This is a genomic window from Paenibacillus sp. FSL H3-0310 (assembly GCF_038002785.1).
Classification (GTDB): Bacteria; Bacillota; Bacilli; order Paenibacillales; family Paenibacillaceae; genus Paenibacillus_AQ; species Paenibacillus_AQ odorifer.
This window is the reverse complement of sequence record NZ_JBBODC010000002.1, coordinates 1-115,343: the sequence shown is the minus strand read 5'-3', so window position 1 is coordinate 115,343 and position 115,343 is coordinate 1. Positions and strand designations below refer to the sequence as shown.

General features: G+C 45.4%; 86 protein-coding genes and 1 riboswitch. Of the genes, 56 read left to right on the top strand and 30 right to left on the bottom strand.

The window, feature by feature from the left end; genetic code table 11:
- Window positions 1-129 precede the first annotated feature (129 nt).
- Window positions 130-1,587: a catalase KatA gene (gene katA / locus MHH63_RS20015; protein WP_076187446.1), complete on the bottom strand. Its 1,458-nt coding sequence runs from the start codon at window positions 1,585-1,587 to the stop codon at window positions 130-132.
- A 262-nt stretch (window positions 1,588-1,849) separates the two neighbouring features.
- Window positions 1,850-3,466 carry an alpha-glucan family phosphorylase gene (gene glgP / locus MHH63_RS20010; protein ID WP_341172030.1) on the bottom strand — a complete coding sequence of 539 codons (1,617 nt, stop codon included), beginning with the start codon at window positions 3,464-3,466 and terminating at the stop codon, window positions 1,850-1,852.
- Window positions 3,467-3,722: 256 nt separating this feature from the next.
- Between glgP and rbsK the strand changes: the two genes are divergently transcribed.
- Both rbsK and aroD read left to right on the top strand, forming a co-directional pair.
- Window positions 3,723-4,652, top strand: coding sequence for a ribokinase (gene rbsK / locus MHH63_RS20005; protein WP_218640434.1), 930 nt, complete (start codon window positions 3,723-3,725; stop codon window positions 4,650-4,652).
- Between the two features lie 61 nt (window positions 4,653-4,713).
- Entirely contained in the window at window positions 4,714-5,478 is a 765-nt protein-coding gene (gene aroD / locus MHH63_RS20000) for a type I 3-dehydroquinate dehydratase (RefSeq protein ID WP_076130672.1), read from the top strand.
- Window positions 5,479-5,562: 84 nt separating this feature from the next.
- Here aroD and MHH63_RS19995 read toward each other — a convergent pair whose 3' ends face one another.
- The 4 genes from MHH63_RS19995 to bglX form a co-directional block, all read right to left on the bottom strand.
- Window positions 5,563-6,315 (bottom strand): MerR family transcriptional regulator, encoded by a 753-nt coding sequence (locus tag MHH63_RS19995; RefSeq protein ID WP_339171494.1) that lies wholly within the window; start codon window positions 6,313-6,315, stop codon window positions 5,563-5,565.
- Window positions 6,316-6,488: 173 nt separating this feature from the next.
- Window positions 6,489-7,241, bottom strand: coding sequence for a 3'-5' exonuclease (locus MHH63_RS19990; protein ID WP_036686897.1), 753 nt, complete (start codon window positions 7,239-7,241; stop codon window positions 6,489-6,491).
- A 186-nt stretch (window positions 7,242-7,427) separates the two neighbouring features.
- A complete protein-coding gene (locus MHH63_RS19985; RefSeq protein ID WP_076302802.1) occupies window positions 7,428-8,396 on the bottom strand; it encodes a metallophosphoesterase family protein in 969 nt (322 codons plus the stop codon).
- A 116-nt stretch (window positions 8,397-8,512) separates the two neighbouring features.
- Window positions 8,513-10,636, bottom strand: coding sequence for a beta-glucosidase BglX (gene bglX / locus MHH63_RS19980; protein ID WP_341172247.1), 2,124 nt, complete (start codon window positions 10,634-10,636; stop codon window positions 8,513-8,515).
- A gap of 679 nt (window positions 10,637-11,315) precedes the next feature.
- Here bglX and MHH63_RS19975 point away from each other — a divergent pair.
- The 5 genes from MHH63_RS19975 to MHH63_RS19955 all read left to right on the top strand — a co-directional run bounded on the left by MHH63_RS19975 (window position 11,316) and on the right by MHH63_RS19955 (window position 16,858).
- Window positions 11,316-12,260: an ABC transporter permease gene (locus MHH63_RS19975; RefSeq protein WP_305953532.1), complete on the top strand. Its 945-nt coding sequence runs from the start codon at window positions 11,316-11,318 to the stop codon at window positions 12,258-12,260.
- 28 nt (window positions 12,261-12,288) lie between these two features.
- Window positions 12,289-13,185 (top strand): carbohydrate ABC transporter permease, encoded by an 897-nt coding sequence (locus MHH63_RS19970; protein ID WP_076105429.1) that lies wholly within the window; start codon window positions 12,289-12,291, stop codon window positions 13,183-13,185.
- Between the two features lie 80 nt (window positions 13,186-13,265).
- Window positions 13,266-14,843, top strand: a complete 1,578-nt coding sequence (locus tag MHH63_RS19965) for a DUF3502 domain-containing protein (protein WP_339171501.1) — start codon at window positions 13,266-13,268, stop codon at window positions 14,841-14,843.
- 68 nt (window positions 14,844-14,911) lie between these two features.
- Window positions 14,912-15,934: a LacI family DNA-binding transcriptional regulator gene (locus tag MHH63_RS19960; RefSeq protein ID WP_036686912.1), complete on the top strand. Its 1,023-nt coding sequence runs from the start codon at window positions 14,912-14,914 to the stop codon at window positions 15,932-15,934.
- Window positions 15,935-15,970: 36 nt separating this feature from the next.
- Complete coding sequence (locus tag MHH63_RS19955; protein ID WP_076194375.1) at window positions 15,971-16,858, top strand: sugar phosphate isomerase/epimerase family protein; 888 nt, start codon at window positions 15,971-15,973, stop codon at window positions 16,856-16,858.
- 87 nt (window positions 16,859-16,945) lie between these two features.
- Here the strand turns inward: MHH63_RS19955 and MHH63_RS19950 are convergent, their stop codons facing one another.
- From MHH63_RS19950 to MHH63_RS19925, 6 genes are all read right to left on the bottom strand, one after another.
- Window positions 16,946-17,725, bottom strand: a complete 780-nt coding sequence (locus MHH63_RS19950; RefSeq protein ID WP_081387266.1) for a spermidine synthase — start codon at window positions 17,723-17,725, stop codon at window positions 16,946-16,948.
- Entirely contained in the window at window positions 17,697-19,196 is a 1,500-nt protein-coding gene (locus MHH63_RS19945) for a response regulator transcription factor (protein ID WP_341172029.1), read from the bottom strand. Before MHH63_RS19945 ends, MHH63_RS19950 begins: the two co-directional genes overlap by 29 nt.
- Before the next feature lie 17 nt (window positions 19,197-19,213).
- Window positions 19,214-21,046, bottom strand: coding sequence for a cache domain-containing sensor histidine kinase (locus MHH63_RS19940; protein WP_341172028.1), 1,833 nt, complete (start codon window positions 21,044-21,046; stop codon window positions 19,214-19,216).
- Between the two features lie 35 nt (window positions 21,047-21,081).
- Window positions 21,082-21,915, bottom strand: a complete 834-nt coding sequence (locus MHH63_RS19935) for a carbohydrate ABC transporter permease (RefSeq protein WP_076130664.1) — start codon at window positions 21,913-21,915, stop codon at window positions 21,082-21,084.
- Window positions 21,916-21,917: 2 nt separating this feature from the next.
- Window positions 21,918-22,811 carry a carbohydrate ABC transporter permease gene (locus MHH63_RS19930; protein ID WP_076105422.1) on the bottom strand — a complete coding sequence of 298 codons (894 nt, stop codon included), beginning with the start codon at window positions 22,809-22,811 and terminating at the stop codon, window positions 21,918-21,920.
- A 107-nt stretch (window positions 22,812-22,918) separates the two neighbouring features.
- Window positions 22,919-24,265 (bottom strand): ABC transporter substrate-binding protein, encoded by a 1,347-nt coding sequence (locus tag MHH63_RS19925; RefSeq protein ID WP_341172027.1) that lies wholly within the window; start codon window positions 24,263-24,265, stop codon window positions 22,919-22,921.
- Window positions 24,266-24,577: 312 nt separating this feature from the next.
- Here MHH63_RS19925 and MHH63_RS19920 point away from each other — a divergent pair, with 312 nt between their 5' ends.
- The 5 genes from MHH63_RS19920 to thrC all read left to right on the top strand — a co-directional run bounded on the left by MHH63_RS19920 (window position 24,578) and on the right by thrC (window position 34,031).
- Entirely contained in the window at window positions 24,578-27,130 is a 2,553-nt protein-coding gene (locus tag MHH63_RS19920) for a beta-mannosidase (RefSeq protein WP_341172026.1), read from the top strand.
- Between the two features lie 25 nt (window positions 27,131-27,155).
- On the top strand, window positions 27,156-29,309 hold the full coding sequence (locus tag MHH63_RS19915; RefSeq protein ID WP_341172025.1) for an alpha-galactosidase: 2,154 nt from the start codon (window positions 27,156-27,158) through the stop codon (window positions 29,307-29,309).
- 319 nt (window positions 29,310-29,628) lie between these two features.
- On the top strand, window positions 29,629-30,594 hold the full coding sequence (locus MHH63_RS19910; RefSeq protein ID WP_341172246.1) for an alpha/beta fold hydrolase: 966 nt from the start codon (window positions 29,629-29,631) through the stop codon (window positions 30,592-30,594).
- Window positions 30,595-31,887: 1,293 nt separating this feature from the next.
- A complete protein-coding gene (locus tag MHH63_RS19905; RefSeq protein WP_076302808.1) occupies window positions 31,888-32,391 on the top strand; it encodes a CYTH domain-containing protein in 504 nt (167 codons plus the stop codon).
- Between the two features lie 248 nt (window positions 32,392-32,639).
- Complete coding sequence (gene thrC / locus MHH63_RS19900) at window positions 32,640-34,031, top strand: threonine synthase (protein WP_076302809.1); 1,392 nt, start codon at window positions 32,640-32,642, stop codon at window positions 34,029-34,031.
- Between the two features lie 87 nt (window positions 34,032-34,118).
- Here the strand turns inward: thrC and MHH63_RS19895 are convergent, their stop codons facing one another.
- The gene (locus tag MHH63_RS19895) at window positions 34,119-35,393 is read right to left on the bottom strand and encodes a PucR family transcriptional regulator (RefSeq protein WP_076129616.1); all 1,275 of its coding nucleotides are present in this window, start codon (window positions 35,391-35,393) and stop codon (window positions 34,119-34,121) included.
- A gap of 121 nt (window positions 35,394-35,514) precedes the next feature.
- Between MHH63_RS19895 and MHH63_RS19890 the strand changes: the two genes are divergently transcribed.
- The 6 genes from MHH63_RS19890 (at window position 35,515) to MHH63_RS19865 (ending at window position 43,483) form a co-directional block, all read left to right on the top strand.
- Entirely contained in the window at window positions 35,515-37,455 is a 1,941-nt protein-coding gene (locus MHH63_RS19890) for an NAD(P)/FAD-dependent oxidoreductase (RefSeq protein WP_076184994.1), read from the top strand.
- Window positions 37,456-37,484: 29 nt separating this feature from the next.
- The gene (locus MHH63_RS19885; protein ID WP_081383412.1) at window positions 37,485-38,297 is read left to right on the top strand and encodes an acetoacetate decarboxylase family protein; all 813 of its coding nucleotides are present in this window, start codon (window positions 37,485-37,487) and stop codon (window positions 38,295-38,297) included.
- Window positions 38,298-38,374: 77 nt separating this feature from the next.
- Window positions 38,375-39,148 carry an SDR family NAD(P)-dependent oxidoreductase gene (locus MHH63_RS19880; RefSeq protein WP_076302810.1) on the top strand — a complete coding sequence of 258 codons (774 nt, stop codon included), beginning with the start codon at window positions 38,375-38,377 and terminating at the stop codon, window positions 39,146-39,148.
- A 251-nt stretch (window positions 39,149-39,399) separates the two neighbouring features.
- Window positions 39,400-40,386 (top strand): Gfo/Idh/MocA family protein, encoded by a 987-nt coding sequence (locus tag MHH63_RS19875; protein ID WP_038568824.1) that lies wholly within the window; start codon window positions 39,400-39,402, stop codon window positions 40,384-40,386.
- A 22-nt stretch (window positions 40,387-40,408) separates the two neighbouring features.
- Complete coding sequence (locus tag MHH63_RS19870) at window positions 40,409-41,284, top strand: radical SAM/SPASM domain-containing protein (RefSeq protein ID WP_036680750.1); 876 nt, start codon at window positions 40,409-40,411, stop codon at window positions 41,282-41,284.
- Window positions 41,285-41,413: 129 nt separating this feature from the next.
- Window positions 41,414-43,483, top strand: a complete 2,070-nt coding sequence (locus MHH63_RS19865; protein WP_076302811.1) for a class I SAM-dependent methyltransferase — start codon at window positions 41,414-41,416, stop codon at window positions 43,481-43,483.
- 98 nt (window positions 43,484-43,581) lie between these two features.
- Here the strand turns inward: MHH63_RS19865 and MHH63_RS19860 are convergent, their stop codons facing one another.
- The 3 genes from MHH63_RS19860 to MHH63_RS19850 form a co-directional block, all read right to left on the bottom strand.
- Window positions 43,582-44,403, bottom strand: a complete 822-nt coding sequence (locus MHH63_RS19860) for a hypothetical protein (RefSeq protein WP_280753470.1) — start codon at window positions 44,401-44,403, stop codon at window positions 43,582-43,584.
- Between the two features lie 174 nt (window positions 44,404-44,577).
- Window positions 44,578-45,465: a helix-turn-helix transcriptional regulator gene (locus MHH63_RS19855; RefSeq protein WP_076129612.1), complete on the bottom strand. Its 888-nt coding sequence runs from the start codon at window positions 45,463-45,465 to the stop codon at window positions 44,578-44,580.
- Window positions 45,466-45,513: 48 nt separating this feature from the next.
- Window positions 45,514-46,404 carry an AraC family transcriptional regulator gene (locus MHH63_RS19850; RefSeq protein WP_076129611.1) on the bottom strand — a complete coding sequence of 297 codons (891 nt, stop codon included), beginning with the start codon at window positions 46,402-46,404 and terminating at the stop codon, window positions 45,514-45,516.
- A 128-nt stretch (window positions 46,405-46,532) separates the two neighbouring features.
- Here MHH63_RS19850 and yicI point away from each other — a divergent pair, with 128 nt between their 5' ends.
- Complete coding sequence (gene yicI, locus MHH63_RS19845) at window positions 46,533-48,854, top strand: alpha-xylosidase (protein WP_076129610.1); 2,322 nt, start codon at window positions 46,533-46,535, stop codon at window positions 48,852-48,854.
- Window positions 48,855-48,978: 124 nt separating this feature from the next.
- Complete coding sequence (locus MHH63_RS19840; RefSeq protein ID WP_341172024.1) at window positions 48,979-50,148, top strand: SGNH/GDSL hydrolase family protein; 1,170 nt, start codon at window positions 48,979-48,981, stop codon at window positions 50,146-50,148.
- Here the strand turns inward: MHH63_RS19840 and MHH63_RS19835 are convergent, their stop codons facing one another.
- Together MHH63_RS19835 and MHH63_RS19830 are read right to left on the bottom strand one after the other, a co-directional pair.
- Window positions 50,149-51,810, bottom strand: coding sequence for a response regulator transcription factor (locus MHH63_RS19835; RefSeq protein ID WP_076129608.1), 1,662 nt, complete (start codon window positions 51,808-51,810; stop codon window positions 50,149-50,151).
- Complete coding sequence (locus tag MHH63_RS19830; RefSeq protein ID WP_076194393.1) at window positions 51,807-53,627, bottom strand: cache domain-containing sensor histidine kinase; 1,821 nt, start codon at window positions 53,625-53,627, stop codon at window positions 51,807-51,809. Before MHH63_RS19830 ends, MHH63_RS19835 begins: the two co-directional genes overlap by 4 nt.
- Before the next feature lie 136 nt (window positions 53,628-53,763).
- Here MHH63_RS19830 and MHH63_RS19825 point away from each other — a divergent pair, with 136 nt between their 5' ends.
- The 4 genes from MHH63_RS19825 to MHH63_RS19810 all read left to right on the top strand — a co-directional run bounded on the left by MHH63_RS19825 (window position 53,764) and on the right by MHH63_RS19810 (window position 58,970).
- Entirely contained in the window at window positions 53,764-54,645 is an 882-nt protein-coding gene (locus tag MHH63_RS19825) for a carbohydrate ABC transporter permease (protein WP_036680772.1), read from the top strand.
- Complete coding sequence (locus MHH63_RS19820; RefSeq protein ID WP_036680774.1) at window positions 54,645-55,478, top strand: carbohydrate ABC transporter permease; 834 nt, start codon at window positions 54,645-54,647, stop codon at window positions 55,476-55,478. Before MHH63_RS19825 ends, MHH63_RS19820 begins: the two co-directional genes overlap by 1 nt.
- 61 nt (window positions 55,479-55,539) lie before the next feature.
- On the top strand, window positions 55,540-56,841 hold the full coding sequence (locus tag MHH63_RS19815; protein ID WP_094902687.1) for an ABC transporter substrate-binding protein: 1,302 nt from the start codon (window positions 55,540-55,542) through the stop codon (window positions 56,839-56,841).
- 137 nt (window positions 56,842-56,978) lie between these two features.
- Window positions 56,979-58,970: a beta-galactosidase gene (locus tag MHH63_RS19810; protein WP_341172023.1), complete on the top strand. Its 1,992-nt coding sequence runs from the start codon at window positions 56,979-56,981 to the stop codon at window positions 58,968-58,970.
- 587 nt (window positions 58,971-59,557) lie between these two features.
- On the opposite strand, the gene MHH63_RS19805 is transcribed toward MHH63_RS19810, so the two are convergent.
- Window positions 59,558-59,896 (bottom strand): hypothetical protein, encoded by a 339-nt coding sequence (locus MHH63_RS19805; protein ID WP_341172022.1) that lies wholly within the window; start codon window positions 59,894-59,896, stop codon window positions 59,558-59,560.
- 69 nt (window positions 59,897-59,965) lie between these two features.
- On the bottom strand, window positions 59,966-60,799 hold the full coding sequence (locus MHH63_RS19800) for an AraC family transcriptional regulator (protein WP_254848824.1): 834 nt from the start codon (window positions 60,797-60,799) through the stop codon (window positions 59,966-59,968).
- 119 nt (window positions 60,800-60,918) lie between these two features.
- On the opposite strand from MHH63_RS19800, the gene MHH63_RS19795 reads away from it, so the two are divergent.
- Window positions 60,919-62,949 (top strand): beta-galactosidase, encoded by a 2,031-nt coding sequence (locus MHH63_RS19795; protein WP_036680780.1) that lies wholly within the window; start codon window positions 60,919-60,921, stop codon window positions 62,947-62,949.
- Window positions 62,950-63,049: 100 nt separating this feature from the next.
- Here MHH63_RS19795 and MHH63_RS19790 read toward each other — a convergent pair whose 3' ends face one another.
- A complete protein-coding gene (locus tag MHH63_RS19790; protein ID WP_341172021.1) occupies window positions 63,050-63,733 on the bottom strand; it encodes a hypothetical protein in 684 nt (227 codons plus the stop codon).
- 199 nt (window positions 63,734-63,932) lie between these two features.
- Here MHH63_RS19790 and MHH63_RS19785 point away from each other — a divergent pair, with 199 nt between their 5' ends.
- Window positions 63,933-64,490 (top strand): DUF1273 domain-containing protein, encoded by a 558-nt coding sequence (locus MHH63_RS19785; protein WP_036680784.1) that lies wholly within the window; start codon window positions 63,933-63,935, stop codon window positions 64,488-64,490.
- A 102-nt stretch (window positions 64,491-64,592) separates the two neighbouring features.
- Window positions 64,593-64,916, top strand: a complete 324-nt coding sequence (locus tag MHH63_RS19780; protein ID WP_051491142.1) for a YciI family protein — start codon at window positions 64,593-64,595, stop codon at window positions 64,914-64,916.
- Window positions 64,917-64,922: 6 nt separating this feature from the next.
- On the opposite strand, the gene MHH63_RS19775 is transcribed toward MHH63_RS19780, so the two are convergent.
- Window positions 64,923-66,380 (bottom strand): amidase family protein, encoded by a 1,458-nt coding sequence (locus MHH63_RS19775; protein ID WP_076129603.1) that lies wholly within the window; start codon window positions 66,378-66,380, stop codon window positions 64,923-64,925.
- A 171-nt stretch (window positions 66,381-66,551) separates the two neighbouring features.
- On the opposite strand from MHH63_RS19775, the gene MHH63_RS19770 reads away from it, so the two are divergent.
- Window positions 66,552-67,679 (top strand): copper amine oxidase N-terminal domain-containing protein, encoded by a 1,128-nt coding sequence (locus MHH63_RS19770; RefSeq protein WP_341172020.1) that lies wholly within the window; start codon window positions 66,552-66,554, stop codon window positions 67,677-67,679.
- Between the two features lie 96 nt (window positions 67,680-67,775).
- On the opposite strand, the gene MHH63_RS19765 is transcribed toward MHH63_RS19770, so the two are convergent.
- The 3 genes from MHH63_RS19765 to MHH63_RS19755 all read right to left on the bottom strand — a co-directional run bounded on the left by MHH63_RS19765 (window position 67,776) and on the right by MHH63_RS19755 (window position 70,447).
- Window positions 67,776-68,270: a hypothetical protein gene (locus MHH63_RS19765; RefSeq protein WP_076099543.1), complete on the bottom strand. Its 495-nt coding sequence runs from the start codon at window positions 68,268-68,270 to the stop codon at window positions 67,776-67,778.
- A 69-nt stretch (window positions 68,271-68,339) separates the two neighbouring features.
- Complete coding sequence (locus tag MHH63_RS19760; RefSeq protein ID WP_076219583.1) at window positions 68,340-69,755, bottom strand: HAMP domain-containing sensor histidine kinase; 1,416 nt, start codon at window positions 69,753-69,755, stop codon at window positions 68,340-68,342.
- On the bottom strand, window positions 69,743-70,447 hold the full coding sequence (locus MHH63_RS19755) for a response regulator transcription factor (RefSeq protein ID WP_036680796.1): 705 nt from the start codon (window positions 70,445-70,447) through the stop codon (window positions 69,743-69,745). Before MHH63_RS19755 ends, MHH63_RS19760 begins: the two co-directional genes overlap by 13 nt.
- Before the next feature lie 126 nt (window positions 70,448-70,573).
- Between MHH63_RS19755 and MHH63_RS19750 the strand changes: the two genes are divergently transcribed.
- The 5 genes from MHH63_RS19750 to MHH63_RS19730 all read left to right on the top strand — a co-directional run bounded on the left by MHH63_RS19750 (window position 70,574) and on the right by MHH63_RS19730 (window position 73,648).
- Window positions 70,574-71,287 (top strand): YceI family protein, encoded by a 714-nt coding sequence (locus tag MHH63_RS19750; RefSeq protein ID WP_076194409.1) that lies wholly within the window; start codon window positions 70,574-70,576, stop codon window positions 71,285-71,287.
- Window positions 71,288-71,454: 167 nt separating this feature from the next.
- Window positions 71,455-71,850 (top strand): 8-oxo-dGTP diphosphatase MutT, encoded by a 396-nt coding sequence (gene mutT / locus MHH63_RS19745; protein ID WP_076185009.1) that lies wholly within the window; start codon window positions 71,455-71,457, stop codon window positions 71,848-71,850.
- Between the two features lie 40 nt (window positions 71,851-71,890).
- Window positions 71,891-72,217 (top strand): nucleoside triphosphate pyrophosphohydrolase, encoded by a 327-nt coding sequence (locus MHH63_RS19740; protein ID WP_076129598.1) that lies wholly within the window; start codon window positions 71,891-71,893, stop codon window positions 72,215-72,217.
- Between the two features lie 37 nt (window positions 72,218-72,254).
- Window positions 72,255-72,605, top strand: coding sequence for a DUF1648 domain-containing protein (locus tag MHH63_RS19735; RefSeq protein WP_139331134.1), 351 nt, complete (start codon window positions 72,255-72,257; stop codon window positions 72,603-72,605).
- A gap of 44 nt (window positions 72,606-72,649) precedes the next feature.
- Window positions 72,650-73,648 carry a Gfo/Idh/MocA family protein gene (locus tag MHH63_RS19730; protein ID WP_445321772.1) on the top strand — a complete coding sequence of 333 codons (999 nt, stop codon included), beginning with the start codon at window positions 72,650-72,652 and terminating at the stop codon, window positions 73,646-73,648.
- Between the two features lie 80 nt (window positions 73,649-73,728).
- Here the strand turns inward: MHH63_RS19730 and wrbA are convergent, their stop codons facing one another.
- The gene (wrbA, locus tag MHH63_RS19725) at window positions 73,729-74,364 is read right to left on the bottom strand and encodes an NAD(P)H:quinone oxidoreductase type IV (RefSeq protein ID WP_076138996.1); all 636 of its coding nucleotides are present in this window, start codon (window positions 74,362-74,364) and stop codon (window positions 73,729-73,731) included.
- Window positions 74,365-74,520: 156 nt separating this feature from the next.
- Between wrbA and MHH63_RS19720 the strand changes: the two genes are divergently transcribed.
- From MHH63_RS19720 to MHH63_RS19705, 4 genes are all read left to right on the top strand, one after another.
- A complete protein-coding gene (locus tag MHH63_RS19720) occupies window positions 74,521-75,108 on the top strand; it encodes a GyrI-like domain-containing protein (RefSeq protein ID WP_341172019.1) in 588 nt (195 codons plus the stop codon).
- Between the two features lie 390 nt (window positions 75,109-75,498).
- Entirely contained in the window at window positions 75,499-75,807 is a 309-nt protein-coding gene (locus MHH63_RS19715; protein ID WP_341172018.1) for a hypothetical protein, read from the top strand.
- A 400-nt stretch (window positions 75,808-76,207) separates the two neighbouring features.
- Window positions 76,208-76,762 carry a pyridoxamine 5'-phosphate oxidase family protein gene (locus MHH63_RS19710; protein WP_076185012.1) on the top strand — a complete coding sequence of 185 codons (555 nt, stop codon included), beginning with the start codon at window positions 76,208-76,210 and terminating at the stop codon, window positions 76,760-76,762.
- A gap of 483 nt (window positions 76,763-77,245) precedes the next feature.
- Complete coding sequence (locus MHH63_RS19705) at window positions 77,246-78,646, top strand: ADP-ribosylglycohydrolase family protein (protein ID WP_341172017.1); 1,401 nt, start codon at window positions 77,246-77,248, stop codon at window positions 78,644-78,646.
- A 609-nt stretch (window positions 78,647-79,255) separates the two neighbouring features.
- Here the strand turns inward: MHH63_RS19705 and MHH63_RS19700 are convergent.
- The 3 genes from MHH63_RS19700 to MHH63_RS19690 all read right to left on the bottom strand — a co-directional run bounded on the left by MHH63_RS19700 (window position 79,256) and on the right by MHH63_RS19690 (window position 82,247).
- Window positions 79,256-81,028 carry a hypothetical protein gene (locus tag MHH63_RS19700; protein WP_076279869.1) on the bottom strand — a complete coding sequence of 591 codons (1,773 nt, stop codon included), beginning with the start codon at window positions 81,026-81,028 and terminating at the stop codon, window positions 79,256-79,258.
- A 147-nt stretch (window positions 81,029-81,175) separates the two neighbouring features.
- Window positions 81,176-82,102, bottom strand: a complete 927-nt coding sequence (locus MHH63_RS19695) for a hypothetical protein (protein ID WP_076129591.1) — start codon at window positions 82,100-82,102, stop codon at window positions 81,176-81,178.
- Window positions 82,095-82,247 carry a hypothetical protein gene (locus MHH63_RS19690; protein WP_155986556.1) on the bottom strand — a complete coding sequence of 51 codons (153 nt, stop codon included), beginning with the start codon at window positions 82,245-82,247 and terminating at the stop codon, window positions 82,095-82,097. Before MHH63_RS19690 ends, MHH63_RS19695 begins: the two co-directional genes overlap by 8 nt.
- A gap of 205 nt (window positions 82,248-82,452) precedes the next feature.
- On the opposite strand from MHH63_RS19690, the gene MHH63_RS19685 reads away from it, so the two are divergent.
- The 9 genes from MHH63_RS19685 to MHH63_RS19645 all read left to right on the top strand — a co-directional run bounded on the left by MHH63_RS19685 (window position 82,453) and on the right by MHH63_RS19645 (window position 101,702).
- Complete coding sequence (locus MHH63_RS19685) at window positions 82,453-84,270, top strand: vWA domain-containing protein (protein ID WP_076185016.1); 1,818 nt, start codon at window positions 82,453-82,455, stop codon at window positions 84,268-84,270.
- Between the two features lie 88 nt (window positions 84,271-84,358).
- Window positions 84,359-87,748: a tubulin-like doman-containing protein gene (locus MHH63_RS19680; RefSeq protein ID WP_076129589.1), complete on the top strand. Its 3,390-nt coding sequence runs from the start codon at window positions 84,359-84,361 to the stop codon at window positions 87,746-87,748.
- Window positions 87,749-87,752: 4 nt separating this feature from the next.
- Window positions 87,753-90,155, top strand: a complete 2,403-nt coding sequence (locus MHH63_RS19675) for a transcription initiation factor TFIID (protein ID WP_081383413.1) — start codon at window positions 87,753-87,755, stop codon at window positions 90,153-90,155.
- Between the two features lie 293 nt (window positions 90,156-90,448).
- Complete coding sequence (locus MHH63_RS19670) at window positions 90,449-91,723, top strand: vWA domain-containing protein (protein WP_341172016.1); 1,275 nt, start codon at window positions 90,449-90,451, stop codon at window positions 91,721-91,723.
- A 24-nt stretch (window positions 91,724-91,747) separates the two neighbouring features.
- Window positions 91,748-92,389 carry a beta-mannanase gene (locus tag MHH63_RS19665; protein ID WP_076099551.1) on the top strand — a complete coding sequence of 214 codons (642 nt, stop codon included), beginning with the start codon at window positions 91,748-91,750 and terminating at the stop codon, window positions 92,387-92,389.
- Window positions 92,390-92,472: 83 nt separating this feature from the next.
- A complete protein-coding gene (locus tag MHH63_RS19660; protein WP_076129587.1) occupies window positions 92,473-93,735 on the top strand; it encodes a hypothetical protein in 1,263 nt (420 codons plus the stop codon).
- Complete coding sequence (locus tag MHH63_RS19655; RefSeq protein ID WP_076308976.1) at window positions 93,732-96,728, top strand: GAP1-N2 domain-containing protein; 2,997 nt, start codon at window positions 93,732-93,734, stop codon at window positions 96,726-96,728. Before MHH63_RS19660 ends, MHH63_RS19655 begins: the two co-directional genes overlap by 4 nt.
- A gap of 127 nt (window positions 96,729-96,855) precedes the next feature.
- Window positions 96,856-97,058, top strand: a riboswitch (cobalamin riboswitch).
- A 170-nt stretch (window positions 97,059-97,228) separates the two neighbouring features.
- Window positions 97,229-99,793, top strand: coding sequence for a DUF4430 domain-containing protein (locus MHH63_RS19650; protein ID WP_076308975.1), 2,565 nt, complete (start codon window positions 97,229-97,231; stop codon window positions 99,791-99,793).
- A 202-nt stretch (window positions 99,794-99,995) separates the two neighbouring features.
- On the top strand, window positions 99,996-101,702 hold the full coding sequence (locus MHH63_RS19645) for a methyl-accepting chemotaxis protein (protein WP_076276826.1): 1,707 nt from the start codon (window positions 99,996-99,998) through the stop codon (window positions 101,700-101,702).
- A 1,315-nt stretch (window positions 101,703-103,017) separates the two neighbouring features.
- On the opposite strand, the gene MHH63_RS19640 is transcribed toward MHH63_RS19645, so the two are convergent.
- Complete coding sequence (locus tag MHH63_RS19640; protein ID WP_076129583.1) at window positions 103,018-104,154, bottom strand: polysaccharide deacetylase; 1,137 nt, start codon at window positions 104,152-104,154, stop codon at window positions 103,018-103,020.
- Window positions 104,155-104,641: 487 nt separating this feature from the next.
- Between MHH63_RS19640 and qoxA the strand changes: the two genes are divergently transcribed.
- From qoxA to MHH63_RS19590, 10 genes are all read left to right on the top strand, one after another.
- Complete coding sequence (gene qoxA, locus MHH63_RS19635; RefSeq protein WP_036680822.1) at window positions 104,642-105,661, top strand: cytochrome aa3 quinol oxidase subunit II; 1,020 nt, start codon at window positions 104,642-104,644, stop codon at window positions 105,659-105,661.
- A gap of 38 nt (window positions 105,662-105,699) precedes the next feature.
- Window positions 105,700-107,643, top strand: a complete 1,944-nt coding sequence (gene qoxB, locus MHH63_RS19630; protein ID WP_076129582.1) for a cytochrome aa3 quinol oxidase subunit I — start codon at window positions 105,700-105,702, stop codon at window positions 107,641-107,643.
- A complete protein-coding gene (gene qoxC / locus MHH63_RS19625) occupies window positions 107,640-108,236 on the top strand; it encodes a cytochrome aa3 quinol oxidase subunit III (RefSeq protein WP_042124373.1) in 597 nt (198 codons plus the stop codon). Before qoxB ends, qoxC begins: the two co-directional genes overlap by 4 nt.
- 4 nt (window positions 108,237-108,240) lie before the next feature.
- A complete protein-coding gene (gene qoxD / locus MHH63_RS19620) occupies window positions 108,241-108,531 on the top strand; it encodes a cytochrome aa3 quinol oxidase subunit IV (protein WP_036680878.1) in 291 nt (96 codons plus the stop codon).
- 1,129 nt (window positions 108,532-109,660) lie between these two features.
- Window positions 109,661-110,050 (top strand): GntR family transcriptional regulator, encoded by a 390-nt coding sequence (locus MHH63_RS19615; RefSeq protein WP_076129581.1) that lies wholly within the window; start codon window positions 109,661-109,663, stop codon window positions 110,048-110,050.
- Complete coding sequence (locus MHH63_RS19610; protein WP_076302831.1) at window positions 110,043-110,945, top strand: ABC transporter ATP-binding protein; 903 nt, start codon at window positions 110,043-110,045, stop codon at window positions 110,943-110,945. Before MHH63_RS19615 ends, MHH63_RS19610 begins: the two co-directional genes overlap by 8 nt.
- Complete coding sequence (locus MHH63_RS19605; protein ID WP_143766481.1) at window positions 110,899-112,941, top strand: hypothetical protein; 2,043 nt, start codon at window positions 110,899-110,901, stop codon at window positions 112,939-112,941. Before MHH63_RS19610 ends, MHH63_RS19605 begins: the two co-directional genes overlap by 47 nt.
- Before the next feature lie 354 nt (window positions 112,942-113,295).
- Window positions 113,296-113,853, top strand: coding sequence for an RNA 2'-phosphotransferase (locus tag MHH63_RS19600; RefSeq protein WP_248547927.1), 558 nt, complete (start codon window positions 113,296-113,298; stop codon window positions 113,851-113,853).
- A gap of 34 nt (window positions 113,854-113,887) precedes the next feature.
- Window positions 113,888-114,409 (top strand): mismatch-specific DNA-glycosylase, encoded by a 522-nt coding sequence (locus MHH63_RS19595; RefSeq protein ID WP_076129577.1) that lies wholly within the window; start codon window positions 113,888-113,890, stop codon window positions 114,407-114,409.
- Window positions 114,410-114,576: 167 nt separating this feature from the next.
- Window positions 114,577-114,765 (top strand): hypothetical protein, encoded by a 189-nt coding sequence (locus tag MHH63_RS19590; RefSeq protein ID WP_341172015.1) that lies wholly within the window; start codon window positions 114,577-114,579, stop codon window positions 114,763-114,765.
- The last annotated feature ends 578 nt before the right edge of the window (window positions 114,766-115,343 follow it).

The window sequence follows — 115,343 nt, the reverse complement described above, 5'->3', positions numbered from 1 at the left end:
CTATCCATTGTCTCCACGCTGGGCGTTGTGATTGTCATCATTTATTATGTTTTCAGCTAATTAGCAAAAAGAGGACCTTTCCCATCTACGGGCAAAGGTCCTCTTTAGTTTATAAGTGCATTTACAATCTTACATTCCGTCTGGTACAGATAAACCCAAACCGGATGCGATACGCTGTCCCAAGTCTGGATCAGCTTTAAAGAAATGCTCAATCTGGAGACGTTTGATATCGTTACTTTCAACAGGAGTCATAGCGCCAACGATATTTTGAACTAGACGGGTACGTTCTTCTTCAGACATTAGACGGTACAAGTCACCTGGTTGTGTATAGTGATCGTCACTATTGTAGGAGACACTATCCGCATAACCAGAGACTTCGAACGGCGATGTTTTATGCTGCGGTGATTCTTTAGGTCCTCCTAAGCTGTTAGGCTCGTAATAGGCACCGGAACCGCCATTGTTGCCCAAGGCCATGCCACCATCACGTTGATAGTTCTTCACTTCTACTTTTGGACGGTTGATAGGTAAACTGTTATGGTTGGGACCAACCCGGTGACGGTGTGCATCACCATAAGCGAACAGACGGCCTTGTAGCAATTTATCAGGCGAAGCTTCAATACCAGGAACGAAAGAGCCGGGGGAGAATGTAACTTGTTCTACTTCAGCAAAGTAGTTCTCCGGATTGCGATCCAATACCATACGTCCAACCTCGATTAACGGATAATCTTTTTGCGACCAGACCTTTGTTACATCAAATGGATCAAAACGGTAAGTCTTCGCATCCTCGATTGGCATAATTTGCACGTAGAGCTTCCAAGCAGGGAAATCTCCTTTATCAATAGCATTAAACAAGTCCTCTGTATGATAATCCGGGTTTTCCCCAGCGATTTTGGCAGCAAGGTCTGCATCTAGATTCTTAATGCCTTGTTCTGTTTTGAAATGGTATTTCACCCAGACTGCATTGCCCTCGGCATTTACCCACTTGAAGGTATGGCTACCGAACCCATGCATATGTCTCAGCGTAGCTGGAATTCCGCGATCCGACATCAAAATCGTTACCTGATGCAGAGATTCAGGCGATAAAGACCAGAAGTCCCATACAGCATTCGGGTTCTTCAGATGTGTCTGTGGATCACGTTTCTGTGTATGAATAAAGTCCGGGAATTTAATCGCATCACGAACGAAGAATACAGGCGTATTGTTACCTACGAGATCATAGTTTCCTTCTTCAGTATAGAACTTCACGGCAAATCCACGAGGGTCGCGTACGGTATCAGCAGAACCTAATTCACCAGCTACAGTAGAAAAACGAATGAACAACGGTGTACGTTTGCCTACTTCAGACAAAAAGTTAGCTTTTGTGTATTGGGTTAGATCTTTTGTAACTTCAAAATACCCGTGAGCGCCTGCACCTTTAGCATGAACGACACGTTCAGGAACACGTTCTCTGTTAAAGTGGGCTAATTTCTCAAGCAAATGGACATCTTGCAGTAAAGTGGGACCGCGGTCACCGGCTGTCATTGAATTCTGATTGTCGCCTACTGGAGCACCCCAGCTGGTTGTAAGATTATTATTATTGGAGCTCATTAATAGAATCACCTCATGAGATTTGATTTTAGATTTAGTATAAGTTCTATATTAATGTTTTTTAGAGAAATTGCAACACTTTTTAAATAATTGACTCATTACAATATGTGGTAATCGTCATTACAGCGTTGGCACATTCAGATATATATGATAGACAAAGTGATTAATTACTTAGCAGAATTAAAAAAGAAACAGCGCATCCCTACCATCACTGAAGGGGTGCGCTGTATTTTTTGATATAGAAGATATTCGGTTCTTGTACTTAGGCTTTAATGTACATTCTGTTGTAATATTCATCTAACATTCTTTTGGTGGCAAACTCCGTACGGGTGGTTTCGATACTCTTTTTCATCATTTGTACCCACTGTTCACGATTCTCGTAAAAGGTTGGGAGTACACGTTTCAATAAGGTGTCGTACAGTGCATCACTATCATGCTTATCCAGCACCTCAAAGTCTGTAGCTTCGAAGCCGTCTCCAATCTGCCAGCCATTCTCACCATCGATGCAGGCTTCCGGCCACCAGCCATCCAGAATAGAACAGTTCAATACACCGTTCATAGCTGCTTTCATCCCGGAGGTGCCGCTGGCTTCCAATGGTCTGCGTGGATTGTTGAGCCAAATATCAGTACCGCGCGTCAGCTGGGCGCCAATCGTCATATCGTAATTCTCGAGGAACACAACACTCTTTGGATACTTTTTCATCATCGCTACTAGGTTACTGACGATTTTTTTACCGTTATCATCGAGTGGGTGCGCTTTGCCGGAGAATACAATTTGTATCTTTCCAGACTCCAGATAAGGTTCGATAATTTCTGGCTGCGAGAAGATCAGGTCGCTTCGTTTATATGGAGCAGCTCTGCGTGAGAAGCCGATGAGTAGATTGTCAGCATTTAAGCTAATGCCGGAACGTTCTTTGATGAACTGGATCAGTTCGCCCTTGATCTCTTTATGCACTGCCCATAAGTCTCCATCCTGTTCGTAGGCTTGCGTCATTCTATCATCTACCCAGGTAGGAGTATGGATGGCATTAGTAATGCCTATAATTTCTGATCTTCCGGCTACTTCCTTCCACATTTTATTAGCCGTATCGGCGTGTAGCTGGGCTACTGCGTTGGAGATACGTGATAGCCTTAAACCTGCAACCGTCATATTAAATGGCTCGCCGCCGATCCGCTCCATCTGGTCACGGGTTAAGCCGTTGAACGCACTCATATACTCAAGTCGGTCGAGAGGATGGGTTTCGTTGCCTTCTTTGATTGGTGTGTGGGTAGTGAATACGACTTCTTCGCGAGTAGCTTTCCACGCTTCTTCGAAGGTATGGCCTCCGGACATTTTTTCACGGATTAGCTCGATAGCCGCTAGAGCCGCATGACCCTCATTGAAGTGATAGACATCAATAGGGATTTGCAGTGCACGCATAGCTTTGACTCCACCAATCCCAAGTACGATCTCTTGTGCGATCCGTTCTTCGCCGAACCAGCCGTACAATTGGCCTGTGATCCAGGCATCATTATTCTCGGGAATATCCGTATCCAGTAAATACAATGTGCTGTTGCCAAAATAATCAGTTTTCCATACTTTGCATACCACATCGGTTTTTCGGACTTTAACAGTTACCTTAACCCCTGTATCTTCAAGAAACTCATAAACATAATTGTGATAGGAGTCGTACGGATTGCCATTGGCATCAATCTTTTGGTCCGTGTAACCTTGTTTCCACTTCAGCCCAATAGGGATGATAGGGGCGTTGATATCTTTTGCACCCTTGATGTAGTCTCCGGCAAGAATGCCCAGACCTCCGGCATACATTTTGAAATCGGAATGCAGCCCGTACTCCATACTAAAATAAGCGACTGACGGTAATTTTTGTTCGTTCACTTGATAAGCCTCCTAATCACGGATTAGATTAAATTGCAGTGAAGCTGCGGGCATTATCTTAGGTGCAAACGTTTGCTCAAAATAGTGCAGCCAATCATTGTGGAAGCGATTGCACCACTATTCTAGCACACTCGATGAATAAAAGCATAACGTCAATTTGGTGAAAACAACCATTTTGAATCCAATTGAGCGGAATTGATTGATAAAGTGGACAGAAGCCCCTAAGATAAAGAGATTGAAGAAATAATTAATGGTGGTGTCTAAGTTGGATATAGTTGTGATTGGAAGCTTGAATATGGATATGGTGGTACGTACAAACCGGTCACCAAATGCAGGAGAAACCCTGATTGGACAAGCCTTTGCTCTATCTCCTGGCGGAAAAGGGGCAAATCAGGCCGTTGCCGCAGCACGTCTGGGTGCAGAGGTTAGTATGATCGGAAGAGTTGGAAAAGATACCTTTGGTAGCGAAATGCTGGAGATTATCAGGAATGAAGGCATTCATATAGAGCATATTTCTGTAAGTGAACATGAGGCAACAGGAGTCGCCTCAATCGTTATTGAAGAAGATGGAGAAAATCGGATTATCGTGGTACCTGGAGCGAATATTGAGCTTACGGTAGAGGATATTCAGGCATTGGAGGCTGTGATTAGCCAGGCTAAGATCATTGTGCTGCAGCTTGAAATGGATCTGGCGATGAGTGAGCAGGCGATTGCGATTGCCCATCGTAAGGGGATTCCGGTCATCCTTAATCCTGCACCAGCTAGAGTGCTAAAGGATGAGATGCTGGCTCAGGTATCTTACCTGACACCTAATGAGACGGAAGCCGGGATTTTGTCCGGAATGATTGTGGATAGCGCAGAGACTGCTGAGCAGGCAGCCCGTATTTTGCTGCAAAAAGGAGTACAGAACGTAATTGTAACCTTGGGTTCAAAAGGTGCCCTGATTGTGAATGCTGAAGGTGCCAAGGCTGTTCCAGGCTTCCCGGTAAAGGCGGTAGATACAGTTGCTGCCGGTGACTCATTTAATGGCGCATTAGCCCAGCAGCTGGTCTTAGGGAAGACCTTGGAGGAAGCCGTGAGCTTCGCTAATGCTGTAGGTGCATTGGCTGTAGGGAAAGAAGGGGCGATCCCTTCATTGCCGCAGTTGTCCGAGGTCGAGCAGTTTCTAAAACGTAAATCGCTGTAGAATAGACAGTACAGGATATTCAAGATCTATACTAGATGAGATAGGATAAGGAGCTTAAATAATGAGCAGAACAGTAACCGTTAAAAATGTGATCATCGGCGAAGGAATCCCTAAGATATGTGTTCCGCTAATTGGAGCGACCTTGTCTGAGCTGAAGCAGGAAGCGGAAGCGCTGAAAGTACTGCAACCTGATTTGGTGGAGTGGCGGACGGATTTTTTTGCTGAAGTGGAAGACGTTGCAGCTGTAAAGAACGCACTAAGCGAAATCTGTTCTGTGATTCCAGATCTGCCGCTGATTTTTACTTTTCGGAGTGCAAAAGAAGGTGGAGAGAAGCAAGTCAGCACGGAATATTACACAGCACTGAATAAAGCTGCTGCCGAGAGCGGTCTAGTAGATATAATAGATGTTGAACTATTTAATGATGAGCAGGATGTAAAGCTACTGGTCGAAGCTGCTCATGCTCATAACGTGTCTGTCATTATTTCAAATCATGATTTTCAGGGTACACCTCCTAAAGAGGAGATCATCTCACGGTTATGCAAGGCGCAGGAGCTTGGCGGGGATTTGCCTAAAATTGCCGTTATGCCCCAAGATGCAGGCGATGTGTTAACTTTGCTGGAAGCTACACATATCATGAAGGAAAAATATGCAGACCGTCCGATTATAACGATGTCTATGGCGGGAGCCGGGGTGATCAGCCGTTTGGCAGGTGAAGTTTTTGGTTCAGCGCTTACCTTCGGAGCTGCACATAAACCTTCTGCACCTGGCCAGGTAGCTGTCGCTGAGCTTCGGAATACATTGTCGCTGCTGCACCGCAGTCTGTGATTTCTGCTGATTGCTATTGCCTCAAAAAAAAGGCATCCGGAGTATCCGGATGCCTTTTTCTATTTTAAAATATTGTTCGTGCGCTTACGCATTTTTTCCCGTATATACATGTACGGCATCTCTTAGAAACGCAGCGAGTCCAGGGCGGCGTTTGTCATAGTATTCGGTAAAACGTTCATCATCAACATACAATTGTGCAACACCAGCATGAGCTTCTTTGGAATAGGAATTCCAGTAGAAGGAGAGCCACTCACGGTGTAGGTCTGCACTTTTTTGCGCTAATACACTGGCAGGGTCTCCATGCTCCATTGCTTGCAAGAGTGTTTCGAACATCTCTTCCTCAAGCTGTTGTATAGCGGCATATTGTTCTTCTGTCATTCCTTTAAGCTTTTGGTTGGATTGATTAATGGTGTCATCTCCGTATTTCTCCCTTATTTCTTGGCCATATTTCTTTTCGTTGTCATCTACCAGCTTTTGTTTAAAGCCTTCGAATTTTTCAGTATCACTCATGGTAATTCTCCCTTCTTTTTGAGCCAGCGTCTTTTCGACGTTAGCGATTAATAGATCTAATTGCTGTCTTTTTTCCAGTAGCTTGTCATGATGCTCCCGCAGCGCTTTGGCTCCGTCGAATGAGGGCTCTGTCATAATAGCCTTGATACGTTTCAGACTTAAGCCAAGCTCCCGATAAAATAAAATTTGCTGTAGTAGATCTACTTCGGTACGGCCATAGATACGATACCCCGAAGAGTTGATTCTCGCCGGCTTAAGAATGCCAAACTCATCGTAGTAGCGCAGGGTCCGTGTGCTGATTCCAGCTAACTCTGCGAGCTTCTGCACTGTGTATTCCGTAGTATCACCTCCTACAAATCAAATGTACACCTTTACGTAACGTGAAGGTCAAATGGTTTTTTTAGCATATCCAAAACAGCGGCAGCTACCCTCTGAATGATCATGGGGAAGTCTGCCGCTGCTATGAATAAGTCTATAATGTTAAGCTTTGCTGCTTGAATTTATTTATGGCCCATCTGTGCTGTGAAATAATTGTGCAATTCCTCCAGCTTACGAGGGTCCGCAAGGGTTGCTTTGTCTGAGAAGTAGTGTTCAACGACAAGGTCCCAGGTAGGTACAATTTTTTGTGAGGTCATAGCCTTTATGGCTACCTTAACTGTTTTGCGTTCTTTGGCATTGGAGAAGGTATCTACGTAATGCTGTGAACGCTCAAAATCCAGATCCTTAAACACGGCGCGGAAGATCTCTGACGTCATCCGTGCATCATCCAGCGCCCGGTGTGCAGATCCAGTAGGCTCAAGCTCAAACAATGCCATCGCGCTTTCCACGCTGACATCATTGCTAAGACCACGCGCACGAAGAACTCCTTTGAGCAAATCGAAATACGTAGCGGACATCCAGTAGGATTCGTCCATCTTGTGCATGCGCACATCCTGAATGATTCGCTTCATGTCTTCGCCACCCCAGGTAAGCAGCAGAACTCCGTCTGTACTTAGATCAAGCCACTCTCTAAAAGCAGTGATGACTTTGGGGAAGCGGGCGGCAATGTCGATTTCCTCTTGAGGGATACCCGTTTTTTTCTTAATAAAGGAATTCAGGGTGGAGAAATATATAGGTTTGATCAAGGAAGAAAATTCATCCTTATACTGCAGTGAAGAGTCTAACCGGACGGCTCCAATCTCAATGACCTCCATAGGGTGCTCGCTGGCAAACTTACGGCCGTTGAATTCGATGTCCAGAATAATATAATCCACAGGTACTTGCCTCCGTTTCCATGACTGACGCTGTAGTGCTTAATACGTCGACTTCTCTATTTTAACAAAAAAAGTGATGTAATGGGGAATATGGAGACAAGCTAATATTTGCACAAAAAAATGAACCAGCGTAACATCTGCGCACTGGTTCATTTAATCACTATTAAAATTTAATCCTATAAAAGATTAATGTCCTGAATCGGCAGCAGGTTCAGGCATATGAATCGGCTGTTCATTTATAACGGATCCGTCATCAAGACGAAGCCAGGTATTGAAGTCTTGAGTGCCTTTGACCAGTTCGATGACGCGTGCTCCCCGCATAAAGCCTTCTTTTCCATAAGTATTGTAGCCGGTAGCACGGCCATAAGAAAGACGTATGCCATACAGGTTGCCGCTAAAATCGTTGATATGGTCATGTCCGCAGAAGGTGCCAAGCACATCACCCATTTCCAGCAAAGCTGAGAATAAGCCCGAGTTCACCTCAGGTGAGCATACACGCTCAAACTTATGCCCATGACAGACTTGTGTAGACCAGACATCCCGATATTCGGGAATTGGAATATGGAAGAAAGCCAAGGCAGGCAGCCTGTTCTCAGCAGTCTTCGGATTCAGCCGCGCAGATTCAGCCGTCAGCCAGTTGATCTGATTCCGCCCAATCCAATTGTAGCCCGGGATATCCTCATACTCGGAGTAGCCGCCAGAGTCCAGAAAATACAAAATAGCAGCCGAGTGGTCTTCCTGATCTTTAATTTCAAGAGTGTAATTGCCCGAGCCTTCCAGCTCTTCTGGACCGGCTTCGGTCAGGCAGTGGGGATGTTCCAGGGCAATTTGCATCAGTTCACTCTTTGAAATCAGAGTTTCTGTGTCATGGTTGCCAAATACAAAGGTCCAAGGGATGCCGGATCTCTCCACGGCAGCGACAGCCTCACGAAAAGCTTGTGCGGGGTGCTCGCATGCCTTGTTTCCCGGTGATACAGGACCCGTGTAAATAAGATCTCCCGTGAAAACCACAAGATCAGGTTGTTCCGCATCCAGAATGCGTTCCATCAGTGCCTCGGTAAGCTGATCCTCAGCTCTTCCATCCATCCAGTGCAGATCGGTAAATTGTACGATTTTAAAAGTGCCATCTTGCTGAAATGATAAACTGTGTCTCATTAGAATAATCTCCCTTACTATCGAATATTGAATAGCAAGCTGTGGAGGCGCCAACCCCTCATTGCGCCAAGAGGGCAATAAGGGCTGACGTCGTTAGAAGCATAGCTATACGCAGGTCAGCCGATCCAGATCCGCTGAGTGCAATGATCTCCAGAGTTTCTACCGATCATAATATCATATTCCCCAGGCTCGAAGACCAACTGATCGTCTTTTCCGTAGAACATTAACATTTCTCTGGTGATTTCGAAGGAAACCACCTGTTTCTCATGCGGTGCGAGTGTAATCTGCTGGAAGCCTTTCAGTTCCTTGACCGGGCGCACGACACTTGCGCTGACGTCGTGGATGTAGAGCTGAACGGTTTCCTTGCCGGCGATGTCCGAAGTATTCTCTACTTCAATGGAGGCAACCACCCGATCCGCAGCTTCAACATTGAAGCTGTTGTAAGCAAACTTGGAATAGCTCAGGCCATAACCAAAACAGAACAGCGGGTCATTCGGGCAGTCCAGATAACGGGTCACGTAACGCACATTAGGATACATAGGATCATAAGGACGTCCCGTTTGATAAGCATTGTAATAGACAGGAATTTGCCCAACCGAGTAGGGGAAGCTCATCGATAAACGTCCGGAAGGATTATAATCTCCGAACAGCACATCGGCCAGCGAATTTCCTGACTCTGTACCCAGAAACCAAGCCTGCAGCAGAGCGTCGCTGGCATCAAGAACGGGTTTCAGCTCCAGTGGTCTGCCGCTGAATACAATGGTGACGACCTTTTTGCCGGTAGCCTTCAGACGCCAGATCAGCTTCTCCTGATTGGCCGATAGGCGGAGATTGGATTTGCTTCCGCCTTCCCCGGTATCCTGCTGGTTCTCACCGACAGCGGCGAGAATTACATCACAATCCTTCAGCGCCTGGTAGGCGTCTTCAATTTCATCCCCCACATCAAAAACACCCTCAAGCATGCTTCCCAGCTCACCAGTCATGGCCGTAAAAATATTTTCGGCAGATGTTTTTTGCGAAAGGCCGGTGTAGAGTGATACAGCCGGATCTTTTTCTGTCCCGGCCCAACCGCCCAGCACATGAATGGAGGTGGCGAAAGGACCAGCCAGACCAATCTTCATGCCACGTTTAAGGGGCAAAGCATCATTGTCGTTTTTGAGCAGTACAACTGAGCTAGCTCCAAGCTCCCGTGCGGCCTGCAGATGCTCCGCGCTAGGTTTCGGAGCCTCATCCACCAGCGGATCTGCATCCTTGAATGGATTATCGAACAAGCCAAGCGCGTCCTTGAGCTCAAGCACCCGGATGACGGCTTCATCGATCAAGGCGATATCAAGCTTTCCTTCCTCGACCAGAGCAGCGCCGTGGTTTAGATAGTGAGTGGACATCATCTCAATATCCAGCCCAGCAGCCAGACTTTTCTCGGCTGCCTCACGGCCATCTATTGCGGCGCCATGGGGAATCAGCTCATTAACGGAATTGAAATCGGCGATGGTAACGCCGTTGAAGCCCCATTCTTCCCGTAAAATCCCGCGAAGAAGTTCGGAATTACCACTTGCCGGGATACGGTCAATGGTATTAAATGCGGCCATCACCATGGCCACACCAGCATCTACGGCAGCCTTATAGGCTGGCAGGTAGAACTCACGCAATACGCCGGAAGACATATCCACCGTGTTGTATTCCCGTCCGCCTTCGGGAGCACCGTAACCAGCGAAGTGCTTCACACAGGCAGCGATGCGTCCTTTTTCTTTTAGGTCCTTGCCCTGATAACCCCGCACCATACTTTCGGTGACACGGGCATTCAGATAGGGATCCTCACCAGATGTCTCCATGACACGTCCCCAGCGCGGGTCGCGTACGAGATCAGTCATGGGCGAGAAGGTGACGTGAATGCCGGCAGCCGCACTCTCCTTGGCGGCGATTTCAGCAAACCTTTCACAGGCTTCAAGGTCAAAGCTGCTGCCCATGGCCAGCGGAATCGGGAGGATGGTCCGGTAGCCGTGAATGACATCCGCCATGAAGAGCAGAGGAATCTTTTGTCGGCTGGTTTGCAAATGTCGGGTCTGTTGCTCGATTACATTCCGGGCTCCAATACCGTTCAGAACACTTCCGATGCTCTCCATTACCTGCGGCTTAATATTCAGTTCCTTAAATGGTCCGGTTAAATCCACGGTATCGTCCAAACCCCAATAGTGAGGACCTAGCTGGGTTAATTGGGCCAGCTTTTCGTCCAGGGTCATATCGTTCACAAGATCTTGGATAAACGTTTTAGTCATGGTTAACTCCTTCCTCGTGAGCGCATTGAAAGTTAGTTTGTTAAATAGATGTGTAGTTCCCCGCCGGGCAGCGTAAGCATGATTTTATTAGCAAAACTTACGTTAGATAGGCGATAAGGATGGGAGTGAACCGTTTACTCTCCTGGCACACAGCTCCGAGATGCGGAATGGGCCTGAGCTATAATCAGGTTCAGTTGTTGTGAAAATCATAGCATTTCTCTCTTCGGATACAGGGCTGAGGCATGAATTAAATCAGAAGAGGATTGCATCATTAAGATGTTACATATGGAGACTGACATGTCTATGAAAGAAAAGTATAAAAACGTTTCCACAAACGATACACCTCGATATTAGTCTGAACACCAAAAAAAGTCAATCGCCTTTAGAAAAACAGCTAATTTATATTTTTTTACGTGAAATATGTAACTTTAGTACTTGTAATTCAAAAATAAAATGAATTGACAGCGCATACATTTTGGGAGTATGCTTCTCACACAGAGAGTTTTACAGAAACACTGGAAACGTTTCTACAACGCTCGATACACTTTTTTATGAAGGTTGGGCAAACTGTTTTTATTCTGGCTGCTGGACAAGAAAGGAAGGTAATTTATGCATGTGACTGAATGCATCTTTCAAATTGGAGGTGGGCACTTTGGCGAGACTGAAGCTTGTGGGTGGAAACATTGTTCGGGAAGTCATTAAGAACAAAGTTCTTTTTCTAATGTTGCTGCCTGTAATCGTATATTTCGTTATCTTTCACTATGCTGTAATGCCTGGAGCTTACGTCGCATTTGTAGATTACAAGCTCAATAAGGGGATTTTTGGAAGTAACTTTATCGGCCTTAAGAACTTTGAGTTTCTGGTTCAAAATGGGGATCTATGGAATATTACCAAGAATACGCTGCTCTATAATATCGTCTTTCTGGCTTTAGGTAATATCATTCAAATAGTATTTGCCATTATGTTGTCTGAGATCTCAGGCAAGTGGTTCAAAAAAATATCACAATCCGTTATCCTGTTACCGAATTTCATCTCCATGGTTATCGTCGGTGTGTTTGCCTACAATATATTCAATTTCAATTCCGGGTTTATCAATACGATGTTAACTGGAATGGGGCTAGACCGTTACGAGTTCTATTCCGATCCGGGCATCTGGAAATATATTATTGTGGCTTTCAAGATCTGGGCGGGTACCGGATATGGAATGATTGTTTATCTGGCAACGATCACAGGGATTAATCATGATCTGTACGAGGCTGCTTATATGGATGGAGCGACTACCTGGCAGCGAATCCGTTATATGACCTTGCCGATTCTGAAGCCAACCTTTATTCTGCTTCTACTGTTCGGTATGGGTGGAATTCTCAAGGGATCCTTTGACCTTTTCTATAATCTGATCGGTACGAACTCTGTACTGTATCCGCAGACAGATATCATCGATACCTATGTCTTCCGTTCACTGGTGGGACAATTCAACTTCTCTATGGGTGCCGCAGTGGGCTTCTACCAATCCTTATTCGGTCTGATCCTGGTGCTTGTAGTTAACTTTATTGTACGCAAGGTAGAACCGGACAGCGCTTTGTTCTAAGACTAGACACGAAACAGGGGTGATAAATATGGAAAAGAGTACAATCAAACAGGATTCCGGAAGCATTCTCATAAAAGCAGTCAGTTATATCTGTATCGCTATCTTTGCGCTATTCTGTTTATTTCCCTTCGCGTTGATGATCTCCTCATCGTTCATGAACGAGCAGGAAATTGTTCGTGAAGGCTACAAGCTGCTGCCGAAGGCATTTTCCTTTAAGGCTTACGAGATGCTATTCAACAACTCTACTCAGCTGGTGAATGCATATCAGGTAACTATCTTCATCACCGTAGTGGGTACGGTACTCGGACTGTTTATGATGTCGATGGCCGGATTCGTGCTCAACCGTAAGGATTTCAAGTACCGCAACTTCTTTTCCTTCTTGATTTACTTTACAACACTATTCAGTGGTGGCTTGATTCCGACATACATCCTGATGGTTAAGCACCTGCATATGAAGGACAGCTTATTCGCCATGATTCTTCCGGGTGTAGTTGGTGCATGGTCCATCTTCCTGATGCGTAATTTCATGAAGGCGATTCCGGATTCCTTATATGAATCCGCTACCATTGACGGTGCTGGCGACTTTCGCATCTATTGGCGGATATTTATTCCGCTGGCGGTTCCATCCTTGGCTACTATTGGGCTTTTCTCAGCACTAGGCTTTTGGAATGAGTGGTATAACGGGATGTTGTATATTGACAGTCCGACGAAATATCCGCTCCAATACTTTTTGCAGCGAATGGTCAATCAGACGAACTTAGGAGCGCTAATCAACTCGGGAGCGGTCATCAATACTGCTGATCTTCCGACGCAATCCATCAAGATGGCTACAGCTGTGCTGGCCACTGGACCGATTATTCTCCTGTATCCATTTGTACAGCGTTATTTCGTAACAGGCCTCACCATCGGGGCTGTAAAGGGTTAATGGACGCAATCTTCTTTTCGAAGAGCGTTTATTATAAATGAAAGTTTCATAAATAGAAGAGAAAAGGGAGGCTTACCTAAATGAAAGGTAAAAAGATCGCGTCTTCTTTAATTGCTGTCCTCATGCTTACTGGAGCACTGACAGCCTGCACATCCAAGAACAATAATGAGCCGAGTAATGATCCGGCAGCCACGAAAGCTCCAGAGGCTTCAGCCAATGCAGGCGGAGTGGATACTTCCAAGGAAGCTAAGCTGGTGTACTACCTGTGGGGCAGCGAAGGAGTTAAAAATAAAGAAATCCTCGCTGAGATTAACAAGAAGCTCAAGGCTGATCTAAACGCTACGATTGAAGTGAAGTATATTGACTGGCCGGATATCGCTACTAAGTACCCGCTGCTATTTGCTTCAGGCGAAGAATTTGATATGTCGCATGCATCTCCCGGAGCTCCGGTGTCTTATTTCACATTGGCTAGTGAAGGCGCTCTAGTGGACCTTACAGATATGCTGGATAAAGTTGCTCCTAAGCTAAAAGCGGAAATCCCGGAAAGTGTGTGGGAGAATACAAAATACAAAGGCAAAATTTATGGTGTACCAAGTCTTTATAGCGAATACACACCTGCCGGTTATGCCTATCGTTCTGACTTGCTGAAGAAATATGGAATGGACAAAATCACTTCCATTGATGATATGGTTAAATACATGGATAATGTGGTTGCTAATGAGTCCTTCCCACCAATTAACGGCAAGGCAGAAGATGCAGCCAATATGTTCAGAATGCTCGTAGATACTACAGGGATGTGGCTTAACGCTCCTGGTATATCTTTGAATGAGCTGAATCTTGTGACCAAAAGTCCAGAGGACTACAAGACCGTCTTCCATCCAGCCTTCACTCAGGAATTTGAAGATTGGGCTGTGAAGATGCGTGAATGGGCGGATAAGGGTTACTGGAGTAAAGATGTGCTGTCTGCGACCCTAGGCAGCAAGGATAACTTCAGAGCAGCTAACTCCGCAGGTTATTTGACTCATGCTCAGGACTGGATCGGCCAATACGGTGCGGATTTGAAGGCACAACCGGAATCAGATCCTTACTTCTTTACTTTTGCGGAAGCTAATAAGAAGATCAAACGTAAGATGGGCGTTGACAACTCGACTGTAATCAGCACGAACTCAGCTGATCCAGAGCGCGCTCTGATGGTGATCGAGAAGTTCATGACCGATGAAAGCTACTACAACCTCATCCAAAACGGTATTGAAGGCAAACAATATGTGATGGAAAATGGTGTTAAAAAGCAGCCTGCAGGCTTCAACGATAAAACGGACGGCGGAGGTTTCGCTGCTTGGTCACTTCGTAATGACAAATTCGTAGTTCCTACGGATACAGAAAACCCAATCCGTAACTCCTTATTCGCAGAATGGGATAAAGTGGCTATCGATGATCCTTACAATGGCTTCAGCTTTGATCCAACCAATGTTACAACTGAAATTGCTTCGATTTCCAACGTGAATTCACAGCTCGGTATTCAATTGATGCTTGGTAAAACAAGCAAAGATCCAAAAGCAGCTGTTGCAGAGTACCGCGATCAGCTGAAAAAAGCAGGAGTTGACAAGGTCATTGCCGAAGTAGAGAAGCAATTGGCTGCGTTTGTTCCTGTCAACTAAAGAAAGTTAAGGGGTGTAAGGGAGCTATAATTCGATATAGCTCCTTTACCCATAAATGGGGGAGTAAAGTGGATGTAAATATCAAGGATATCGCGCGGATTTCCGGTGTGGGCATCTCGACGGTCTCCAGGGTAATCAATAACAAGGGACCGGTGAGCAAGTCTACACGTGAGAAAGTGATGAGTGTGGTTAAGGAATACAATTATATTCCCAATTCCAACGCGCGGAATTTGAAAACTACACAATCTAAGAACATTGCACTTATGGTCAAGGGGATTACCAATCCTTTTTTCTCTAATATGATCAGAGAAATTGAACGGCAGGTCAATCTGCGGGGCTACCCGTTTCTTATCCAGCAAGTAGAGGATGGGACCGATGAAATCAATGCTGCAATTCAACTGGTGAAGGAGAAGAATCTGTGTGGGATTATCTTCATGGGTGGAACCTATGATCATTCTGAAGAGAAGTTCAAACAGCTGACGGTTCCGTTTGTGCTGACAACGATCACCTCAACGCAGGAGGTGAACCCGCTTATTTTTTCCAGCGTTATTATCAATGAAACGAAGGAAGCCTATAAGGCTACCAATTATTTGATCTCATTAGGTCATACGAATATCGGCTTTTTAGCCAAGTCTCCATTATTGGATGAAACCACGGGCAACCGGCGGTATTTAGGCTACAAAAAAGCACTCGAAGAGCAGGGTCTGCCCTATGATTCAGGGTTGGTTGAGGATTGCGAATACAGTCCCAGCTCGGGATTTAATGCTGCGCGGAGACTGCTCAACAAGAACAAGGGAATTACAGCTATATTTGCCGCTTCCGACACGATTGCCATCGGTGCTGCCAAAGCGGTGCTTACCGCGGGGTTATCTATCCCTGATGACATTTCGATCATTGGCTTTGACGGGATCGAGATGGCTGAATATTATCATCCTTCTCTTGATACAATCAGCCAGCCGGGTACGGAAATGGCCTTATCCAGTGTAGGTGTTCTGTTCGACCTCATTTCCGGACGTTCAAACCATCAGCATATTGTCTATGATGCGGTATTGCTCAAGCGTGGTTCCTGCAAGATGATTAAACCTCGTTAAGATCACACTATAAACCTTTATTGGAGTGGAACCGAAATGCAAGATACACTGAGAATAGGTACGATTGTACGTGGTGGAGAAGCCGTTAAGGTCATTCCACAAATTGTGGGGCATGGATTTGAATCATTTAATCTGAACTTTTGGCAGACCACCGGCGAAACCGATTTGATCGAAACGGCTGCACGACTGAGGGAGTTAGCTGCTGAACATGATTTTGTCATCTCTTCTGTGGGCATCTATGGCAATCCGCTCGCAGGCAGCGGCGACAATGCCGACACGTTGGCAAGCTGGGAGCGGCTGATTGATCATGCACATTTGTTTGGCACAGATATTATAGGCGGGTTCACTGGGCGATTGCCAGGTTTGTCCATTGATGAGTCCATCCCGAAGTTTACAGAGGTGTTCGGAGAACTGGCGAAGAGAGCGGCAGATCGTGGCCTGCGGATTGCTTTTGAGAATTGCGCTATGGGCGGAAACTGGCAGAGCGGAGAGTGGAACATCGCTCACAATCCTTCGGCCTGGGAGAAGATGTTCAATGCCGTTCCGGCGGATAATCTGGGATTGGAATGGGAGCCTTGCCACCAGATGATCGCATTGATTGATCCGCTTCCGCAGCTGCGCAAATGGATGGATAAAGTATTCCATGTGCATGGCAAGGATGCGACCATCGCTTGGGACATCGTCAAGGAATACGGTATTCATGGCCCCAAACCTTATGTATGGGACCGGACCCCTGGCTTCGGGGATACCAATTGGGTAGATGTAATCACCATCCTGCGCCAAGCGGGTTATAAAGGTACGATTGATATCGAAGGCTGGCATGATCCAGTGTATCGTGATGAGCTGGAAATGACCGGCCAGGTGCATGCATTGAATTACTTGAAATATTGCCGTGGTGGCAGCTTTGTGCCTAATCCGGTTTAAATGGTGCCGTATGAAAACAACCCAAAAATGACCTCGAAATCCACAGTGAAGTGGAGGATGAGGTCATTTTTTATAGTTAATCCTGATTTAATCCTGAATCAGATATCCTTGTCCCAGCTGTATTTCTTTGAAGCCAGCCAAATGGCGGGCTTGAAAGCGGATAGGGGTGCTGCCGCCAACCATAATGATATTTTGGATATCGGCGGCCCCTTCTGAAGGCAGGGAAAAGGCTCTGATATAGGCGTACTCTTCGGCTAGCGTTGTATAAATCGCGTTGATCAGCGGGTCATGTTCACCTTTTCCCATTAGATTCATGAGAATATATCCGCTTGTGTTCAACTTCGAACGGGTAATACTGAAAAATTCACGGGAGATCAAATGCCTTGGTGTACCAGCGGCAGTAAAGGCATCCAAAATGATGTAATCATATACCTGCGGGGCTTCGCCTTCAAGGATCTGACGTCCGTCACCGATCACTACGTTATCTTGACTATATCCAAAGCAGCGGCGGCTTAATTCGACTACTTGTTTGTCTAGCTCGGCTACTTTAAATCTTTTGTCCGGAAAATGTCCGGCAATTGTTCCAATTCCATGCCCAATAAGAAAAACATCCTCAAAAGAAGGGAGGTTGAACTCCATGAAGTGAATGATGGCCCGCGGATATTCAAAGAGAATTCGTTGCGGGTCATTAAGATCCATCGCACCTTGAGTGGCATGATTCGAGAACTGCATAACACGGAAGGAGCCTTTTTCACCATATAGTTCTGTTGTGTCGTAGACGGTTATTTCATGATTTTCGCTATTTCTTTGAAGCTCTGAATGCAAGTGATCAATCTCCTTATACAATACTAATTCGTTTATATTCATTGGGTGTAACCCCGACAACACGTTTAAAAAGCTTGTTGAAGTAGGCAGGATCGCCATATCCAACCTCTGCCCCAATCTCGTGAACCTTCAGGTCGGGAGCATTCTTGAGCAGATGTTTGGCTTTGCGCAGCCGAATTTCCGTGATGTAGTCCGTCAGTGTAAGTCCGGTCTCTTGCTTGAACAGCTTGCTTAAATAGCTTGGAGTCAAAAAAACCATATTCGCCAAAGTGTTCAGATCCGCATGCTGATTATAGTTAGCGGATATCCAGCGTTTTATGGTTTCTATGGCTGTGCCGGACATCTCCAGACGATGGGTTCTGATTTCGGTCAGAATGTTTGTGAAATGAGCGGTAAACATCTCCTCAATGTCGCAAAAGCTCATACTGGACGCGATTCTGTCGTCCAACCTGAGGTCGGGAGCACTTTTATTGCGGGCCTCGAATTCTTGCAGTTCCTTTTGTGCAGTTTCTTCAACCCAGCGACAGATCCGGAGAATTTGGTCAGGACCGGCTTGTTGTGCTTTCAGCACTGAGAACAGGTCATGAATCCATTCTAAGACGCCTGTCACATTCAGAATCTGCAGGTTATGGATCAGCGGTTCTCTAATTGTATTAAAGTGATCCAGGAGGTTCATCTCCGGCTGTTGAATATTCTGAATATTCGCGTAATGTACAGGCTCCGGATTATATATGCCCATGTTGCAGGCTTGTTTAGCATCTAGGTATGCCTGTCTAAGCTTGGATACCTCATTATAACAACGGCTGGTACCTACATGTAGGATCTTTCCGTGTGCAGATATCCGCATAATGTCACCGATATCTTTTAAATCGTTGTCTGACAGCGGCTCAGCAGAATATACAATCCAGACGTAGAGTCCTTTTTGAATCTCCAAGCTGTCGAAGCTCAACGCCTTCTCTTGCCGCAGACTGTCTGCGCAGGAGCAGACGGTTTCTCTGGCGCTCCCTTTGAGGACAAAGACCGAGAAATAAGGCTGGGGCAAGGTAAGGCTGGATAATAGGAGAGGGGAAGAGGGCTCTTCGATATGTAAGACTGTCAATAAAAGCCCGGAACGGTGGCGTTCTTCCTTGTCGCGCGCGAGCTGCCGTTCTTTGTCTAGCCGATAAAGCAACTCGAACAGCTGCTCTTTATTAATTGGTTTTAATAAATAGTCTACAGCTGAGCTGCGGATGGCTTCTCGGGCATAATTAAATTCAACAAATCCACTCATTAGAATAGAGTAGATCTGCGGATGGGTGGCTTTTAACTGTTTAATCAGCTCCAAGCCATTGATTTGCGGCATACGAATATCTGTAATCACAACATCAAGTTGAAGTGTGCTTAACTTATCTAATAGATGTTTTCCGTCGGAGTAGGTGCCGATGACCAGAAATTCGGCGCTTTCTTTACTGATCATTCGGGCCAGTCCTTCGCGGATTAAGATCTCATCATCCACAATCGCAATACGCAGCAATCTGAGCAGCCCCTCTCCTAAATAAATTCATCTTCACTGTATTTAGCGTTAATATCCGCAATGCGCAGGGTAACACGAGTGCCGATTCCAAGCTCACTCTCAACAAGCAGACCAAACGAACTGCCGTAATGCAGGCGAATTCTTTCATTTACATTTCGTAGTCCAATCCCGAACCTTTCATTGTCCGTTCCAGTCTGCAGACTATTGTTTAAGGAACGAAGGGTGGCTTCATCCATACCGATCCCATCATCTTCTACACAGAATACGGCATCGCCATGCTCGCTCCATGCGGTGATGCTCAAGGTGCCCAGTCCTACCTTTTGATCCAAACCGTGAAAGACAGCATTTTCTACGATCGGTTGAAAGACAAGCTTAATAACAGGAAGATGAAGGAATTCGTCCGGCACGTCGATGTTAAGTCTGAACTTGTCTGGGAATCGGATTTCCAGCAGCTGATAATAATTTCTCACATGATCCAGCTCTTGTCTAATTGTAACAGCCTCTTCGTTTCGGACAATGCTGTAACGCATTTGAAGCCCAAGTAAATAGGTTAGCTTCGCCACACGTGGATCATCATTGCTCTCTGCAAGCATGCGGATGGATTCCAGCGTATTATAAATAAAATGGGGATTAATCTGGTTTTGAAGCGCCCGCATATCAGCCTTTTGCTTCCGTTTCTCCGTGATGGACACTTCTTGTAACAGATCTTTGATCCTTATGATCATCCGATTAAAATGACTGCCCAGCATCCCAATCTCATCATTATATTTGGAATGCTGCCAGACATCCAGATTACCATGCTGCACCCGTTTCATTAAGCGGACCAAGGATTTAAGGGGTTTGGTCAGGGCATGGGAAATTATAGTCGCAACAAAAAGTGCAAAAGCAATGATAATCAGTGTGGTCAAGATAAGCGTATTACGATTCTTTTGTACAGGGGACAGGATACGTGTTAAAGGAATCGTAACCATAGTGGTCCACCCGGTCTGTTTCGAGACGGTATACACTGCAAGATAAGACTGGCCATTCAAGTCTATTTGAAAATGATCCTGCTGCTGATTTACTTGCTGCAGCAACAGCTTTGTATTCAGAGTTTGTGTATCGGCAGCCAGATTCGGAACCGCGGAATCTTCACTGGCATAAATCAGATCTCCATTGTTATCTACAATGAACGTGTTTCCTTGCGTAACTGCATTTACGGGATCGATAATGCCCTTAAACAGATTGATGTCTACATCGAAAACGAGAATTCCTATATTCTGCAATGTGCTTACAGAGTTAATCGTACGCAGAACACTAAAGACCTCTTTATGGACATTCGAGTTGGTGCGGATCGTATGTCTGCCCTGAATGACAGGCGCTGCTCCGGCATCTTCACTCATGGTTCTCCATTTGGCTAATCGTTCCTCGGGATACAGTTCATTAATTCCAGCGTCTTTATCATAAAAGACAGAACCGTACTGATCCACCAAATACACGGCAATGATTTCTTCCTTAGTATGATTCAAATAGCTAAGGAACATCGCCATGCCCGTATTTTTTTCCCAGTCGGTATTTTGCTGTGTCAGGTAGACTTGCACATCGGTGTTATACAGCGGCAGGGCTGTATACCTTTTGAGGTCGGCAATATATCGGTCGATGGTATCTGAAGCATTCGATGTCATTTGACCCGCACCGTCAGTCGCATTCACAAGAACCGAGTTGAACATGGAGCGGGACGATAGATAACTTACATAAGTAATCGGCAGAGAGATCAGAAAGACAAAGATAACAATCAGCTTGCGCTCCATCGGTAGATTGGCAAGGAACAACCACATTTTGCGTAAAGTTAACCGGATGTATGATAGCATTTGCGTTGTTCCTTTCCTGTAATAAGCTACCTACCTTATTTGACCGCTCCACTGGTTACGCCTTCAAAGATGTAACGCTGCAGGAAGAAATATAAAATTACTGTTGGCAGCAGGATAAGCAGAATAGCCGCACAGATTAAATTCCATTCCCCCGAATTGACCCCTTGAAAACGCATTAGGATCGTCGTAACTACACCAAGGCTTTGTTTCGGCATGTAGAGGTATGGGATGTACATGTCATTGTAAATGCTAATGGTTTTCAGAATAATCAAAGTAGCCGTAGCTGGGGTAAGTAAAGGGAAAATAATCGACCGATAGATTCTGAACAGAGAGGCACCTTCTACCATCGCACTTTCATCGAGATCCACGGGAATATTACGGATAAATTGCAGATATAAAATAATTTGAATTACATCCGCTCCAATATAAAGCACGATCGGGGCGCCAAGTGTATTGTAAAGCCCCATGCTTTTGATGATACCAAAAGTCGCCACTTGTGTCGTGATACTAGGAATAATGGTGGCTACTAGATATGCACCGAAGACAACGGGTTTCAATTTGAAAGAGAAGCGTCCCAATACAAATGCTACCATAGTGCCGAACAGAATGTTCAGAATTAAAGTAATAGCTATAATGATTAACACATTACCAAATCCGTTAAGTAGACCCCCACGCTGGAAGACGGCAGTGAAATTATCGAAATTCAAAAAGCTTTTTGGCAGTGCCATGGAGCTGCTGCTGTTAAATTCGTCAGTGGATTTAAAGGCATTGACGATGACCACATACGGAGGAAAGAGTACAACAAATACGCCGATAAGCAGCGAGAAGTATTTAATAACATCTGTGAAGCGAAATTTGGAGTATGTCATATCTATTTGTCCCCTCCCCGGCTTAGAACTAGTTGCTGTACTAACAGTACGATGACGACAAAGAAAAGCAAGATAATACTCATGGCAGAAGCGAGGCCGTAATTATTGTAAGCAAATGCAGTATCTACAACTTTTTGTACGTATGTTTCGCTGGCGCCTGCGGGGCCGCCCTTGGTCAACACGAAGGGGAGATCGAATACTTCCAGTGCCCCTGTGACGGTAAGAAATAAGTTAAGCTGGATGACTGGCTTCATATTCGGTAAAGTAATTCTCCAAAGTGTTTGAAAAGGTCCGGCACCATCGATCTTTGAGGCCTCATAGATATCGTTTGGAATGGCCTGCAAGGAGGCGATGTAGATTACCATGTTATAACCCATGAAACGCCAAAATCCTGTGGACGCCAGAGAATAGTTAACCAGTCCTTCTGTTCCAAGCCAACTGGTTTGTCCTAGTCCGGTAAGACCGATGCTATTCAGGAACATATTCAGAGAGCCATTGGTGGTGTCAAAGACATAACCAAACATAAAGGCGACGGCGACACCGTTCATAATGTAAGGGAGGAACAGTAAGATTCGAAATGCATTTTTTCCTTTCAACTTACTATTGAGCACAATCGCAAAATAAATAGCGACGATATTCTGGAGAATTCCCATCGCGAAATAAGCAAAGTTATGGGTAAATACCTTGAAAATATCGGGGTTGGAGAAGACTTCGCGGTAATTATCGAGACCGACCCAAGGCTTCTCAGGGCTATAGCCATCCCAATTCGTAAAGCTGTAATAAATCAGCTTGAGTGCCGGATAATACGTGAATGTTGCGAGCAGCAACAAAGGAATCGTGAGGAAGGATACAATGATAATCGTCTTCTGTTTGTTATAGGAAAGTGTTCCGAACATCGCTAGCCCTTCTTTCATAAAAACGTGGTATGGAAAGGCAAAATGGATTATCCGTAAAAGCAATAATCCATTTTGCTCCGTAGTGTACTTCGAATCAAAAGCTCAAATTAATAACCGAGGTCCTTCTTGGCTTTAGCCCAAGCTTTATTCCACTTGTCTAATACGGTTTGTGGATCTTTGGCAAGTACAAATTCCTGTACAACAGCAGGGAGATCCAGTTGTGCCTTGTTGCCGATTTCTGTAACCTTTGCATCGTCAACAGTTCCTTCTACCAGTTCTACTCCGGTAGCTTGGAATTCTTTCAGCTGAGTCAGATTGGATTCCTTGCCTTTTAATGGAGAGATAAAGCCGGCGAAATCCTCATAACCTGAATCTTCAATCATCCATTTTACGAAGGCTTTAGCTGCCTCTAAATTTTTGCTGTTTTTGGCAACGGCATAGAAGAAGTCAGGGCTAAGGGTAGCAGATGGTTTACCCGAATTGTCATAAGGGAATGGGAAGAAGCCAATATTGTCTGAAGAAGCGCCTGCTCCGATAACTTGGTTAATAACCCAGTTGCCAAGATAGTACATGGCGAATTTGCCGGAAGCGATGTCCTTTTTCGATTGCTCCCAGTTGGTGGAGTTGATGTCTTTTTCCAGATAGCCTTTTTCATTGAGCTCTCTAAGTAGGCTGAAAGCTTTGCCATAACCGTTGTCTATAGTGAACGGTGTTTCAGAGCTCAGCTTAGCATTTGGAAAATCAGGATTGCCTTCAATTAAGCGTGGTGTGTCATAAGCCCAAGTACCAAGTGGCCATTTGTCTTTAAAGTTAGAGGACATTGGAATAACACCTTTTGCTTTCAGCTTCTCGCAGGCAGCCAGGAATTCATCCCAAGTCTTAGGCGTTTCGGTGATGCCGGCATCAGTGAATGCTGTTTTGTTATAAACAATACCGGAAGTAGAGTTCCCTGTAGTAATTCCGTAAAGCTTACCATCAAAGGATTTGAAGTCTTTAAAGGTGATCTGATCGTTCAAGCCGAGATCATCCAGTGAAGCAAAATATTTCGGCAGGTCGGAGTTAGGGATGGAAGGAATAAACATAACGTCTGGAAGCTCGCCGCTGGCCATTCTGACTTTAGCCTGTTGGTTATAGTCGGTTTGGGAAGCTTCGAATTCGACTTTAATGTTCGGGTATTTTTCATTAAAGCGCTTTAAATATTCGTCATATTCTTTGCCGATCATGTCTGTTCTGTTAGTTAGGAAGGTGATTTTGCCGCTGATATCAGCTCCTGCTGCAGGTTCGGCAGTTGCATTCGTGTCACCGCCGGTATTCTCTGCGTTAGTTGCTGCGGGCTTTTCAGTTGCGGCAGCACCGTTATTCGTGGTGTTGTCATTATTCGAACCACAGCCAGCAAGTGTTGAAGATAAGACCATAATCATAACAAAGGATAACGAAAATAACTTATTTCTCATAGCTTAATCCCCTTTTCGTTTTTATTGTTAGCGTTTACATGAACATTATAGCTTTATCGAAGCCGTTAATAAATGTATTGTATTATTATTTATTGTCTTTATTTGTTTTGTTTCTGCGTTTATAATTAGTATGTACCTAACAATCAGATAACAAAATACAAAGAATATCAAAAGGGTTCAATGAATTAATTGAAGTCTTATGCTATTTTTGAGAAGTCTATGCTTACAAAACATTAGGCATCTGCTTCCGAAGCGAGTTTTGCGCGAAGTCATTCAGAGAAGTCTATGCTTACAAAACTTTTAGGAGGTATTATGAAACATTTGCATATGGATCTTGCGAAGTGGGAATTTAGAGGCTGTGGTGATGAGGAGTGGCTTCCGGCGACTGTGCCAGGTACAGTCCATACGGATTTACTAAAGAACGGGAAGATTTCAGACCCCTTTTATGGAACAAATGAACATGATCTACAGTGGATCGATAAGAAGGACTGGGAATATCAAACCTCGTTGCAGTTGGGGGAAGAGTGGCAGGAGCTTGCTTGTACGGAGCTAGTTTTTGAGGGACTGGATACTTATGCAGATGTGTACGTGAATAATGTACATGTGCTCGCTGCTGATAATATGTTTCTGGCATGGAAAGTGGATGTCAAAGATCAGTTAAAGACTGGAGAAAATAATATACGGGTGAAGTTCCGCTCTGCGGTTAAGGAAGATTTACCGAAATTAGCGAAGCTGGGTTACGCGCTGCCTGCCTCGAATGATCAATCCGAGCTTGGGGGATTAGATGAACAACGGATTAGTATTTTTGCGCGCAAAGCACCTTATCATTACGGCTGGGATTGGGGCCCGCGTTTCTTGACCAGTGGAATATGGCGTGCGGCAGCTCTGGTGGGACGTGACACCGTTCAAATTACAGACCTCTATATCCGTCAAAATGTGATTGCTAAGGAAGAAGCTCGCCTGACCGCAATTGTAGAAGTGGATGCTCCTGCTGCTTGGCGGGGAATGCTGCGAATAAGTGCCGATGGTTTGGAGTGGATGCAAGCGGTTACTTTAGAAGAAGGCATGCAGCAATTAGAGATGAATATTGTTATATCCGAGCCACAGCTCTGGTGGTGCAGAGGGCTCGGAGAGCCTCATTTATATACATTCCAGGCATCATTGATACAAGATGCGGAAGTAGAGGTTAGCAAAAGTGTAAAAACCGGACTCCGCAGTATTGAATTGATTCGGGAGCGTGATGCCAAAGGAGCTTCGTTTTCTTTTGCGCTGAATGGAGTTTCCGTCTTCGCCAAAGGTGCCAATCATATTCCAAATGACAGCTTCACCACAGAAGTAACCGAGGAGCGGTATCGGCATGAAATTGCCACGGCAGTAGAATCGAATATGAATATGCTGCGCGTTTGGGGCGGCGGTATATATGAAGAAGATATTTTTTATCAGCTCTGTGATGAATACGGACTGCTGGTCTGGCAGGACTTTATGTTCGCTTGCAGTATGTATCCCGGAGACGAGGCGTTCCTTGAAAATGTGAAAAAAGAAGCCGAATACAACGTCAAAAGATTGCGCAATCATCCCTGCATCGCCTTATGGTGTGGCAACAACGAGATTGATTCGGCCTGGTCACAGTTCGAGGAAAATATGGGCTGGGGCTGGAAAGAAAAACTCGGCGCTGAGCAAAGAGCGACAATGTGGGCCGATTATATTAAAATCTTCCACCGTATTCTGCCGGAGGCTGTAGCCGCGTTCCATCCGGGAGCGGACTACTGGCCGTCTTCGCCGTTGCGGGAGCTGACTGGCGATATTAATCAGCATGCGACGCGGATTGTGGGCGAAGGGGATGTGCATTACTGGGGCGTGTGGCACGGAATCGAGCCTTTTGAGAACTATAATACAAAGGTTGGCCGCTTCATGAGTGAATATGGCTTCCAGTCGTTCCCGGAACTAAAAACGGTAATGAGCTATGCGGAAGAGCAGGATTTGGAGCTTACCTCAGAGGTGATGCTGGCGCATCAGAAGAATGGTCGCGGTAATCTGCTGATCAAAGAATATATGGATATGTATCTGCCGCAGCCAAAGGACTTCAAAGCCTTTTTATATATGAGTCAAATCCTGCAGGCCGAAGCGATCCGAATCGCGATTGAAAGCCACAGAAGAAATAAACCTTATTGTATGGGCACTTTATACTGGCAGATGAATGATTGCTGGCCGGTGGCTTCTTGGGCGGGCATGGATTATAACGGGCGCTGGAAAGCCCTGCAATATACCGTGCGTTCAAGCTTCAAAGATGTTCTGTTGTCTATCGACGGTACAGACCGTGAGAAGGTAGACGTTCATGTCGTATCTGATTTAAGAACAGCAGTGAGCGCTGAGTTGGTGCTTACTTTGTATCAGTTTAACGGTTCGGTGCTGCGAGAGTGGACACATCCCGTTGAGCTGGAAGCTGATTCTGCTGCTATCGTATTCTCGTCTCCTGTGGCAGAGCTGCTAGAAGGTCAAGGGGTGGGTGATGTATTGCTTGGAATTGGCTTGCAGGCGGATGGCCAGGTGATAGATCACAAGCTGCATTATTTTACTCCGGAAAAAGAAATTCCGTTGCAGCGCTCAGTAATTACCGTGCTGGAAACTCCAGAGAGCGGTGGATTAAGCTTCACCGTGACCAGTGATGTATTGGCTAGAGGTGTATACCTGACTTCGGAAGAGGAAGGAATATTCTCTGACAATTATTTTGACCTTCTCCCAGGTCAGACCAAGACGATAGAGTTCTCACAACGCGGGAACGATGGAAGAGACTGGATTCCTGCCGCACCTAAAGGGCTAAAGGTTCAATCGATGGTTGATTTTGTGAGCGAAGATTTGCTGTAAATCCTAAGGAGAGAAGGACTGGCACATGGGGATTTTAATTCAGGAAGATAAGGGATTATTCCATTTACAGAGCGCAGGGATGAGTTATATTCTTCAGCTTGTTAATGATTATCCGGCACATGTGTATTGGGGCAAGAAGCTGCGTAGTGGCAGCAATTTGGAAGGGCTGTTGGATCTGGGAGGAAATACGGGTCTCGACCGGCTCCCGCAGGAATATCCCCAATACGGCACGGGAGATTTCAGAACACCTGCTTATCAAGTTAGGCTCGAAGACGGCACTCGTATTACAGAGCTGAAATACAGCGGGTACCGGGTAGTTGAGGGTAAACCCTCACTGCCAGGTCTGCCATCTGTATATGTTGAGTCTGCGCAAGAAGCACAGACGTTGGAGCTTACACTTAAGGATGATTACGCCAAGCTGAGTGTTATTTTGCGCTATACGGTTTTTGAACATACCAACGTAATCACACGCTCTGTGGAGTTTACCAATGCGGGGGAAACGCAGCTGCAATTGCAGCGTGCACTGAGTGCTAGTGTCGATTTCTCGTCTGGCGATATGGATATGATCTATTTGGCAGGAGCTTGGTCAAGGGAAGGTAATCTGACCCGTAGACGTCTGGTGCAAGGGGGTACGACCATTGGGAGCCGCAGAGGGATGAGCAGCCACCAGTTAAATCCATTTGCAGCGCTGGTGAAACCTGTAACGGATGAAAATCATGGAGAGGCCTACGGCTTCAGTCTTGTATATAGTGGAGGCTTTGAAGCTGAGGCAGAGGTCGATTCCTTCGGGATGACCCGGTTTACGATGGGGCTGAATTCTTTTGATTTCTCCTGGCTGCTGGAGCCGGGCGAACAATTCCAGACCCCAGAAGTAGTGATGGTGTATTCTTCCGAGGGGATCGGGGAAATGTCGAGAACCTATCATCGCCTGTACCGGACCCGTTTATGCAGAGGGTTATATAGAGATAAGGAACGGCCCATTCTGGTCAACAATTGGGAAGCCACCTATTTCAACTTCGATGCGGATAAATTGGAGTCGATTGCCGCGGAAGGAGCGAAACTCGGGATAGAGCTATTCGTACTGGACGACGGTTGGTTTGGCAAAAGAGATGCAGATAACTCCTCTCTCGGAGACTGGGTAGAGGATCTGCGCAAGCTTCCAGGCGGATTGTCTGATGTGGCGCAGCGTGTGAACAATCTAGGCTTGCAGTTTGGCCTCTGGTTCGAGCCGGAGATGATCTCGCCAGACAGCGAGCTCTATCGTAAGCATCCCGACTGGTGTCTGCATGTGCCGGGACGCCGCCGTAGCGAAGCCCGCTGGCAATTGGTGCTGGACTATACTCGGGAGGATGTACGCCAGTACATTTATGAGTCACTGTCCCGGATTTTCTCGACCGTGCCCATTAGTTATGTGAAATGGGATATGAACCGTTGTTTAACGGAGATTGGCTCTGCAGAGTTACCTTCTGAACGCCAAGGGGAAACCGCTCATCGTTATGTGCTTGGTCTGTATGAGCTATTGGAGCGAATAACTTCAGAGTTTCCGCATATCCTGTTCGAGAGCTGCTGTAGTGGTGGTGGCCGCTTCGACCCAGGCATGCTGCATTACATGCCGCAGACCTGGACTAGTGACGATACCGATGCTGTGGAACGACTGAAGATTCAGTATGGAACAAGTCTGGTGTATCCGGTTAGTTCGATAGGCGCGCATGTGTCTGCCGTGCCGAATCATCAGGTAGGACGGATCACCCCGCTGTCTTTTCGTGGAGATGTAGCTATGTCCGGTAATTTCGGTTATGAGCTGGATCTTACGAAGTTTACAGACGAAGAGAAGGAACTTGTGAAGGAACAGGTTGCGAACTATAAACAAATCCGCAGTCTTGTGCAGCAAGGGAATCTGTACCGGCTGCAAAGCCCGTTTGAGGGCAATGAGACAGCATGGATGTTCGTGTCCGATGATCAGCGAGAGGCATTAGTTTATTACTTCCGGGTAATGGCTGTGCCGCATCCGCCCCGCCGCAGCCTGAAGCTGAATGGTTTAAATCCGGAGCTGGATTACATTCTGGAGGCAAGTGGTGAGGTTTACGGTGGTGATCGGCTAATGCAGGCTGGACTGGCTCTGCCGGATATCCAGCAGGATTTTGTTAGCGGATGTTATAAATTGAAGGTGCAGGAATAGAGTTTATTGCAAGTCATCAGCAAGCCATGAGCCTAGCTCGTGGTTTGCTTTTTTTGTTGGCAAAGACGAATTTGAATCAGTTGAAACTGCGGATGGCAAGTCAGTCTTGATCGTATCCACCTCCATATTCCTCCTGTTATGGCATCCTGTGAAGCTACCTTGTGTATGACGCTATAGTTTTTTTGCATGTTCATATTCCGTTCATATTGAGGTCATAGGGAGTACATCTTCATTGGTTAATCTTAGCCTAGCAGTTAGTTATGGTAGTCCAATACACAGCTGATGACAGGGGAAGATACGAGTGGAAATAAAAGAAGTAATGAAAATGAAGGCGGGCACGAGAACAAGTAAAACACTAAACATACTACTTAAAGTAGTAGGAGCAATAATCATCGCAATCGTGCTTTTTCTCGCTATTGTCTATACAGTTAATTTGATCAGCAATAAATCGGAACAAAATAAAATAGAACCCTATGGTCAGTTAGTGCCCGTAGATGGGAAAAACATGAATGTTTATATTCAAGGAAAAGGTGAAGAAACAGTCGTGCTACTACCGGGTTATGGCACAGCAGCGCCAGCTCTTGATTTTAAAGCATTAATAGATGAACTGTCGCCGTTTTACAAAGTTGTCATGATTGAGCCTTTTGGGTATGGATTAAGTGATCTGACCAAAAAGGAGCGCAGCACAGAGAATATTGTAAGTGAAATTCATGAAGCTTTACAGGCTCTTAATATTGACCGTTATATTCTAATGGGCCACTCCATTTCAGGGATATATGGACTAGATTATGTTAACAAGTATGAAAATGAAGTGAGTGCATTTGTCGGGCTTGATAGTAGTGTCCCATCGATAAGCGAGAGGAAGATCGAAGCTTCGGAATTAAGAACTATAAATCTGCTCAAAAAATCAGGTTTAATCAGATTGCAAATGAAATTTAGTGCTGACCCAATTGCTGAACTACCATTTGATGATAAAACAAAAGAAAAAATGAGACTGATCAATCGCAAAAACATATTTAATCCCACCCAATTAAATGAAGCTGGAATGATGTATTCTAATTTTAAATCAGCTGAAAGCTTAACATTTCCTAAAAATCTTCCTCTTATTTTCTTTATACAAGCGAATCAACCAGCAACGGATAGATGGATACCAGAGCATGAAAAGCAAATCAAGGACTCTGTGCATGGAAAAATAGTGAAGTTTGAAGAGGGACATTATTTATATCGCACTAAAGCAAAAGAAATCGTAAAAGACTTTCAGGCATTTATGAAAGAAATAAAATAAGTGCTGCCGTCGAGCCGACCGGATTTCAGGATTTCCTCTGATTTTCGTTCGGTTTTTATTAGTCCGTAAGATATGGGGGAGTGCCACCAGTAACGATGATCCATCATTAGGGTTTGGTCTAAATAAGAATGAGAAGGCGTCGGCTACATATGATGGAGAGTCCCTTGGCTGCTACTAGGTTCCTAGGTACCCTGCTTCGGATCGGACTCAGGAGTCCTTATTTGCTAGAAAAGAGGCAATTGAGGATACTTTCGGACCCCAGCGACGTTATTGGCTAATTATCGCGACCGGATGGGGTGTTTTGGAGTAAATAGCTGCACCTGAGTCCGATACCATCTCAAATATGCGGTTTTTTCGCAAATAGTGGCTATACGGTCCGTAAGTAAATAGGGAGTAGGGGTGGTATGAGAAAGTATGAGAAAGTATAAGGGAGTATGAGAAAGTATGAGGGAGTATGAGGTAGTATGAGGGAGTATGAGGAAGTATGAGGAAGTATGAGAAAGTATGGGGGAGTCCCACCAGTTAACGATGATCCAATCATATGGTCTGGTCTGGGATAAGAATGAAATCGTGCTGTCTACATTTGATGGAGAGTTCCCTTGGTTGCTGCTAGGTTCCTAGGTACCCTGCTTCGGATCGGACTCAGAAGTCCTTATTTGCTAGAAAAGAGGCAATTGAGGCTACTTTCGGACCCCAGCGACGTTATTGGCTAATTATCGCGACCATATGGGGTGTTTTGGAGTAAATAGCTGCACCTGGGTCCGATACCATCTCAAATATGCGGTTTTTTCGCAAATAGTGGCTATACGGTCCGTAAGTAAATAGGTGAGTACGACCAGTGGAGCGTGACCAACTAATCGAATGGGTGAGTACGACCAGTGGAGCGTGACCAACTAATCGAATGGGTGAGTGCGACCAGTAGCGCGTGATCAACTAATCGAATGGGTGAGTACGACCAGTAGCGCGTGACCAACTAAGTGAATGGGTGAGTGCGACCAGTGGAGCGGAACCAACTAATCGAATGGGTAAGTACGACCAGTGGCGAGTGATCAACTCATCGAATGGTGATTCCAATGATCGCCGGCTGACTCACTAATTATCCGTAGTTTCCAGTAATCTATGGTGAGCCCTATCTTTCCACAACCTCCATAAATCCCACAATGAGCCCCACGGTAGCCTTTTTTAAGCAAGAGCATGTCCTATTTCCCTATAATCCACATTGACTTGGGTTTGTCACACCCCTATGATGATTATTAATATAAAAATATATGACACGAAGAGGAGCGAAACATCATGGCTTTGGAGATCGAACGCAAGTTTCTGCTGCCGGAATTTCCGGAGCAGCTGATTCAAAAGGGAGAGTTGAAGATTGTTACCCGTCATAATATCGATCAGACATATCTGGCGATAGATGGTGGTCAAGAGCTTCGTGTGCGTAAAATTACGGATCTGGACTCAGGTGAGGTAACCTACACGCATACGTTTAAGGATGGCAAAGGGATCAAACGCGAAGAGATCGAATATTTTATCTCAGAGGGTTTATATAATCAGATGATCGAAGCGGTAAATGCGGTAGCTTTGGTCAAAGAGCGAATTACAGCGGTGTGGAATGGCATAACGGTTGAGATCGACGTATATTCCCAGCTGAAATTGTCCGTATTGGAGGTTGAATTTGAATCTCTGGAGGAAGCGGAAAGCTTTAAAGAGCCGGAATGGTTCGGTAAGGATGTTAGTACAGAACGGCAGTACAGCAACAAAACGGTCTGGAGAGAGCTGCAAAATAAGACAAAGAATTAACGGACTTTAGCGCGTAAACGTGGTAGTATATAGGGAAAACAAGCAGAAATAGCTTTATCATCCCTAACTAGCTTAAGGATAACGTTTAGGGTGAAACTTATAGTTAATTATAAGAATTTATAAGTGGTGCAACTATAACAGCCTTATATTTCTGCGAGAAACAGTTGTCTTCTATATAGGACGACAACGTTGTTTCTTCTTATCATATATTCTTGTCATATATTAACGAGGGGTTCAGGAGGATGAGCATGAAGTTTATAAGCACAAGAGGTAATGTGGAACCTAAAGGTTTTATTGATACGGTGTTGATGGGACTTGCGGACGACGGTGGGCTGATGGTTCCATCCGAGATTCCAGTGGTTTCAGCAGCAACGTTGGAAGAGTGGAGAAGTCTCAGCTATCAGGAGTTGTTCCTGAAGATTGTTGCCTATTACACCAATGGTGAGATTCCTTACCAGGATTTGCAGGAAATGGTCAACACCAGTTATGCTAATTTCCGCACACCTGAAGTAACACCTATACACCAAGTGGATGATTCTTTATATGTCCTTGAATTGTTCCATGGGCCTACTTTTGCTTTCAAGGATGTAGCGCTGCAGTTTATGGGTGAGCTGTATTCGTATATTTCCAAAAAACAAAACAAAATCATCCACATCCTCGGTGCAACCTCTGGGGACACTGGAGCGGCGGCCATTCAAGGTGTACGCGGCAAAGAAGGCATCAAGATCTGTATTCTCCATCCACACGGCAAGGTAAGTAAAGTGCAAGAGCTGCAGATGACTACGGTGGACGACAGCAATGTACTGAATCTGTCTGTTCATGGTAACTTTGATGATTGCCAGAAGGTGATTAAGGATCTGTTCGCAGATCTGGACTTTAAAGGTCGGTATCATCTGCGTGCAATTAATTCCATTAACTTTGTGCGGATTCTGGCGCAGACTGTTTATTATTTCTATGCATATCTGCATGTCGATGGCAGCAACGAGAAAAAGATTAATATCAGTGTGCCTTCCGGTAACTTCGGTAATATTTTCTCGGGTTATTTGGCTAAGCAAATGGGGCTTCCTATTAACAAGCTAATCATTGCTACGAATGAAAATAATATTTTGGAGCGTTTCGTGAATACTGGCGAATACAAACCAGGTAATTTCACAAGCACTTACAGCCCTTCGATGGACATCCAAGTGGCAAGTAATTTCGAACGGTATCTGTATTATCTGGTAGGCGAGGATTCTGAGAAGTTATCCGCGTATATGTCTATGCTGCAAACCGAAGGCAAGATTACGGTTGAAGGCGAGGCGCTTCAGCAGGTGCAGAAGGATTTTGCAGCGCTGGGTGTGAAGAATGATCAATGCTTGAATACGATCGCTAAGTATCAAAAAGAACACGGCTACCTGCTTGATCCACATACAGCATGTGGAATCGCGGCTTACGAAGCCTTTAATGGCCCGGATGAGATTGGCATTACCTTTGCGACTGCACATCCAGCTAAGTTCGATGAGGCAATTACTTTGATTGATATTAAGCAGGAATTCCCGGCACAGATTAAAGCATTGTTCGAGATGCCACAACATCAAACCGTAGTGGATCATGACAAGGATGAAATCGTGCGTCAGCTGCAAGCTTTTTACGGATTGTAATATCATATACAGTCCTACTTCACAGCACAGCCCCCGTTCTTGGGATAAGGACGGGGGCTGTTTGTGCGTTTATAGTAGCTTCTAACATTAACGTTGCGGCGTACGGGTCTGCTCCCTAGCTTTTTCACAAAAAGCAGCGACCTTGTAAGAGACATAGTACGACAGCATTTTTTCAGAATCGGTAAAGTCGGTGTCCAGCAGTCTGCTGATAAGATCGAGCTTATATCTGAGTGTATTCCGGTGAATGTACAGCTCGTCTGAGGTAATCTGCATGTTCCGGTTATTTTTGAGATAAACGTAAAAGGTATGATACAGATTGGACTGGTGCAAAGTATCGTATTCTTGAAGCTTGAGCAGCTCTGGATGGTAGTAGTTATTATCCTCGTTAAACACAACATCAGCAGAGAGCATCTCATAGAGCTGGATATCTGAATAGTAAGTCAGCTGCTGCTGCGGGCTGAGAATGGAACCGATCCGAATAGCATTTCGGGAGTGAAGATAGTGTCTCCTACATTGCGTAAGATTAGTGAACATATTGCTGATGCCAAGCGAGATGCCGGTTTGGGCTAGAAATTCCTGCAGCTGCTTATTTACAAGCTCTTTGGAGAGATTTCCATCATGGATCATTACAATCTGCCCGTCATAATAGGTGGAAGGACTGCCCGGAAAAAGCTGTTGCAAACGTTCTCTTAAATAATCATCATAACGGCCTGAACCCTCATACCAGGTAAGATCGAACAGCAGCACAAGCAGCTGATTCCCGAACTTTAGTCCTGCACTCCGCATCCTGTCCTGAATAATCCGGTTGTCCTGAAGCTGTTCCTCTAGCAATGCGCAGATAAAATCTTCAACTTTTATATTTTTGGCGTTGCGATAGTAGCTATTTTTGCCCATCTCTTCGGCAAGTATGGTAGCGGTGATGGACAGCAGCTCGTTATCTCTGGCGCGAAAAGGATTTGTGCATCCTAGAAGCAATACATTGCCGATTTGTTTGCCGGCTACTTTTATTTTGGAGATCAGTTTGGAGTTTGATGTTTCCTCGCAGGTTACCTCATAAGATTCATCGCTTTGTTTCCCACGCTGGACACTGTTCATTTTGCTCACGGCCGCAATGAAGTCGTAAGAGCAATAACCTTTGCGGATATTATCACTCCATATGTAATCGTCGATATCGGAAAGGTCAGAGTGAGCTACAATTTTGAAGCTGCAATCAAATACAATGACGGGATTCTGCAGTAGCTCGGCAGCTGTCTGTACGATAGCTGAAAGGCCTGCACCTGAAATGTATGCAGTAAACAAAGATGCGGTATAATGCTCCATTTCGATTTTACCTGATACTTGCTCATTTAAGGAAACATCCATTCATATCGCCCCCTGGTTCAATAATAGTGCAATATGCACTATAAAGAAGTGATTTTTGGTGCTTGTAAATATATTCACAAAGTATTGGACGCCTTAAACTAAAGGTGGAGGTGCTAAGCAGATGAAATATGAAAAACTGTTTGCAGCAGGTAAAATTGGACGCCTTGAACTTAAGAATAGAATTGTATTGCCGGCTATGGGAACGTCACTGGCTGCGGCCAGTGGTGAAGCTTCGGATGAAATGATTGCTTTTTATGAGGAACGTGCCGCAGGTGGCTGTGGTCTAATCATTACGGAAATTACGCGTGTGGATAATGAGACCGGAGTAGGTACACCGAACCAGCTGAATGCAAGTGACTTGCTGTTTGTGCCGCGTCTGGAGAAACTGGCAAGAGCTGTGCATCGTCATGACAGCAAAATATTCCTTCAGCTCCAGCATCCGGGCCGGCAAAATCACGGACGGCTTATTGGAGGCAAACAAATTGTTGCTCCTAGCGCAGTGATGTCTTCAGCGATTGGGGAAATGCCCCGGGAGCTGTCTACTGAAGAGGTAGAAGAGTTAGTTCGTAAATTTGTGTTCGGAGCTTATATAGCTAAAACAGCAGGTATTGATGGTGTGGAGATCCATGGTGCCCACGGCTATCTCGTAGGACAGTTTCTGAGCCCACTTACCAATCTGAGAACTGATAAATATGGCGGTTCACTGGAAGGTAGAATGTCATTCCTGAACGAAATTGTGCTTGGCATCAAAAAGACCTGTGGCGCAGGATTCCCTGTATCGGTGCGAATCGACGGCGATGAATTTGTCTCAGGCGGGATTACACTGGATGAGGCTATCCGGACTGCGAAACATCTGGAAAGCATCGGAGTGGATTGCATAAATGTAAGCTCCGGTACTTATGAATCGTCCAATACGATCATTGAGCCGATATCCTACCCGCAAGGCTGGAAAAAACATCTCTCCGCAGCCATTAAGCAAGCGGTGCAAATTCCAGTGATTGCTTGTGATGTGATCCGTAAGCCTGAATTTGCTGAGAGTCTGCTACAGGAAGGAAATACGGATTTTGTAGCCCTTGGAAGAGCCCAACTGGCCGATCCGGAGTGGGGTAACAAAGCGGCAGCAGGCAAAGAAGCAGAGATCAGAACCTGTATCTCTTGCCTGTACTGTATTCAGGAAGTAATGGAGTGCAAGGTAATCAAGTGTGCTGTCAATGCCAGAGTGGGCCGTGAGCTTGAATTTGCAGAACCAACAAAAGATGGCGCTGGCAAAGTAGTAGCTGTGATCGGCGGGGGTCCAGCAGGTATGGAAGCAGCACGGATTCTGGCGCTCAGAGATTTTAAACCTGTATTGTTCGAAGCCAGAGATGTGCTAGGCGGCAGCGTGGAGCTGGGAAGCCGGCCACCATTGAAGGAGAAGCTGAACTGGTTTATTGATAATATGCAGCATCAGTTAGAGGATCTGAATGTTGATGTCCGTCTCTCTACGAAACCTACGCTAGAACAACTGAAGCAACTGAACCCTTATGCGGTATTTGTTGCTGCTGGGGCACAGCCTATAGTGCCTGTTATTCCGGGAGTAAAGAAGGCAGCGGTCTGCACCGTTGTTGACGTACTTAGTGGGTCAGTTGTGATTAAGAACAAGCAGGCTGTGGTCATCGGCTCCGGCATGACAGGGCTGGAAACGGCTGAATATTTAGCCGATATGGGAAATCAGGTCACGGTGGTGGAAATGCAGCCGCGGGTTGGTCCAGATGCCTATCTGCCAAATCTGATCGACATTGTGACTAGACTGAAAAAGAACGGCGTGGAGCTCTTAGCATCAACCAAGCTGGTAGAAGTGCAGGATGGCGCGATTGTGCTTGAGAATACGTCCACGGGGGAAACTTCGCTGAAAAAGACGGATGCTGTTGTATTATCCATTGGTGTTACACCCGATCGCTCATTTGTTGATGAGTTGAAGCAGGTACTGCCTAATGTGAAGGTGATCGGCGATGCAGGCAAGCCAGGCCGAATCGGACAGGCCATTCAATCTGGATTCGAAACGGCTTTTGTGCTGAACTAAAGGGTTACTAATCTAAGGAGGGTTCATTCATGGTGAGTTTTGTGAAAAGTTTCGCAGATATGCAGAAATACGGAGGCAAGCCAACCACCTTTTATGATGCAGAGATGCTGACGGTGTATTGGGAGACCAAACCAGAGATTATCGAGCGTTTGTTGCCGAAGCCACTGAAGCCAACAAGCCGGCCGCTGGTAAATGCTTTTATCGCCAATTACCCAGCTACGAACTTTTGTCCACCTTATCGTGAAGCTGGATTGTTCGTTCTAGCGGACTATAACGGACAATTAGGCAACTACTGCCTGTCGATGCCTATTACAAGCGATATCGGGATGGCTATGGGCCGGGAAGTATGTGGGCTGCCTAAGAAAATGGCCGATGTGCGTATGAACACCTCAGAAGATGGCATTGATGGGGCAATCGGCCGGCATGGCATTGACTTTTTCAACGTAAAAGCCACTATGGATGGACACTTCAATGACAATGGAGCCGAGAAGATTCTGGAGGAATATTACGGCAAAGATATCCCTTTGTATAACATCAAATATGCCAATGCAATTGACGGAAACGGCTTCGATCTGATGCCATCCTTGGTCACACAGCGTTTAGTAAGTGAGGTTAAAGTCTATAAAGCGGCTGAAGCCTCTATCACCTTCCAAGACTCCCCGCATGATCCTTGGAGTGAGCTTGAAGTTGTGAATATGCTGGGCGCGGTTTACACCGTCAGTACAAATGTGCTTGAAAAAGGTAAAATTCTGGAGCCTCTGAATCCAATGGAGTATCTTCCATACTGCTATCTCCGCTGGGACTGGTGGGAGAACAATTTGCAACCTGTTTCCTCAGTATAAGCCTACGTGTTTGAAGTGAGTTTGTACGAAATGAAACCGAAGAAGGATCGGCTAACCAAACATTAGGAGGAATTAGAATGACTAACCTTTTTGATTTGACGGGTAAGACAGCTATTATCGCAGGAGCATCCAGTGGGATCGGGGTACAATTCGCAGAGATGCTTGCTGAGCAAGGAGCAGACATTGCTATTTTGGCCAGAAGATATGACAAGCTTGTAGCAGTAGCCAAGGATATCCGGGCTAAATACCCTGAACGCAGAATAATTCCTATCGAGTGTGATGTAAGAAAAGAGGACCAGATTATTGTGGCTGTTCAAAAGGTTATGGAAGCCTTTGGCAAAATTGATATTCTGCTGAATAATGCTGGTGTGGTGGATGCGGTTCCGATTGAGGCGCTGGAAGAAGAAGCTTGGGATCGGGTACTGGATACGGATTTAAAAGGTGTTTTCCTGATGTCGAAACATGTGATCCGGCATATGAAGGAACGGAATTACGGCAAAATCGTCAATACAGCCTCAATGCTAGGCCTTACAGCTTCAGCTTCGGTTCCTACGCATTCTTACAATGCTGCTAAAGGTGGAGTGATCCATCTGACAAGAGGGGTGGCGGCAACTTACGCTAAGCATGGTATCACTGTTAATGCGATTGGACCAAGTTTGTTCAAAACTGAAATGACTGAGAATACGTTATTTGCAGAAAAAGCGCTAAAAATGTACAACGCAGTGTGTCCGATGGGGCGCCCTGGTAATCCGGGAGAATTAAACGGCGCCGTGCTCTACTTTGCTTCAGATGCTTCCAGCTACACTACAGGTCAGACCTTGTTTGTAGATGGCGGCTGGACAATTATATAGAGTTCATCTGGTTCTGTAAGCTCGGGGAATGATTGTAACTCCAAAAAAAGGGTATCTCAAAAGCCATGAAAGGGTGGCTGGGATACACCTTTTTTTGCGTTGTACGATGAGCGGTGCTCCGCCAGTAACAAGAGAATTGCTGAATTTATCAGAAATTGTCGTTAATTTGCCTTAAAAAGTAGACATGACTACCTATGAGTGAGAAAATAGCATGTAGAGTTAGTAATAACTAAAAAGGACGGGATAACATCATGACAATTCGTTTCGGGGTCATTGGAACAAACTTTATTACAGACCGCTTCGTGCAAGCCGGCTTGGAGAATGAGGAGTTTATCCTGACAGCCGTGTACTCTCGCACAATGGAGAAAGGTCAGGCCTTTGCTGCTAAATATGCGGGAGCTACAATTTATACGAATTTGGAAGATATGGTGAAAAGCAAAGATGTAGATGCTATATATATTGCCAGCCCAAATTCTATGCATGCAGAACAAGCGATTATGTGCTTAAATCACGGCAAGCATGTGCTCTGCGAGAAACCGGCTGCATCCAACAGTACGGAGCTTAAAGCTATGATTGAAGCTGCGCGCACAAATGATGTGCTACTGGTAGAGGCGATGAAATCGACCTTTATGCCGAACTTTGGAGTGATTCGTGATAATTTGTATAAACTCGGCCAAGTTCGCCGTTATTTTGCAAGTTACTGTAAGTACTCCTCCAGATATGATGCCTACCGGCAGGGGACTGTGTTAAATGCGTTTAATCCCGCTTTTTCCAATGGCTCGTTAATGGATCTTGGAGTGTACTGTTTGTATCCAATGGTAGTGCTCTTTGGCAAGCCTCAATCAGTACAGGCAGTGGGTGTCATGCTCTCGTCAGGTGTGGATGGTGAAGGAAGTCTCATTATGAAGTATGACGATATGGATGCGGTAGTTATGCACTCCAAGATTTCCGACTCCTATCTGCCAGCTGAGATTCATGGAGAGAACGGTACGATGGTGATCGACAAGATCAATGAGCCTTATCAGGTGAAAATTTACTATCGTGATGGTACAGTTGAGGAGCTTACGTTGCCTCAGGTGTTTGAACCTATGTATTATGAGGTTGAAGAATTCATCAACTTGATTAAGAATGGTGAACGGGAGAGCAGAATTAATACTCATGAGAACTCCATGGCCGCAGCAGAGATTATGGAGGAAGCCAGAGCACAGATCGGTCTCCGCTATGCCTCAGATTTATAATAAATAGAATGGGGAGCAGGACTTGAAGACTTTTAAAAAGGTTTATATTGAGATAACAAGCGTCTGCAACCTCGCCTGCAGCTTTTGTCCACAAACCGCCCGGACGAAAAATTTCATGAAGCTTGATACGTTTAATACGATATTGGATGAAATTAAACCACACAGCAATCATATTTATCTTCACGTCAAAGGGGAACCGTTGCTGCATCCCAAGATCGGTGAACTGTTGGATGCTGCTCATGCCAAAGGGTTCAAGGTTAATATTACAACCAATGGCACGTTAATTCATAAAGCCGGACCTAAAATTCTTGGTAAACCCGCACTGCGTCAGATGAACTTTTCTCTGCACAGCTTTGATGGGCATGAAGGGTCAGAGAACCGTGAAGGCTATCTTTCAGAGATAATTTCTTTTGTACGGGAAGCCTCAGCGCAAGGGGTTATTATTTCTTTCCGCTTGTGGAATTTGACGGAGGATAATCTGACGAATCTGGAGAGAAACCGTAACCGTGAAACCCTTGCCCTGCTGGAGGAAGCCTTCAACTTGGATTTCAAGATTGAAGAAAAGGTTGTGCCTGGCAGTGGTGTCAAGATTGCCCCACGCGTCTACCTTAATCAGGATCATGAGTTCCGTTGGCCAGCGCTGAATGAGCCGGAAGATGACGGAAAAGGGTTCTGTCATGCCCTGCGGAGCCAAGCGGCAATCCTTGTGGATGGCACTGTTGTGCCATGCTGTCTGGATGGTGAAGGAGTAATTAATCTAGGCAACATCCATGAAACTCCGTTCTCAGAGATTGTAGAGGGGGAGCGGGCGAACAATTTATTCTATGGCTTCTCACGTAGAGAAGCGGTGGAGGAGCTGTGCCGCAAATGTGGGTATCGGCAGCGGTTCGGAACCTAATGATTGGAATGCAAACAGAACCGGGACATGGCTATTTCATGAGTCCTGGTTCTGTTTTTTAATTAACGGGATTGTATATATATAATAATAGGTCTTTATAGTCTCCACTTTGGAGCGAAGGAGGAGCATATGCTGAAATCACTGGAAGCCATCGCCTTATACCGTGAAGGTGTGCAAGATCATTTGGAGGATCACCTCTGGCTGAAGCTTATTGTCCAAGCGGAGGAGCAGATTGTAAATTTGGAACGTGTGGAATCTCTGGAGGAGCTGGATCGCAGGAATCCCGTACTGGACTATGTGGAACGTAGCTTGCAGATTCTGGACCAACTTCCCCGTTCTATTTGGATAAAAGAGCTGGTGGAAGAAACGTTAATTTGGTCAGAAACGGCTAAGGGAGGTACAGCAAAGGAGCGGCTGGTTTGGCAGAAGGAAGGGATCAATTGTTTTGTACATAATTTAGGTTCCGCACAGTTATATGAGAGATATTTAGGGAGGGCTGTCTCCGAGAAAGGTGCGATGATTCAGCGGCTTATTGAGACTCATGGACTTATAGGACAGCAAATTCGCGGAGAAGTGCCGCCGGAAGTCAATAAGCCACTCCATGATATAGTGGAAGATCAGCTGCTGACCGCGGAGGAACTGGAACGCCTGCTGACCGTGCTCAATCATTGCATCATCGGAGCTGTGTCTCCCGAGTTATGGCAGAATGTGCAGCATGAAGTGAAGCAGCTTATTGAGCTGATTTCTTCAGGCAATCTTGCTAGTCCTATGCCGATGAAGGAACGACTGCGCAGAATGCGGCTGGGTCCGATCTCTAGAGGAGAGGATTTCACTACGGAATGGGCTAAGCTGACGCAGGAAGGTTTTCATGCTGAACGCTTGGAGTCATTAAGTAAGATTACCTTCTGGTATGTAGAATCTGCATTACAGACCTTTTCGCTGGAGCAATTTCTGAAGGTGATGGTGCTTGCTGCCCAGAGGGCGCAGAATCAATCCTTAAGCCATATCAGCTTCGAGCATGTCATGAACAGCATTTACTACGATTACAAGGGTGTTAAGAAGACCAATGTTTATAAGAAGCGGATTATCGAAAAATCTTTAGCGGAGCTTAAATGGAAGGATATCGAGCAAGGGACTTTGCCTGCTGAGAACCCTCACCTACTCTTGCGGCAATATTCTAAGGAACATCTGCCAGACACGGTATTTTTTCAATTCCAATTCTCGGCAGCGGCAGAGAAGCTGATCGAATTCTGTATGGAAGCTGAAAAATCACCCTTGTATGAACGTGCTGTATTGCTGTTATTCGACCTATTCGAGTTGCGCAGGGATGCTTTTGACCGTTTTCATAATGAAGATACCTACTTAAGCCAAATGAATAATACAGCAGATTATAAAGCTGTAATTCTAGATCATGTCACTGGACAAAAAGTGCTGGATATCGGTCCGGGCGGCGGTGTGCTGCTGGATTTACTGGAAGAGCGTATGCCCGAGGTTACTCCTATCGGCATTGATATATCAAGCAATGTAGTGGAAGCCTTGCGACAACGCAAGCAGCGGGAAGGTCGCCACTGGGAGGTGCTGCAGGGAGATGCGTTGAACCTTAAAGATTTCGTTGAGGCCGGAACGGTGGACACGGTAATTTTCTCTTCGATTTTGCATGAGCTATATTCTTATGTGCCGCTAAATGGTAATAAGTTCAATCACGACACCGTCTCCGCAGCTCTGCGAAGTGCCTTTGCTGTATTGTCAGCTGGCGGGGTTATCATTATCCGCGATGGGATCATGACTGAACCTGCATCATTGCTGCGGAGAGTTCGCTTTCTGGAAGAGGACGGTCTGGTGTGGCTGGAGCGTTATGCGAAGGATTTTGCTGGACGTCAGATTCAGTTTCAGAGATTAGGGGAACAAGAAGTGCTCATGCCCGTTAATGATGCCATGGAATTTTTATATACTTATACCTGGGGCGAAGAGGCTTATATTCACGAAGTCCAAGAACAGTTTGGTTATTTCACCCCTACGGAGTTTGCCTCATTTATTGAACAGATTTTAGGAGAGCAGGCAAAGATTGAGGTCTTCCGGCATTACTTGCAAGAAGGTTATACCGAAGCTTTGCGTGATAGAGTAAGGTTCATGGATGAGAGCGGACAGGAAGTGGCGCTGCCGGACAGCACCTGCTTTATTGTGATTCGGAAGGAATAGCCGAAAAGTAACATCAGCTGCATCTAAAAAAGCAATCGGCAGACCCTCTGATGCGGAGGAGATCCGATTGCTTTTTTATATAGGGAATCTTGCCCTTGTTAGAGTAGTATTTCTAGCTGCGACTTATCAGATTCTTCGGCTAAACGTTGAATTTCTTGATAGGTAGCTAATTGTTCTGTCCGCTCATTGGTGTTCTCTTCAGAAGGTTTAATTTCTGTTGAACCTGCTTTATCGATCTGATCTTTAATTTTATCTCCCGTGTCTTTCATGGCATCGCCTAACGTTTCGTTCATTTCCGATAGTTTAGTTTCGATTTTGGATAACTGCTCCCGTTTGGCTGTTGCGGAATGAGTAGAACGAGCCTCGTCCAGCTCTATTTCCTTGGTCAGAACTTTTGCCTCGCCACGCATCTTAGTGTGGGTAGAAGAAACTACCTCCATTTGGCTAACATCTTGGCTTACAGAAACAATCGTATTCAATCTTTCATTCTGTATCTCTTGCTCGGTTTTAGGTTCATCCTTGGGATTAGCTTTTTGAGCATCTTCTAAGTTCTTTTGTTGCTCTTCGAAGCTGTATTTTGCAATTTGTTGGTCAATCGTTTGGAGCTGCTTGTCGAACTCCTTAAGTTGATCTTGAATAGATTCGAGATTATGTGAACTTTTGGTAGTTCTTTCAATCAGACTGTTCTTACTGTCGATGATATTTTGTTTTTGTTTAAGCAGGGAGTTAACCATTCCGTCCATTTTGGATTGATTTTGAAAAGCAGCTTTTGCAGATTTACTTATTGATAATTTATCTCCATTACCATTACCATTACCACTAGTATTGCTGTTTGATTTCATAGTTTTATCATGAGTTTGGTGACTAACAGATACATTAAACCTCGTTCCCATAGATGAGGTCATATTCGTTATATGCATGGTTCATTATCCTCCTACGACGATAAGATCTATCTATAATATATCGGCAAATCAGCAGTAATATTTAATAAAGAGAGCTGTTAGCCGCAGCGTTGTTTGATGGACGCTTAACAGCTTTTTTGTCCAAACTATCCCGGAAGAGGAAGATATTTTCCATTTCAGGCTTTGTAATGTCTATTTACCGGTGAATTTTTGTCGAAAGTTAGAGGGAGAAATGCCTTCTTTCTTGGAGAAGCAGGAAGAGTAGTAAGTAATATGATGGAAGCCAACCTCTTCAGCGATGCGGGCAATGGACCAGGAAGTTTGAATTAACAGCCGTTTGGATTGTTCTAGACGATAGGACAGGAGATAGGCCATAGGGGTCACACCGTATATTTTTAGCATGTTTTTGGCGAGATAGTTGGGATGATAGTTAAGTTCTTTTTGAAGTAAGGAGTTAGAGACATCACGAGTATAATTTTGCCGAATGAACAATTCAATCTTCTCGGCAAGATGAATGGCGGTTGCATCGGATGCCTCGGCCAGATCGCGGTCCAAGAATTGCAGGAACTGTTGAAAGGAGGCTTGGCGCTTCCAGTTGCGCATCGACTGGGGTTCTTGTTCCAGATGGAAAAAGAACTCTAATACCTCCATTGCCTTCTCTGATATTTCCGTATACTTCGGAATAAAGATCGAGCATACATCGCAGTGATTTAAATAAGCTTTTTGTTTATGGCTTTCGATGAGCTCGCTCTGATTCTCCAGACATTCGTTCATATCCTGACACTCGATCCAGCTGCCGAAGGTCTGGAAATGAATCCAGATGATTTCTGTTTCGATAGGACAAGGGGCAAAACCATAGTGATGGGCATCTGGACGAAGGATGAGGAATTCTCCTTCCTTTAGCTCCCAGTGCACCTCGTTCTCGGCGATGGGCAACATCCCCTTTTTAACAATGATTAGATCAAATACGCCGATGCAATTACGACTGATATGATAGTCTCCAGCATTGTAGTGAGCACGGCCACAGTCTATGAAATAAGGAATAGGCGGTGTGATAAAGCTAAGAATCGGTGAGTTCATCGCGAGCCTCCAATTGGAATCCATCGTTTTTTTATGATGTAGATGAAACTAGCCAGCACCTTTCCTGAACTCCGAAGGCGAGCATTTCATCGCTTTACGGAAAACCTTTATGAAATAGCTTACATTATCAAATCCGACCTCGAATGCGATGTCGGATATTTTTCTTTCACTTTGTTGCAGCAGATCGGCAGCCTGGCGAATCCGGTATGAGTTGATGTAATCGACTGGCGTTTTACGAGTCATCATTTTGAAGAAGCGGCAGAATTGTCCCTCGCTCATGGGAATAAGCTCTGATAGATCACGGGTACGTATCGGTTCCTGATAGTTATCTTGGATATAAAGGATCACCTTTTTAAGGCGGTTAATTTTGGTGGTATCAGCATCATCCGATTGGCTGCGGTTCTCAAATCGGCCCTCTGCGGTAATCTTGGAAAGCATGATTAGCAAAGTTCCTTTCATAAAGGTCTCAAATCCGGGCATTTTATTAGCGTATGCCTCCATCATTTGCTCCAGATGATGAAGCAACTCCTGCTGCCAAGGGACATCTGGTGTAATATGTCTTGGAAAGCTCTGGCGTTTCTCTTGCAGTGGCAAAATCGCGTTTTGCTGGATCGTATCGTACTGGGCGCTAGCCAAAAGATCAGGCAGAAATACAAGCGCACAGAATTTGCAGGGGGTGTCTTCGTTCAGCACATAGGCGGCGTGTATATCGCCAGATTCGATAAATACCGCTTCGCCCGCGCGGAGTGGAAAATATTCTGTGTCTACTTGGAACAGAATTTCTCCTTCTAGCAGCATAAAGAACTCCGCTTCTTCATGCCAATGTGTATCGAGTACATGCGTTCCGGATGGAAGTTCTATCCAATAAGCTGCGAGTGGAAACATACTATCTCCATGAACTCTGTTTTCTTTTAGCAAACTCTGAGTTGTACGGTCCATATAAAGGCCTCTTTTCTTAGAAAAACATCAAAATAGTGTTATAAATGAGCTATATAGTATTAGTTTTGTTCATTTTTTATCGGTATAATGCAACTATAAACACCAAATTGAAAGGTGGCAAGTACACAATGAAATTTACTGATGGTCTCTGGCTGGTTCGTGAAGGTATCACGATTAACGGCGCAGTTCAAAATTATGTTGTAGAAAAGACTCCCGAAGGATTAACAGCAATTACACAAACGACTCCAATCACAGGGCGCGCAGCAACGCTGAATTCAACCCTGCTTACTGTAAAATTCCATTCCCCGCTTCCAGGCGTGGTAGGCATTAAAATTATTCATCATGATGGTGTACAGGAACGTGGTCCGGTTTTCGAACTGACTAAAGGTACTGGCGATCATGTGAAGATTGAAGAAACGGATCTCGAAACCGTGCTGATCAGCGGCGGTCTTCGTGTAGTGATTCGCAAAGGCGAACAATGGGCGGTGGATTTCTATCGCGGCGAAGAACGTATTACAGGCAGTGGCTTTAAATCCATGGCTTACATCACCGACCAAGACGGTAACACGTACATGCGTGATGAGCTGGATCTCGGCGTAGGCGAATTCGTATATGGTCTGGGCGAACGTTTTACCGCTTTCGTGAAAAATGGACAAACCGTTGATATCTGGAACAAAGACGGCGGCACTAGCTCTGAGCAAGCTTACAAAAACATTCCTTTCTACGTATCAAGCAAAGGTTATGGCGTATTCGTGAATCATCCGGAATTGGTTTCCTATGAAATCGCTTCAGAAAAAGTGAAAAAAGCCCAATTCAGCGTAGCTGGAGAAAGCTTGGAATACTTTGTGATTGATGGACCTACCATTAAAGACGTCATTAGCAACTATACTGCTCTTACTGGTAAACCAGCGCTTCCACCAGCATGGACTTTTGGCTTGTGGCTGACAACTTCGTTCACTACCAACTATGATGAAGAGACTGTAAATTCCTTCGTAGAAGGTATGGCAGAACGTGATCTGCCGCTGCATGTATTCCACTTTGACTGCTTCTGGATGCGTGAGTATCAATGGACTGATTTTGAATGGGATAAACGTGTATTCCCAGATCCAGAGGGCATGCTGAAACGCCTGAAGGAAAAAGGTCTGAAGATCTGCGTATGGATCAACTCTTATATTGGTCAACGTTCACGCTTGTTTGAAGAAGGCAAGAAAAACGGCTACCTGATCAAAAAGCCTAACGGCGATGTTTATCAATGTGACCTGTGGCAAGCGGGTATGGGACTGGTGGATTTCACTAACCCTGCGGCTTGTGAATGGTATGCCGGCTACCTGCGTGATTTGGTAGATATGGGCGTAGACAGCTTCAAGACAGACTTCGGTGAGCGGATTCCTACAGATGTAGTTTATTTCGACGGATCTGATCCGATGAAAATGCACAACTACTACACTCAACTGTACAACAAAGTTGTATTTGAAGTATTGGAAGAGAAGCTTGGTAAGAATGAGGCAGCATTGTTCGCACGTTCTGCAACTGCTGGCGGCCAACAATTCCCAGTTCACTGGGGCGGAGATTGCTACGCAGATTATGAATCCATGGCAGAAAGCCTTCGCGGCGGTTTGTCTCTGGGCTTGTCCGGTTTCGGTTTCTGGAGTCACGATATCGGTGGTTTCGAGAACACTGCTCCGGCACATGTATTTAAACGCTGGTTAGCTTTTGGACTGTTGTCCAGCCACAGCCGTCTGCACGGCAGCACTTCGTACCGTGTGCCTTGGGCGTACGATGATGAAGCTTGTGATGTTACCCGCTTCTTCACGAAGCTTAAATGCAGCTTGATGCCTTACCTGTATGATGTGGCTGGGCAGGCTGCAGAGCATGGCTGGGCTTCTATGCGGGCGATGGTTATGGAATTCCCGGAAGATCCAACATGCGAAGTGCTCGATCGCCAATACATGCTGGGTGATTCCTTGCTCGTAGCGCCTATTTTCCAAGAAAACGGCGAAGTGAAATACTATCTGCCAGCAGGTCGCTGGACTCACCTGTTATCTGGTGAAACTGTACAAGGCGGATCATGGCGCAAAGAGAAATATGATTTCTTCAGCCTGCCACTGTTCGTTCGTCAGAACTCCTTGCTGGCAATCGGCAGCATCGACAACAAACCGGATTATGACTTTGCGGATGGCGTGAAATTTGGCCTGTATTCACTTGAAGAAGGTACTACTACTTCTGCAACCGTACGTGATCTTAAAGGTGCTCCTGAATTGACTGTGAAGGCTGCCCGCAAAGGCAACAGCGTAACAGTTACTGCAGAAGGCAGCGGTAAAGAATTCTCGCTTTCCCTTAAAGATCTGGGAGCTATCGCTTCCGTAGAAGGTGCAGAGCAAGTGGATGAGACTACAGTGAAAGTAAACGCAGGTGCAAAATCTGTATCGTTTACCATTACACTGAAATAAGATGATTTCTTAAAGCATATTGATATAGCCATAACCTCTCTTGTAGACTGGGTGAACGATCCGTTCCCTGGTTTATAGGAGAGGTTTTAGTGTTACAATCTTAACTAATAACGGGGGAAACGTTATGAATACTAATTTAATTAAGGGAAGTGGAGTTTTGAATCAGACGGACTATACCTCTGCTACGGTTCTTTCAACCGCCGCTAATTTTATTATGAATAGGCAAGAACCTTTTACACATACCTTCCGGACTTATATTCGTTTACGGGAAAACGGCCCGGTGCAGCTGAAATTTTGGCATAGCAATGCGGTGGATTCCACCTGGGACCAAGGGCTTGAAGCTTCGGGCAGTGAACCTGGGGGCAGTTGGGTGATCGAATCGGCATTTATCGCGGATGGGGGCACTGAGCCAAACGGAGCTATTATTGAGCATACACAACATGCTGTCACTTTTGAAGGCAATGTCTCCAAGTCAGTAGCGGCCGGTGAATGCTTCTGGAGTGATGAGACAAGCATCAACCTACCTGATGGCCATTACTTAGCGTTTACATGGACGATTAAGACAACTACTGCGGGTAAATCCATTCCTTTCAACGTAGAAGGGATGCTGGCAACCGCTTATGATGCGCCCGGAAATCTGGCTGCACAGGAATCAGCCGATGGGTTTACAGAATCTGACAAGCTTTTGGTACTGCCAAGCTATATCGGATATAAGAAAGCTGTGAATAAGAAGCTAGTATTTTTGGGAGATTCGATTACTCAAGGTGTGCGGACATTAAAGGACGGATACGAATATTGGGCAGCGAGAATTGCGGATGGTCTTGGTGCAGAGATTGGTGTATGGAATCTCGGCTCAGGCTGGGCTAGAGCGTATGATGTAGCTGCGGATGGCCCTTGGCTTCACAAAGCTAAACAGAGTGATGAACTGATGATTGTCCTCGGCGTAAATGATATTGATATTGGCTGCCGCTCTGCAGATGAGTTACTTGGTGATCTGACAACTATTATTGCTAAGATCAAAACAGCAAATGCTGATGCTGGTATTATTCTAAGTACGGTGCCGCCGTTTAATTTTCAGGACGTAAGAGAAGAAACTTGGCGTAGAGTGAATCACGAAATCCTGACTAACCCACCCGCTGGAGTAGACCGTGTGTTTGATATAGCAAGCCTATTATCGTTGCCTGCACCAGACGATCACCGGATCAGACCGGAATATATGAGTGGACAAGACGACCCGCATCCGAACGGCAGAGCCGGTAAGACGGTTGCGGACGCCTTTTTAAACTGGTATTGATCAACTCTTAAATGTGTCCCGGTAGTCCTTAGGTGAAGATCCAACCTGCTTCTTAAACACTTTGCTGAAATATTTAACATCATGAAACCCGACCATTTCGGAGATTTGGGCCAGCTTCAGACGAGGATTCTGCAATAGTAGTTTAGCTTTATCTATTCGAATATTAACAATAAAGTCGGAGAAGTTAATCCCGTATTCCTGTTTGAATCGGCGAGAAATATATTCACGGCTAACAAAAAACTTTCCGGCCACTTCCTGTAAGGACAGGTCGGAAGCGTAATTAAGCTCAATGTATTTGACGATATCATGCATCGGATTACGTTCTTTAGCTTGTTTCAGGGCGATTACTTCGGCCAGCTCCTGCATTAGGGTATACGACCAGTCACGCCAAGCGAATAAGGAGAACGAGTAACCGTTCGTATAAGGAGCTGGGTGAAGCTGGTCGGCCTGTTCAAGCTCGGCCAGTGCGCCTTCAGCTTCAGGGCCTAACATTTCCCGTACCAGCTGGGAACGAAATAGTAGAGCATCATTTTTCCATGAGTTTAGGATTTCTGGTGTCACAACCCCGCCTCGGCTAAGCTCATCTACCCAGTGCTGCGCAGCTGTTGATAATATCTCTGGACTTCCGCTGATGACTGCCATTTTCCAATCTTCCTTGACGTCAGCAAAGTTCGTTGTTGATACATTACCGCGAACCTCTGCTTTGGCGATCTCTTTACGATCTCTGAACTCTTCGGAGGAAGAGGAGAAATGGCAGTAATCCTCATGAATTAATAAGTTTCGGCGTTGTAAGGCCTCTGCCACCTCTGCACGCTGATAAGGTAACTGCTTAGGTAAGTTGCCGATGCTGCTGATTCCAAAATGCATTCGGACCTGCAAGGTAGAGTAGATGCCATGATTGATTCTGCCTATTAGCTCGACCACAGAGGTTTGAATATCCCACAGAATAATCGCAATCTCCGGAGGACCTCCCCAATAACGAAAAGCAACACCCTTATGCGGACTGTGCAAAAATTCATTACAAATATTGACGATAGCGTAGTTCATTAGCTCGGTGTCTCCGCCAAAACGTTTAATCAACGGATTGTTACCCGCATCTGTCTGCACCAATATTAACCGAGCGGAATGGATGTTTTCCGGAATGATACCATCACTGCATAACCTCCGCAAAGATAAATCAGAATTGATCGGATCATCAATTAGTGCAGATAATAGCTTTTCCCCATAAATGGGCTTGAACTCATTAAGCTGAATACTCTGTTTCTGCCGTTCGCTTCGGTCGTCTTCTTCTGAGCGCCAGGCTGCAACTGCTTTAGCTACCGCTACATTGATTGCCTCGGCTTCGATAGGTTTCAGGATATAATCAATACCCCCATGCCGCACAGTCTGCCGTACGAACTCAAAATCATTATGTCCGCTGACTACAATAAACTTAGTGTTGCCGGCGAATTCGTTCACCCAGGTCATTAACTCTATCCCATTACCTGATTCCATCATCATATCCATAATGACTAATGCTGGTTTAGCCTGCCGGATGATCTCGATGGCTTCATTTCCATTTCCGGCTTCCAGAATTTCATCTATTTGATGGGCGTCCCAGTCGACAAGCAGTCTGACTGCCTTTCTAACTCTTGCCTCGTCATCAACAATCAACGCCTTCATATCTTTTCACGCTCCGCTATAATTTCAATTTCCAATTTCACTACTACTCCGCCTGCTCTAAGGTTATCCACAGTTAAAGTGGCACTATCTCCGCACACAAACTTGAGTCGAGCCAGAACGTTCGGCAGACCAATACCTGATCCTGTAGCTTCCTTGGTTTGCTCTGTATTTCTTAATAAATCTATATCTGTTCTAGTAGGATGCTGTAGCTTCTGCTTTAAAAGATCTAACTTCGCTGAAGGGATCGCATTTCCGTTATTTTGGATACAGATTTCCATCCGGTTGTCATCCACTCTTGCTGCGGTGATTTCAATGAATCCGTCACTGCGGGAAAGATTAAAGCCGTGTTTGAAATAATTTTCTACAATAGGCTGTAAAATCATTTTCGGCATAAACGTCTCTAAAAGTGATTCCTCCATATCGTAGCGGAAACTGAACTTATTTTCAAAACGTTCCTTTTGCAGTTCAATGTAGGCTTTGACATGATCCAGCTCATCCTTAACAGTTACGATCTTCTCCTCATTGTACATGCTGTAGCGCATCATTTTGGCTAGAGCTGAGAGAAGTGAGTAAATTTGGGGCACTTTAAGCTCTAAGGCCAGCGTGCCAATGATCTGTAACGTGTTATTCAGAAAATGCGGGTTGATTTGTGCCTGCAGTGCCCGCAGTTCATTGGTCTTATTGGACAATTCCAGCTTGTACTCTCTTAAAATCAGGTTGTTGATCGTGTCCATCATACTGCGGAATCGCTCGGTAACCACGCCAATCTCATCTTTGCCCATAGGTTGAATTTCAACATCAAGATTACCGGTCTGCACCTGATTCATGTAACGAGTCAACTGCTTGATAGGAGCCGTGATTCGAAAAGAGATCAGGGTCGTTAACGTGGCAATTGTAATCAAAAGTAGAACAAGGAGGAATATATTGATCGCTGCCGCCTCGTTAGCTTCCCGGAAAAGATAGGACGTAGGAATCTGCTTCACGAGGGTCCAATTTAAACCTTGGGTTTCGATTCTTTGGTAAATAAACACAGCATCTTCCTCTTCAAAATACCCTTGCGAGCTTTGATTCGTGGCGATTTGCTTGTTGTACCAAGAAGCGTGTAGGCGCTTGCCGTATTCCTCACTGTTGCTTCCGTATACAATCCTGCCATCGCCATCCAGCAGCCAAATGTTCTCCTGCTTCTGATCATATAACTGGCTGACGATGTCGGTAAGAGCCGTTAGCTTAACATCGATCGACAGGAAGCCGAGTGGGGTGGTAGTGGGAATCCTTTCAATTCGTCTATGCAATGTGAACACAGGCTCCGGTATGAGTTGCGGGATAGGTGAAGTTAGGCCATAGCTGTGACTTATATGTGTACTTTGTATAAACACAGGAGAACTGCTAGTGATCTCTGAGTCGGCATAAGGGGGGATACCCTGCCAACGTTTGGGTGTATTTTGGGTGAGCAAAGTGGCTTTTCTATCCTTTACACCGTAAAGATACACCTGGGATATATCTGGCATGGATGAAGAAATGTAATTTAGAGAAGAATAAATTCGTGTATTTGCTGCCATATCCTCGTATCCCGCTTCGAGCAGTCTGTAGAAATCTGAATCTGAATAGACGATAAGGGAGAGACGATTGATCTCCTGAATCAGACTTTCGATGTTTCTATTGCCTTGAAAGAGGAGGTTCGTATTCTCATCTACTGCCCTTGTTCTTAGGGATTGAGTGCTATAGTGATAGCTAATAAACATGGTGGCCATAATACAGATTAACGTTGGCAGTAGGATAAAAACGATCAATTTTGTGCGAATCGTGTTCCATTTCATCGAAATTTGTCACATCCGATCAATATTTTACACCTGAAAGATCACTTTAGTAGGTGTGAGGTACCCTGAAAAAAACAGATAATATGTGTATAAAGCATAAACAAGTAAGTGAGCAAAAGAAAGGGGGGGGCAATAAATGCGCGGCACTAAGTTGTCCCAGTTAGGTCAACAGCTTTTTTTCGTTGGTCCGGCAGTTTTGTTTTTTACCTTAATAACGATTATCCCATTTTTGATGGGGATGTATTACTCTTTCACAGATTGGAACGGTGTATCCGGTAATGTAAGTTGGGTCGGATTTCAAAACTTTTCCACTATTTTCTCAAATGACCCTGACTTCTGGTCTTCCTTTTGGTTCACGGTAAGATTTACGGTGTTAGGTGTGATTTTGACTAACGTGGTAGGCTTCTTCTTAGCTTATCTGTTAACTAAACCTTTAAAGACACGTAACATGCTTCGGACTATTTTCTTTATGCCGAACGTTATCGGGGGATTGTTGCTTGGTTTCATCTGGCAATTTATCTTCATCAAAGGGTTCGCCACTATGGGCGACCTCACAGGATGGTCCTTCTTTAATCTTCCTTGGCTCGGTGATGCCACAACAGGATTCTGGGCGATTGTAATGGTCTTTGTTTGGCAGTCTTCCGGTTATCTAATGGTTATCTACATTGCCTCGTTGAGTAACGTATCTAAAGAAGTACTAGAAGCGGCTGATATTGATGGTGCATCCCGTTGGCAGGTGCTACGCAATATCGTAGTTCCGCTAATTATGCCTGCTGTAACTATCGGATTATTCTTGGCCATTTCCTGGTCATTCAAAATGTTTGACCTTAACTTGTCCTTGACGAAGGGCGGACCGTTCAAATCGACGGAATCCGTTGCTATGAATATTTACAATGAAGCCTTCCTGAACAATCGTTACGGGCTGGGTACTGCAAAAGCGCTGCTGTTCTTTGTAATTGTAGCCATCATTACTCTGATTCAGGTCCGTATCACGAAGAGCAAGGAGGTTGAAGCGTAATGAAACCTACGGAAAAAAAGAGATGGAATATTGGTACGGAAGTGATAATGATCCTTCTGGCGCTGCTCTTTCTCTCTCCATTCTATTTCTTGCTCGCAAACTCGGTGAAATCCTTCGGTGAAATTCTGAGTGATGCGGCAAGCTGGCCAAAAGTATTTATGTGGTCGAACTATTCAACCGCCTGGAAATTAGCCCGTTTCGGTGAAGCATTCCGAAACTCGGTTATTATCACAGTGATCAGTGTTATTCTAATCTCTCTGTTCAGTGCGATGGCATCTTATCGTATGGTTCGGGCGAATACGAAATTCAATCAGTTCTTGCTGCTTATCTTTGTAGCAGCAATGGTAGTTCCGTTCCAAACGATTATGATTCCTATTCTGAAGGTCGTAAATGTTATTGGAGTAAATAACTCTTTCCTTGGTTTGATTATCACGAATCTAGGAATCAGTGTTCCGATGGCGATCTTCCTGTTCCACGGCTTTATCAAGTCCGTTCCTCTTGAAATTGAAGAGGCGGCTACAGTAGATGGATGTAATCCTATTACCGTGTTCTTCCGTATTGTGCTTCCTTTGCTGAAGCCAATGGTGATGACAACAATCGTGCTAAACGCACTTGGAATATGGAATGACTATCTGTTGCCATCCTTGATTCTTCAGGCACCAGAGCTTCGGACCATTCCACTAGCGACTTTCTCCTTCTTTGGTCAATACACCAAACAATGGGATATGGCACTTCCGGCTCTCGTAATCGGGGTCGCACCAATTATCATTTTCTACCTGTTTATGCAACGTTACATTGTTGAGGGAATAGCGGCTGGCTCGGTGAAAGGTTAACACCGAGCCCTCCGTTCCAAATATTTTTTAAGCAGTCCACTATTTTAAGGGGGAATATATAATGAAGAAGAAACACTCCGCAGTTGCTCTATCAGCAGTAATGGCAATGAGTTTAGCTCTAACGGCATGTGGTGGTAATAATAACGCTTCTAGTAACTCACAAAATGGAAGCGCTGGCACAAATTCAGGTGAAGTGAAGACCGTTAAGATCTTCCAATTCAAAACTGAAATCGTAGAAGGCCTCAATGAGCTTAAGGTAGAATTCGAAAAAGAATACCCTAACATCAAGCTGGATATCCAAACAGTTGGTGGTGGTGCGGACTACGCAGCAGCATTGAAAACTAAATTCGCTTCCGGCGATGCGCCTGATATTTTCTCCAATGGTGGATATGCAGAAATGGAACTTTGGGGAGACAAGATGGAAGATCTGTCCGACCAACCTTGGGTAAAAGATCTGATTCCTATGGCTGCAGAGCCTATGACTAAAGATGGCAAAGTATATGGTATGGCAATGAACCTTGAGGGTATCGGTATTGTGTATAACAAGGACTTGTTCGCTAAAGCGGGAATCACTGAAACTCCAAAAACATTGTCACAGCTTGAAGAAGCGGCTAAAAAGCTGCAAGCTATCGACGTAACTCCTTTTGGTAATGCATATCAGGAATGGTGGCTGCTAGGTAACCAAGGGATCAGCGTAGCCTTTGCACAACAAGATAATGTAGATGAATTCATCAAAGGTTTGAATGAAGGAACTGGTACAATTGTAGGCAATAAAACGTTTGAAGAGTGGAGCAAGTATCTCAAACTGACTTTACAATACGGACAAAAGAATCCTTTGACCACAGATGCTAACACTCACCTGGCAATGTTCGCAAAAGGCGAAACTGCAATGATGCAAGAAGGTAACTGGGCACAAACTCTTGTTGATAACATCACTCCTGATATGAACATTGGTATGTTCCCTATGCCAATCAATGAAGATGCTGAGAAGAATGACAAAATGACTGTTGGTATCCCTGCGAACCTTGTAGTCAACAAAGAATCCGGTTCTAAAGAAGAAGCAAAAACTTTCTTGAACTGGTTGGTAACTTCCGATATGGGTAAAGAGTACATCGTTAAAAAATGGAAATTCATCCCTGCTTTGTCCACAATCGAAGCAACACCTGAAGACATCGGTATGCTTGGAGCAGACGTATGGAACTATGTAAAAGAAAACAAAGTTTATGGCCTGCAATCCTCTAAATTCCCTGATGGTGTAACGCAAGAATTTGCCAGCGTGATTCAACAGTTCATTGCTGACAAGGTTGACGTTAACGGTTGGATGACTGGTATGCAAGCTGCATGGGACAAGCTTAAAAAATAAGTAAAGCACATTATAGAGAAGATTTAATGGATATTAGTGGTTAACAGAAGCGCTCTCCGTATACCTCATCAATTTGAGACGGGGAGCGCTTTTTTTGGGAAACAGGGCTGATTATCAAGGGATGGGGAGAAGCGCCAATGAAACGATATGATCATGTTCAGATGGGTGTGGACTATTACCCGGAGCATTGGGATGAATCCATGTGGGAACCAGATATCAAGTTGATGAAAGAAACAGGTGTTAAAGTAGTCCGGGTTGCTGAGTTCGCATGGAGCCGACTGGAGCCAACTGAGGGGAATTACCAGTTTGAGTGGCTGGACCGTGCGCTGGACCTTTTTCATCAATATGATCTGCAGGTTGTGATGGGTACGCCAACAGCTACACCGCCAAGATGGTTAACGACGAAATTTCCGGATGTGCTTCCGGTGTTTGCTAATGGAGAGATTTTTCACCCGGGGGTACGTGGACACCGCTGCTATAACAGCACATCGCTGCGTGAGTATGGCAGCCGTATTATTCTGCGTCTTGCCGAACGTTACAGTGAACACCCGGCCGTCATAGGCTGGCAGACTGATAATGAATTTGGCATGTTGGATTGTCATTGTGACGCTTGTAATACTGCTTTTCGAGCATGGGTACAAGCTAAATACGGAACACTGGCTGAGGTCAATGCAGAATGGGGAACCGTTGTTTGGAGCGGGGAGTACAGCGATTGGAATGAGCTTACCGTGCCGTTGGGCGGATCACCTCATCAGAATCCATCTTTTCTGCTGGACTTTCAGCGGTTTCAGTGGGATTCGGTGGTAGCGTTTCAGACAGCGCAGATCAATATTTTGCGTATGATTTGTCCAGAGCATTTCATAACCCATAACTTTCACAGCTATCCGCAGCGTCTCGATATGTACGCAGTGGGTGCAGATCTGGACGTGGCTGCGTTTGATTATTATCCGAATACTTCGCCAACCAAACAAGAGACAACGGCTTATAGCGGAGCACTTTCATTGGACGTAACCCGTGGCATCAAACGCCAAAACTTCTGGATCATGGAGCAGCTGAGTGGATCTCCGGGTTGTTGGATGCCGATGTGGCGAACCCCTTATCCGGGACTGATTCGTGCCTATGCATGGCAGGCGATTGCTAGAGGTGCGGATACTGTTGTTCATTTTCGCTGGAGAAGTGCAACTTCAGGAGCAGAACAATTCTGGCACGGGCTGATTGATCACAGCAATGTTCCCGGACGCAGATTAGCGGAGTTCACGCAGCTATGTCATGAGGTTAATGGGCTGAGCGGCAAGCTCCAAGGAACGATGCTGAAAAACGAAGTGGCTATCCTCCATTCTCATGAAGAGAAGGCTGCGCTGGATATTCAGCCGCAGGCAGAGGGCTTTGATTATTATGAGAACATTAAGCAGATTCACCGGGCGGTGACCAAGCTTGGCATGGGCTGCGATGTTATCGACCTCAGACAACCGCTTGATGGATACAAAGTAGTAATCGCTCCAAATTTATATTTGCTGGATGAGGAGATCGTACGTAATCTGGAGGATTTTGCCCTCGCTGGCGGGACCTTGCTGATCACCAACCGTAGTGGCGTCAAAAATATAAACAACATCGCAGTCATGCAACCGCTGCCTGGGCAGCTGAGCTATTGTACCGGCGTTGAAGTGCTGGAGTATGATCCGATTGGCGTTGAAACACATGTCATCGTGGATGCGGAGGGTAACCCATATGAATGTACGCAGTGGTGCGACATCCTCCGACCTGTAGTGGCCCAGCCAATTGCCTGGTATGGTGATGATTTCTATCGCAGCACACCCGCTATAACTGTTAATTCCTTCGGCAAAGGTCAGGTTTATTACTTTGGAACCCATGCGGAAGAGCAATACTGGTCAGTTCTATTGGAGAACCTGGCTAAGGAAAAAGGGTTGTTATGCTTTGAAGGATTGCCAAACGGAGTACATGCCTCCGTGCGGACTGGAGATCAGGGAAGCTTCTTGTTCCTGCTTAATCTGAGCCGCGAGTCGGTGATCGTTCCGTTGCCACGAGAATACAGCAGCCTGCTGGATAATAAGATTCGATCGGGAGAGCTTCAGCTCGAGCCGTATGGTGTAGAGGTGCTGGAGATTTGAGTGGTTTTGAGTAAAGAGATTTTGGAGTGGGTTTGGGAGTGTGGCAGGAGAGGGGAAAGTGTGGAGTGGGGAATGTGTGGAGTAGGGTGAAGTGAAGGTTGGTGAAGATGGAGTGAGGGATGTGTGGAGTAGGGTGAAGTGAAGGTTGGTGAAGATGGAGTGGGGAATGTGTGGAGTAGGGTGAAGTGAAGGTTGGTGAAGATGGAGTGAGGGATGTGTGGAGTAGGGTAAAGTGAGGTTGGTGAAGATGGAGTGAGGGATGTGTGGAGTAAGGGAAGAGCGGTGTAGGGGAATGTGTGGGGTAGGAATAGTGAAGTAAGTGGAAGTGGGGAGTAAAAAATGAGTGGAGTAGGGCATGTAGAAACTTCAACAGAAGCACAACAGAAAATAGTTGCACTTCGTACACTTATTTGAAGCATTGGAGTACTTAATTGGTTTTAGTTGCACTTTGTGCAGCTAAAAATTGGCTAATCCCGCTGTAAGGCCATATTCCGAGAATATAGTTGCACAGAATACACTTATATGGATAATTTCTGCCGTGCAGGCTATTTTAAGTGTACAAAGTGCAATTATTTCGTCTGACTTACTCATACTGACTGAAGAGAGCTGCACAATGGAGTCCCCAACATGAGCAGATTCCCACATGGAGTCCCTAACATGGGCAGATTTCCATAAGGAGTCCCAACATGGGCAGATTTCCATAAGGAGTCCCAATATGGGCAGATTTCCACATGGAATCCACCATGAGCAAATTTCCACATGGAGTCCACCATGAGCAGATTTCCACATGGAGTCCACCATGAGCAGATTTCCACATGGAGTCCCACCATGTGCAGATCTGCACGATCCATCTCAGAGGTGCCGTACACTCGCAGCCAAATGCACCCAGCCACCGTACCGCCCATTTCTACACAATAGTAGCGCATACCATACTCTTACTACGTTCTAGCCGCATATTCCCAGCGAGCAATTTTTCCACAGTAGGCGGGGCATGTTTAATGCAGGCGTCTAAATTGCTCCGGCGTAGTCCCGGATTGCTTGCGAAATGTGGCTACATAATGGCTGACATCGCGGAAGCCGACTAGCTGGGAGATAGCTTTTACCGTAAGATCGGGTTGGCTTACGAGCATTTCTTTGCTTTTCCGGATGCGTAAACGTACGAAATAGGCATAAGGCGAGAGTCCGAAAGTTTGGACGAATAGGTTGTTAAGATAGCGCCCAGATACGCCTAGTTCATCGGCTAGATCGTTCAGTCCAAGATCAGGATCGCCATAATGGCTGTCCATCCATTTTAGCAGTGGCTGCAGCTTATCTACATTGCGGGAAATCGCCGTATTATTTTGAAGCTGGCCATATTTACTCAAAGTAAGCAAAAAACGATAAGCATCTGTTGAGGCGCCGAGACCAAACATATCCTGATAGGCATCATGACGATCCAGCATCTCCTTCAGCAGATTTGGGAGAGGCGCTTCATTTTCCCAACGGTAAAAAGAATTACTATTCATCCCAAGCGTCTCCAAAATAGAGTGTGCCGAATCGCCACCAAACGTTAGATAATAGGTACCCCAGTTTTTGGTGGAAGCCTCATAACGATGGGGTGTATAAGGAAGTAGTAATACGCCGCTGCCTTCGGGCAGGGAAAAGGTTTTATTGTCAAAATGGATGATCCCTTCACCTTCTGAGGTTTGAAGCCAATGATACGTGTCATAACCATCGGGGCGGGATACTTTTTCCTGATCATGATTGTGCCCCATACTGTCTAAAGTGATTGGCAAGTGCTGTCCACCTTCATGGACGAATACGATCCTGCGATGCATGATTTCGGACAATGTTATCCTCTCCTGTTAGTTCTATATTCTTATATGTATGAGATATTATTTTATATTTAAAGGGCAACCTTAACCATTTACAATAGATATATAATTATACTATAAAGGGTGTGCGAAGTGTGATTAACGATAAATTACCTAAAATTTGGTACGGTGGAGACTACAATCCGGAGCAATGGGATGCGCCAGTATGGGCTGAGGATGAACGGATGTTCAAGCTGGCGGGAATTGATGTTGCCACAATTAATGTGTTTTCCTGGGCTTTAATCCAACCTTCCGAAGATACTTATGATTTCTCCTCATTGGATGAATTAATGGATAGACTATATAAAAATGGAACTTATGTATGTCTAGCTACAGGAACAGGAGCACATCCAGCTTGGATGGCTCATCGTTATCCTGAAGTGACCCGTGTCGATGTGCAGGGCAGAAAACGTAAGTTCGGCGGACGTCATAACTCCAATCCGAACAGTTCAGTTTACCGCAAGTATGCAGCGAAGCTGGCTGGTAAGCTGGCAGAACGCTACAAGGATCATCCGGCACTGGTAGCTTGGCATATTTCTAATGAATATGGTGGCTATGATTATTCCGAACAGTCCGCTGCTGCCTTCCGTGTCTGGTTGAAGGAGCGTTATGGTTCGCTGGATGCTTTGAACAAGGCTTGGAATACACGCTTTTGGGGACATACGTTTTATGATTGGGAAGAAATTGTGGTGCCAAATGAGCTGAGTGAAGAATGGAACGGTAACCGTACTAACTTCCAAGGAATCTCGTTGGACTATCGCCGTTTTATGTCTTATAGCTTGCTCGAATGTTACAAAATCGAATACGAAGCGATCAAAGAACACAGCACCAACGTACCTGTTACAACGAACCTGATGGGCTTTTATCCGGAGCTGGATTATTTTGAGTGGGCCAAGCATATGGATGTAATTTCTTGGGACAACTATCCTTCACTGGACACACCGGTCAGCTTTACAGCAATGACACATGATCTTATGCGTGGATTAAAAAATGGCCAACCGTTCATGCTGATGGAGCAAACACCGAGCCAGCAGAACTGGCAACCGTACAACTCTTTGAAACGTCCAGGCGTTATGCGTCTATGGAGTTACCAGGCTGTAGCGCGTGGTGCAGATACTGTGTTGTTCTTCCAACTGCGTCGTTCGATAGGGGCTTGTGAAAAGTATCATGGAGCGGTAATTGAGCATGTGGGTCATGAACACACACGGGTATTCCGTGAATGTGCTGAGCTGGGTAAAGAGCTCGAGCAGCTTGGAGATCAACTACTGGATGCGCGCAGTGCAGCTAAGGTAGGGATCATCTACGATTGGGAAAATCGTTGGGCGCTTGATCTCTCAAGCGGTCCGTCGGTTGCCTTGGATTACGTGAATGAAGTCCACAAATATTATGATGCGCTGTATCAGCAAAATATCGAAGCCGACATGATCGGGGTCGAAGAGAACCTGTCCAAGTATGAAATTGTTATCGCACCCGTAATGTACATGGTCAAGCCAGGTTTTGCAGAGAAGGTTGAAGCTTTTGTAAAAGCGGGCGGCACATTCATTACAACTTATTTCAGCGGTATTGTTAATGAGAACGACCTCGTGACGGTTGGAGGTTATCCAGGCGAATTGCGTAAAGTGCTTGGAATTTGGGCAGAGGAAATCGATGCATTACTGCCAGGTATGAGCAATGAACTCGTGCTGGATAAAACGTGGGGTAGCTTGAGTGGTTCTTATAAATGTGATCTGCTCTGCGATCTGATCCATGCCGAAGGGGCAGAAGTTTTGGCAGAGTACGGTTCTGATTTCTATAAAGGAATGCCTGCATTGACTGTGAATAAATTTGGCGAAGGTAAAGCTTATTATGTGGCGACTAGCCCAGAAGCTGGATTCCTACAAGGATTCTTAGCGAATCTATGTGCCGAAAAGAACATTCAGCCGCTGGTAACTGCACCGGAAGGTATCGAATCTGTTCAACGTGTGAAGGATGGCGTATCTTACTTGTTCTTACTGAACCACACTGCCGGGGATTTAAGCGCGGATATTGGGGCAGCTGAGCGTACTGATCTACTGACAGGTAATGTAATCAGTGGTTCAGCAGTTGTACCGGGTCGTGGAGTATTGATTTTGTCGGACAAAAAATAGTTGAGTCTCGTCTAACCTATATAAATTTGAAATCCCCACTACAAAACGCTTTTTGAAGCTGATCGTAGGTGGGGAATTTTTTCTGTTATTTTTTGGTAGTTTAGTCGCTGCTCTTTTTGCCTTCAGCCATCCCTATTGGGTTTCCGCTGCTTAAGGTAATGCTCTCCGCCACAGTGGAATCTGATTTAAGTGTATATTGGATAATGTCATCAGCTTTCAGGTCAGCTAAGCTGATCGTGTTCTCCTGACGCGTACCATTGTCAAAGGTCATCGTTACAATTTTGGTATCAGCATCAATTGTAATATCTGTGGTTTCCTCGGAGAAGGTTTGCTGCATCCCGCCGCCCTGTGGTCCACCACCTTGTCCACCGCCGTCAGGGGCTCCGCCTTCCGGTATTCCCCCCTCTGGAGGTGTACCGTTTTCTGAGCCTTGATCACCTTCGGGTCTTTCCGGTGGAGTACCAGCCTGGCCGTTCTGCATATCGGCTCCAGCCGTATCTCCAGTGCCTTGTGCGGGCGGGGAAGGCATTTCTGACGTATAGATTGTAATTGTGTTGTCGCTAATACTCTTAATCTTGCCGAAGTTCATGGACATGCCGGGTCTGCCGTTTTGTTGATTGCCGTTTCCTTGAGATTGCTGTGCCTCAGTGTTATCTGCGGGTGTTGTGCTCGCTTGGTTATTAGTAACAGCTGTTCCTTCGGACTCCGAATTGGTGCTGCAGCCAGCCAATAGTAGAGAAGCGAGTAGACTTCCTGAGATCATAATCGGTATTAATTTCTTCATTTATTTTCTCTCCTTAATAGTTTTAGATTGATTAGGAGAAATATATCAGACGGTTCTGAAAGGTTGCTTAAGATCAGCTGAAAGTTTGCCTAAAGAAATAGATCATGTAAATGCTATATAATAATCATATAAGTGGGATAAAACTCTACAAAGGTAAGTCATGGTAAGAGATAACCAACGTTCAGGAAAGAGGCAGTACATGAAGAATTTACTCGTAACAGGCTACCGTGCGCATGAGCTCGGTATTTTTGACAATAAGCATCCGGGAATTCCTTATATCAAAAAGGCGCTGTCTAACAGATTAAAGCCGCTAATTGAAGAAGGCGTCGAATGGATTATTACCCCCGGCCAGTATGGTGTCGATCTTTGGGCTTGTGAGGTGGTATGTGAACTCAAGACTCAATATCCTGAATTGAAATTGGGGATCATTACGGCGCATACTGGACAGGAAGAGAAGTGGAAGGAAGAGAAGCAGGAGGAATACCGACGTATTATTGCGGGTGCGGACTTTTGCAGGGCGGTCAGTAATGCCCCTTATGACGGCAGCTGGCAGTTCCGGGCCAGAGATGACTTGTTGTTCCGCAAAAGTGACGGGATATTGCTCTTTTATGATGAGGATGCGGCGGAAGGCAGCCCGAAGTTTTTTAAAGAACGAGCGCTGAAGCTGCATGCAGAGGGGGACTACGAGCTGTTTCTTATTCATTCTGATGAGATTCAAAATATTGCCGATGAAGAAAATCAGCGAGATTATGAATAAAGCTACGAACGAAGACATCGCGAAATAAAAAAGCCCGAATCGGCATTGGGAAATCACCGTTACGGGCTTTAGTTTCTATTTGAACGAGAGGCGGAGAATAGGATGAGTGAGGTCAATCAAGCAGATATTTGTTATGTTATTTTGCTTAGCCCGACGAATCAAGACCGTAGAGACATGGAGATTATTCGTGGTCATGTTAAGCATTTACAAGAGCTGGACCGTAAAGGACAATTAGTGCTGTGTGGTCCCTTTAGTGATTGTCCTGGCGGTATGGTTATTGTAAGAGCGAACTCACGCGAAGAAGCCGTTCTCCTTGCCGAAAAAGATCCTTACGTGCTGTCTGGCATTCGTAGCTATGAAGTGCGTACATGGAGTCTGTCCCATGAGGGAAACAGGCATTTAGGTATTGTTCCACTTCAGGAATAGGTTTAATCAAATGAAGCTTTTTAGCGAAGGTGCTTTTCGCACCTTGTAATGCTGCTCATAGGCATAGGCTAGCTTGATAAGCGTAGGCTCCTGATAAGCTTTTGCTGAGAAGGTTACACCAAAGGGAGCGCCGGCCGAAGTGTATCCAGAAGGAACGACGATGGACGGATATCCTGCTCTGGAAGTAATTCTGGCGCCAAAATCGGCAGGGAACAGTAGGGCATCCAGATTGTATTCTTTCATAGTGGCATCGATCCCTTCTTCTTTGCACAGCTTCAGGTCAGTCGCACGATGGCGTAAATATTGAGCTTCACTTTGTGTGCCGGAGGAGGTATATTCCGCATCTATTAATGTAGCTTGACCAAATCTCAAAGTCTCCACAGGGTGTGCATGATTAAAATCAATAATATCCTTCAAGGTTCGCATAGGTGCTCCGGGGCCCAAATGAGATAAATAAGCATTCAGTGCTGTTTTGAATTCGTTTAATACCACCGAAGAGTAACTAATTTCGCGGGCGGTCTTAATATCCGCAGGATCAATGATGGTCGCTCCAAGCTCTCTCATTCTGTCGACGGAAGCGTTGAACAAAGCAAGCTGCTCATCTGTGAGCTCCTCAAAATAATAATCACGTGGTATCCCAATTCGAGCGCCCTGCAAACCATTCGGATCAAGGAATACAGTATAATCCTCGTGGATTCTACCTGTATTTGTTCCCATAGCTGCATCACGTTGATCCTTGCCCAGCATGGCGTTTAGCAGTAACACGGCATCATGAACGGTTCTAGCCATAGGGCCTGCGGTGTCTTGTGTATTGGAGAGCGGCAGGATTCCTGAACGGCTGAGCAGCCCCACGGTTGGCTTAATGCCGATGATGGAGCCCAAATTACCGGGATTAAGAATCGATCCCGAAGTTTCTGTGCCAACAGAGACCGTACAGAAATTACAAGCGACAGCTACTGCTGAACCCGCACTAGAGCCGCCGGTTGGCGTAGAAATATTGTAGGGGTTAAGGACTTGCCCGCCGCGGGAGCTGTAACCGGAGGGCATGCCGTTCGTCATAAAATTGGCGAATTCGGTCATATTGGCTTTACCCATAATAATGGCGCCGGCTTCACGCAGCTTGGTAACTATAAACGCATCTTCCCCGGCAAAAGAATTCGCCAAAGCCAGCGAACCCGCACTTGTATGCATTTTGTCCCCAGTATTGATGTTATCTTTCAATAACACAGGTATCCCGTGCAGGGGGCCGCGTGGGCCATTAATTGCCCGTTCCACATCCAGAGATTCTGCGATAAACAACGCATCAGGATTAATCTCCAGTACAGAGTTAATCGTCAGGCCGTTTTTGTCGTGATCAGCAATGCGTTCATAATACATGAGAACTAGTTGTTTTGACGTAATTTCTCCGGCTTCTAATGCAGCTTGGATGTCCGGTATGGTGGCCTCTACGATTTCAAAACTCATATGCGTTCACGCTTCTTTCCCTCTAGGATATGGCTTCTCCTTCATCTAACCATAATTTGGGTGTCGTTGGTAGTTTTCTTTTTAGACTTACATTTTGATTGGCCATTTGATATATTCAGGTCTGCATTGTAATTTTTTTTATTTTTCTAGATTAGGAGCTAAATTAAGAACATGAAAAACCACAACTTTGCTTCAAAAATTATCACTTTTTTTGTGGTGATGATAATTTTTGCTGTTTTATCTTCAAGTCAAGCCTTTGCGGAAGACAGTGATCTCAAATGTTATTTGGACGGTAAGCAATTACATTTTAATGTAAGTCCTATACTGAAAGATGGAGTTACATACGTACCTATGCGGGCGATCTTTGAAGCTTTAGGCGCAACTATTAAATGGGATAATCATGCGAAGTCGGTCTCAGCGGTTAAAGGGGATATTAACATTTTTTATCTGGTCAAGGAAGGAAGAGTAATTGTAAACGCCAAAGAGCATGAGCAAGTCTTAAAGGGTATCAATTTTCAAAATAATACACTCGTCCCTTTAAGATTTATTAGCGAAGTGTTGGGTAGTAGTGTCACTTGGGATGAAGGTACAAAATCTATTTACATAACCTCACCAGTTGCCGAGGAGAAGATTATTGCCCCGGTCAACAGAACAATTTCAGTAGGAAGCCAAGAGCAATCAAAATCGTTATCAGATGAGAGAAACAGGTTTGTTATAAACGTAAAGCACTACGGAATTAAAAATAATCAGTTGTATAGCTTGCTCGAATTTTCTAACATGGATAATAAAGACATCTCAATAAATTTTAAGTCCGGTGATCAAAAAATCATAAAGACATTCTCAAAGGAAAAGGACCCCATGCCGACTCTGAAAATTGAAAATTGTACGGAAGTAACCCATAAAGTAGTTATCGATAATATTGGCGGGAATATATATAAAATCCCGGAATTTTCAGTTAATCAGGCGTGTGTCAGTTCCAACCAATCCCAACAAGATGCGCTTGATGTATGGCGGAACAACAATTCCGGCCTCTCGGAATTAGGCAGTAACCTCGTGTCTGTCCGTAAATATATTCAAGATCAGACGGGTGGGCTGCAAAACTTTGTGATCCCAGCCAATAAAGCTGAACAGCTGATCTTGGTCGCCCCAGTTGGAGGGAAGGATAGGTTGGTTGTGGAGGGCGGTTATTTTGTAGGAGGTCTATCAAATAAGACTATAGAATTCCAACTAGATTATGAAGTGGTTTCCGAGCTCGATTTGGGTATTTATAGTTACATATATACGGAACCTGTATATTAAGGATCGTTTTATTAGAAAAGAGGTGTCCGAACGGCCAAAATAAATGGCTGCTCAGACACCTCTTTTGTTGTGAGTGTGTAGATTAAAGTCTGACAATTACTCCTGCGCTGCTGTAAATCCCTCTTCCGCTAAATATTCTTTAGCTTCCTCAAGCGTTTCAAACGCCATCTCCAGATTGAGGTCGGCATAGACATACCATAAATCATCCTCAAGCTTTAGGGTTAGGGTTTGGCCCTCATCATTAGTCCAGAGTGTATCGGCAGTTGCCGCAGCCTTTTTCTTTCTTTTGCTGGCTACAGGAGCATCAGGAATGTAAATAGACAGTGAGGTGATGGAGGCATCCAGCAAACTGCGCAGCTCGGATTCCGAGTAGTCGCGAATATTCACGAAGCCCTTATCGTCTGTCTCGTAGCCCCGCAGTAAGCCTGCGAACACATAGCCATTACCATTTGGATGCAGGTGAAAAGCCACGGTTTTCTTATCATGCTGGCTTTCCTCGTAGTGATAGTTCACGCGCCCAAGGGATACATTTTTGCGTTCCAGCTGGGGGTAAGAGTCGAGAATCGCTAATTTTTGTTCAAAAGTAAGCATATACAGCCTCCGGTTTTCGGTGTGATTGTGCACATGATTATACCATGTCGATGGATCGTAGACTATTTTTTAATCATCAAGCGGCAGAGACAGCACGAAGGTGCAGCCTTTGTCTGAGTGCTCCTCAAGCACGAGGCTTCCGTTCATAGATTCGGCCAACAGACGGCTGAAGGTTAGGCCGAGTCCTAGACCACGCAGTGTGCTCTGCTTATCGCTGCCCCGGAAGAAGGCTTCGAAGACATGCTCACTATGATTGGATGAGATGCCAAGCCCATTATCTTGGACACGGATTTCGGCAAAGCCATGACCTTGCTGCTCCAGCAGGTCTATCGTAAGCTGCACCTTTCGATCCGGAGCTTTGGCTTGTACGCTGTTATTAAGTAGATTGACGATAATCTGCTGGATACGAAGGGAGTCCCCACGCAAAAATAAGGGATTGATCGGCATATGGAGCACGGGTTCAGCAACATCTTCCGCCTGTGTCAGTTTCCATTGATATACGATTTCTGATAGTAGTGGTACGGCATCGAGTCGGTCGTGACGAACGGAAACCATTCCTGCAGTCAGGGCATTGTAATCCAGAAGGTCGGCTACCATTCGCTGCAACCGCCCAGCCTCCAGCAGGGCAATATCCAGAAATTCCACAGCTTCATCACCTTCAACGACCCCTTCGCGGACGGCATGTACCAGGCCTTTAATAGAAGTTACGGGTGTTTTCAACTCATGGGAGACTCCGGCCAGCATTACGGCTCGAGACTGCTCAAATTGCTGTAACTTGCCTGCCATCTCTTCAAAAGACATCATCAGCTCATGAATTTCCCGCTCTTTAGCATCCTTATCTAGAACGATATCATAACGGCCATGGCTGATTTGAGCCGCTGCCTCGACTACCTTCTGAATGGGTTTTGCCAGTTTACGAGATAAGAGGTAAATGGTTAGCCAACTTAAGATGATTAGAAACAGCAGCAGTATGGAGAAAAATATGATCTCCTCCTGTGGAATATGCCGCAGTGATTTTTTAGATTGCAGGACAATAACCTGTCCCAGTGTTTTGTCATCCGAATTTATGGGAGCCACAGCAGCTTTGAACTCCGGACTGCGGGAGTCGTTCAGGCTATCATTTAGCTTATATCTCATTTCCTTGTCAGTTAGAGGTGGCAGGGAGAATAGCATTTGACCTTGTTGATCAGTAATGATCACGCACATCTCTATGGTTAACTTGAAAAACCGCTTCCGGTCTTCGATCAGTTTTTCGAGATTATGGCTGATTTCAATGGAGCCTTCCATATTTAAGCTGCGATCTGCAATCTCCTGTGCCAAAAGCCCCGCAGTCTGCAGACGATTGCTCATAGCCTCCTGACGGATCCACCATAATGTAGCTAAAGCTGTGAGGAGCAGGCCTACACTAATAATGAGTAGATAACGTATCGTCCAGTAAGAAAGGATAGAGGTACGTTTGGCGTTGTTTCTCTTTAAGTTGTCCATAATTGATATCCCGTCCCCCTTAGGGTACGGATTTCCCCCTCACTAGTAGGCCAGTGCGACAACGCTTGGCGTAGTCTTTTGATCGACAAATCTACCGCCCGGTCGCTTCCTTCATAATCCATTTCCCATACAAATTCTATTAATTGCTCACGCGTACAAATCTGATTAGGTCTTTCAGCGAGAAATAACAGCACTGACATATCCCGAGGACTAAGACTCAGCTCAGCCCCATTCAAAAAGACAGCACGTGCTGTGAAGTCGATAAACAAACTGCCATAATGCCGTTTACGGCTGCCATCAGACCACTGCGAGGGACGGCGTAAGACAGCGTTCACGCGTGCTACCACCTCCTCGGGAATAAAAGGTTTAGACATATAATCATCCGCACCACCGTCGAGGCCGGCTAGCCGGTCATTGATCCCATCTCTTGCCGTCAGCATGATCACAGGGCAGCTGCTTTTTTCACGGATGAGCTTAAGCAGTTCAAAGCCGTCCATGTTTGGCAGCATGATGTCTAGTAATACTAATGAAGGAGGAGATATAGCAAAAGACTCCAGCGCAGCGCGTCCATCGGCTACACGGGTGACTTGAAAGCCTGCTTTTTTCAGATAAGCACTGAGGACCCTAGAGATGGCTTCTTCATCTTCTACAACAAGAATGGATTTCGTCAAATTGGAGTACCTCCAGTCCATAAAATTTACGACAAGTTTAACACATCATAGCCCGTTCTGCTCTGACTTCTTCCCGACATATTGCTTTGTTAGAATGAGGGACGAGCTTGAAAGCATACAGAAATTATGAATATTGGAGGGAACAGGATGAAGAGAAAAAGAATAGCCTTGATCGCTGCAGGAGTTATTATCGTAGGAGTAGTCACAGGTTATACATTACTGGATAAATCGCTGGGCAATAATGTAGAGATCGAGTCCGTGATTCCAAATCAAGCAACAACAGCAGATGCTGGAGAGACAACAAATAACACTGGAGCATCAGCAGGGGTGGCGGTCACAGCCGAACAATTAAACGGGGATTGGACCCTTGGGGAAACCTCTAAAGTCTATTGGTCAGTGACGACCTCTAAAGAAACAGTAAACTTCGTAGACAACAAAGTTCAGGGTACCTGGAAGGTAAATATAGAGGATTCTACTTCGATGGCCGGGGAAGGGACAGTGGATATGAGCGCTCTGGATTCTGGCAATAGCCAACGGGACGAGCATGTAAAAGGAGAGGATTTTCTATCCGTTACGGAATTTCCACAATCCACGTTTGTAGTGAAGTCATTTTCGGAGCTGCCGGCAGAATGGACTGAAGGAGCAACTGTGCCTGTTGAAATGCAGGGGACGCTTACCGTAAAAGGAGTAGAAAAGGACGTCACCTTTCAGTCGCAAGCGGCGTATAGCGGGGGACAGTTGATGCTGTCGGGAACGACAACAGTGGCCTTTTCTGACTTTGGTCTAAGCAATCCCCACACCGTTGTGCTGGATACAGAAAATAATCTTGAGGTTCGCTTGGAGCTTGTGCTGACAAAATAGTAGCTCTTTCGTAAGGATAACGCTGCTGTGAAATTTATAGAGAGACTGTACTGAAGAGATTTTCCCAGGCCGTGTTGGCTTTTGGGAGAGTCTCTTTGGTTTGGAATGAATTGTATGTTTTAATAGTAGTATCTGTCGAATAACTAGCAATAGTGGAGGTGTTCTTTGTGATCAAGGTGGCGGCAGCAATTATACATAATGAAGAAGGGCAGATTCTTATTGCCCGGCGGCGGCAAGGTAAATCGCAGGCAGGTCTGTGGGAATTTCCTGGTGGCAAAATAGAGCAGGATGAGAGCATCGCAGAGTGTCTGCAAAGAGAGCTTCAGGAAGAGATGGGGATCACAATCCTTCCCTATGAGAGCTTTGGCATGAACGAGCATAACTATGGAGAGATAAAGATCCAATTGATTGCTTGGAAAGCGCGGTATCAGGGAGGTGTAATTGATCTGGTGGATCACGACGAACATAGGTGGGTGCTTCCGGCTGAACTGGATCAGTTCATGTTTGCTCCGGCAGATCTTCCTTTTGTAGAACGTCTAGTGATGGAATCAAAGCCGGATTGAAGGGAGATATAATATAATATAGAAGAAAGGAAGAGCTTAAATGCCTGTATATGAAAAGCTAGTGCGTGACGGCATCCCCGATTTGATAGCTTCTCAAGGTAAAGATTTTAACACAAGGATATTAGAGTCCAAAGAATACATAACTGAACTACGCAAAAAATTGCAAGAAGAGTCGAAGGAATATTTACAGGCAGCAAGTGATGAAGAAGCTCTGGAGGAGCTTGCCGATATGCTGGAAGTAATTCAGGCTCTGGCGGAGACACATGGGAGCAATAGCGTGGAGCTGGAGAAGCAACGTGCAGAGAAAGCTAAACGTCGCGGTGGATTTAAGAAGGGGATATATCTGATTGAAGTGGAAGGAGAATAACGGGGAGATTATTTTTCCGCACAAGGAGGGTAAAACGTTGTTCAAAACCAAACTGACGATGATCTTAAGCAGTGTGGTGGCCTTGATTCCTGTAGCTATTTATTTATTCCTTTATTCCAAAATGCCGGATACCGTCCCGATTCATTATGATGGGAACATGGCTGATCGATTTGTAAGTAAAGCTAGTCTGGAGGTTATTTTGCAAAGCGGGCTGGGTTGTTTGGGATTCATAATTATGAAGCTTTTACAGTTCCTTTTGCAAAAAGCGTTTATTCAAAACTTTAACGAGCACTCAGCGGCCTTGAGCAAGATCTGGAATATTGCTATTTTGGTGGTGACGGTGGTGTTTGCTGGCATCAGTTCCTATACATTCATTAGAATGGTCTGATAGAATTAAAGAGACTTAGCAGAAGGAGTAGGAGGAACATGCAAATGAAAATGGACAACGCTTACAAGGTGAGATGGGGAATTATTAGCACAGGCTGGATTGCTCATCAATTTGTTACTGATTTGGCGCATGCCAGTAATGGTGTGGCTTATGCCGTTGGGTCAAGATCTCAGGAAAGTGCCGATGAATTTGCTAAAAATCATGGGATTCCGCATGCCTATGCAACCTATGAGGAATTGCTGAATGACCCGAATGTAGACGCGGTATATATTGGAACGCCGCATCCTTTTCACAAAGAAAATGCTTTAATGGCGCTGCGTGCAGGCAAAGCTGTCCTGTGTGAGAAACCTTTTACCGTAAACAGCGGGGAATTGGAAGAAGTTGTGGCCTATGCTAGAGCGCATAAGCTATTCCTGATGGAGGCAATGTGGAGTCGCTACATCCCGGCGATTGTGAAGGTTAGAGAATGGATTGCTGAGGGCAAGATCGGTGATGTTCGATTGGTGAAGGCAGATCTAGGGTTTCGTACCGACTGGAATCCGGAAGGCAGATTGCTGAATCCGAAGCTGGGCGGGGGAGCGCTGCTGGATGTGGGGATTTATCCGGTTTCTTTTGCCTCCATGGTGTTTGGACCTCATCCTGAGTCTATTTCCAGCACAGTGCACATAGGTGAGACTGGAGTGGACGAGCATTTCTCGATGCTGTTGTCATATGGTAACGGGAAAACCGCTTCGTTGAACGGTGGTATTCGTCTTAACATGTTGGAGGAAGCGCATGTGTTTGGCACAGAAGGCCGTATTATTGTAGAGGGTACATTAGTGAACCCGAAATCGGCTTCGCTTTATATAGGAGATGAGAAGGTAGAGAGCTTTGTGGACGACCGTGCTTCTATTGGATATTGTTTTGAAGCGGAGGAAGTAGGACGTTGTCTTCAGGCAGGGCTTACAGAGAGTCCGGTGATGACATTGGATGAATCGTTAGCGATTCTGAAACTGCTGGATCAAGTGCGTGCACAGTGGGGACTTAAATACCCTGGAGAGTAATTAAAATATAAATTAAACACCCCTCGGTGCAGTGCTACACAAGTAGCTCCGAGGGGTGTTGTTATATTAACTAAGCTGCGCTAGTTCTGATTATTGGCGTTTTTGCCTGCCTGGACCCAGCCGGCCACTTCAACGGTACGCTTCGCTTGATGAAAAACAGCGTCACGGATCCGATCCTGATCTTCGATCATTTTACCGTCTCCATCTACACTGACACTTGTTCCGTAAGGGTTGCCTCCCGCACCAAATGTGACTGGATCGGTATAACCGGGTGCTGCAACAATGGCTCCCCAGTGATACATCGACGTATAGAGTGCCAAAATCGTAGCTTCTTGTCCACCATGCGGGTTCTGTGCTGAGCTCATGGCGCTGACGACTTTGTTTACTGTTAGTCCTTTGCCCCAAATGCCACCGGTTGTATCAATGAACTGCTTCATCTGGGAAGCAATGTTACCGTAACGGGTTGGGGAACTGAAAATAATCGCATCCGCTTCGACTATATCGTCGGGTGTGGCGACTGGGATATCTTTTGTTTTTTCAGCTAGGGCTTTCATGGCTGGATTTGCTTGAATTTTGTCCTCGGGGACCAGTTCCTGCACCTTCAGCAGTTTTACCTCAGCTCCTGCTTTTTCTGCGCTTTCCGCGGCCCATTGTGCTAGCTGGTAGTTAGTTCCTGTGGCACTGTAGTAGATGACAGCTAATTTGATTTTTGACATGCTGTAGTCATTCCCTTCGAGTGTAGTTCCATACTATTAATTACCCTAATGGTGTCTTTATAACCCAGAATGAAATCAATCTATTCGAACTGGACAGACAGATGTCCACTTTGCCTGTGTATACTAAGTTCAATCACAGGAAATGAGGGAGAATGGATGAATACTTATTTTGTAGAGAAAGCAAAAATGACCTTGGCGGGGGTTAGCATACGCACAACTAATGAAGCAGAAATGGGACCTGATGGAGGTTTGTCGCAGCTGTGGGAAACTTATTTTCAGAGTAATATTGCGGGGCAGATAGCTACGGTAAATCCTGAGTACATCTATGCTTTGTATACGGATTATGAGAGTGATGCGAGCGGAGCGTATACCGTTGTGATCGGGCATGAAGTAGCTGAGGAGAGACATTTAGAGGGAAGTCAGCTAGAGGAAGGTGAGCTAGAGGAAAACGAACCAGAGGAAAGCGAACTAGAGGAAAGCAAGCTAGAGGAAAACGAGCTAGAGGAAAGCGAACTAGTGGAAAACCAGTTCACCTATGCGGCTGTACCGGAGAGCAAATACATGGTTTTTAAGACGAAAAAAGGTCCGGTATTTGAAGTAGTCGCGCAAGCGTGGGGGGAGATTTGGGCGTACTTTAAGGAGTCTGGGGAGGTAAGAACTTACACGGGGGATTTTGAAATTTATGATTCACGGAATTTTGACCCTGCTGACACACAGGTTGAGATTTATATTGCGATTGAATAGATAGGGAAAGGATGGTTTTGTGTGCTTAGTGGGTTAAGTGCTTAAGCGGGAGATTTTAGGGAAAAGTGTTATAGGAAGTGTTTAAAGGGAAGTATTTTATAGGGAAAAAGGGATTTAAGGGAGTTGCTTCTGATAGTAGTATCAAGCAGCTTGCGAGAGAAAGGGGGGCTGCCGAGAGGTAGTCCCTATTTTTGCTGACGGCCAGGTACTGGGGAGAAGGGTTACTTGACGGTGGAAGAGAATATGACAACTTAAAATTCTCGGGATGTGTTGTTAATCTTTGCTGAGGCTTGCATTTAGGCAGACGGGGGGAGACATAAGAAAAGCCCTAGAGTATATATACTTAACTAATGTGTCTGCGGAAAAATATACGGTAAAAATCCCGTAGATTTGCTGGATTGGGCTCAAGTGGCGGGGATGTACGGTAAAAATCCCGTAGATTTGCTGGATTGGGCAGAAGTGGCGGGGATGTACGGTAAAAATCCCGTAGATTTGCTGGATTGGGCAGAAGTGGCGAGAATGAACGGTAAAAATCCCGTAGATTTGCTAGATTGGGCTCAAGTGGCGCGAATGAACGGTAAAAATCCCGTAGATTTGCTAGATTGGGCTCAAGTGGCGCGAATGAACGGTAAAAATACTCTACATCAGCTGCATAACGTCGAATTAGTCAGAAATAGGAGCAAAAGTGCTCTACATTAGCCGCCCCGAGCCAAAGTAGCAATAAAGAGAGACAAAAATGCCCTACATTAGCGGCAAACGCCGCTTGGACCTAGTCAAAGTTAGTTTGATGGAGGAGCTATTGGAGTGGGTATTGTTAATGGAGTTAATGCACTTTTGGAACTGATCCAGTTGGTGAAACTAACGGAGTTGATAGAGCTAATGTAACTATAGAAGTTAATGTAGTCGGCAAAGCTAGTTAGTTAAGCAAATGTGGTTGATGGAACTGAGATGATTGGTGAAGCTGTTGTAGTTCATGTAGTTCATGTAGTTCATGTAGTTCATGTAGTTCATGGAACTCATTGAGTCGGCGGATCCGATAGAGTTGAGTAGAGATGACCAATTAGCCAACACACAAATATACAGAAATGGAGAATGCCAAATGGGAAAACAATTTACCGCTATACTACCTGTACATGAAGAGTTTATTCTTCGGCAGCATCTTTTTTTCGTAGGGTCGGCGCCGCTTTCAGAAGATGGGCATGTTAACCTTTCGCCGAAGGGACATGATTGTTTTCGGATATTGTCTCCTAATCAGGTGGCTTATCTAGACATGACTGGCAGCGGTAATGAGACGAGCGCGCATCTGCTGGAAAATGGAAGAGTGACGGTTATGTTTTGTGCGTTTGAGGGGCCGCCTAATATTTTAAGACTGTATGGAACAGGGGCTGTGTTTTTGCCTGAATCAGCAGAATGGGAAACACTGTCCCCATTGTTTACATCTCTGCCTGGAGCTAGACAGATCATTTTGATAGATGTTCATAAAGTACAGACTTCCTGCGGATTTTCGGTCCCATTCATGAGTTATGAGGGTGAGCGGGATACGTTGCAGCGTTGGTCTATCCAAAAGGGTGAGGCAGGGCTGAGAGAATATAGACAAGAGAAAAACACAAAGAGTATAGACGGGCTACCCACACCTCTTGGACAAAAAAACTGACCAGACAGGAGTTCCCATTCTCATGGTCAGCAGAAGGAGCGTACTATCCGTAGGGATTGTTTACCCAAGTCGTTCAAAGTTGTCTGCTTCGTATATGTACACCCAAGTCGCTATAGTTGCTTGACTACTCATTATAAATGTTCACTAGGTGGATACAGTGTATGCTATAAACCATTACATTCGATCTCATTAGGCAAAGTAATAAGCTAATTGAACGCAACAAGTAATCCCGTAATCGAAAAAATGAAGGACATAAGGGTGACGATTCATTTGGCATCCCATTGGAGGGTTTTTTAGAGTGTCTTTCCCTATTTAATAGTCTATTAAACTTATTGCTTTTACTGTTATTTCTATCATCGCATGCTCGTTTATTTAAACTTATAATGAAGGCGATGGGATGGGCTGCTTTCCATCAATCATCGTTTACATTCTCATGTAGAAGTTATTTTACGTAGATTAATAAACGGACAAAGGAGATACAGCATGCTGCCATCACTCGCATTTCTTAAACGTCAATTAGAGGGGATTTTACGCAATAAATTTGCACAGGGGCATCTAACCTCGGGTTATTTAGCCAAGCTGGAACAGCTTCCCGCAAGCTACGATGCCTATCTGGAATTCGCTCATAGCTTGGCTGACATTCCAATGAGGGACAATTGGCCTTACTATGAACCAAACGATTTAGAAGAGATATGGCAGGAATGCGATCCGGCTCGACCTTTAGGCCAAGTCGGAATCTTGAATCTTAAGGATAGCTCCAAACGTGTAGAGGCGGGATTCCTCGCTTCAGTCTGTGGTTCAATGCTAGGCAAACCGATTGAGGTAAACCCCAGCTTGTCGGAATTGCGTAAAGCTTTAACTTCTGTAGGGGAATGGCCACTGAATGATTACATTTCTGATGAAGTTCTCCATGCTTTGGATCGTCGACATTGGTCTTGGTTTGAGACGACGCGGGGGCGAATTCGTTATGTGGCACCTGATGATGATATCAATTACACATTAATGGGAATGATGGCGTTAGAACAATTTGGCGATGGTTTTACGAAAAGAAATTTAAGAGATTTATGGATAAATCATCTTCCGATAAGTACTACTTGGGGGCCGGAGAGGACCATCTTGCTTCGATCGGGGATTAGCTATTTGGAGCATGATAGAGAACTATTCAATCATTCTGAAATAGAGGCTTGGCCCGACTTCATGGTGCAAGATACAGAACTATGCGGAGCAGCGATTCGCGCAGATGCTTACGGTTATGCCTGCCCCGGTCAACCCGCTCTTGCCGCTGAGCTAGCTTGGCGTGATGCAAGTTTTACACATCGCCGGACGGGGATCTACGCCACGATGTTCATCGCCGCTGCGATTGCAGTTGCGCAAGTGCTGCGCGATCCTATTAAAATAATAAGTACTGCACTGCAATTCGTACCTGGAAGGAGCCGATTCTATGAGATTACTCAGGATTGCCTGCAGAGGGTAGCGAATGCAGATAACTGGCTGGAAGCTTATCAGAGCATTAACCATAAGTATGCAAATTATAGTCACTGTCAGGTTTATCAGGAAATAGGTACCTTAATTAATACATTTCGATTTGCAGACAATGTCGGTGACGGGATATGCAAGCAGGTGATGCAAGGCAACGATACGGATAGTTTTGGAGCAACAGCAGGCTCTCTGCTCGGGGTTTATTTCGGTTCTGACAGCCTGGAAACAAGATGGCTTGAGCCTTTCCAAGACCGGATTCATATGGGATTATCTAATTTTCATGAGCAAAAGCTATCCCGTTTGGCTGAGCGGATGGGGCGTTTGCCAGAGCTGTTGCATACTCACCAACATCGAATTGAACCCAGCGAGCTCTATGTAAACGAGAACACCGATTTAAACCTTTGAATTTGATTTCATCAAAAAAATGGTTAAGATATCTGTTACTACGGTTCACAATTTTATTCCCTTGGAGTGTTTGTGGAACCTATATAGAAGTGCTTTAGAAATTAAAAGTGCCAATTGAGTAGCTGAGTAAAAGTCACCGTGCTTAATGCAATACGACATTATCCCGTAACAGGTTACTTTTTGATTTTTTTCATCTATCCATAGACTGCTAGTACATGGAAAAAAAGACACCAACCCCCGGTTAGTGTCTTTTTGTCTAGCAACAGGTACTGCTAACAATGGCAAATTTGCTTGAAGATGTTACATCAAACGTAGATCACATAAGGGATGATGCGTAACCAATGGTGTGAAAGCGTCTAGAGCAGATTACTTGAAAGTTCAATGGTTTGTTAAAAACATCCACAATAGGTAAATTAACGAGACTTAGACTACAGGATAATTACGAATGATTAACGAGCTATGTGATCTTCATGGCATTACGTACCTATTAACCATCGAAGCGCTGTCCAACGCTAGTTGCTATAAGTGGTGGAGCTTACAGGATCGTCGAGCCGACACAAAGACAAGGTTATCCCGTATGCCGTATCCCGTATCCTGTATCCCAAATCCCTACCGCCCAAAGCTCATGCTACCCACGGATTCCACTATAAACACAGGCACATATTGCTCGCCCATGTCTGTTCCAACGAGCTCATATCCATTCTGATATTGGCCACTAACTAACGCGTTACCTGTAACGGAACCCACTTCTCCTTGGAGCAAAATATAAATCCCATCCGAGTAAGCCAGACTATTGCCGAAGTTATCTACGATGATCTCACAATGAAAAGAGACCTTTTCAAAAGGATGAGTGGTCAGATCCGCAGCTGAGATTACAGCATACTCCTGAACAATCTCCGCGAATTGATAGCTGCCGTCTACTTTACGGTAAAGTGCCGTTTGCCCGTCAACACCGTCTCCAAGATCCGCATTAGGCACGAGAATAGAGTCATCGGACTGCAGTTCATAACTATCACCAGCTAAAGAAAATAACTGCGAAATACCATTCGATTTCATCTCATATGCTGTGAAAAGGGTGCGTCCACCTTCAACCTCAGATTGGGCTAAAACTACAGGTACACCTGAAGAGGTTGCCAACTGTTCATTAAAAGTAAGACTGCGCAGACTCTCGAAGCGTGGCAAGCTGTTTCCGGATAATGTGACCACATTGTCGTCGTTATTCATCGCGGCATAATAGAGCACGCCACTATTATCCGTCCCGGCAACGATCACTTTTGTGCCCAATAGTCCTTTGCGGGAGATGGCGTTGTTGTATTTGTCTTGCTCTTCACCGCCAGGAAGGAGGCGAACAGGCTCTGCGATATTCCAAGCCAGCCTAGTAGCGGCAATGTTTGTCGAAGTATCTTCTAGCGGGGCAAGATCTCCGTATAATTGTATCGCTTCAGCATATTGACCTTTAGTAGTCAGACGGTTGGCATTTTTTAGTAGCTTAGCCTTACTAGTATCGATCAAAGTCAGCACCTTGGATGAAGTGATGCCTGCCGATCCTGCAAAATTACGATAAGCTACAGCATGCCCAGCAAAAGCTGTGATATTGTCACCTTCAAGATCTTTGTTCAGGATGATCTTCCCGCTGCTTTCTGCTTGTTGAAGTACCCAAGGAGCTTCGTAATTATGCTGGCTATAAGCACTCATCAGGGACAGGGTGCTTTCCAGCATGCCGGTAAAGTTTCCTGCTCCTGCTAAGGATTTTAATATAGCTGTGTCATGGCTTTTAAACTTTGAGGCTAGTAAATCCTCTTTGGAAGCTGCACTTCCATAATAAGCATCAGGAATCTGCAAAAGATTCCATTTGAAGTTCTCTTCATTACTCACCCCTCCGCTCTGGTTCTGGGCAAGATCGGCAAGGAACTGCTCCTTAAACTGACGGAAATAAGAGGTGAACTGGTCTGAAATGCCTGAGGCCGACGATAACTGGCGATAATAGGATTCATAGGGACCGCCTGGCTTCATATATGTAGCTTTTAAACTGAGCAGAGCTTGATAGCTTTTCATAAATCCGGCAAAATCCTTAGTCTCTGCTTCCTCCTTAGTAGAGGCTACCAAATCATTCAGAACTTTGCGGATGTCTGTGATTGGAGCTAATTCATCCAGACGTTTTGCGACTCTTTCTTCCTGGTAATCAATGGAATAGTTGGCCGCTGCTTGACGGTACTGATCCTCTGCATTAATCAGATCCCCGGCAGCGTAGAGACGGTCGGCTTCTTTGGTGATTTGTATTTTATCTGCGATGAGAAAAACCTTCTGTCCAAGCAGCACAAGCATGCATATACACAAAATGATCATAAAGTTTCGCAGGGTTATTAATTGTTTGAACGTCATATAGAGTAGCCTCTTTTTTCAAAATATAAGAAAGCCTAAGAAAGTATAAGTTTTACGGTATACATCATCCTTATATTTCTTTGAGAAACGGTTGGTTGTCATCAATAAGGATGTTTGCTTTATATTGGTTCATCTTAGCTTTCAGGTCTATTGGACCTCCGGGTCCCAGCGATATTTGGCTTCACGAATGTCAGCTACCCTGAGGTCTAAGCCGTTCCAAGGTTCATGGGGATTCGCAGCAATGAGTTTGGACAACCGCATAAAACGGTCCTTGGGCAGATCTTGCACGTATCGGCCAATCATATTGGAGTAGAGCAGGGCATAACGCTTCATTCTTACCGCCGCTCCTGCAACGCTCGTAAGGATGGTTAAGCCGTTAGCCATCTGGCGAATCTCCACTTCATAGTTCTTCACGTAGCGTAGTGTACGATCCTTAATGAGATCGGGACGGACTTTAGCGATCTCGCCGATATATTCGGCTAGCAGTGGTTCGAAGTCTTTTAGAAGAAGCTGCTCCAGTTCTAGATCCATATCCTTGCGGAGTAAAAATCCATGCAGCAAAGCCACTCGCTGCCGCGCGATCCGGTCGCCGCGAAGCAGGATGGAGAGCTCGCGCAGCTTCTCATAGGCAAGAACATCATCCTTACGGAGTACGGAGACAGCTTCCTGACGGTTGACCTCCAGCCCTTCCTTGATGATGCCGATCCCACGACCAAGCAGCTCATTGAGAGAACGAAGATTCTCGTTCTGCCTTACTTTTCGCTGCGTATAGTACAATAGTCCAGCAAGCACAAGACCACCGGCACCACACAATATCATTTGTTGGATGCTATTTCCAAAATAGACAGAGGCTAGTGTGAGCAGTAAGATGAATAGTAGGCGGGTATGCATCTTCCGTCTGGCTAGTGATGCTGCGTGCTGCTCTACAGCAATAAGTGAGGCTCTGCCACATTTGCTACAGCGGTCTTCGCCAAGAGCGGTATACCGCCCGCATTGGCGACAGATGCGCAGCTTGTCATAAGCGTAACGCGGGGCCTTGAAAGGCCGGAAGGTAACGGGTCTTTTCTTATTCACGGCCTTTATCGCCTCCGTTCAAAGCGGCTAGCAGTCGATCGTTAATATCATCACGTGTCAGTGGTTTGCGCTGATGTGCGGCATAAATGGAAATCTGAATTACGGCAATTAGGAACGTAATCCCAAGAATGACGTATGAAATCATGGAACAATCCTTTCTCATGGACGCTCTGCAGTCCAGATGGCTTTTAGAATGATAATCTTCTATGCATCAATGCACTGGGTCCGGCGGTCCTAAAGTTGAAGTTTACAAGGTTTAATTATATCATAATGGCATGCTATTTACAGATTTTAGCGATAGTGCTGAACCTGTCATATGTGCCTAATATAACACAAGAGGAGCCCTATTTATGCTTCGTAAATATCAAAGTATTAGAACAACCAAGACTCTCTTTCTACGTATCTTTCCGGCATTGCTCCTGGCTCTTTGTCTAGCTGCCTCGCCTTTTGCAGCTGTTAAGGCCTATGCGGCAACGTCGGCGCAATCTCACATTGACGCTGTGCTTCTTATTGATGTCAGCAACTCCATGAAGACTAGTGACAAGAACAAAATCGCCAACGAAGCGATGAAAATGTTCATAGATATGTTATCCACCCAAGGTGATAAAGTAGGTATTGTTGCCTATACCGACAAGGTGCAACGGGAAAAGGCCCTGCTGCAAATTAGCTCGGAGAGCGATAAGCAGGATTTGAAGGATTTTATTGATGGTTTGGACCGAGGAGCTTACACCGATATCGCTATTGGCGTAGAGGAAGCTGTAAAGGTTCTGCAGAATGGAAGTGACCCTTCCCATGAGCCTATCATTGTAATGCTCGCTGACGGCAATAACGATTTCAACAAAGCGACAGGCCGGACGCAAAGTGAATCAGATAAAGAGCTGAAGGCGGCCGTAGAGGTTGCCAAAAAAAATGGCTATCCCATCTATACCATTGGACTTAATGCAGATGGCAAGCTGAATAAACAAAGCCTCGCCGACCTGTCCAACGAGACGGGTGGTAAAGCATTTTCGACGGACTCAGCAGACGATCTGCCGCAAATCCTGAGTGAGATTTTTGCCAGCCATTTGAAGCTGAAGGTAGTGCCTGTGCAGTCGATTACTGCAAATGGCGATTATCAGGACGTGACCGTCAACGTGCCTAACGGCAGTGTTTTGGAAGCCAATATCTCAATTATGTCTTCACAGCCTGTGACAGCGAAATTAACGGACCCGTCAGGTAAAGAAGTTGCGATCCCCTCAAACAATGTCCTGCTGTCCAAGTCTTCTACTTATAGCTTGATTAAGCTACTGTCACCGCAGGAAGGAGATTGGAAACTTCAGGTTAAAGGTGTGCCAAAGGATAAGATTGATATTAATCTAGTCTTTAACTATGACCTGGAGCTTAAGATCGATGCGCTGCCATCAGCAACCTATAAAAAGGGTGATAAAATCGACATCACCTCGCATCTGTTCAGCAACGGTACTCAGGTAACACTCAGTAATTTGTATCAAGATATGAAGGCGGTACTGCTTGCTACAGATATTGATACAGGTGATGTGCAAGAAATCGAACTGGATAACTCCGGAGCTGTCTTCAAGGGTACCTTTGAGGTAAAAGAAAGCCATAACTACGAGTTGAAGGTACGGGCAGAGGAAAGCAGCTTTTATCGGGAAAGTGCACCTGTCCAGATCAGCGCGAAGACAGGCGGAGCAGCAACAACAGCACCTTCTACAGGGACTGGTAACGAAGAACCCCTGAAGGAAGCCTCATCCAAAACCCTGTATTACATTATAGGGGGCATTCTTTTAGTGCTGGCAGCGGGTGCAGCATGGTATGTGCTGAATAAGAAATCGGCACGTGGTTTTGTTGGACAGCTGGTAGTAGAGGTTAAAGACAGCAATACGGGTGAGAAGACCTACCCACAATATAAGAAGCTTGCAGGCTTCAAGGGCAAGTTCACCCTTCATCAGCTGCTGCAATTGGCGCCTGAACTGAAGGAGAGCGAAACTGTTATTTTCACACCGGCTAAGAATGACCGATTGCTGTTACGCAGCGGAGAAGGTGTTACTGTGGAGAGATCCGGACGTGCTGCGGATGCTTCGCGTGGTCTTGAACTGAAGAGTGGGGACCGCGTTTCAGTATCTCTACAGACGGTAGATAAGACGATTTATCTGGAATATTTAGTATAGTAGGCAATGGCAATGTATGCCGCAGAAACAGTTTTGCTGCAAGATATCTGAAGTACAGCTTCCGCAAAACTTTTAGGAGGATAAGCATATGAAACCAGTAGTAAGAGAGCATATACAGCAGTTGGATGTATCACTAGGCGGCGGGATTGTCAGCGATAAAATCAGGGTGGATACGATTGATAATCCGATCCTGATCATTGGACTAGGCGGCACGGGCATTGATGCCCTGTTGCGTCTTAAATATCAGATTAACCGCCGCTTTAAGCTGCCGGAGGATCCGATATCCAAGAAGAAACGGGACAAGCCGGATAATGTGGAATTTCTAGCTTTTGAGACGAATGAACAGGATCGTGGAAAAAAATACAAAGGCATTGGGCTGGACCCGCAAAATGAATTTGTACTGTTGGCGAATGCCGAAATCGGCGGATTGTTGCAGAACCGCAGTATCCTCGATTCCTATATTACGGATTGGCTGTCACCTGAGCTGAGTATTACAGATGGTATGAATGGTGCTGCTGGTGTGCGGCAGGCTGGACGTCTGCTTTTGTTCACCAAGATTAATCAGGTTGTAGGCGCGATTGATAAGAAGATCAAGACGTTATCCGTAGGCACTAACAAAAAGCTGATGGTCTTTCTGCTGACAGGTCTGTCGGGCGGTACAGGCAGTGGGGCTTTCTTGGATATTGCCTATATCGTGCGGGGTATTATTGAACGTGACTACGGATCAGCCGGTATTGACCGTGTGAACACGCTGGGGTACCTCTTTACACCTGACGTGAATTTATCTAATAAAAGTCTAAGCGAGCACACGCGTGAATATATTCGCAAGAACGGTTATGCAGCGCTAAAAGAGCTGGATTACTGGATGAATGTGGACAGTCGTGGTGAGCGGTTCCAGCAGCAATACGGTAATATTTTGACGGTAAATTCACCGCTGCCTCCATTTAATCTATGTCATTTGATCTCTGCAACGAATACCGAGGGTAAGCTGCTGGAGAATGCGTACGATTACTGTATGAACGTAACGGCGGAGAACATCACGAACTTTATGGCGAGTGAAGAAAAACAGTCTGGTGAAGAATTCGCCATCCATGACTATATCAGTAATATCCGCACCAACATTGCGCAGATGAACAAGACCTACCCAGCTAACTATGAATACAACATTATCGGTGCCTCGTCCGCTGTGCTTCCGATTGAGGAAATGACGACTTACCTGGCTTTCCGCTTGTTTGATAAAATGGAAAAAATGTTCCAGCAGGCGCCAGGTCAAGAGGATGTAGAGAAATTCGCACGTAAGCTTGGAATTGATCTCGACAGTATGATCAAGACGTTTGAATCCCGTGTGCCTGAGCCGTTGCCAGGCTACGAGAACAGCGAACGCTTGAGCCATGCCAATGTTGTTAAGAATCAAGTGGTAAGCATGGATACAGAGCTGGAGCAGAACTTTCTGGCTCGTGCCCGTGAAGAATATATCAAATCGAAAAAGCAGCTGCCTGGCGAAATTGTGGGACGTTTCAGTGAAGAGCTGGAGCGCATCTTCCTGCACCCAGAGCAAGGACCGTTCTACGTTTCCCGCCTGCTGTATACCGAGAAGGGCTTCTGTATTTTGAAGCTGATTCAGTCTTATATTGAGGCTTTACGTGAAAGCTTGTTGCGTTTGCCACGTGATATTGAGACGGCGCAGGACAGTGCGGATGAGAAGCTGAGCGATGCCCGCAGTGCTTTTGTCTCCAAAGAGAAGAAGAAAAATGCCTATATTGAGGCTAAAATCAATGAGTATTGGCTGCACGCCGATGTAGAACGCACTGAGCAAATGATTCAATTTTACGAGGACTTATATGAGCTCTTAAATGATGAGAACAGCCGGATTTACGGTGTGTTTACAGAGATTCTTAGTGCGCTTAGCTCGATTTTTGCCAAGAACGGGGACATCCTTATCAATGGCGAAGAGCAGGCAGACTATAAAGGAAACAAAACTTATTATTGGAACATTGTGAACGTGCCGGATATTTCGGCGACCATCTCCAAGATTATGGATCAGAAGGACGGCGACGACCTGATTCGTGACTTCACCCGTGAAATGCTGAAGCATTCCGGACGTTGGGTCAAAGAGCAGGAGATTGATATCGTTCGCTCAATTTCGGAATTCCTTAGCGATAAGTTTGGGGATCTGATTACCCGTTCGATGGAGGATTTCCTTGTGATGAAATTCGGCCATGAAGAGCCGCTGGATAAATTCGTTGAGCGGATTATTGCCGGTAAATTGGACGAAGAGGCTGTGCCTACCTTCCACCTTAGCAATAGCTCAGGCAGCTTACATTTCCCATCATGGGGTTTCGTTTCCGTGCCTGTTAAAGCGCCGGGTATCCTAAAAGGGATTCGTAATTATCAGAATAATGCGCTTGGCAAATCGCAATTTACGATCAAGGAAAGCCAAGTGAAAAACCGTATTTTCTGGCTTAATACACGTAACGGTGTGCCACTTTTCGTATACACGCCGCTGCGGGTGTTTGAAGAAAACTATGAGCGGACCATTCTCGACAAGGAAGGGATCGGCCGCCATCTCGTGATGACGGATAAGAACAACTGGACGTACCTGCCTTCTCCGATTCCAGAAAAATCATGGGGCGACACTTACGTCAATTCTCGTGTACGTGATTATAACGCTAGAGTGCGTGCAGACTTTGCAAAAGCGCTGGCAAGTGGAGTCATTATTGAAAAAGGTGTAGATGAGAACACAAGTAACAGATATTCTGTTGTGTTCACCAAACCTTTTGATCTGGACGCCATTTTGAACGGTTTCGATATGCAGCTGCAATCCACACGCCCAAATCTCGGTGAAGTGAAGAAGGCGGTTGATGAGCTGAAGAGCCTGCGTGAGAAGGGCTTGGAGCGGGAAGGCCTTAAAGATATCTTTGGCAGCATCAACAAGGACATGGCGCAGGAGAATCTCATTCGTTCACCGCAGCTGATTTCACGTGTTCGTGTGGAGCTGGCTAAATATGCTGAACTGACTGCCAAAGCCGCTGAGCTTGAAGGTGTGCTTCATCAATATCTGGACGAAGATAAGTGGATGGATCAGTTCATTGAAGCTTTGTATACAGACAGCATTATCAAAAAAGGTGCACTCTATGTTTATGACCGTGATGAAGAAGAGGACGCTTGGGAGCCGTTTGCTAATTTGATGAAAGAGCGCAGCTACGTAGAGTATGCCGTGTATCGTCACTTCCGGGAGCTGGATGAGAAGAGCCGCAGCGTACTGCTGCGTAAGGCAGCACGTCGTGCAGGTGAAATGACTGCCGCTGAAGACGTTACCCCGCTGCTCTATAAGCTGGAAGGACTGTATGTATCATTCCTGGAAGCACGCGATAGCTTGGAGTACGAACGGGTAGAGTATGAGAGCGGCGATGAGATGTACGGATTCTACAAGAGCATGACTAGCAAGCTCGGCAGTATCCGCAGAAAGTTGAAATAGGCCTATGATCAAAACACAGGCATTATCTTATGGTGAACAATATGCGGTACAGGAAGAGGCACAGCGCAGCAAAGGGGATGGACGCAGCAGCATCCATTACCCTGCCCTGTTTCTGTTCGTAGGCGACAAGGTTGCTCCGGCCATCGGTCCGGTGCTGGATAGCTGCGAACGAAAATGGGATAACGCCGGCGGTGTTATGGCGTTACATGCTGTGTCAGGTGCGGCAAAAGAGGGAATAGACGGAAGTATAAGTGGATCTGTTGCGGGAGGAAAAGACCGGGTGCTGGCCATGGCCTTGCCGGAAACGGCAGGGTCAGATCCACGCACTGTGCGTCATGAACTTTACCGCAAGTTTCATGAGGATACACGTTATCTTGCTGAAATGAATAAAGTTATCCGGCGGCTGAGCAACAGTATAGCGGATTATGGACGTCTATATTCATCTTTTGACGTCATCCATCTCTCTATCATTACGCGGGTTGATGATCCGCTTAATGTATTGCTGCCGGAAATTACACTGCTGGCTCGTGCTGTACTCGGCCAGTCCTTTAAGTCCGTACAGACAGATCTCTACGCTCTGATCAATGAGCGGGAGCAAGGGGATAATTTTGGATATTCCAGCTCAGTAGGGCTGGCTTTTCTGCGTGAATTGGACAGAATGCAAGCTACGGACTATAAGTTTAATGCGCCGTTACTTGTGACGGAAGACGGTCTGTCGATTCCAGTTGCCCATGGTCCTTCCGCATTATTTGACCTTGTGTATCTGCTCTCCGATAAGAATGAGCGCGGTATGATGTCTGCACACGGTATGGATGACAACTACGAGATTATTTCTCATATTAGTCTGCTCAAAAATCGGGTCCGCCCGGCTTCTGATCAGGCTACTGGTCATGGCGGATATAACAATATGACCTTCAAAAGTGGCATCAGGGGCAGCACTGGAAGACAAGGCTACGCCTCTGCTGGCTTTTCCGGGGTAAGAAGACCTAATGTTCAAATTGCTTTGGCGGTGCTGTATCATGCGTTCCGGCGGCTTGTCTCCGATATGCGTGAGGGCAGTTCGTGGACTATACGTGAACGGCAGGCGTTGTTAGGGCTGGACCCTGACAGCTTGCGGGAACACGCGGTACACCTACTTCCGGAGAAAGACGGCCTGAATGAAATGACGGGGTTAATGAGTCACGGACGCCCTACCTATAATGAACTGAAGCAGCTGTCACTTCGTGAAGCTGAACGGCAGTTGTTCGGTGACGGGGGCGAAGCTTATTTCCGCAATAACTTTGTGGCAGAGTCAAACCGGAGAGTAGAGGGAATGAATCCATTACGCCAATGGCGCACTATGCTGGCGGCACAGGAAACATCTACGCCAGCGGTAAGCTTTTATCAGCTTGCGGAGTGGACGGCAGATCGTGATGAAGCCGGAAGTGTGCTCCATCTTTTACGTCAGCATATGGCAGGCCTGCGTTCCGCGATTCTCTCCATGCAGGAGGAGCTTGAGGACCTTTACGCAGAAAGCGTGGAGCGCCAGCCGTTCCAGCGTGTGCCGCTTTTTGATAAAAGAACAGTACGTAACTTCATTCATTATTTATTCTCAGCCGTATATGGCAAAAAATATGAACTATTGGGCCTAGAAAGTGAGCTTGCCCTATGCAGTCGTTTGGAATCTGCACTTGAGCAGCTTCATATGGAAAGTATGGCCCGTGTGAAAGCTATGGAGACTTTGGAGGAAGAATTGCGTATTACTGTTATGGACAGCATTGGGCGAACAAACGAAACAACGGGCCAGAACGTAATGGAATACTACCGCGTAGTCACAGAAGAAGTGATGAAGGATATCGAAACCCGGCGTGGACCTGGAATATTCTTCAGTGAGAAGTACATGGGCAGTATCTCCAAGCTCTTAGAACAAGGGAAAGAAGCTGTGATTGAGCGTTTGATTGATATTTGCCGCCGGGAGCTGCTGACAGCAGAACCTTTCAATTTATCTTTTGAGGAAGAGCTTCTGCGGCGTGCAAATGTTGCGGCAGCCTATGAGAATCGTCAGGTTCTATCGAGGGAAGAGCTGTTCAAGCGCTTGTATCATAATTTAGAAGAGGGCGCGGCCATTAATGTTCGGTTATTCGAATACACGCAAGAGCATCGTCATGAGGAGAAATATTTCTTCGGAGACAGTTCATCAGAGTTTCTACGCTACGCCTTTGGAGTGGATGAGACAACCCGGATTTACCGGTTAGGATTCGTGCATGAGCAGCGGAGGAGCGGAGTGGAGAAGCTAAACCTGATGGGCGGCTTTCATTTAGAAGACCTGCTCTATTATCGCAACGGTAAGGTCTATTATGAGACTTATGCTCAGAATGGCTATCAGCTCCATGGGCTGAGTGAAGATCAGCTTCCTGAGATGCGCTGATGGCGTAATAGATAGGTCCCCTCACTTTGAGTCCCTTTATTGCCTTGGTGCAATAGAGTCATCGGATATAACGCTTAATTAGATTTCTGGGATAGGGACATTTCTCCTTATTTCCACTGCACACTATGCAATAGAATAGAAATAGATGTTTCTCCTATTCCATTCTATTGCACAAAGTGCAATCTGGGGGATGATAACACATCCGGGTAGCCCGTTTATCAGGCAGCATAACCCCCGGAATGTTTAAAGGATAAGAGTACAATTCAGATTTTACCCGGAAAGGAAGTATAACGATGCAGAGAAAAATCAATCTGCTGCTGCTCTTCTTCAGTCTGATCGGCGGCGGGGTCGCCTTTCTTTTTGGCGAATGGCTGCTAAGCTGGTATAACGATCTGCCTTCCATCCTGCTTGTGGGTATTTATTTTGCCATTGTGGCGCTGGGAGTCGGTGTAGGCTGCCTGCTTGCAGAGATGATCTCGCCACGACTGAACGGAGCTTCATGGAAGCAGCGCTATCTGGGGTTATCGTGGAAGCTGCTGCCTCTGATGATTGTTCTTGCACTTGGTGTTGGAGCCTTAACGGAGTTTGTTTATGAGCTGAATTTTGACGGAGCCAGACCAGTTAAGAATGTAGTAATGGCTATCGATGACTCAGGCAGTATGACACAGAGTGATCCCGATAATAGCCGGTATTCCGCAGCAAAAGCGTTAATTACAAAAATGGACACTGACAATAAGGTAGCCGTGGTGACCTTTAACAACGAAGCTGTAGTTGTCCAACCTTTAACGTCACTTTCAAATTCGGAGAATCGTGAGAAGGTGCTGACTGCAATCGATAATCTGCAGCCAACCGAAGGCGGTACGAATATTAGCGGTGCGGTCTCGGAGGCACTCAAGGAGATTGACAGTGACGGCAAAAAAGACCAAGGAGCCATGGTCATCTTGTTGTCTGACGGAGTGAGTAATTTCGATACCACAAGAGAGTTGCAGGCTTATGTAGAGCGCGGCATTGCCGTGAATACCATTGGTCTGGGCTTGAATGATCCAGCAGGCACTCAGCTGTTGCAGGATATTGCGAGAGTGACAGGCGGACACTATTATGATGTCAAGGATTCAGCCCTACTGGGCGATGTGTTCCAGCAGATCTATGACCGTCTGGGAGATCGGACGCTGCTAACTGAGCGCAGTGATTCAACGGCAGACAGTCCTTATTATGCTGCGGTTCGTATTTTGTCACTGATGTTGATGGGAGCTGCGCTTGGATTAGGTCTGGGAATTATGTTTGATAACCGTCATTTGGCTAAAAGCTTTGGGATTGGCGGCGTAATATCAGGCTTGTTCGCAGGACTGATTCTGGAATTTGGACTTAGCGGTGACTCCTTTACAGATAGTCTTATTCGTCTTCTGGCTGTTCTTATATTAGCTGCTATTATTGCATTATTTACAGGCGTCATTCCGGTAGGAGAAGGACGTATTTATCGAAATAGAAGAAACAATAACGCAGCGCCTACACCAGCATCGGATAACTTTCCGGGTCGGCGCAGAAGCCGGAACAGCAAAGGATTCTAGTGTAGCGGAAAGGGGTTTACAGTAATGAGGTACGCCGAGGTTAATGCTTCCGCTCCGGGAATAACGGATGTGACATCCCAAGTGGATGACCGATTCTGTACGCTGAGATGGCGCTGGCCGGACGGCGTGCAGGCGGTGTACATCCACAAAACCTCCGCAGAAGCGGCTGACATGGGAACCGGAGATGATCCGCCGATCGGGATGAAGCTCTACACTCGTGAGGAATACAAATCTAACAATGGTTATCGTGATCGATTGGATGAGATCGGCCTGATATCCTATACGATATTTGCTCGCCTTGCTGAGAACGGTGAGACTGCCCTGGTGAGGCAAAATGATGGTGTGAACCGGGTGATGGTCAGTGCAGGCAAAGCCCGGATCTATTATTCCATTCAACAAAAAAAAGCCTTATTCGGAAAACAAAAGACCGTACATATGGCGATTACGGCAGAAGTGCCCGTGGCACGGGATGTCCTCTGTTATGTCAAGAAACGTGGAGGGCATCCGGCAGGGAAAGAGGATGGTATTCTCTTTCCCTTCGTTCAGGATTTCGCTCCTGGACGCAATGTACTTCCGCCGATTGAAATCGGTAAGGATGATTTTGTACGCATCTTTTTCACCGATGGCAAGAAATATGGGCTTTATTACGAATTGGTACCGGAGTGAGACTCGGTCTACACGTACAAGCGGGTGATGAGCAGTGGCGTTCATAGCAAGTACGTAGATACAACTTTTGGGAGGATGAGTAGATGTCTTTTTTTAGCCGTTTTATGAAAAAGAATCAGCCGGAGCCGCGGCCGCTTTTTTACGATATAGTGTGTCCGTATTGCTTCACCAAGTTCTCTCCGGAGGATGTCGTCTTTCGGGCTATGCACAGCCGGGAGGACGATGAAAATTACGCATTGGGTGAGGATGACGCCTTGAACAAATACCGTGAGCGCTTTGGGCTTGATACGGTAGATGACATAGAAGCGATTATCAACCCGGCGGATATTCCGGAAGAATATCATCATTACACGGATCATGTGTTAACTGGGCTTACGGATCGTTACGGTGTGCTTACGCGCAGACGGCTTTGCCCGTCCTGCCATAATGAGCTGCCGGTGACTGCCGGGAAGGTGCCAAGTAACATCATCTCGATTATCGGGGCATCCCAAGTCGGGAAATCGGTGTATATGACCTCGCTGATCCACACATTGCAGCATACTACAGCAGGTCATTTTGATGCCGCTTGTATGCCGCTTAATGCAGAGATTAGCCGTAAGTTCCGTACATTGTATGAGGAACCGCTTTTTGAGCGTGGAGATCTGTTGGCTTCTACACAGAAGGAAAAAATGCAGGAGCCTTTTATCTTTCAATTTGTCTTTAAGGATGAAAATAAACCGCCACTGACACTTGTATTCTTTGATGTAGCAGGTGAGGGTATGGTGGATCAGGATTATCTTGGACTTCATGGTCAGCATATCAAGAACTCTGCGGGTATTTTGTTTATGGTCGATCCGCTGCAAATCCGTTCTATCCGTGAAAAGATTCATATTAACATCGGTGACCGCCCGGGAGAATGGGTCTCACAATATGACGAGCCGCGCGATGTGGTGCTGACGATGTTCGGTGATTTTATTGCCTATCAGGAAAAGAGTAAGACAGACATTCCAACAGCGGTTGTGCTTGCCAAAAGTGATATGCTGCATTCGCTGAAGGATGAGGATGGCGATTACATCAAGTCCAACAGCAATGTGTTCAATAACTATGTTCACCGCAAAACATTAAATATGGACGAGTTCCATAATATCGACGGGGAAATTCGCAGATTTATTGGTAAGGTGGACAGACCCTTTAAAGATACGATGGATGTTTATTTCGCGAATACGGGTTATTTTGCAGTATCTGCGTTGGGCAGCAATCCTGTGAATCAAAAGATTGAGGGTGTAGTAAGCCCGATTCGTGTAGACGAGCCTTTTATTTGGCTGCTGCATAAGCTGAAGTATATTGAGGGGAGCGACGGCCCGTGAATGTTTTCTCAGGGTCAACAATCGCCCAACAGATGTACACCCGCGAACGTCGCGGAGTGTTTCGTTCCACAGAAGGCTTCGATACGGTAGCGAAATCAGATAGTCTAGACAATAATTTTGTGAAAAAAATCCTTCATCCCTTCTGCCTCTACGATGCTCCTGCGGAGTTAACCGCACGTGGAGAGAAGGATGAGGCTGCATATCCTGGTGCGCTGCACCTATTTCATGCTGAGAACGGGGATACAGTTATTGGGCTTAGTCGTTATCAAGCGGCCGATTTCACAGGCCAACGAAGCGCTTTTTTTGCACATAACTATGTAGTTCCTGCTTCACGTTCCGAAGAAATTGTGCAGAGCTATGGAGACTGGCTGCATGCTGATTTTGCAGAGCGTTATACGGGAGAGCTTGGTGGAACCTTGCCGGAGCTGCCCTCTATTCCAGTTGTTCGCACAGACCGCAGCCCTGATCCAATCGCAGGCTTACGCTTGTTAGGGATTGATGAAGGGATATTCAAGGCGTTATTGCAAGCTGTGATGCTCTCTGTAGCAGGTAAGAAAAAAATCTACGTGGCTCTAAACGTACCTATCACCGAGTTGTCTGCGCGGGCGGTGGAGCTTACAGAAATTCTGTATAGCGTGCTGCCGTATGAATTCCGCCGTAGATTAGGCGTGATTACCTATGCGAATGAACCGCAAAGCCGTAAATATATACATCTTAGCTTTGTGGAAAAAGGTTCACTTCGTCCCGGTGACCGCAGTATTGAGAAGGATTATACCTTTGATTTGGCTTCCGGACGGATGGGGAATGTCGATTTTGGCGAGACCCGCCAGCCTTATGCTGATTTGGTGTGGAAGCTATTACTGCTGAATCCAGGAGATATTAACGACTTCGTAAGCTTCGCCGATCAGATTCTGCGTGGAGAGAGTCCTGAGCACAAGCTAACCCTTTCTTTCTATAATGAGCTGGCTATATTTTATGAGATTGAGCAAGGGAACGAGCATTTATATACGGAAAACAAGAGTGCGGTGCTAAGTGGTTTGCTTTCTTACCTTAAACCAGACGGTGCAATTCATTCTAGAATCCGCTTGAATGATATTTTCTTAGAACGGTTTGACCGGGAATTTGATCTGATTCGGCAAAGAAATGTGCCAGATCCGGCGATTATGGAATGCTTTAAAGAGTATTTTGTACTTAAGGATCACAATTACAGGGTCAGAATCGTGGATTATTTCATCAATGGGATGCTTCATAGTGTGGAAGCGGGCCGCAAGGATATTTTGAGTGCTGCTTACGGGATCATTGAGAGTAATGATGAGTTAAGTGCAGCTTACTTCCAGCGCGTGATGTCTGAAACTTATTTCCGTAAGCAGCTACTTGAGCCTTATATGGAATCAAGACTAGCTGCGGCGTCCAGATCTGCGGATATTCTGAGCTTTGTGCTCCATTGGGGGCGGTTCCTGCCAGTGGCGTTAGAGCAGTCTTTTGCTCAAAATGCTGTGAAGGATTATTTGCTAGAAAAGCTCCAGCTGGAGCATGATCCGGTGGCTTCTGTGGCGGAAATTCATGAAATTGTAGATAAGGCAGAAAAAGATCGCCGCAAAGGAACAGGAGTTGCTCCTAAGGCACTCTCCCTAATGCAGGATCTTGCTGCTTCAGCAGATAGATTCTTACTGAACCGCTTATCGCTTTCTGATATGACGCAGGAGGAGCTTCTGGAGGTAGTTTTTTTACGGTATGGTAATGTTGTCGATTGGCAGCCGCCACTGGATAGGATTAGCAAGCAGAAAGAGAATGCGCTGCGTGCCGCTTACCGCTGGTTTGGTGAAGAGAAGCCGAATGAGGAGATTTTTACAGGATTGTCTCCGCAGGAACTAGACGATGTGCAGCTACTGGGTCGTCGTTTGCTAAAAGAGGCGCGTGTTCTGGAACCCTTTGAACGGCTTCCGCTAGCCTTTTACTATACAACTCAGCGTGAAGGGGGTCCGCTGGATTACGATGCGCTTCTGGAGCTGTTAAAGCGTAAAGCCGGTTCCGACAAAGAAATCATCTATCGGTTTTTTGCTTGGTCGCAAGGCAATCCTTTATTTACGGTTTCGAATAAAAAGCTGCAACCGGGTTACCGTAAGGCGATTCTGAAGTATTTCCTGAGCAGTGATCGTGAAGCGTTCAAGAATCGGGAATTCCGAAAGAACTATGTCGCGGCAGCTCGGCCTGCTCTGCAAAATGTGTACAATGAAGCCCGCTCCCAACTGGCTTCCCCGCTGGCGCGCTGGATCAGCCGCAGCCGATTTCGACTCTTAATCTCCGGCTCCATTACGGGTATTCTGGTGATTATTGCAATTATCGTATTCAGTATGCTGCGTCCGGATGATACGAAGACGGCTCTGCCGGGGACAAGCCCTGAGCCGACCCCTGTTCAGAGTGCAGGCAATATGCTGCCTCCGGCTTCAGTATACTTGAAGGATCAGAGCGTCGAAGGAGATAAGGGGAGCAGCATATTGGTGTTCACCTTCGCAAGTGCAGATGACTGTGTGCAGTTTAAACCGACTGAGGTTAGTTTAATGTCTTCGTCTACAGAGATAGATAAAAGCTTTAAGGTCGCTGCTACAAATGGGACTTGTCCAGTGCCGTCAACGGATGGGACGGATGAGGGAAACGCTGCTGACGAGTCAGATGCCGCTGGCACTACTGGAGGAACAGCAGAAGGTGCAGACTCTACTAACGCTGTAGCTGATGCTTCTCCGTCCACTACGCCTTCCTCTGATACTGAGAACAGCACTGGGTTACCTTCCGCAACAGCTGTGACTGAAGGTGAACAACCTTCCTATCAGGTTGAGGTTACATTGGAGTCTGGAGCGACAATTCTAGAGAAAAGTATGATCAAAGCCGGAAGATTTACATTGATCGTAGATCCCGATCCTAATATTCCACCAGCTTCTGATTCAAGTGCTGAACCCTCCCCGACTGCAAGTCCGGATGGAACAGTCGAATAACAAGCTTTCTGAACAGCAATAACTACCGGAAGGTGGCGTATTGCTGTTCATTTTTTTGCTGCCCATACTAAGCTTTTCTATAGACATGCTATGTATTAATAGATATGATTATGGATGTCAAAATAAGATACTACATACTGGAAAAGGTGCAGACTCTATCAATCTAGTCGTCTGCTTAAAAGGGAAGTCCGGTGCAAGAGTCCGGCGCGGTCCCGCCACTGTATGTGCGGAGCGTTTCTTCTATAAGCCACTGCCCCGAAGGTAGGGTGGGAAGGTGAAGAACAGCGATGAAGCATTAGCCAGGAGACCTGCCTTTTTCGTGAGCGTTTCTATTCTTCGTGGGGTAAGAATGTGGAACATATACAGATGGACTGTTGGCAGGAAGCAAGCGCCGCAGCCTCAATTTGTAATCTTCCCTGACCGCCCTCCAAAGGGGCGGTCTTTATGTTATGCGTCTTATTCCCGGCAGTACCCATTCTTATACAGAAAGAGGTTAAACAATGAAGAAAATCATGTCTTCCAAGTTTGTAGCACTTGGGCTGGCCTTATTCATGGTCATTTCAATTCTAGGAACATCTCTTGCTCCGGCGGGACAAATATTTGCAGAAGCGGGCGCTGGCGCCGGTCTGGAGGCAACTGCCGCGGAGCGGATTAATGTTGCGGATGCGACTTATGCGGCTGCGGAATATCTCTTGAAAGGTGGCGTGCAATCGGATTGGCAAGCCATTGGATTAGCGCAAGCAGGGTACAAGCTGCCGGCTAGTTACCTTTCAGAGCTTGAGAAAAAAGTAAAGGATGCAGCTGGCGATTTCACCAATGTAACCGATTATGCTCGAATCGTGCTCGCAGTGAGAGCGATTGGTGCAGATCCTACTAGCTTTGCTGGTAACGGAACGACTCCTGGCTATAATCTGATTGAGAAAATCTATAATAATAGCAAGCTCAGTGAACAGACGCTTAATAATCCGGTATATGCTTTACTTGCGCTGGATTCTGGTAAATATAATATCCCAAGTGACGCGAAATGGACGGCGGATAAGCTCCTTACGGAGATTCTCTCCAAACAGAATCCGGATGGGGGCTTTGCACTAACCTCAGGTGCAAGTGAGCCTGATATGACAGCGATAACCTTGACGGCTCTGGCGGCACATAAAAATAATCCCGAAGCCTACTTAGCAGGGCTACAAGCCGTAGCTTGGTTATCTACAGCTCAAGATAGCCATGGGGGTTACGGTGACAGTGCTGAAAGTAGCGCACAAGCAATCCTTGGACTCACCTCCTTCGGAGTTGATCCTAGTGGATTAGAATACACCAAAAACAAAGTGGATCTAATGGAGAACCTGCTTAGCTATCGTCTAGCTGATGGTAGCTTCACCCATAGCCGTGGTGGAAGCAGTAATATTCTGGCGACAGAGCAAGGGCTTCAGGCGCTGGTTGCCTATAATTTGCTATATAAAGGAAGCAACAGTAAGCTATACGATTTTTCCAAATCCTCCATTCAGAGCTCACTCATCTACGCTCCAGTAACGATTGAGGGACCACAGGCCACGTTGGCACAAGGGTACGCCTATGCTGGCAACGCACTTGGAGCGTTAGAGAAGCTGGCGCTTCAAACGAACTTGCCGATCACAAATCCTTCGGGCAGTTATGTGACTGGCATCGGAAGTATTGCTGCTGGAAGCTTTGGTGGTTATGACGGATGGATGTATGTTGTATCACGTGACGGAAAATGGATTAATCCCGATGTAGGCATGAGTGATTTTGTACTTAAAGATTCAGATCAGGTACTGATTTATTATGCCGGAGATGACACTAAGCTTGTGGATTCCGTTACGCTTTCCAAAGCAAATCTTAAAGAGGGCGATTCCTTTACCGTCACTGTAACTAGTAAGACGTGGAAATGGGACGCTGCTACGAACACTTCCTCTCCTGTAACTGCAAAAGCTGCGGGTGTTCAGGTCCAAATTGGAGCTCAGACGGTAACGACGAATGCTAAAGGTGAGGCCGTATTCTCAGGAAATATGCCCGCAGGTGACTATACACTGACTGTAACTGGCTACCGTGAAGGCAAAGCCCCAACGATTGCTAAATATACAAAAGCTCTAAAAGTGATTTCTAAGAATGTAACAGCTTCGCTAACCGTTGAAGGCCCGGAAGGGTTGATTAGTGAGGGGACTTTGAAAGCCTCCAATGCCCTTGAAGCGTTGCAACAACTAGGGTCTACCGATGATTTTAAAGTGGATATCACCAAATCGTCTTATGGCAACTTTGTATCAGGTATCCATGGAGTTTCGCAAGGTACTTACGACGGATGGTGGAGCTTCGTGGTATCACGCGGCGGGGAGTGGATATATCCAAGTGTGGGTATGGATGCGTTCGAACTACAGGAATCCGATCGTGTGCTTGTCTATTATGCAGGAGAAAATACACAGGTTGTAGATGCTGTGGTGCTTACCCCATCACAGCCAAAAGCTAATGAAGCTTTTACTGTAAAGGTTTCACAGAAAAAGTGGGTGTGGGATCAGGAAAGCTTCACTTCTGATCCGGTTACCTCACCAGCTGCAGGTGTGCAGGTTTCGATTGGTGATAAGAAGGTAATCACGAATGAACAAGGTGTGGCTGTTGTTGATGGGGGTCTCCCAGCAAATAGCTATACAATAACTGTTACCGGTTATGCTAAAGATAGCGTACCGAGCGTAGCGCGTTATACTCAGTCTCTGACTGTCGGATCGTCTGTTATTGCTCCAGCAAAAGCTACCGCTACCCTCTCAGTGATTGGAGATAGCCGGAGAGGAACCATCCTAGCCAGTACAACAGTAGCTCTAAAAGAGGGCGAAACGGCTTATAGCTTACTAGTCAGTCAATTAGGGACTAAGGTAGTATCATCCGGCAACGCTGGAAGCATCTACGTGAAATCTATTGACGGGTTGGCTGAATTTGATGGAGGCCCAAGCAGCGGATGGAAGTATAAAACGAACCGGGATGCGGATCCAAGCATCAGTGCAGACAGTTATATTTTGCAGAACGGTGATACTTTGTACTGGTACTATACCTCTGGAGAATAAGGAAGAGGAAGTTTGATTAGGCGGGCACACATGGATTCGGAGTAATAGCGGATCGGGTGCCCGCCCTTTTTTATTTGAGGAAAGTCGTTTTATGACAATATATACTTTTATTCGACACAATATTTTAAAAATCATCAAACTCTTAGCCCTTCCGACCGATAAAAATAGATAGATCATAAGATAATGTGAAGGCGGAGTGTAGATGAAAAATTTGAAAGTGAAATACAAAATAGGGCTGCTTTTGGTATTCGCAGTAATTATGGTGAATGCTGTAGGGGGCATAGGCATCATCACAATGAACAAAATGGCCGAAAAGACAAATGAGACATATAATGAAAATTTATTGCCTGTTTCTTACGTAGGGCAGATGCGTACGAATAATAGGGCTATTGAATCCTATCTTTTGGAGCGTTTGATTAGCGTTGATGCCAGCAAAAACAAAGAACTTTCTGAGAGTATCCAAGTGAAGGTTCAAGATAATAATGAACTTATGAACAAGGTGAAAGCGATTCAGTATAATGATCCTGCTATTGTAAGTAAAATCAAAGAGTATGAGTCCTTTTTGCCAGATTATCGTGCACAGCGGGATAACATTATAAAGATTGCTGATAGTAATCATAATCAAGAGGCCTATAAAGTATTTTCAGGCGAATTTAACGAATCCCGTGAAAAAATGATCAACCTGCTTAAAGGAATTAGTGATTCTTTGCTTAAAGATGCTGATGAACACAATTCAGGTTCCATGGCAACCGCTAAAAGCATGCGTGTAAACAATACCATAATGATTACTTTCGCTTGGGTGATTTGTATCTTGATTAGTATTGCAATCATTCGCCTGATAACAAAACCGCTTAAAGAACTGCAAGGACTAATGAAGCGGGCAGAAGATGGAGATTTGACCGTGGTAGCAACGTATACCGCCAAGGATGAGATCGGCCAAATTAACAGTTCATTTAACAATATGCTGCAGGGCTTGCGGAAGATGATGCAAGGGATTGCAGAGAGTGCAGAACTGCTGTCAGCTTCATCGGAAGAGATGAGCGCTAGTGCTGAGCAGACCTCATTGGCTTCACAAATGATCGCTGTATCTTCTGGAGAGATTGCTGCGGGATTTGATGAGCAGACAGAGAGCATTAACAGTACAACACGTTCTATAAAAGCAATGACCAATGATATTGCAGCCGTAGAGGGCAGCAGCTATGAAATGTCGGATCTTATGGGAGTAGTTTCCGGTTCATCGGATCGTGGAGTAGAGGCTGTAGACCAAATCATTGTGCAGATGAAGGAAATTGACCTCAGTGTAACTCAGAGTCAGGAGATTGTTTCTAATCTGGGGACATTGTCACAAGAGATTAATACAATTATTACAACGATTAACGGTATTGCTACACAGACGAATCTGCTTGCGCTCAACGCTTCTATAGAAGCAGCACGGGCCGGTGAGCATGGACGGGGATTTGCTGTAGTTGCTGGAGAAATTCGTAATCTGGCGGAAGCAACTAGAAATAGTTCTTTGCGGGTTACAGATATTATTACACATATCCAAAAGCAAACCGAAAGCGCAGTAGAATCCATGGCTTTGGGTACTGAGCTAGTCACCAATGGCGTAGTTCAAAGTCATCTGGTATCTCAAGCTTTTCATGAGATTCAGACTTCCATTAAAGAAGCTACCTTACAGACAGCGGAGATTAGAGAAGCGGTTGCTCATGTAGCCATGGAATCACAAGGTGTGGCAGCAGCTATGGAACAGGTCAACGTTATATCTAGTAAAGGTGCAGAAGGTGTTCAGGACACAAGTGCAGCGAGTCAGGAGCAACTATCCGCAATGGAGGAAATGTCGGCTTCAGCTCAGTATTTAGCGGTGCTCGCAGAAGATTTGCAAAAGACATTGTCCAGCTTCAAACTATAGGCTTCATAATATTGTTAAAACCAGCAGAGCAGCGGTTCTCCAGTAACGGAGATCGCTGCTCTGCTGTTTGTGGTTATAGCAGATTGGGAGCAAGTGCGAGCCAACTGATCTCAGTTGGTCAAGGGGGAGGGATGTAAGCTGGTCTCAGTAGGTCAGGGGGGAGAGATGTAAGTTGGTCTCAGCAGGTCAAGGGGGGAGAGATGTAAGTTGATCTCAGTAGCAGTAGCTCAGGAGCGTATAGACGTAGGCTGGTCCCAGCAGGTTGCGGGCAAACATATGCTATGTGATCTCCAGCGACACTAGTGGTAAGACGGAGGCGTGGAAACAATAAAAACCTTGGAGATGATCGGTATGCTCGTACCCCGTACCCCTAGTGTTCCCGGCTGATCTCTAGTTTTTCAAACACACTGTCTACTTGATATTCCCCAGTTTAAGGTCATCTGGGTCCGATGCGTGGGCTCATACCCATCCCCATATGCTATCGGACTCAGTAGCCGCTATTCGCCCATTTATCGCCTTTGTAGCGAAGTTTCGGACACCAGTGCAGCTATTGGTGTGGAAAACGCTGATAACTGGTGTTTTTTGCACCAATAGCGGCTATGAGGTCCGATAGCATCCGAAATATAGCTAAATCCAGCAATTAAGGTCATCTGAGTCCGATAGCGTGGGCTCATACTCATCCCCATATGCTATCGGACTCAGTAGCCGCTATTTGCCCAATTATCGCCATAGGAGCAAAGTTTCGGACTCCAATGCAGCTATTGGTGTGGAAAACACTGATAACTGGTGTTTTTTGCACCAATAGCGGCTATGAGGTCCGATAGCATCTGAAATATAGCTAAATCCAGCAATTAAGGTCATCTGCGTCCGATAGCGTGGGCCCATACTCATCCCCATAGGCTATCGGACACAGCAGACGCCATTCGCTCATTTAGTGGCTTGGGAGTGGAGTTTCGGACTACACAGTAGCCGCTATTCGCATATTTGTCGCCATAGGAGCGAAGTTTAGGACACAGCAGCCGCTATTTGCCCATTTATCGCCCTTGTAGCAAAGTTTCGGACTCCAGTGCAGCTGGTGTGGAAAACACTGATAACTGGTGTTTTTTGCACCAATAGCGGCTATGTGGTCCGATAGCACCCGAAACAGAGGCAAATCCAGCAATTAAGGTCATCTGGGTCCGATAGAAAAACTCGGGAGCATGAATGTGATCGGATTAAACAAAAATTAGTGTTTAGTTCAAGACCTGAAAAAAGAGGGAATCCCAACAGCTAGTTCACAGCTGTTGGGATTCCCTCTTGATTTTTTCAAAAAAACTCAGCGTGTATCCTTCCAGAAATTCAGAGGTTTCAGATCTGAGCTAATGACGTGGAATGTATAGCCTTCTTTTTTCAATGACTCTAAGATACGCGGAAGTACTTTAAGTGTAGCTTTTTGATCATGCATCAGAATCACTGGATTGGTCTGCGATTTCTGCAGCTTATGAACCTGATTCATTACCGAATTATAGATCGTTGTACTAGCATCCTTGTATTTCCAATCCTCTGAGTCCACGTTCCAATCCCACAGATGATAACCTTGAGCCAGCACTTTATCTCTAAAGGCCTTTGTGAAATAAGGCTTGCTTCCATAAGGAGGACGAATCAGTGTAGTGCTTTGACCTGTAATCTTTTTCAAAATGGCATTATCGTTATCCATCTCTCCCAGCGCAGCCGCAGGTGAAGCATAAAACTTCTCTTTCCGGTGCGTCATTCCATGCAATGCGAGACCATGCCCTTCATTCGCAATCCGTTTCACTTGCGCAGTATGCTGGTTCATATTCGGTCCGATCATGAAAAAAGTTGCCTTCGCATCATATTTTGCCAAAATATCAAGCAATGTAGAAGTTGTAGCCGTTGGCCCATCATCAAAGGTGAGGTATACGGTCTTACCTTGCTTCCCAACAGTTGGCGTAGAAGTTCCAGGAGTTGCGGTTGGCTTCAATTCCTTTTTAAACTTACTTACAAATGTTGCATCATCTAATGTAGCCGAGCCATCTTTTACACGCAATAAATATTGATCTGCTTTAAAAGAAATTCCAAAACCAAGATAAGAGGTCAATTTCAGTGGAACCATTGTTTTTCCGTTTTTCAAAAATGTACTCATGGATATGGTCTTTCCATCGCCTAGAGTAGCTGTTGCATGATCATTCAGCAGTTTGATTGATCTGTTCTGACCTGTAACTTTTATCCCATCGCTCACTCCAGTTAGCGTTAACTTAAGTTCCTGTGATAGATCACGTAGAGGAACGTAATAGGTATCTTTTACCGAAACTGCTTCAATAGTTGTTAACTTATCGTTCACACCTAACCTAAGGGAGCCTGCACCTGCTGCATTCACTGAATCTATCGCTCGTATTGATCCGGAACCAATGAATAATACGATTAATAATAGCCATACTTTCTTTAAAGACATCGTCAAAAATCTCCTATCTATGTATATTTGTCTATTACCTTATCATACATTGATAGAATGAAATTTGAGAGATTGTAACCCCCAGCAGAATAATTTGTTACCTTTTAGAAGTTAACTGTGATTTCAACCACAATCATAAAAAGCACGCGACTCCGGCTAAATACTGGCGCATCAACAAAAAATGGTTAAAATCACCCCGTTTTGCGCAGAATAGATGTGTCTAAATTAGCAACTTTAGTAAACTATTGAACAAAGTTTGAACGGAATTTTTCAACCCATAAACAGCGCCGTTACAGTGATCTTTATCATACTATTAGAAACTTGTAACAAATTGATCACACATATTTAACTTGTTCGCCATTATTAAGGTCTTTTTTAGACTAAATGGAAAAATAAGTCTTTTGCTTTCTTCCCCATAAATTCTTACTATATATTAAGGTTAATGTTGAGGGTTAATAAAAGAAGTATTGAAGGAAGGAGCTTAAGCATGAACAAAAAGGGACCGTTATACGCTTTATTTCTCAGCCTAATTTTACTCTTGCCAGGATGCAGTTCAATCGCTGTTCTGAATCCGAAGGGGCCGGCTGCAAGAACTTTATCTGACACGATCATTCTCTCCATTGTTATGATGCTCGGCGTTCTGGCAGTTGTCTACATCTTATATGTCTTTGTGCTTTTGAAATACCGTGCTAAAAAAAGCAACGAAGATTATATTCCTCCTCACGAGGAAGGAAACAAATGGCTGGAGGCTATCTGGATTACCATTCCGATTATTATCGTGGCATTCCTCTCCGTAGTCACCGTCAAAACAACAGTAGATGTAGAAAATGTTGCAGCGGATTATAAAGATCAGAAACCGCTTGTAATTTATGCTTCCTCCTCTAACTGGAAATGGCATTTCAGCTACCCAGAAGAAGGTATCGAAACAGTAAACTACGTTAACATTCCAGTTCACCGCGCTGTAGAGTTCAGACTGTATTCTTTCGGTACGATCTCAAGTCTTTGGATCCCACAATTGGGAGGACAAAAATACGCGATGAGCGACATGATCACAACCTTGCATCTTTCAGCTGATACTGTAGGTTCTTATGTCGGAAGAAATGCGAACTTTAATGGTAAGGGTTTTGCCCACATGGAGTTTGAAACACTTGCGATGACAGATAAGGACTATCAGGAATGGGTGAAAGACGTTAAAGAAACGGCGGGTCCACTGACGGAAGATGAATTTAAAGGTCTTTTGGAAATGGAACATGTCGGACGTAAAACGTATACGAATACTCACTTATCCTTTAGCCCGCCTCCGGGAAGCCATGGTGACCATATGAGTAATGGTGGCACTGAAATGGATACGGATAACGGAAGTATGGAGCATCAGGATAATAAAGAAATTCACCCGACTCCAGCACCATCCAGCGAGACGGAATTCAACACCGAGCCTAATCCAGAACTGGATGAGCCGACACCTAGTTCTCCATTAGAAGAGAGCACAACACATGACGGACACTAGTCAATGTTAATTGAACAACTTGAAAGGAGCGATTCCTAATGGATTGGGATAAATTTAAGGTCCACGGCGAACCCCTGATATACGGAGCTATGGCAAGTATTGTTCTGGCTACAATCGGGATTATCGTCGGCCTGACCTATTTTAAAAAATGGGGATATTTATGGCGCGAATGGTTGACTACTGTTGACCACAAACGTATTGGGATTATGTATATCCTCGCTGCATTGCTTATGCTTTTCCGCGGCGGCGTTGACGCTATTATGATGAAGCTGCAAACAGCAGCCCCGGACATGAAATTTCTTGACGCACAGCATTACAACGAGGTATTTACAACACACGGCTTGATTATGATCCTTTTTATGGCCATGCCGTTTATTATCGGTCTGATGAATGTTATCGTTCCGCTGCAAATCGGTGCTAGAGACGTTGCCTTCCCGCGTCTGAATGCTGTCAGCTTCTGGCTCTTCTTCTTTGGAGCTATGCTGCTTAACATTTCGTTTGTTATCGGGGGATCGCCAGATGCTGGTTGGTCCGCATATTTCCCGCTAGCAAGTCTAGAGTTCAGTCCAACGGTGGGTAATAACTATTACTCGCTCGCACTACAAATTTCAGGTATTGGTACGCTCCTCACAGGCGTTAACTTTATTGTAACGATTCTGAAAATGCGTGCACCAGGCATGAAGTTGATGAAAATGCCGATGTTTACTTGGTCCGTATTGATCACCAACGTAATTATCGTATTCGCATTCCCTGTGCTTACGGTTGCACTCGCGTTGATGATGTTCGACCGGTTGTTCGGCTCTCAATTCTTCACGATGGCCAATGGCGGTATGGATATGTTATGGGCCAACCTGTTCTGGGTATGGGGTCACCCTGAAGTATATATCGTTGTCTTACCGGCATTCGGTATTTATAGTGAAATTATCGCCACCTTCTCTAAAAAGAACCTGTATGGATATACATCCATGGTATTCAGTATGTTGATCATTTCCCTCTTGTCCTTCCTAGTATGGGCTCACCATTTCTATACAATGGGTCAAGGTGCTATGGTTAACAGCTTCTTCTCGATTACAACCATGGCCATTGCCGTACCAACAGGTGTGAAAATATTTAACTGGCTATTTACCTTACGAAAAGGGCGAATAACCTTTACGACACCTATGCTATACACCCTGGCCTTTATTCCGATCTTTACGATTGGTGGGGTAACAGGTGTCATGTTGGCTATGGCCAGTGCCGATTACCAGTACCATAATACGATGTTCCTGGTTGCCCATTTCCACTACGTTCTTATTCCGGGTGCGGTCTTCGCCGTTATCGCAGGGTTCCATTACTGGTTCCCTAAAGTATTCGGTTTCCGTCTGAATGAACGTCTTGGCAAGCATGCCTTCTGGTGGATTATCATTTCCTTTAACGTATCGTTCTTCCCGCTGTTTATTCTCGGACTTAAGGGTATGACCCGCCGACAATACACCTATTCTGCGGATACCGGATTTGGCCCGCTGAGTATGGTCTCATTCGTAGGTGCGATCGGTCTCGCTATTGGATTTGTAATCCTGGTTTATAACATTTACTGGAGTACTCGTTACGAACCAAGAGATACTGATGGAGATCCGTGGGATGCACGTACTTTGGAATGGGCAACGAAAAGCCCGATTCCAGCTTACAACTTCGCAGTGGTTCCAAATGTAAAAACACGCGATGCTTACTGGTCTGCTAAACAAGATAAAGTACCGCTTTTTGAAGATAAGATTACTAAGATTCATATGCCTAGCAACACAGGAAAACCATTTGTTCTGGGTGTTATCTTCTTCATTGCAGGGTTCTCTCTGGTCTTCAGTCTTTGGATTCCAGCGATCCTCTCTGGAGTAGGTATCCTCATTGTTCTAGCTGCTATGTCCTTTGATCGGGATCACGGATTCTACATCCCAGCAGAAGAAGTTATTGCTACTGAAAAGAAATTGCGGGGTGAGACAGTATGAAAATAGATGCGTCTAAGCCGCTTGAATACTCAACAGAAGAGAATAGTAATAAAATCTTTGGCTTCTGGGTTTTTCTAGGAGCGGAGATTGCACTGTTCGCTACGTTGTTCACTGTTTATTTTGTAATGGTAGATCGTTTTGCCAGCGGCCCTAGCGGGCCGGATCTTTTCGAAATTGGTCCAGTAATGATCGAAACATTGCTGCTGCTGACAAGTTCGTTCACGATTGGTCTTGCAGTTCATGCCATGCGGCATGGTTACCAAAAAGCCATGATGGTCTTTTTCGGACTAACCCTTCTAATGGGTCTCGGCTTCCTTGGTATTGAAATCACGGAGTTTGTCACTTATGTTCACGAAGGGGCTACACTTCAAACCAGTGGTTTCCTATCCAGTCTTTTTGTACTGCTGGGAACACACGGAGCTCACGTATCGTTCGGGTTCCTGTGGGGTGCGGCTATTCTAATCCAGTTGAAGCGTCAAGGTATTAATCCGGCTACGGCCAATAAATCCTTTATCTTCTCGCTGTACTGGCATTTCTTGGACGTTGTCTGGATCTTTATTTTCAGCTTCGTCTATCTGAAAGGACTGATGTAGCATGATGAAGCAATTGTTTCCAATTCGCCATGTGATGGGTTTCTTAGCCTCTCTTGTCCTTTCTGTGGCTGCACTTGCTGTAATCTACCTTGATCTATCCAACACTGCGAACATGGCTATCCTGCTTGTTACAGCCCTCATTCAGGCTTCCTTGCAGCTCTTCCTGTTCATGCATATTGGTGAATCAGCAGATACCAAGAAAGAACTTTACATCAATATCGCCTATGCCTTATTCGTTGGTCTAGTTACGATATTCGGTACGCTCTTCATCTTCGTATGGGGCTGGTATGCTTAATTACAGTCACTAATACTCAAAGGGACGTCTCTAAAGCCAAAATGGCTTAGGGACGTCTCTTTTTTTGCGTTTATTTCGGAGGTTAGTTGTAGCGGATGCCCGGAAAAAAGTGCCTTACTAGGCAATGGCTGCACGGGACTCAAAACTTCGCTCAATAGGCGGAAAATGTGCGAATAGCGTCATTTGAGTCCGAAAGCTACGGGGGATGAGGTTGGCTCGGTGCGATCGGACTCAGAGGAGCTTAAAAGCGGGAAACAGCGGCGTTTGGAGTTGTAACGGACCCCAAAGTCGCTATTGGTGTGAAAAATGCCCGGAAATGTGCGTCTTTTTAGGCAATAGCTGCACTGGAGTCCGAAAGCTACGGGGGATGAGGATGGCTCGGCACGATCGGACTCAGATGACCTTATAAGCTAGAAACAGCAGCGTTTGAGTCCGAAAGCCCCGTGAGACAAGGTCGGCTTGGCGCGATCGGACTCAGATGATCTTAAAAGCGGGAAACAGCGTCATTTGGAGTTGTAACGGACCCCAAAGCCGCTATTGGTGTGTAAAACGCCCAAAATGAGCGCCTTTCTAGGCAATAGTTGCACTGGAGTCCGAAACTTCGCTCAAAAGGCGGAAAATGTGCGAATAGCGTCATCTGGGTCCGAAAGCTAGCGGGGATAAGGGGGCTCGGCGCGATCGGACTCAGATGACCTTATAAGCGGAAATCAGCATCATTTGGATTTGTAACGGACCCCAAAGCCGCTATTGGTGTGTGAAACGCCCAAAATGAGCGCCTTACTAGGCAATAGCTGCAGTGGAGTCCGAAACTTCGCTCAAAAGGCGGAAAATGTGCGAATAGCGTCATCTGGGTCCGAAAGCCCCGGGAGACAAGGCTAGCTTGGCGCAATCGGACTCAGATGACCTTATAAGCAGAAATCAGCGTCATCAGGGTCCTAAAACTACTGTGGACGAGATTGGCTCGGCGCGATCGGACGTAATTTTGATTAATAGCAAGGAATAGATAAATCCCGAAGGAAAATATTGGGGATGTTTTTGTTGACATATAAATAAAACTGTATTAATAATAGTAGTACAGTTAGTACACATCATAATGGATTTAATGCAAGATAGTGGAAGGAGGAAGGTTATGTTCGAACTGGACGTTCGTAGTCGGAAGCCGATTTATGAGCAGCTGACCGATAAGGTCAAGGAGATGATTCTGCATGGTATTTTGCAGACGGATGAACAGCTACCTTCTGTAAGGACTTTATCCCAGCAGCTAACCGTGAATCCCAATACGATTCAGAAGGCTTACCGTGAATTGGAACGTGAGGGATATATCTATTCATTACAGGGGAAAGGAAGTTTTGTAGCCCCAGTGAAAAAAGAACAAAATGCGATCAAAAAAGCGGAAGTCCGGAACGAGTTGCTGAGGCTGATGGCGGAGGCGGTATACCTTGGGTTCACCGCAGCTGAGATTAGTTCTTTGTACCAACAAGTGGAGAAGCAAAGAGAAGGAGGGAAGAGTGATGATTGAGATTCGGGGAGTCAGCAAGTTATTTCAAGGCGAGAAGGCAGTCGACGATATCTCTTTAACGGTACATAAAGGAACAATTTATGGGCTGCTCGGCTCTAATGGCGCGGGTAAAACTACGCTGCTCAAAACATTGGCGGGCATCTACTCTCCAGATAAGGGGACCGTGCGGGTGGATGGTGAAGCGGTATTCGAACACCCGACGACTAAGCAACGGGTTATTTTTATGCCGGATGCTCCTTACTTTTTCCCACAATCCACCATGCTGCAAATGGCGGCCTTCTATCGCTCGATTTATCCGAGCTGGAATCAGAAGCGTTTTGAAGATTTGGGAACCGTATTTCAGCTCGATAAAAAACGCAAACTCAGTCGTTTCTCCAAAGGGATGCAGCGGCAAGCGTCATTTTGGTTATGTTTAAGCTGTATGCCGGATGTGCTGATTATGGATGAACCGATTGACGGATTAGATCCGGTGATGCGGCGTCAGATCAAAAACCTGCTATTTCAGGAGGTTGCTGAACGCGAGTTGACGGTAATCATTTCTTCCCATAACCTTCGTGAGATTGAAGATCTGTGCGATCATGTCGGGATTATGCATGGTGGGAAGATGTTGATTGAGAAGGATCTGGATGATCTTAAGGCGGATACACATAAGATTCAAGTGGTGTTCCGAGATGAACGGCATGAGATTCCGTTAGCTGCCAAGTTACAAGTTCTGCATCAAGAGCGCCGGGGAAGTGTGAACCTATATATTGTAAAAGGGGATCGTGAACGGATCAAAGCGGCTTTTCAGGTGTACGAGCCATACGTATTCGATTTGCTTCCATTAACGTTAGAAGAGATCTTTATTTATGAAATGGGGGATGTCGGATATGATGCGCAGCCATTACTACTTTAATAGCAGTATTTTTCGCCAGAACTTCCGCCAGCATGGCTGGATAGGGATTATATATGCACTCGGCTTATTATTTGCACTTCCATTACAGCTCTTCATGAGCAGCAATCCGGATGCAAAACCGCAGGAAGTTGATCATTTATTTCGCATAGCTGGTAGTGTGCAAGCCTTGTTTATCATTACGATCCCAGTTGCCGCAGGACTATTCTTATTCCGATACCTTCAGGCAAAATCACCTGCAGATCTTTGGCATAGCCTGCCTTTACGCAGAGAGCATATATTTACAGCTCATCTGACGAGTGGACTTACCTTACTATTGCTGCCTGTTTGGTTAACTGCTGGGGTGGTTGCCGTTGTTAAGCCGTGGAGTGGTAATTTTTATATTTTTCAAGGCGCAGATATTTGGCAATGGTGTATTACAGTTAGTATTCTGACTTTGTTCCTCTTTTGCTTTAGTGTTTTTGTGGGAATATGTACGGGCCAATCTATTCTTCAGGGAATTATCATTTATATTTTGCTTATTCTTCCTGCTGTACTGATCTCATTAATCCACAGCCATTTAGCTATGTATCTTTATGGATATGCAAATGCAAACTCTAACTTGCGTGATTCTATTTCGCAGATATGGTCTCCTTTTGTTCATATCGTGTATTATTTTACCGGCAAACCCTTCACCAATACAGAATTATGGATTTATGGGGTATTGGCACTTCTATTTATCGGGTTGTCGTACCTGTTATACCGTAAACGTAATACGGAAAAAGCGGGTCAGGCTATTGCCTTTGGATATTTCAACCCACTGTTTAAAGCAGGGGTTATGTTATGTGCCATGCTTATTGCCGGTAATTATTTTGCGCAAATGAAGCAACAGCAAATGGGCTGGGTGATTGGTGGATATGCCATCGGAGCCATTATTGGTTATGTTGCCGCAGAAATGATTGTTCGGAAAACATGGCAGATTATGACGCGTAAAATGGTAGCTGAGTTTGCAGTTTATGCGGTAATGATAGGGTTACTTCTGTATATCCCGGTATCAAGTGTTACGGGGTATGAAGCCAGAGTGCCTTCCGGTGATAAGATTAGCGGTGTATATATGGGAGCTAACTACCGGTTGTATGCCCCAACGGATGATTTGTACACTACACCCTACATGGGGCAGAACCCTTTTTCCGATGATAAAGATTATATAGAAGCTGTCCGTAAACTCCATCAAGCGGTAGTTGCGGTACGTCCAGAACTTACCTCACAACAATACGTTTATGAATATTTTACTCTGGCTTATCAATTGGAGAATGGTCACAAGCTAGTGAGGGAATACTGGATCCCTAATAAGGGGTTTGAATCAGAGCTCAAGGCGGTTAAGGATACCGAAGCTTACAAGTATGAAAAGTATAATTTAGCTCTCTTAGACAAAGACCTGGATTATATGTGGGTTACTAACAGGAATAAAAAAGTAGCGATCTCTGATCCCGGGGAAATTTTAGAGCTAAAGGAGATTATCAAACGCGAAATTTTGAATATGTCCTACGAAGTACAGATAGATAAGGATGGAATACCTGATGTGGCTAATATCCAAATAGAGGTAAAGGCAAAAGAGGACAGCAATCAAGTTTCTTCAAGTTATGGTTATAATTATCCATGGAAATCTTCTTTCCATGAGCTTGAAAAGTGGATGAACGAAAAAGGTTATGCCGATAAAATACAAATAACAGCTGAAGATATCCAATCGGCAGAGATTATAAAAGATGATTATATGGACGAGCAAACACCTAAGAACCCTACTAGTCCTGAACAAAGAGTAGCGCTTGCACGCGAAAAGAATCGTACGGCTGTTACGAAGGATAAGACATTATTAACAGATATTTTGGACCATCATTTCCATTATGGTGTTGAGAATGGCAACTACATTGTGAAGTTGATGTACAAAGAGGGTTATAGCGATTTCGTAATGTTAAAAGAATCGGATATGACGCCTGAATTGAAAGCATTGCTGAAATAAGTTAAGAATAAGTTTAGAATAAGGTAAGTAAAAGATTACAGATAAAAGACTACTGGTTGACATAAACTGGATAGTTGGATTATGCTTTTGGAGATAGGAGAAGGATGAAATGGAACTTTTAGGTCAGCCTCTGAACCAGTATATTCGTTCCGGTAAAATAACATCGCTGTATTAACTGGTAAGGAGTTTTGTATTTAGGTGAAGCCCGACCATGGACGATAGAGTCCATGGTCTTTTTTGCATAGTAAGAGGTAATACATGGATGTGTGATTGCTGTAATGCCTCTGGAATCTGCTTCGAAGAGATCCTTTACTGTAGAATAATATAAATAGGAAAAATTGAGGTGAAAATATAATGTTAAGCAATACAGCGGAAGTGTCGTTAAGTAAATTTATGACTAAGCTGCTTCGGCATACCCCGGAGCAATATGGTCTTATTTTGGATCCAGAGGATGGTTCCTGTAGGTTGGATGATTTACTGTTTGTTATTGTAAGCACTCCTAGATGGTCAGAGGTGACTGTGGGAGATATTCGGCAAGTGGTTGCAGGTTGCGACAAGCAACGATTGGAAATCGTTGATGACCGGATCAAAGCCCGGTACGGGCATAGCCACACAAAAATCACTTATGAGCCGGGGACTCCGCCTGCTATACTTTTTCACGGAACTCATTCTGGTGTGCTTTCTGTGATTTTGGAGGAGGGGCTCCAATCGATGGGACGGCAGTATGTTCATTTGTCTGAAGGGACTCATTTTGCCAGTTTAGCCGGAAGTCGCAGAGGGAAATTGATATTGTTAACCGTTGATACGATTAGAGCGGGTCAAATGGGTGTAACCTTTTATAAGGCGGGTAATAAGGTATGGTTGGCAGGTCATATACCGCCTTCCTGTCTTAAGGTGTACCCCGTAAGTTGAACTAGATCGACGTTTGGTCAGGAGGCATAATAACATGGATGAAATTCCAGATCACTTAGATCACGGATTACAGATTGTATTTATTGGATTCAATCCTAGTATCCGTTCTGGCGAGGTAGGACATCATTACGCGAATCCGCGGAATAATTTCTGGAGAATATTACATCAGTCTGGACTTACTCCCCGGTTGTATGATGCGTCTGAGGATGGGGACTTGCTTAAGCTGGGCTATGGGTTTACAAATATTGTTGCCCGTCCCACACGGGGAATCGACGATATTACTCGTGAAGAATACCAGGAGGGTCGGGAAATGCTTCGCTCCAAGCTGGAGAAATATCGGCCTCAAGTCGCCTGTTTTGTAGGTAAGGGTGTGTATACAGAGTTTAGCCGCAGAACAAAAGCTAACTGGGGATTTCAAGGGGACGTGCCTCCAAAGGTAGATGGTGTCCGTGAATTTGTTGCACCCTCTTCTAGCGGATTAGTTAGAATGCCGATGGAAGAGATAGTTGGGATTTATCGCAGATTAGCCGAGTTTACGCAAGAGAACGATGGGTGATTGATGTATTTGGAGTTAGGGTGCTAAAGGACACAGGAGTCGCTAAAAGTAACAAATCACTCTAATTTGCGTGCTATCGGACTCCGATGCAGCTATTGGGTGGAAATAGACTGAATATGAGTCCATTTTGGGTAGATAGCGTCTTTGGAGTCCGAAAACACCACTGAATGGCCGAAAATCCACGAATAACGGCGCCTGAGTCCGTAAGGATAAAGGCTGGAGAGTTCGCTGTGAATCACTGTGGATCGCTGTGGATCTCTGTAGATCCCGCAGATCCCGCAGATCCCGCAGATCCCGCAGATCCCGCAGATCCCGCAGATCCCGTAGATCCCGTAGATCACCGCAGATCTCCGTAGATCCCGCAGATCCCGCAGATCCCGTAGATCCCGCAGATCCCGTAGATCCCGCAGATCCCGTAGATTGCGACTGTTTTAACCAGCGGCAGAATGTAGGATAGAAAGACTGAGCAGTAACGCTGCAAATGGAGCTAAAGGACACAGGAGTCGCTAAAAGTAACAAGTCACTCTAATTTGTGTGCTATCGGACTCCAATGCAGCTATTGGGTGGAAATTGACTGATTATGAGTCCATTTTGAGTAGATAGCGTTTCTGGAGTCCGAAACACCACTAAATGGCCGAAAATCCACGAATAACGGCGCCTGAGTCCGTAAGAGTAAAAGCTGGGGAATTGGCCATGGATCTCCGTAAATCCGTAAATCCGTAGACCCCGCAGATCCCGTAGATCGTAACTCTTCCCACTAGCAGCAGAGTGTAGGTTAGAAAGACTGAGCAGTAACGCTGCAAATGTAGCTAAAGGACACAGGAGTCGCTAAAAGTAACAAATCACTCTAATTTGTGCGCTATCGGACACCAATGCAGCTATTGGGTGGAAATAGACTGAATATGAGTCCATTTTGGGTAGATAGCGTCTCTGG

Excerpts from the sequence above, each read along its gene's own strand:
- MHH63_RS19650 (WP_076308975.1), top strand. The coding sequence starts at position 97,229 with ATGAAGAAAATCATGTCTTCCAAGTTTGTAGCACTTGGGCTGGCCTTA.
- MHH63_RS19925 (WP_341172027.1), bottom strand. The coding sequence starts at position 24,265 with ATGAGAAATAAGTTATTTTCGTTATCCTTTGTTATGATTATGGTCTTA.
- MHH63_RS19935 (WP_076130664.1), bottom strand. The coding sequence starts at position 21,915 with ATGACATACTCCAAATTTCGCTTCACAGATGTTATTAAATACTTCTCG.
- katA (WP_076187446.1), bottom strand. The coding sequence starts at position 1,587 with ATGAGCTCCAATAATAATAATCTTACAACCAGCTGGGGTGCTCCAGTA.
- MHH63_RS19810 (WP_341172023.1), top strand. The coding sequence starts at position 56,979 with ATGAAACGATATGATCATGTTCAGATGGGTGTGGACTATTACCCGGAG.
- MHH63_RS19915 (WP_341172025.1), top strand. The coding sequence starts at position 27,156 with ATGGGGATTTTAATTCAGGAAGATAAGGGATTATTCCATTTACAGAGC.
- MHH63_RS19905 (WP_076302808.1), top strand. The coding sequence starts at position 31,888 with ATGGCTTTGGAGATCGAACGCAAGTTTCTGCTGCCGGAATTTCCGGAG.
- MHH63_RS19840 (WP_341172024.1), top strand. The coding sequence starts at position 48,979 with ATGAATACTAATTTAATTAAGGGAAGTGGAGTTTTGAATCAGACGGAC.
- MHH63_RS19750 (WP_076194409.1), top strand. The coding sequence starts at position 70,574 with ATGAAGAGAAAAAGAATAGCCTTGATCGCTGCAGGAGTTATTATCGTA.
- qoxD (WP_036680878.1), top strand. The coding sequence starts at position 108,241 with ATGAAGCAATTGTTTCCAATTCGCCATGTGATGGGTTTCTTAGCCTCT.
- MHH63_RS19705 (WP_341172017.1), top strand. The coding sequence starts at position 77,246 with ATGCTGCCATCACTCGCATTTCTTAAACGTCAATTAGAGGGGATTTTA.
- qoxC (WP_042124373.1), top strand. The coding sequence starts at position 107,640 with ATGAAAATAGATGCGTCTAAGCCGCTTGAATACTCAACAGAAGAGAAT.
- MHH63_RS19740 (WP_076129598.1), top strand. The coding sequence starts at position 71,891 with ATGCCTGTATATGAAAAGCTAGTGCGTGACGGCATCCCCGATTTGATA.
- MHH63_RS19610 (WP_076302831.1), top strand. The coding sequence starts at position 110,043 with ATGATTGAGATTCGGGGAGTCAGCAAGTTATTTCAAGGCGAGAAGGCA.
- MHH63_RS19850 (WP_076129611.1), bottom strand. The coding sequence starts at position 46,404 with ATGGACCGTACAACTCAGAGTTTGCTAAAAGAAAACAGAGTTCATGGA.
- wrbA (WP_076138996.1), bottom strand. The coding sequence starts at position 74,364 with ATGTCAAAAATCAAATTAGCTGTCATCTACTACAGTGCCACAGGAACT.
- MHH63_RS19985 (WP_076302802.1), bottom strand. The coding sequence starts at position 8,396 with ATGAGACACAGTTTATCATTTCAGCAAGATGGCACTTTTAAAATCGTA.
- MHH63_RS19700 (WP_076279869.1), bottom strand. The coding sequence starts at position 81,028 with ATGACGTTCAAACAATTAATAACCCTGCGAAACTTTATGATCATTTTG.
- MHH63_RS19780 (WP_051491142.1), top strand. The coding sequence starts at position 64,593 with ATGAGTGAGGTCAATCAAGCAGATATTTGTTATGTTATTTTGCTTAGC.
- MHH63_RS19765 (WP_076099543.1), bottom strand. The coding sequence starts at position 68,270 with ATGCTTACTTTTGAACAAAAATTAGCGATTCTCGACTCTTACCCCCAG.
- MHH63_RS19855 (WP_076129612.1), bottom strand. The coding sequence starts at position 45,465 with ATGAACTCACCGATTCTTAGCTTTATCACACCGCCTATTCCTTATTTC.
- MHH63_RS19875 (WP_038568824.1), top strand. The coding sequence starts at position 39,400 with ATGACAATTCGTTTCGGGGTCATTGGAACAAACTTTATTACAGACCGC.
- qoxA (WP_036680822.1), top strand. The coding sequence starts at position 104,642 with ATGAACAAAAAGGGACCGTTATACGCTTTATTTCTCAGCCTAATTTTA.
- MHH63_RS19730 (WP_445321772.1), top strand. The coding sequence starts at position 72,650 with ATGAAAATGGACAACGCTTACAAGGTGAGATGGGGAATTATTAGCACA.
- MHH63_RS19940 (WP_341172028.1), bottom strand. The coding sequence starts at position 21,046 with ATGCTATCATACATCCGGTTAACTTTACGCAAAATGTGGTTGTTCCTT.
- bglX (WP_341172247.1), bottom strand. The coding sequence starts at position 10,636 with ATGACCCTGGACGAAAAGCTGGCCCAATTAACCCAGCTAGGTCCTCAC.
- MHH63_RS19805 (WP_341172022.1), bottom strand. The coding sequence starts at position 59,896 with ATGCGCTACTATTGTGTAGAAATGGGCGGTACGGTGGCTGGGTGCATT.
- MHH63_RS19605 (WP_143766481.1), top strand. The coding sequence starts at position 110,899 with ATGAAATGGGGGATGTCGGATATGATGCGCAGCCATTACTACTTTAAT.
- MHH63_RS19755 (WP_036680796.1), bottom strand. The coding sequence starts at position 70,447 with ATGGACTGGAGGTACTCCAATTTGACGAAATCCATTCTTGTTGTAGAA.
- MHH63_RS19895 (WP_076129616.1), bottom strand. The coding sequence starts at position 35,393 with ATGGATGTTTCCTTAAATGAGCAAGTATCAGGTAAAATCGAAATGGAG.
- MHH63_RS19825 (WP_036680772.1), top strand. The coding sequence starts at position 53,764 with ATGCGCGGCACTAAGTTGTCCCAGTTAGGTCAACAGCTTTTTTTCGTT.
- MHH63_RS19955 (WP_076194375.1), top strand. The coding sequence starts at position 15,971 with ATGCAAGATACACTGAGAATAGGTACGATTGTACGTGGTGGAGAAGCC.
- MHH63_RS19970 (WP_076105429.1), top strand. The coding sequence starts at position 12,289 with ATGGAAAAGAGTACAATCAAACAGGATTCCGGAAGCATTCTCATAAAA.
- MHH63_RS19720 (WP_341172019.1), top strand. The coding sequence starts at position 74,521 with ATGAATACTTATTTTGTAGAGAAAGCAAAAATGACCTTGGCGGGGGTT.
- MHH63_RS19820 (WP_036680774.1), top strand. The coding sequence starts at position 54,645 with ATGAAACCTACGGAAAAAAAGAGATGGAATATTGGTACGGAAGTGATA.
- MHH63_RS19600 (WP_248547927.1), top strand. The coding sequence starts at position 113,296 with ATGTTAAGCAATACAGCGGAAGTGTCGTTAAGTAAATTTATGACTAAG.
- MHH63_RS19965 (WP_339171501.1), top strand. The coding sequence starts at position 13,266 with ATGAAAGGTAAAAAGATCGCGTCTTCTTTAATTGCTGTCCTCATGCTT.
- MHH63_RS19680 (WP_076129589.1), top strand. The coding sequence starts at position 84,359 with ATGAAACCAGTAGTAAGAGAGCATATACAGCAGTTGGATGTATCACTA.
- MHH63_RS19860 (WP_280753470.1), bottom strand. The coding sequence starts at position 44,403 with ATGCATATAACGAATATGACCTCATCTATGGGAACGAGGTTTAATGTA.
- MHH63_RS19920 (WP_341172026.1), top strand. The coding sequence starts at position 24,578 with ATGAAACATTTGCATATGGATCTTGCGAAGTGGGAATTTAGAGGCTGT.
- thrC (WP_076302809.1), top strand. The coding sequence starts at position 32,640 with ATGAAGTTTATAAGCACAAGAGGTAATGTGGAACCTAAAGGTTTTATT.
- MHH63_RS19775 (WP_076129603.1), bottom strand. The coding sequence starts at position 66,380 with ATGAGTTTTGAAATCGTAGAGGCCACCATACCGGACATCCAAGCTGCA.
- MHH63_RS19670 (WP_341172016.1), top strand. The coding sequence starts at position 90,449 with ATGCAGAGAAAAATCAATCTGCTGCTGCTCTTCTTCAGTCTGATCGGC.
- MHH63_RS19710 (WP_076185012.1), top strand. The coding sequence starts at position 76,208 with ATGGGAAAACAATTTACCGCTATACTACCTGTACATGAAGAGTTTATT.
- MHH63_RS19930 (WP_076105422.1), bottom strand. The coding sequence starts at position 22,811 with ATGTTCGGAACACTTTCCTATAACAAACAGAAGACGATTATCATTGTA.
- MHH63_RS19880 (WP_076302810.1), top strand. The coding sequence starts at position 38,375 with ATGACTAACCTTTTTGATTTGACGGGTAAGACAGCTATTATCGCAGGA.
- MHH63_RS19615 (WP_076129581.1), top strand. The coding sequence starts at position 109,661 with ATGTTCGAACTGGACGTTCGTAGTCGGAAGCCGATTTATGAGCAGCTG.
- MHH63_RS19910 (WP_341172246.1), top strand. The coding sequence starts at position 29,629 with ATGAAAATGAAGGCGGGCACGAGAACAAGTAAAACACTAAACATACTA.
- MHH63_RS19790 (WP_341172021.1), bottom strand. The coding sequence starts at position 63,733 with ATGAAGAAATTAATACCGATTATGATCTCAGGAAGTCTACTCGCTTCT.
- MHH63_RS19675 (WP_081383413.1), top strand. The coding sequence starts at position 87,753 with ATGATCAAAACACAGGCATTATCTTATGGTGAACAATATGCGGTACAG.
- yicI (WP_076129610.1), top strand. The coding sequence starts at position 46,533 with ATGAAATTTACTGATGGTCTCTGGCTGGTTCGTGAAGGTATCACGATT.
- MHH63_RS19660 (WP_076129587.1), top strand. The coding sequence starts at position 92,473 with ATGTCTTTTTTTAGCCGTTTTATGAAAAAGAATCAGCCGGAGCCGCGG.
- MHH63_RS19835 (WP_076129608.1), bottom strand. The coding sequence starts at position 51,810 with ATGAAGGCGTTGATTGTTGATGACGAGGCAAGAGTTAGAAAGGCAGTC.
- MHH63_RS19595 (WP_076129577.1), top strand. The coding sequence starts at position 113,888 with ATGGATGAAATTCCAGATCACTTAGATCACGGATTACAGATTGTATTT.
- MHH63_RS19950 (WP_081387266.1), bottom strand. The coding sequence starts at position 17,725 with ATGAATATAAACGAATTAGTATTGTATAAGGAGATTGATCACTTGCAT.
- MHH63_RS19645 (WP_076276826.1), top strand. The coding sequence starts at position 99,996 with ATGAAAAATTTGAAAGTGAAATACAAAATAGGGCTGCTTTTGGTATTC.
- MHH63_RS19830 (WP_076194393.1), bottom strand. The coding sequence starts at position 53,627 with ATGAAATGGAACACGATTCGCACAAAATTGATCGTTTTTATCCTACTG.
- MHH63_RS19770 (WP_341172020.1), top strand. The coding sequence starts at position 66,552 with ATGAAAAACCACAACTTTGCTTCAAAAATTATCACTTTTTTTGTGGTG.
- MHH63_RS19685 (WP_076185016.1), top strand. The coding sequence starts at position 82,453 with ATGCTTCGTAAATATCAAAGTATTAGAACAACCAAGACTCTCTTTCTA.
- MHH63_RS19865 (WP_076302811.1), top strand. The coding sequence starts at position 41,414 with ATGCTGAAATCACTGGAAGCCATCGCCTTATACCGTGAAGGTGTGCAA.
- MHH63_RS19815 (WP_094902687.1), top strand. The coding sequence starts at position 55,540 with ATGAAGAAGAAACACTCCGCAGTTGCTCTATCAGCAGTAATGGCAATG.
- MHH63_RS19640 (WP_076129583.1), bottom strand. The coding sequence starts at position 104,154 with ATGTCTTTAAAGAAAGTATGGCTATTATTAATCGTATTATTCATTGGT.
- MHH63_RS19885 (WP_081383412.1), top strand. The coding sequence starts at position 37,485 with ATGGTGAGTTTTGTGAAAAGTTTCGCAGATATGCAGAAATACGGAGGC.
- MHH63_RS19665 (WP_076099551.1), top strand. The coding sequence starts at position 91,748 with ATGAGGTACGCCGAGGTTAATGCTTCCGCTCCGGGAATAACGGATGTG.
- MHH63_RS19785 (WP_036680784.1), top strand. The coding sequence starts at position 63,933 with ATGAAGAATTTACTCGTAACAGGCTACCGTGCGCATGAGCTCGGTATT.
- qoxB (WP_076129582.1), top strand. The coding sequence starts at position 105,700 with ATGGATTGGGATAAATTTAAGGTCCACGGCGAACCCCTGATATACGGA.
- MHH63_RS19890 (WP_076184994.1), top strand. The coding sequence starts at position 35,515 with ATGAAATATGAAAAACTGTTTGCAGCAGGTAAAATTGGACGCCTTGAA.
- MHH63_RS19690 (WP_155986556.1), bottom strand. The coding sequence starts at position 82,247 with ATGATTTCATACGTCATTCTTGGGATTACGTTCCTAATTGCCGTAATT.
- MHH63_RS19760 (WP_076219583.1), bottom strand. The coding sequence starts at position 69,755 with ATGGACAACTTAAAGAGAAACAACGCCAAACGTACCTCTATCCTTTCT.
- aroD (WP_076130672.1), top strand. The coding sequence starts at position 4,714 with ATGAGCAGAACAGTAACCGTTAAAAATGTGATCATCGGCGAAGGAATC.
- MHH63_RS19590 (WP_341172015.1), top strand. The coding sequence starts at position 114,577 with ATGGCCGAAAATCCACGAATAACGGCGCCTGAGTCCGTAAGGATAAAG.